Origin of the sequence: Lysinibacillus mangiferihumi, from assembly GCF_003049665.1 — a bacterium.
Taxonomy (GTDB): Bacteria; Bacillota; Bacilli; order Bacillales_A; family Planococcaceae; genus Lysinibacillus; species Lysinibacillus mangiferihumi.
Window position 1 is genome coordinate 1 of the sequence record NZ_PYWM01000016.1, and the last position, 113,103, is coordinate 113,103.

Annotated in this window: 97 protein-coding genes, 1 riboswitch and 1 other annotated feature; of the genes, 27 read left to right on the forward strand and 70 right to left on the reverse strand. The window is 38.1% G+C overall.

The window, feature by feature from the left end; all coding sequences use genetic code 11:
• The 3 genes from C9J37_RS29000 to gerQ all read left to right on the forward strand — a co-directional run.
• The coding region (locus C9J37_RS29000) for a hypothetical protein (protein WP_235617131.1) at nucleotides 1-346 on the forward strand (346 nt) is incomplete at its 5' end.
• 323 nt (nucleotides 347-669) lie between these two features.
• Entirely contained in the window at nucleotides 670-1,038 is a 369-nt protein-coding gene (locus C9J37_RS15065) for a cell wall hydrolase (RefSeq protein ID WP_370510652.1), read from the forward strand.
• Between the two features lie 20 nt (nucleotides 1,039-1,058).
• Complete coding sequence (gerQ, locus tag C9J37_RS15070) at nucleotides 1,059-1,394, forward strand: spore coat protein GerQ (RefSeq protein ID WP_024362836.1); 336 nt, start codon at nucleotides 1,059-1,061, stop codon at nucleotides 1,392-1,394.
• A gap of 101 nt (nucleotides 1,395-1,495) precedes the next feature.
• Here the strand turns inward: gerQ and C9J37_RS15075 are convergent, their stop codons facing one another.
• The 5 genes from C9J37_RS15075 to C9J37_RS15095 all read right to left on the reverse strand — a co-directional run bounded on the left by C9J37_RS15075 (nucleotide 1,496) and on the right by C9J37_RS15095 (nucleotide 4,562).
• Nucleotides 1,496-2,686: an amidohydrolase gene (locus C9J37_RS15075; protein ID WP_107895991.1), complete on the reverse strand. Its 1,191-nt coding sequence runs from the start codon at nucleotides 2,684-2,686 to the stop codon at nucleotides 1,496-1,498.
• A gap of 237 nt (nucleotides 2,687-2,923) precedes the next feature.
• Nucleotides 2,924-3,304: a DUF423 domain-containing protein gene (locus tag C9J37_RS15080; protein ID WP_107895992.1), complete on the reverse strand. Its 381-nt coding sequence runs from the start codon at nucleotides 3,302-3,304 to the stop codon at nucleotides 2,924-2,926.
• Nucleotides 3,305-3,365: 61 nt separating this feature from the next.
• The gene (locus tag C9J37_RS15085) at nucleotides 3,366-3,632 is read right to left on the reverse strand and encodes a YwdI family protein (RefSeq protein WP_107895993.1); all 267 of its coding nucleotides are present in this window, start codon (nucleotides 3,630-3,632) and stop codon (nucleotides 3,366-3,368) included.
• A complete protein-coding gene (locus C9J37_RS15090; RefSeq protein ID WP_107895994.1) occupies nucleotides 3,629-3,808 on the reverse strand; it encodes a uracil-DNA glycosylase in 180 nt (59 codons plus the stop codon). Before C9J37_RS15090 ends, C9J37_RS15085 begins: the two co-directional genes overlap by 4 nt.
• A gap of 76 nt (nucleotides 3,809-3,884) precedes the next feature.
• On the reverse strand, nucleotides 3,885-4,562 hold the full coding sequence (locus C9J37_RS15095) for a uracil-DNA glycosylase (protein ID WP_107895995.1): 678 nt from the start codon (nucleotides 4,560-4,562) through the stop codon (nucleotides 3,885-3,887).
• A 171-nt stretch (nucleotides 4,563-4,733) separates the two neighbouring features.
• On the opposite strand from C9J37_RS15095, the gene thiD reads away from it, so the two are divergent.
• Complete coding sequence (gene thiD / locus C9J37_RS15100; protein WP_107895996.1) at nucleotides 4,734-5,564, forward strand: bifunctional hydroxymethylpyrimidine kinase/phosphomethylpyrimidine kinase; 831 nt, start codon at nucleotides 4,734-4,736, stop codon at nucleotides 5,562-5,564.
• 463 nt (nucleotides 5,565-6,027) lie between these two features.
• On the opposite strand, the gene C9J37_RS15105 is transcribed toward thiD, so the two are convergent.
• A complete protein-coding gene (locus tag C9J37_RS15105) occupies nucleotides 6,028-6,576 on the reverse strand; it encodes an acyl-CoA thioesterase (protein ID WP_024362829.1) in 549 nt (182 codons plus the stop codon).
• A 164-nt stretch (nucleotides 6,577-6,740) separates the two neighbouring features.
• Between C9J37_RS15105 and C9J37_RS15110 the strand changes: the two genes are divergently transcribed.
• From C9J37_RS15110 to bshB2, 3 genes are all read left to right on the forward strand, one after another.
• Nucleotides 6,741-7,022: a hypothetical protein gene (locus C9J37_RS15110; protein WP_024362828.1), complete on the forward strand. Its 282-nt coding sequence runs from the start codon at nucleotides 6,741-6,743 to the stop codon at nucleotides 7,020-7,022.
• Nucleotides 7,023-7,600: 578 nt separating this feature from the next.
• Entirely contained in the window at nucleotides 7,601-7,951 is a 351-nt protein-coding gene (locus tag C9J37_RS15115) for a YojF family protein (protein WP_107895997.1), read from the forward strand.
• A 13-nt stretch (nucleotides 7,952-7,964) separates the two neighbouring features.
• Nucleotides 7,965-8,654: a bacillithiol biosynthesis deacetylase BshB2 gene (gene bshB2 / locus C9J37_RS15120; protein WP_069512873.1), complete on the forward strand. Its 690-nt coding sequence runs from the start codon at nucleotides 7,965-7,967 to the stop codon at nucleotides 8,652-8,654.
• A gap of 41 nt (nucleotides 8,655-8,695) precedes the next feature.
• On the opposite strand, the gene C9J37_RS15125 is transcribed toward bshB2, so the two are convergent.
• A complete protein-coding gene (locus C9J37_RS15125; protein ID WP_069512874.1) occupies nucleotides 8,696-9,442 on the reverse strand; it encodes a MeeY/MeeF family manganese export membrane protein in 747 nt (248 codons plus the stop codon).
• Between the two features lie 281 nt (nucleotides 9,443-9,723).
• Here C9J37_RS15125 and ilvA point away from each other — a divergent pair, with 281 nt between their 5' ends.
• Complete coding sequence (ilvA, locus tag C9J37_RS15130; RefSeq protein WP_107895998.1) at nucleotides 9,724-10,986, forward strand: threonine ammonia-lyase IlvA; 1,263 nt, start codon at nucleotides 9,724-9,726, stop codon at nucleotides 10,984-10,986.
• A 193-nt stretch (nucleotides 10,987-11,179) separates the two neighbouring features.
• On the opposite strand, the gene C9J37_RS15135 is transcribed toward ilvA, so the two are convergent.
• From C9J37_RS15135 to C9J37_RS15170, 8 genes are all read right to left on the reverse strand, one after another.
• Nucleotides 11,180-12,577: a right-handed parallel beta-helix repeat-containing protein gene (locus C9J37_RS15135; protein ID WP_107895999.1), complete on the reverse strand. Its 1,398-nt coding sequence runs from the start codon at nucleotides 12,575-12,577 to the stop codon at nucleotides 11,180-11,182.
• Nucleotides 12,578-12,677: 100 nt separating this feature from the next.
• Nucleotides 12,678-13,472, reverse strand: a complete 795-nt coding sequence (locus tag C9J37_RS15140; protein WP_024362822.1) for an ABC transporter ATP-binding protein — start codon at nucleotides 13,470-13,472, stop codon at nucleotides 12,678-12,680.
• Nucleotides 13,465-14,493 carry an ABC transporter permease gene (locus C9J37_RS15145; protein WP_107896000.1) on the reverse strand — a complete coding sequence of 343 codons (1,029 nt, stop codon included), beginning with the start codon at nucleotides 14,491-14,493 and terminating at the stop codon, nucleotides 13,465-13,467. Before C9J37_RS15145 ends, C9J37_RS15140 begins: the two co-directional genes overlap by 8 nt.
• 226 nt (nucleotides 14,494-14,719) lie before the next feature.
• Nucleotides 14,720-15,742 (reverse strand): ABC transporter substrate-binding protein, encoded by a 1,023-nt coding sequence (locus C9J37_RS15150; protein ID WP_107896001.1) that lies wholly within the window; start codon nucleotides 15,740-15,742, stop codon nucleotides 14,720-14,722.
• A 452-nt stretch (nucleotides 15,743-16,194) separates the two neighbouring features.
• Nucleotides 16,195-16,710: a hypothetical protein gene (locus C9J37_RS15155; protein ID WP_107896002.1), complete on the reverse strand. Its 516-nt coding sequence runs from the start codon at nucleotides 16,708-16,710 to the stop codon at nucleotides 16,195-16,197.
• Nucleotides 16,711-16,756: 46 nt separating this feature from the next.
• The gene (locus C9J37_RS15160; RefSeq protein ID WP_107896003.1) at nucleotides 16,757-17,314 is read right to left on the reverse strand and encodes a hypothetical protein; all 558 of its coding nucleotides are present in this window, start codon (nucleotides 17,312-17,314) and stop codon (nucleotides 16,757-16,759) included.
• A gap of 682 nt (nucleotides 17,315-17,996) precedes the next feature.
• Nucleotides 17,997-18,218 carry an AAA family ATPase gene (locus tag C9J37_RS29690; protein ID WP_107896004.1) on the reverse strand — a complete coding sequence of 74 codons (222 nt, stop codon included), beginning with the start codon at nucleotides 18,216-18,218 and terminating at the stop codon, nucleotides 17,997-17,999.
• Nucleotides 18,219-18,444: 226 nt separating this feature from the next.
• The gene (locus C9J37_RS15170; RefSeq protein WP_107896005.1) at nucleotides 18,445-18,669 is read right to left on the reverse strand and encodes a hypothetical protein; all 225 of its coding nucleotides are present in this window, start codon (nucleotides 18,667-18,669) and stop codon (nucleotides 18,445-18,447) included.
• Nucleotides 18,670-18,749: 80 nt separating this feature from the next.
• On the opposite strand from C9J37_RS15170, the gene C9J37_RS15175 reads away from it, so the two are divergent.
• From C9J37_RS15175 to trpB, 3 genes are all read left to right on the forward strand, one after another.
• On the forward strand, nucleotides 18,750-19,523 hold the full coding sequence (locus C9J37_RS15175) for a hypothetical protein (RefSeq protein WP_107896006.1): 774 nt from the start codon (nucleotides 18,750-18,752) through the stop codon (nucleotides 19,521-19,523).
• 215 nt (nucleotides 19,524-19,738) lie between these two features.
• Nucleotides 19,739-19,783: riboswitch (PreQ1 riboswitch) on the forward strand.
• A gap of 6 nt (nucleotides 19,784-19,789) precedes the next feature.
• On the forward strand, nucleotides 19,790-20,272 hold the full coding sequence (locus C9J37_RS15180; RefSeq protein WP_107896007.1) for a QueT transporter family protein: 483 nt from the start codon (nucleotides 19,790-19,792) through the stop codon (nucleotides 20,270-20,272).
• A gap of 138 nt (nucleotides 20,273-20,410) precedes the next feature.
• Nucleotides 20,411-20,604 (forward strand) — a binding site (T-box leader).
• A gap of 59 nt (nucleotides 20,605-20,663) precedes the next feature.
• Nucleotides 20,664-21,839, forward strand: coding sequence for a tryptophan synthase subunit beta (trpB, locus tag C9J37_RS15190; protein WP_107896008.1), 1,176 nt, complete (start codon nucleotides 20,664-20,666; stop codon nucleotides 21,837-21,839).
• A gap of 403 nt (nucleotides 21,840-22,242) precedes the next feature.
• On the opposite strand, the gene C9J37_RS15195 is transcribed toward trpB, so the two are convergent.
• The 3 genes from C9J37_RS15195 to C9J37_RS15205 all read right to left on the reverse strand — a co-directional run bounded on the left by C9J37_RS15195 (nucleotide 22,243) and on the right by C9J37_RS15205 (nucleotide 27,080).
• Entirely contained in the window at nucleotides 22,243-23,868 is a 1,626-nt protein-coding gene (locus C9J37_RS15195; protein ID WP_107896009.1) for a long-chain fatty acid--CoA ligase, read from the reverse strand.
• A 270-nt stretch (nucleotides 23,869-24,138) separates the two neighbouring features.
• Nucleotides 24,139-25,092 (reverse strand): L-threonine 3-dehydrogenase, encoded by a 954-nt coding sequence (locus C9J37_RS15200; RefSeq protein ID WP_107896010.1) that lies wholly within the window; start codon nucleotides 25,090-25,092, stop codon nucleotides 24,139-24,141.
• A gap of 317 nt (nucleotides 25,093-25,409) precedes the next feature.
• The gene (locus tag C9J37_RS15205; RefSeq protein ID WP_107896011.1) at nucleotides 25,410-27,080 is read right to left on the reverse strand and encodes a HAMP domain-containing methyl-accepting chemotaxis protein; all 1,671 of its coding nucleotides are present in this window, start codon (nucleotides 27,078-27,080) and stop codon (nucleotides 25,410-25,412) included.
• A gap of 214 nt (nucleotides 27,081-27,294) precedes the next feature.
• On the opposite strand from C9J37_RS15205, the gene C9J37_RS15210 reads away from it, so the two are divergent.
• Nucleotides 27,295-28,461: an FtsW/RodA/SpoVE family cell cycle protein gene (locus C9J37_RS15210; protein ID WP_235617132.1), complete on the forward strand. Its 1,167-nt coding sequence runs from the start codon at nucleotides 27,295-27,297 to the stop codon at nucleotides 28,459-28,461.
• A 172-nt stretch (nucleotides 28,462-28,633) separates the two neighbouring features.
• Here C9J37_RS15210 and C9J37_RS15215 read toward each other — a convergent pair whose 3' ends face one another.
• Nucleotides 28,634-29,986, reverse strand: a complete 1,353-nt coding sequence (locus tag C9J37_RS15215) for an aspartate aminotransferase family protein (RefSeq protein ID WP_107896013.1) — start codon at nucleotides 29,984-29,986, stop codon at nucleotides 28,634-28,636.
• A 312-nt stretch (nucleotides 29,987-30,298) separates the two neighbouring features.
• On the opposite strand from C9J37_RS15215, the gene C9J37_RS15220 reads away from it, so the two are divergent.
• Nucleotides 30,299-31,867, forward strand: a complete 1,569-nt coding sequence (locus C9J37_RS15220; RefSeq protein ID WP_107896014.1) for a PucR family transcriptional regulator — start codon at nucleotides 30,299-30,301, stop codon at nucleotides 31,865-31,867.
• A gap of 91 nt (nucleotides 31,868-31,958) precedes the next feature.
• Here C9J37_RS15220 and C9J37_RS15225 read toward each other — a convergent pair whose 3' ends face one another.
• On the reverse strand, nucleotides 31,959-32,759 hold the full coding sequence (locus C9J37_RS15225) for a carbon-nitrogen family hydrolase (RefSeq protein WP_107896015.1): 801 nt from the start codon (nucleotides 32,757-32,759) through the stop codon (nucleotides 31,959-31,961).
• A 912-nt stretch (nucleotides 32,760-33,671) separates the two neighbouring features.
• Here C9J37_RS15225 and C9J37_RS15230 point away from each other — a divergent pair.
• Complete coding sequence (locus C9J37_RS15230) at nucleotides 33,672-34,841, forward strand: pyridoxal phosphate-dependent aminotransferase (RefSeq protein ID WP_107896016.1); 1,170 nt, start codon at nucleotides 33,672-33,674, stop codon at nucleotides 34,839-34,841.
• Between the two features lie 318 nt (nucleotides 34,842-35,159).
• Here the strand turns inward: C9J37_RS15230 and C9J37_RS15235 are convergent, their stop codons facing one another.
• From C9J37_RS15235 to C9J37_RS15320, 18 genes are all read right to left on the reverse strand, one after another.
• Entirely contained in the window at nucleotides 35,160-36,011 is an 852-nt protein-coding gene (locus tag C9J37_RS15235; RefSeq protein WP_107896017.1) for a MetQ/NlpA family ABC transporter substrate-binding protein, read from the reverse strand.
• 20 nt (nucleotides 36,012-36,031) lie between these two features.
• Nucleotides 36,032-36,700: a methionine ABC transporter permease gene (locus tag C9J37_RS15240; protein ID WP_025218541.1), complete on the reverse strand. Its 669-nt coding sequence runs from the start codon at nucleotides 36,698-36,700 to the stop codon at nucleotides 36,032-36,034.
• Nucleotides 36,693-37,703, reverse strand: coding sequence for a methionine ABC transporter ATP-binding protein (locus C9J37_RS15245; protein WP_107896018.1), 1,011 nt, complete (start codon nucleotides 37,701-37,703; stop codon nucleotides 36,693-36,695). The genes C9J37_RS15240 and C9J37_RS15245 overlap by 8 nt, the downstream gene beginning before the upstream one ends.
• A 239-nt stretch (nucleotides 37,704-37,942) precedes the next feature.
• Nucleotides 37,943-39,142 (reverse strand): glycine C-acetyltransferase, encoded by a 1,200-nt coding sequence (locus C9J37_RS15250; RefSeq protein ID WP_029747246.1) that lies wholly within the window; start codon nucleotides 39,140-39,142, stop codon nucleotides 37,943-37,945.
• Nucleotides 39,143-39,369: 227 nt separating this feature from the next.
• Nucleotides 39,370-40,446: a nucleotide kinase gene (locus tag C9J37_RS15255; RefSeq protein ID WP_107896019.1), complete on the reverse strand. Its 1,077-nt coding sequence runs from the start codon at nucleotides 40,444-40,446 to the stop codon at nucleotides 39,370-39,372.
• A 130-nt stretch (nucleotides 40,447-40,576) separates the two neighbouring features.
• Nucleotides 40,577-41,071: a Cys-tRNA(Pro) deacylase gene (gene ybaK / locus C9J37_RS15260; protein ID WP_103977489.1), complete on the reverse strand. Its 495-nt coding sequence runs from the start codon at nucleotides 41,069-41,071 to the stop codon at nucleotides 40,577-40,579.
• Nucleotides 41,072-41,094: 23 nt separating this feature from the next.
• Nucleotides 41,095-41,880: a putative metalloprotease CJM1_0395 family protein gene (locus tag C9J37_RS15265; protein ID WP_107896020.1), complete on the reverse strand. Its 786-nt coding sequence runs from the start codon at nucleotides 41,878-41,880 to the stop codon at nucleotides 41,095-41,097.
• A gap of 348 nt (nucleotides 41,881-42,228) precedes the next feature.
• Nucleotides 42,229-42,801 carry a VanZ family protein gene (locus C9J37_RS15270; RefSeq protein ID WP_107896021.1) on the reverse strand — a complete coding sequence of 191 codons (573 nt, stop codon included), beginning with the start codon at nucleotides 42,799-42,801 and terminating at the stop codon, nucleotides 42,229-42,231.
• Nucleotides 42,802-42,925: 124 nt separating this feature from the next.
• Nucleotides 42,926-44,464, reverse strand: coding sequence for an acyl-CoA carboxylase subunit beta (locus C9J37_RS15275; RefSeq protein ID WP_107896022.1), 1,539 nt, complete (start codon nucleotides 44,462-44,464; stop codon nucleotides 42,926-42,928).
• A gap of 24 nt (nucleotides 44,465-44,488) precedes the next feature.
• A complete protein-coding gene (locus C9J37_RS15280; protein WP_107896023.1) occupies nucleotides 44,489-45,274 on the reverse strand; it encodes an enoyl-CoA hydratase in 786 nt (261 codons plus the stop codon).
• On the reverse strand, nucleotides 45,271-46,188 hold the full coding sequence (locus C9J37_RS15285) for a hydroxymethylglutaryl-CoA lyase (RefSeq protein WP_107896024.1): 918 nt from the start codon (nucleotides 46,186-46,188) through the stop codon (nucleotides 45,271-45,273). Before C9J37_RS15285 ends, C9J37_RS15280 begins: the two co-directional genes overlap by 4 nt.
• Nucleotides 46,189-46,200: 12 nt before the next feature.
• The gene (locus tag C9J37_RS15290; protein ID WP_107896025.1) at nucleotides 46,201-46,413 is read right to left on the reverse strand and encodes an acetyl-CoA carboxylase biotin carboxyl carrier protein subunit; all 213 of its coding nucleotides are present in this window, start codon (nucleotides 46,411-46,413) and stop codon (nucleotides 46,201-46,203) included.
• A gap of 180 nt (nucleotides 46,414-46,593) precedes the next feature.
• Nucleotides 46,594-47,952, reverse strand: coding sequence for an acetyl-CoA carboxylase biotin carboxylase subunit (locus tag C9J37_RS15295; RefSeq protein ID WP_107896026.1), 1,359 nt, complete (start codon nucleotides 47,950-47,952; stop codon nucleotides 46,594-46,596).
• Between the two features lie 15 nt (nucleotides 47,953-47,967).
• Nucleotides 47,968-49,608, reverse strand: coding sequence for an AMP-binding protein (locus C9J37_RS15300; protein WP_107896027.1), 1,641 nt, complete (start codon nucleotides 49,606-49,608; stop codon nucleotides 47,968-47,970).
• Nucleotides 49,609-49,639: 31 nt separating this feature from the next.
• Entirely contained in the window at nucleotides 49,640-50,782 is a 1,143-nt protein-coding gene (locus C9J37_RS15305) for an acyl-CoA dehydrogenase (protein ID WP_024362792.1), read from the reverse strand.
• An 88-nt stretch (nucleotides 50,783-50,870) separates the two neighbouring features.
• Entirely contained in the window at nucleotides 50,871-51,521 is a 651-nt protein-coding gene (locus C9J37_RS15310) for a TetR/AcrR family transcriptional regulator (protein WP_024362791.1), read from the reverse strand.
• A 408-nt stretch (nucleotides 51,522-51,929) separates the two neighbouring features.
• Entirely contained in the window at nucleotides 51,930-54,005 is a 2,076-nt protein-coding gene (locus C9J37_RS15315; protein WP_137067758.1) for a serine hydrolase domain-containing protein, read from the reverse strand.
• 889 nt (nucleotides 54,006-54,894) lie between these two features.
• Complete coding sequence (locus C9J37_RS15320) at nucleotides 54,895-57,090, reverse strand: DNA topoisomerase III (RefSeq protein WP_107896028.1); 2,196 nt, start codon at nucleotides 57,088-57,090, stop codon at nucleotides 54,895-54,897.
• Nucleotides 57,091-57,662: 572 nt separating this feature from the next.
• Between C9J37_RS15320 and C9J37_RS29415 the strand changes: the two genes are divergently transcribed.
• The gene (locus C9J37_RS29415) at nucleotides 57,663-57,797 is read left to right on the forward strand and encodes a hypothetical protein (RefSeq protein ID WP_268808014.1); all 135 of its coding nucleotides are present in this window, start codon (nucleotides 57,663-57,665) and stop codon (nucleotides 57,795-57,797) included.
• 100 nt (nucleotides 57,798-57,897) lie between these two features.
• Here C9J37_RS29415 and C9J37_RS15330 read toward each other — a convergent pair whose 3' ends face one another.
• The 6 genes from C9J37_RS15330 to C9J37_RS15355 form a co-directional block, all read right to left on the reverse strand.
• The gene (locus tag C9J37_RS15330) at nucleotides 57,898-58,587 is read right to left on the reverse strand and encodes a putative RNA-binding protein (protein ID WP_153063493.1); all 690 of its coding nucleotides are present in this window, start codon (nucleotides 58,585-58,587) and stop codon (nucleotides 57,898-57,900) included.
• On the reverse strand, nucleotides 58,547-59,614 hold the full coding sequence (locus tag C9J37_RS15335; RefSeq protein WP_107896030.1) for a glycosyltransferase family 2 protein: 1,068 nt from the start codon (nucleotides 59,612-59,614) through the stop codon (nucleotides 58,547-58,549). Before C9J37_RS15335 ends, C9J37_RS15330 begins: the two co-directional genes overlap by 41 nt.
• A gap of 105 nt (nucleotides 59,615-59,719) precedes the next feature.
• The gene (locus C9J37_RS15340; protein ID WP_107896031.1) at nucleotides 59,720-60,469 is read right to left on the reverse strand and encodes a hypothetical protein; all 750 of its coding nucleotides are present in this window, start codon (nucleotides 60,467-60,469) and stop codon (nucleotides 59,720-59,722) included.
• Nucleotide 60,470: 1 nt separating this feature from the next.
• Nucleotides 60,471-64,253, reverse strand: coding sequence for a DEAD/DEAH box helicase (locus tag C9J37_RS15345; RefSeq protein ID WP_107896032.1), 3,783 nt, complete (start codon nucleotides 64,251-64,253; stop codon nucleotides 60,471-60,473).
• Nucleotides 64,254-64,439: 186 nt separating this feature from the next.
• A complete protein-coding gene (locus tag C9J37_RS15350) occupies nucleotides 64,440-64,994 on the reverse strand; it encodes an NADPH-dependent FMN reductase (RefSeq protein WP_024362785.1) in 555 nt (184 codons plus the stop codon).
• A gap of 123 nt (nucleotides 64,995-65,117) precedes the next feature.
• Nucleotides 65,118-65,954, reverse strand: coding sequence for an NAD(P)H-binding protein (locus C9J37_RS15355; RefSeq protein WP_107896062.1), 837 nt, complete (start codon nucleotides 65,952-65,954; stop codon nucleotides 65,118-65,120).
• Between the two features lie 219 nt (nucleotides 65,955-66,173).
• Here C9J37_RS15355 and C9J37_RS15360 point away from each other — a divergent pair, with 219 nt between their 5' ends.
• The 5 genes from C9J37_RS15360 to C9J37_RS15380 all read left to right on the forward strand — a co-directional run bounded on the left by C9J37_RS15360 (nucleotide 66,174) and on the right by C9J37_RS15380 (nucleotide 70,412).
• Nucleotides 66,174-67,220, forward strand: coding sequence for a PseG/SpsG family protein (locus tag C9J37_RS15360; RefSeq protein WP_107896033.1), 1,047 nt, complete (start codon nucleotides 66,174-66,176; stop codon nucleotides 67,218-67,220).
• A 210-nt stretch (nucleotides 67,221-67,430) separates the two neighbouring features.
• A complete protein-coding gene (locus C9J37_RS15365; protein ID WP_024362782.1) occupies nucleotides 67,431-67,616 on the forward strand; it encodes an SE1832 family protein in 186 nt (61 codons plus the stop codon).
• A 90-nt stretch (nucleotides 67,617-67,706) separates the two neighbouring features.
• On the forward strand, nucleotides 67,707-69,269 hold the full coding sequence (gene abc-f / locus C9J37_RS15370) for a ribosomal protection-like ABC-F family protein (RefSeq protein ID WP_107896034.1): 1,563 nt from the start codon (nucleotides 67,707-67,709) through the stop codon (nucleotides 69,267-69,269).
• Between the two features lie 268 nt (nucleotides 69,270-69,537).
• Complete coding sequence (spx, locus tag C9J37_RS15375) at nucleotides 69,538-69,942, forward strand: transcriptional regulator Spx (RefSeq protein ID WP_024362780.1); 405 nt, start codon at nucleotides 69,538-69,540, stop codon at nucleotides 69,940-69,942.
• Between the two features lie 23 nt (nucleotides 69,943-69,965).
• Nucleotides 69,966-70,412 (forward strand): MarR family winged helix-turn-helix transcriptional regulator, encoded by a 447-nt coding sequence (locus tag C9J37_RS15380; protein WP_024362779.1) that lies wholly within the window; start codon nucleotides 69,966-69,968, stop codon nucleotides 70,410-70,412.
• Nucleotides 70,413-70,542: 130 nt separating this feature from the next.
• Here the strand turns inward: C9J37_RS15380 and C9J37_RS15385 are convergent, their stop codons facing one another.
• The 4 genes from C9J37_RS15385 to C9J37_RS15400 form a co-directional block, all read right to left on the reverse strand.
• Nucleotides 70,543-71,091: an RNA polymerase sigma factor gene (locus tag C9J37_RS15385; RefSeq protein ID WP_024362778.1), complete on the reverse strand. Its 549-nt coding sequence runs from the start codon at nucleotides 71,089-71,091 to the stop codon at nucleotides 70,543-70,545.
• Between the two features lie 363 nt (nucleotides 71,092-71,454).
• Entirely contained in the window at nucleotides 71,455-72,498 is a 1,044-nt protein-coding gene (locus C9J37_RS15390; protein ID WP_107896035.1) for a zinc-dependent alcohol dehydrogenase family protein, read from the reverse strand.
• Nucleotides 72,499-72,671: 173 nt separating this feature from the next.
• Nucleotides 72,672-73,316: a hypothetical protein gene (locus C9J37_RS15395; RefSeq protein WP_107896036.1), complete on the reverse strand. Its 645-nt coding sequence runs from the start codon at nucleotides 73,314-73,316 to the stop codon at nucleotides 72,672-72,674.
• A 77-nt stretch (nucleotides 73,317-73,393) separates the two neighbouring features.
• Nucleotides 73,394-73,654 carry a transposase gene (locus C9J37_RS15400; RefSeq protein WP_024362775.1) on the reverse strand — a complete coding sequence of 87 codons (261 nt, stop codon included), beginning with the start codon at nucleotides 73,652-73,654 and terminating at the stop codon, nucleotides 73,394-73,396.
• Between the two features lie 197 nt (nucleotides 73,655-73,851).
• Here C9J37_RS15400 and C9J37_RS15405 point away from each other — a divergent pair, with 197 nt between their 5' ends.
• Nucleotides 73,852-75,237, forward strand: a complete 1,386-nt coding sequence (locus tag C9J37_RS15405; RefSeq protein WP_107896037.1) for a dipeptidase — start codon at nucleotides 73,852-73,854, stop codon at nucleotides 75,235-75,237.
• 170 nt (nucleotides 75,238-75,407) lie between these two features.
• On the opposite strand, the gene C9J37_RS15410 is transcribed toward C9J37_RS15405, so the two are convergent.
• Together C9J37_RS15410 and C9J37_RS15415 are read right to left on the reverse strand one after the other, a co-directional pair.
• Nucleotides 75,408-75,980 carry a nitroreductase family protein gene (locus C9J37_RS15410; RefSeq protein WP_025218519.1) on the reverse strand — a complete coding sequence of 191 codons (573 nt, stop codon included), beginning with the start codon at nucleotides 75,978-75,980 and terminating at the stop codon, nucleotides 75,408-75,410.
• A gap of 100 nt (nucleotides 75,981-76,080) precedes the next feature.
• Nucleotides 76,081-76,575: an amidase domain-containing protein gene (locus C9J37_RS15415; RefSeq protein WP_024362771.1), complete on the reverse strand. Its 495-nt coding sequence runs from the start codon at nucleotides 76,573-76,575 to the stop codon at nucleotides 76,081-76,083.
• A 185-nt stretch (nucleotides 76,576-76,760) separates the two neighbouring features.
• Between C9J37_RS15415 and C9J37_RS15420 the strand changes: the two genes are divergently transcribed.
• Entirely contained in the window at nucleotides 76,761-77,783 is a 1,023-nt protein-coding gene (locus C9J37_RS15420; RefSeq protein ID WP_107896038.1) for a DUF2804 domain-containing protein, read from the forward strand.
• A 129-nt stretch (nucleotides 77,784-77,912) separates the two neighbouring features.
• Here the strand turns inward: C9J37_RS15420 and C9J37_RS15425 are convergent, their stop codons facing one another.
• The gene (locus C9J37_RS15425) at nucleotides 77,913-78,635 is read right to left on the reverse strand and encodes a glycerophosphodiester phosphodiesterase (RefSeq protein WP_107896039.1); all 723 of its coding nucleotides are present in this window, start codon (nucleotides 78,633-78,635) and stop codon (nucleotides 77,913-77,915) included.
• Nucleotides 78,636-78,770: 135 nt separating this feature from the next.
• Between C9J37_RS15425 and helD the strand changes: the two genes are divergently transcribed.
• Nucleotides 78,771-80,999, forward strand: coding sequence for an RNA polymerase recycling motor HelD (gene helD / locus C9J37_RS15430; RefSeq protein ID WP_107896040.1), 2,229 nt, complete (start codon nucleotides 78,771-78,773; stop codon nucleotides 80,997-80,999).
• A gap of 124 nt (nucleotides 81,000-81,123) precedes the next feature.
• Here the strand turns inward: helD and C9J37_RS29420 are convergent, their stop codons facing one another.
• From C9J37_RS29420 to C9J37_RS15450, 5 genes are all read right to left on the reverse strand, one after another.
• Nucleotides 81,124-81,249 (reverse strand): hypothetical protein, encoded by a 126-nt coding sequence (locus tag C9J37_RS29420; RefSeq protein ID WP_255313807.1) that lies wholly within the window; start codon nucleotides 81,247-81,249, stop codon nucleotides 81,124-81,126.
• A gap of 429 nt (nucleotides 81,250-81,678) precedes the next feature.
• On the reverse strand, nucleotides 81,679-82,545 hold the full coding sequence (locus C9J37_RS15435) for a GNAT family N-acetyltransferase (protein ID WP_107896041.1): 867 nt from the start codon (nucleotides 82,543-82,545) through the stop codon (nucleotides 81,679-81,681).
• A gap of 441 nt (nucleotides 82,546-82,986) precedes the next feature.
• Nucleotides 82,987-84,819, reverse strand: coding sequence for an ABC transporter ATP-binding protein (locus C9J37_RS15440; protein WP_107896042.1), 1,833 nt, complete (start codon nucleotides 84,817-84,819; stop codon nucleotides 82,987-82,989).
• The gene (locus C9J37_RS15445) at nucleotides 84,819-86,540 is read right to left on the reverse strand and encodes an ABC transporter ATP-binding protein (protein ID WP_107896043.1); all 1,722 of its coding nucleotides are present in this window, start codon (nucleotides 86,538-86,540) and stop codon (nucleotides 84,819-84,821) included. Before C9J37_RS15445 ends, C9J37_RS15440 begins: the two co-directional genes overlap by 1 nt.
• Before the next feature lie 73 nt (nucleotides 86,541-86,613).
• Nucleotides 86,614-87,507, reverse strand: a complete 894-nt coding sequence (locus C9J37_RS15450; RefSeq protein WP_107896044.1) for a DMT family transporter — start codon at nucleotides 87,505-87,507, stop codon at nucleotides 86,614-86,616.
• A gap of 186 nt (nucleotides 87,508-87,693) precedes the next feature.
• Here C9J37_RS15450 and C9J37_RS15455 point away from each other — a divergent pair, with 186 nt between their 5' ends.
• Nucleotides 87,694-89,715: a bifunctional diguanylate cyclase/phosphodiesterase gene (locus tag C9J37_RS15455; protein ID WP_107896045.1), complete on the forward strand. Its 2,022-nt coding sequence runs from the start codon at nucleotides 87,694-87,696 to the stop codon at nucleotides 89,713-89,715.
• A 90-nt stretch (nucleotides 89,716-89,805) separates the two neighbouring features.
• On the opposite strand, the gene C9J37_RS15460 is transcribed toward C9J37_RS15455, so the two are convergent.
• Both C9J37_RS15460 and C9J37_RS15465 read right to left on the reverse strand, forming a co-directional pair.
• Nucleotides 89,806-90,273, reverse strand: coding sequence for a threonine/serine exporter family protein (locus C9J37_RS15460; RefSeq protein WP_107896046.1), 468 nt, complete (start codon nucleotides 90,271-90,273; stop codon nucleotides 89,806-89,808).
• A 12-nt stretch (nucleotides 90,274-90,285) separates the two neighbouring features.
• Nucleotides 90,286-91,038 carry a threonine/serine exporter family protein gene (locus C9J37_RS15465; protein ID WP_107896047.1) on the reverse strand — a complete coding sequence of 251 codons (753 nt, stop codon included), beginning with the start codon at nucleotides 91,036-91,038 and terminating at the stop codon, nucleotides 90,286-90,288.
• Between the two features lie 371 nt (nucleotides 91,039-91,409).
• Here C9J37_RS15465 and C9J37_RS15470 point away from each other — a divergent pair, with 371 nt between their 5' ends.
• Nucleotides 91,410-92,810 carry a polysaccharide deacetylase family protein gene (locus C9J37_RS15470; protein WP_235617133.1) on the forward strand — a complete coding sequence of 467 codons (1,401 nt, stop codon included), beginning with the start codon at nucleotides 91,410-91,412 and terminating at the stop codon, nucleotides 92,808-92,810.
• A gap of 143 nt (nucleotides 92,811-92,953) precedes the next feature.
• Here C9J37_RS15470 and C9J37_RS15475 read toward each other — a convergent pair whose 3' ends face one another.
• The 4 genes from C9J37_RS15475 to C9J37_RS15490 all read right to left on the reverse strand — a co-directional run bounded on the left by C9J37_RS15475 (nucleotide 92,954) and on the right by C9J37_RS15490 (nucleotide 99,131).
• Nucleotides 92,954-95,047, reverse strand: a complete 2,094-nt coding sequence (locus tag C9J37_RS15475; RefSeq protein WP_107896048.1) for a beta-propeller domain-containing protein — start codon at nucleotides 95,045-95,047, stop codon at nucleotides 92,954-92,956.
• 203 nt (nucleotides 95,048-95,250) lie between these two features.
• A complete protein-coding gene (locus C9J37_RS15480; protein ID WP_024362758.1) occupies nucleotides 95,251-96,444 on the reverse strand; it encodes an acyl-CoA dehydrogenase family protein in 1,194 nt (397 codons plus the stop codon).
• 9 nt (nucleotides 96,445-96,453) lie between these two features.
• Nucleotides 96,454-97,626, reverse strand: a complete 1,173-nt coding sequence (locus C9J37_RS15485; protein ID WP_107896049.1) for a saccharopine dehydrogenase family protein — start codon at nucleotides 97,624-97,626, stop codon at nucleotides 96,454-96,456.
• A 26-nt stretch (nucleotides 97,627-97,652) separates the two neighbouring features.
• On the reverse strand, nucleotides 97,653-99,131 hold the full coding sequence (locus tag C9J37_RS15490) for an aldehyde dehydrogenase family protein (RefSeq protein ID WP_107896050.1): 1,479 nt from the start codon (nucleotides 99,129-99,131) through the stop codon (nucleotides 97,653-97,655).
• A gap of 433 nt (nucleotides 99,132-99,564) precedes the next feature.
• On the opposite strand from C9J37_RS15490, the gene C9J37_RS15495 reads away from it, so the two are divergent.
• A complete protein-coding gene (locus tag C9J37_RS15495; protein ID WP_107896051.1) occupies nucleotides 99,565-100,365 on the forward strand; it encodes a TIGR00266 family protein in 801 nt (266 codons plus the stop codon).
• Between the two features lie 230 nt (nucleotides 100,366-100,595).
• Here C9J37_RS15495 and C9J37_RS15500 read toward each other — a convergent pair whose 3' ends face one another.
• The 7 genes from C9J37_RS15500 to C9J37_RS15530 all read right to left on the reverse strand — a co-directional run bounded on the left by C9J37_RS15500 (nucleotide 100,596) and on the right by C9J37_RS15530 (nucleotide 109,457).
• On the reverse strand, nucleotides 100,596-102,371 hold the full coding sequence (locus C9J37_RS15500) for an aminopeptidase P family protein (RefSeq protein WP_107896052.1): 1,776 nt from the start codon (nucleotides 102,369-102,371) through the stop codon (nucleotides 100,596-100,598).
• The gene (eutH, locus tag C9J37_RS15505; protein WP_107896053.1) at nucleotides 102,364-103,476 is read right to left on the reverse strand and encodes an ethanolamine utilization protein EutH; all 1,113 of its coding nucleotides are present in this window, start codon (nucleotides 103,474-103,476) and stop codon (nucleotides 102,364-102,366) included. The genes C9J37_RS15500 and eutH overlap by 8 nt, the downstream gene beginning before the upstream one ends.
• 58 nt (nucleotides 103,477-103,534) lie before the next feature.
• Nucleotides 103,535-104,089: a helix-turn-helix domain-containing protein gene (locus tag C9J37_RS15510; RefSeq protein ID WP_107896054.1), complete on the reverse strand. Its 555-nt coding sequence runs from the start codon at nucleotides 104,087-104,089 to the stop codon at nucleotides 103,535-103,537.
• Between the two features lie 225 nt (nucleotides 104,090-104,314).
• Nucleotides 104,315-105,277 carry a 2-hydroxyacid dehydrogenase gene (locus tag C9J37_RS15515; protein WP_107896055.1) on the reverse strand — a complete coding sequence of 321 codons (963 nt, stop codon included), beginning with the start codon at nucleotides 105,275-105,277 and terminating at the stop codon, nucleotides 104,315-104,317.
• Nucleotides 105,278-105,700: 423 nt separating this feature from the next.
• Complete coding sequence (locus C9J37_RS15520; RefSeq protein WP_107896056.1) at nucleotides 105,701-106,993, reverse strand: globin-coupled sensor protein; 1,293 nt, start codon at nucleotides 106,991-106,993, stop codon at nucleotides 105,701-105,703.
• Nucleotides 106,994-107,314: 321 nt separating this feature from the next.
• Nucleotides 107,315-108,148: an undecaprenyl-diphosphate phosphatase gene (locus C9J37_RS15525; RefSeq protein WP_107896057.1), complete on the reverse strand. Its 834-nt coding sequence runs from the start codon at nucleotides 108,146-108,148 to the stop codon at nucleotides 107,315-107,317.
• Between the two features lie 229 nt (nucleotides 108,149-108,377).
• Nucleotides 108,378-109,457, reverse strand: coding sequence for a metallophosphoesterase (locus C9J37_RS15530; protein WP_107896058.1), 1,080 nt, complete (start codon nucleotides 109,455-109,457; stop codon nucleotides 108,378-108,380).
• A gap of 158 nt (nucleotides 109,458-109,615) precedes the next feature.
• On the opposite strand from C9J37_RS15530, the gene C9J37_RS15535 reads away from it, so the two are divergent.
• Entirely contained in the window at nucleotides 109,616-110,764 is a 1,149-nt protein-coding gene (locus tag C9J37_RS15535) for an acyl-CoA dehydrogenase family protein (RefSeq protein ID WP_107896059.1), read from the forward strand.
• A 221-nt stretch (nucleotides 110,765-110,985) separates the two neighbouring features.
• On the opposite strand, the gene C9J37_RS15540 is transcribed toward C9J37_RS15535, so the two are convergent.
• Nucleotides 110,986-113,103, reverse strand: a 2,118-nt coding sequence (locus tag C9J37_RS15540; protein ID WP_107896060.1) for a histidine kinase dimerization/phospho-acceptor domain-containing protein, incomplete at its 5' end; no start/stop codon positions are given.

The window sequence follows — 113,103 nt, forward strand, 5'->3', positions numbered from 1 at the left end:
CCTTCAGATTCCGCATCGCCACGGACACCCTTGCTCTTGGCTAACCTCTACTTCTGTCTTCGGGGTTCGGGACTTGCACCCTATAGTTCATACGCATGCCGGGCGCACGCAAAAAAGTGTTAGATTGATTGGGTTCAATCGAACACTTTTTCTCTTTTGTCCCAGCCTACTATTAATAATGGGAAGTTCTAAACGTAAAATTTCAAGAGCTTTCATCCTTAACTTTCAAAATAATAATAATCGTATTAATGAAAAAACCTACCAAGATTATTACTATAAAAAGATACCAATGGAGGGGTTGACCATAGATATTCCCAAGCAAAAATGCGAGCACTGCACTTACTAAAATTCCAACCCAAACACCTTTCTCCATCTCTCGTCACCTCACATGTATTCATACACATGCAATTTTTTCTCTCATAATCCCCTAATGTAATGTTTATTTTATCTTTACCCCATTTAATATAGTAACTATCGTAAAACGACCTTATTTTGAACGGACTCCCCCGTTATTACTAATATATGCTTCATCATTTTGATTTGTGAATTTCTTTCTTATCAAAATTGAACATGTCTACAATACCTTCATGCATATACTGTTTGCGAGGAGGTTTGAAAATCGCTGTAATAAAGACGAATGATGCACAAACAGCTTTGCTTGCAAGGCTTATGCGTGCGGAAGCTGAAGGCGAAGGTGAATTAGGCATGCTGATGGTCGGCAATGTTGGCGTCAATCGTGTACGAGCAGATTGTCTAGATTTTGGTGATATTCGAACACTGGAACAAATGGTTTATCAACGACCAGGGGGGTTTGAAGCAACAACAAAAAGTTATTTTTATCAACGGGCACGTGAACAAGATCTTCGATTAGCAAAAAGGGTTATTGAAGGTGAAAGATTTCATCCGGCTACCCGCTCTCTGTGGTTTTTCCGACCTGCGGGTGACTGCCCTGCACAATGGTATGGACAGTGGAATACAGGACGTTTCAAATCGCATTGCTTCTTCTCTCCAACGGAAGAAGATTGCCCTCAAATTTAAATGAAAGAAGGTTGATACTTATGATGCCTTACTATTGGACACCGACAACACAGCAACAAATGACGCCTCCTCCAGTGACGCTTCCAAGCGGACGGCCACCTGGACGTGAGGAATCGTATATTGAAAACATCTTACGTTTGAATCGAGGAAAACCTGGTACTTTCCACTTTTCCTTCGAACATGCTGTTGAGCAAGGGAAAAACACCAAAACTGTACGAGGTGTTGTAGAAGCTGCAGGTCGGGATCACGTTATTTTACGAGAAATCAAATCGAATCATCGTTTTTTATTCCCAATGATTTACTTTGATTTTGCTGAATACGATGAGGAAATGTCTTATTTCAATCAAAATCCATAACTGAAATGAGGTTAGGAAAAAAGAAAAAGTGTTAGATTGACGCAATCAATCTAACACTTTTTTGCCGCGCAGTTGTTATCCGATTCTACAGCTACCAGCAGCTATTCATTTTCTTCTGATATTTTTTGTAAATATTGCAAAGTCGCTTTTCCTAATGTTTTTGCTGCAATGAGCATTGCACGTTCATCAAAATCAAAGCGGGCATGATGATGTGGATAGGCTGTTTGCCATTCGGGCTTTTTGGCACCTGTAAAGAAAAACGCACCAGGTACTTGTTCAAGATAATATGCAAAATCCTCGCCAATCATAAACGGCGAACACGTAATGACATTTTCCACCCCTGGAATTTCTGCCGCAAGCTGGGCAACAAATTGGGTTTCATTTGCATGATTATAAACAGGAGGATACCCTCTTGTATAACGATATTCATAACTTGCTCCGAAGGCAAGACAAGTAGCTTTTAAGACCGCTTCAAGCTCTTGTTCCATTTGTGTACGTACCTGCTCCTCAAATGTCCTTACTGTACCAGTTAATGCTACTCGTTCTGCAATAACATTAAATGGATTAATGGCTTCAAAATGCCCAATTGTCAAAACTGCTGATTTTAATGGATCTATTCGTCGAGCGACTAATTGCTGGGCATTGATAACAAATTGAGAGGCTAGTACAACCGCATCAATGGAATGGTGTGGTTCTGCTCCATGGCCGCCTTTTCCTTGAATAAGAATTTCCGCTTTATCGGCGGCTGCCATTATAGCTCCCTCTCTTACTAAAATATCCCCAAGTGGTGTTGGTGCCCATAAATGTGTCCCAAAGATCACATCGACCCCATCTAGGCAACCATCTTCAATCATCGGCTTTGCCCCGCCTGGTGCAACTTCCTCCGCATGTTGATGAATAAACACAACATTCCCTACTAGGTCATCCTTCATAGCATTAAGCGCTTTAGCCAATCCAAGTAAAGTAGCGGTATGTCCGTCATGTCCACATGCATGCATTTTACCGTCGATTAATGATTTATAAGGCACATCATTTTCTTCTTGAATAGCTAATGCATCGAAATCAGCACGTAACGCTACTGTTTGTCCTGTCTTTGCACCGCGTAACGTTGCCACAACGCCTCGTCCGCCTACTTGTTCCCGTACTTCATGCCCTAACGCTCTATGAAAAGCTGCTATGTATGCAGGTGTTTCCACTTCTTCAAAAGATATTTCCGGATACTGATGTAGATGACGACGAATCGCTACCATCTCCTCATAGCCATCATCCAATAACGCAAATAATTTTTCCATATACCATTAACCTCGCTTTCTACTTTCGTTCCTTTTTTTGGTAATACTAGTGTACCCTACAAATCCTTACAAAAACAATAGGAATCAATATAATCAAAATGCTGTTTCTATTGTGGAAAGACATTCTATTGATAAAAAAATAGTATGCCAGTTTACCTAGCATACTATTTTAAAGTTTAGAGACATACCCTCGTTACATATTTTTTGTACAAATACCTGTGAGGAAAAATTCATTTCTCATTTTGCATGTTTTAACGCACTAACGATAATTAGCACCCAACCAGCTAAAAATAACACGCCACCAATTGGTGTAATTGCCCCTAATACTTTAATGCCACTTACCGCTAACACATATAAACTTCCTGCAAAAAAAACAATTCCTAAATTTAAAAAAATACCTGCTAACTTTAATTGTTTTACCTCACCTAGTAATTTAGAGCTCATTAAAAGACCGATGACTAGCAGACCTGTAGCATGGAACATTTGGTATTGCACAGCTGTTTCCCAAATGCTAAGACCATATTCATCTACAACATCTTTTAATGCATGTGCACCAAATGCACCTAGTGCCACTGCTAAAAAGCCATGAAGTGCACCTGTGACAATAAATTTTTTCATCGTATTTACCCTACCTTTTTCTCTAATACTCAATTTTTTAGTCTAATGTTGCCATCATAAATTAAAAATCAAAGATTGAATCACCATTTGCGCCATCATCATGTTGGATTTTTGCGCTGTATAAATTGGATGGCTTTTGTTCAGTAGCTAACATTTGCGGTATATGTTTTGACTGAACATTGGAAGTTTCTATAGGTAAATCTAGCACTACATCACATAATGCACGAATAGCTGTCAGTGCTTCACGCATTTGCTGTTCATTCGTTGCATTTTTTACACTAGCTAATTGTTTTTCAAGCTGCTGTATGACAGCTTCATATGATATCATTGCGCTCTCTCACCTTCTGCTTTTGGCACGAATTTTAGACATTCCGTACCAGACGATTGTTTAACAACAACTGATGGCATTTGCTTCGTTTTAAAACCATATGCCACACAAGCACGCGGTGTTTGCGGGTCCCATGTTACTTTAAAATATTGACATTTAAAACAATTTACCTGCATCGCTGTGCCCCTCTTTCTTCTATTATAAACTGTACCATGATTTTTCTAGTGTATAAAGCAAACGATTTGTGCCACTTTATACTAAACACCAATCAATCGGTTGCTCTCCCCACTCCAGTAGTTGTGCATTGACTTGTGAATACGGTTTGCTACCAAAAAAGCCTCTATATGCACTTAATGGACTCGGATGTGGCGCTTCTAAGATGACATGTGGGGTTGCGTACTGATGAATTATTTGCTTTTTGCGCTGCGCGGGCTTGCCCCATAGTACAAAGATTATTGGTTTTTGTCTTGCAGCAAGTTTATCAATAACCATATCCGTAAACTGTTCCCAGCCTTGCTCCTTATGGGAGTGAGCTTGTCCTGCTCTTACTGTGAGCACTGTATTTAAAAGCATTACACCCTGCTCTGCCCATTTCGTCAATGTGCCATGCTGTGGTATTGGACAACCAATATCATCTTGTAATTCCTGTAGCATATTGCGTAAGCTTGGTGGATGAGGGACATTGGGCTTTACAGAAAAGCTTAGACCATGCGCTTGATTCGGTCCATGGTACGGATCTTGTCCTAAGATTACCACTTTTACATCATGATAAGCTGTGCAATAAAATGCATTCATAACATCATGCATTGGTGGATAAATAGTCTGTGTCGAATATTCATGGGCCACAAATTGACGTAAACGTTGATAATATGGTTTTTCTAATTCTTTTGCTAGTATTGTTTGCCAATCATTTGGGAATACTTCTTTCATTGAAATGCCCCTTTCTTTTATTTACAACGGTACAAAAAAATAACGTGTTATTCAAGTTTCAATTGATACTGACCTTATAAAAATATTGATTTCTGACTATTTTTACAGAATCAGATTAAGACTATACTAAACGGTAGATTAAACTATTCTTTCATGAAGGAGATCTTTCACATGGCTCTTAAAAAAACTTTAACAATCGCAGGTTCAGATACATCTGGCGGCGCAGGCATGCAAGCCGACCTTAAAACTTTCCAAGAACATGGCACATACGGTATGGTGGCATTAACAGTAGTTGTAACAATGGATCCAAATGGATGGACACATAATGTAACGCCATTGCCAACAGAGCTTCTTCAAAAACAAATTGATACAGCATTATCAACAGGCATTGATGCAGTAAAAACAGGAATGCTTTCAACAGAAGAGATTATTCGTATGGCTGGTGAGGCGATCGCCAAGTCTGGTACTTCAAATGTTGTGATTGATCCTGTTATGGTATGTAAAGGGGATGACGAGGTTTTAAACCCTGGCAACACTGACGCTATGATTCAGCACTTGCTACCACTTGCTGCCGTGACAACACCAAACCTTTTTGAAGCTGGACAATTAGCTGGTACAGGTACACCAAAGTCAATTGATGAAATGAAAACAGCGGCCAAAAAAATTCATGAACTAGGTGCAAAAGCAGTTGTCATTAAAGGCGGAAAAGCATTAGCAACTGAAAAAGCAACAGACTTATTTTTTGATGGTGCCACATTCTACTTATTAGAATCAGAAAAAGTCGCTTCCACGTTTAACCACGGTGCAGGCTGTACATTCGCTGCTTCTGTGACAGCTAATCTTGCCAATGGACTATCTGTCAAAGAAGCTGTAATTGAAGCAAAAGAATTTGTATCGGCTGCCATCGCACATGGTTGGGCGTTAAATGATTATGTAGGACCAGTTATGCACGGTGCTAAGTCTCGATTTGGTGCTCCAGCAGTTACTGTAACTGAAATTTAATAAATAAGAAGCTGGGACAAAAGAGAAAAAGTGTTAGATTGAACCCAATCAATCTAACACTTTTTTGCTATGCCGTTGTTGTCCGCTACAGCGGTGCTTTCCGCTCAGCACAGTAAGCCGCAACCCTCGCTATCGCGCAGGCTGCCCGCGTCTTACATTATGTGCTGTTCTGAGCTGGAGTCACCGGCTTCGCTACCAACAACTAGTGAACACTTCTAATTTTTTAATTGCAAAAACAAGAATAGCTAAGGTCTCCATATAGCAAAAATTTATGAACAGCTTTCCTCTATTCCTTAAATTTTTTTAGTTATGTCCCAGCCACTTTCTTACGTAAATCGGTAGACGCTTTCCGAAAGGTTTACCAGCGTTTTTTTCTAGCTTATCAGCGCTTTATAAGCTTTTACTAGCGCTTTACCCTCATTTACCCGCGATGTACAGGCTTTTACCAGCGCTTTACCCTTAGTTACATGTAATTTTCCATCAGTTCGAGCCGATAATCCCATGGATCATTCATGGATATAAAACTAGCTAATGCCTTACTTTCTTTTTTGCGCTCCGCCCGTACTTTTGCTCTTTCAGAAGCAGTCTCGTGCAATTTTGTTTCCTCAACTGTTTCAGGTATAACACGCGGTACTGCAGCAGGCCGATTTTGTTCATCTAGTGCTACAAAGGTTAATAAAGCAGTGGCTGCAACTTTACGCTCACCTGTTTTTAAATTTTCGGAGATGACTTTCACAAACACCTCCATCGAGGAAGTTCCAGTCCATGTTACATATGACTCAAAATAGACAGAATCTGTTGGACGAATCGGATGTAAGAAATCGACCGAATCGGTGGAAGCAGTGACACAATCTCTGCGACTATGCTTAGCAGCGGAAATTGATGCGACCTGATCAATATCGCTCATTAAACGACCACCAAAAAGAGTATTATGATTGTTTACATCATTCGGAAAAACACGACTTGTCCGCATCACTCTTGATTCCTTACAAAACTTATAATCTTTTATCACATCAATTCCCCCTATTACTTTTTTCTACTATAATGCAATATATTTCTAAAAAAAGCAATTAAATTATCTGAATATTACAATACTTTACATTTACATAATAAAAGTGGACAAGATACCGTAGCACAACACATGCCATATATTAGCTGTATATGGGAGGGAGACGTATGAAAAAACATAAATCTGAGGAGACAACTGAAGAATCACGCTTGTTAGCTGGAGAAATAACATCTTCTAAAATGGAAGTAATCGCTTCAATTGTATTAACCCTCGGGTATTCACTATCCACCCTCGCAACGATATTAGCGTTACAAGAGGAAGAGGAAGATGCGCAATTACTCGCTTCCAATTCACAAGATCAAAATCAACAATTTAAACAAATGTGTAAACAACTACAAAATGTTAATAATCGTTTAGAATCCATTGAAAAGAAACTTAATCGTTTTTAAAAGAGACATATCTTACTCCCACACGCTCCGCGATTAACCTTAGGAAGCTTTAAGAGCAATCTGATTTTGATGCCCATTATTGAAAAAAACCACAATTCTCCGTCATAAAAGAGAATTGTGGCTTTTTTACTATACTATGATAATGAGCTTTCATGTCTTCTTTGCACGCTACAGCCCTATACCAGATGTAGAAGGACGTCATCTATTGTACCAAGATAGAAATCGTTTTTGTCTAGCTTATATTCCCCTTCTGCATGGTGAACTGTCACTCTACGTGTGAGAAGTCAAATATGCAACATCTTTTCGTATTGTGAAACCGCATACAAAATAAAACGACACTTTTTGTACAAATTTGCTTTCACACTTTATATATTGATACATGGCAATAACTTTTTCAAGAATTTTGCTTAAAGAAATTGCAAGGGAATGATATCCATTTTCAATTCCTATATCTATCCTATTTCCAAACACTCCACAAAAGAACCCAACATAAATTTGTCATAAAAAGGGCATTCAATTTCCCTTTATGACCTTTTTTGACTATACTTAATAAAGAAATAATCGAGAGGAGTGTTAAGATGCAAGAAGTACAAGTAGAGACGTTGCAGGAATTATTGAATTCTTTCGCCAACAAAGACGTTTATATTCATCTTGAGACGACAAACGGTTCTTACGCAGCACACTACGATGAAAAATTTTTTAATGCTGGAGCTTTTATTCGTAATGCAAAAATCAATTACGAACTGGCTAAAGTAGTGGATAACTCTCCACATCGTGTCGGTTTAAAAATGACACATGGTTGGGTTTATGCTCAAGGTATTACACATTATGAATTAGATGATTTAGGCCGTTTGTTAATGGCTGGACTAGACTATTCAGGTAAATTGGCGATAGCACTGGAAATTAGCGAAACGCCATTTACTTATTAAGGGGGACGACTATTTGAATTTACAACCACAACGTCATATTTTAATTGTTTACCCTCACCCAGATGATGAGGCTTTTTCAGTTGCTGGAACGATTGCCTATTATACGAAAAAGATGAATACACCTGTTACATATGCCTGTTTAACATTAGGTGAAATGGGTCGTAATTTAGGAAATCCACCATTTGCTACGCGTGAATCATTGCCAGAAATTCGCCGCAAGGAGCTTGTCGCTGCTGCTGACGCTATGGGCATTCAAGATTTACGTATGCTCGGCTTACGCGATAAAACAATTGAATTTGAAGACGACGAAAAAATGGTCAAGCTTGTAGAAGGTTTAATTGAAGAGTTAATGCCTTCGCTTATTTTTACTTTCCTTCCTGGCTTCGCGGTGCATCCTGACCATGAAGCAACAGCACGTGCTGTTGTAGAAGCTGTGCGTCGCATGCCTAAAGCGGCGCGACCTCAAATTTTTGGTTGCGCCTTTGCGAACGATACAATTGCTAAAAATGGTGAACCACATGTCCAAATCGACATCCGCGAAATGAAGATGGATAAAGTAAAGGCTTTACAAGCGCATGCTTCTCAAACTGGATGGATGATGCAAGAAACAGAAAAGCGCATTGATGACGGAGAGCCCATGAGCGAGAGCTGGCTGAATGTTGAAAAGTTCTACATTGTTAACCCTGATAATTATGTAAAATAATACAAAAAAAGCGGTTGTAACCTTTTAAGGCACAACCGCTTTTATTTAGCTATTTTTAATTTATTAAACACATGGATAACCATCGTCAAACCAAAGGCAACGACTAAAATAATAAAAAATAAATAATGCGGTACATATATACCAAATACAGTCACTAACATTTTAAGCGCAATAATCCCAATTATGATAAATGCCGTCGCCTCAAGCTCTGGAATTTTTTCGATAATAATTAAAAATAATCCTGCAATTGTTCGCATCATTAATATACCGAGCATGCCACCTATTAATAACACCCAAACTTGATCGGATATTGCAAAGGCAGCAAAAATGGAATCAACCGAAAACGCAATATCCATTAGCTCTACAGAAATAACAGTAGCCCAAAATACGCCAAATATCCGCACCATTATTCCAGACTTTTTTACTTCTTTGACACTGTCCTCTTGTCCTAGTTGTAAAAAATGCGCAATACTAATCCACCCTAAATACAATGCGCCCAACACTTTAATAAACCAAAACTCTACTAAATACACGCCAATTCCGATAAATAAAAAACGGAAAAAATAAGCCCCTAGCATACCATACATTAACGCCCGTTTACGTTGCTTATCGGGTAAATGTTTGACAAGTACCGCTAGTACGAGCGCATTATCTGCCGACAGTAATCCCTCAATGACAATGAGCGATGAAATTAATCCCCACGATACCGGATCTGCTAATACTTTTTTCCACATATCCCAATCGAAAAATTGCATATATGTAGATAGTATCCCATGAATAATGTCCAAATGCTTACCCCCTACTTGTCCTAAACTAATATATGCTCGGCGTTCTTCGTTATGAAAGTTTCTCCTTCTGTCATTTTTTAAAAATTTTTGATAATTCAATTTCTAGAAAACTCGAACAATAGACGTTTTTTCTCGAACATCATAAATTATGCTACTTCCATGAATTAAGATAAGAAAATGGACACCGAAAATTTAGAATTTACTAAAAATTTATAACAAAAATCGAAAAAAATATGCTATCATAGATGAATGTTTTATACGTAAAACGGAGGATGAATACTATGGAAGTTGCTGACACTAAAACAGTGCAAGTAGAGAATATTTTAATTGCACATCACTTTTTAAAAGATGTAGTCGTGCATACGCCACTACAGAAAAACGATTATTTATCAGAGAAATACGGTGCTAATATTTATTTCAAACGTGAGGATTTACAGCATGTTCGCTCATTTAAACTTCGCGGTGCTTACTATAAAATTAAAAAAATTGAGGAAGAAGCGCGCATTAACGGTGTTGTCTGTGCCAGTGCAGGGAATCATGCACAAGGTGTTGCTTACGCCTGTGCACAGTTAAAAATTCAAGCGAGCATTTTCATGCCTCAAACAACCCCAAAACAAAAAATCGACCAAGTGCGTATGTTTGGCCGTGATTACGCTGAAATTATTTTGGCAGGAGATACTTTTGATGATGCTGCTGAAAGTGCAATGGCCTACTGCGAAGAACAAGGTAAAATTTTTATCCACCCATTCGACGATTTTGACGTCATCGCTGGACAAGGCACAGTTGCTGTTGAAATTATGAATGACATGGAAGAACCAATCGACTATGTTTTCGGAAGTATTGGCGGCGGTGGATTAATGTCAGGTGTTTCAGCTTATGTGAAAAACCTTTCCCCAAACAGTAAAATTATCGGTGTAGAGCCAGCCGGTGCAGGCAGTATGAAAGTTGCATTTGCAGAAGGTGGCGCAGTGGCACTCGATTGGATTGACAAATTCGTTGACGGTGCTGCCGTAAAATGCGTCGGTCACCACACTTATGATGTTTGTCGCCGTTATTTAGACGATATCGTGCTTGTTCCCGAAGGAAAAGTATGTACAACCATATTAGATTTGTACAATAAACACGCGATTATAGCTGAACCCGCTGGCGCACTATCAGTTGCTGCTCTTGACAGTTATAAAGAAGAGATTAAAGGCAAATCTGTTGTAGTTATTATTAGTGGCGGTAATAACGATATCGGGCGTATGCAAGAGATTAAAGAGAAATCTTTAATTCACGAAGGATTACTATACTACTTTATCGTAAGTTTCCCTCAACGTGCAGGTGCACTTCGTCAATTCCTAACAAGCGTTCTTGGACCAAACGATGATATTACAACTTTTGAATATACGAAGAAAAACAATAAAGAGAGTGGTCCTGCCTTAGTGGGCATCGAGCTAGGCAATCGCGATGATTATGAAGGATTGTTAAAACGCATGAAAGAGTTTGGTTTCAACTACAAAGAAGTAAATAACGACATCCAATTATTCGGCCTACTCGTGTAAGGTCTTTTAGGGCTACTAAAAGGAAAATAGCGCACTAGAAATAGTTCTAGTACGCTATTTTCTATAAGTGTCAGGCACTCAAACAATTCTGAATTCTGACATAACGAAGCTCCCTAGATCATAGCATGGAATTATTGACAATAGCATAGACCCACAAAACAAATAAGAACAATACGAGTCCTAGAATACAAAATCAAAATACAATTTTTCTTGCAAGAGAATCCTCTTTTAACCTAAAATCATATTTGTTTGCATTTTGATATTTCGGGTCTATATAGCTAGACTTCTCATCACTTTTTGAGGCTTTTTGAAATTTAGGAAAAGATGTATATTCTTTCTCTTTCCATATCCAAATACCCGTTTCTCCTTTTTCTTTATGGAATACATTCTTTTGTAGTTTATTTTTTTGATTGGTTGTAAAATAGTTGGAGATAAAAATCCGCGATGGTCCAGCGGTTAAAACATTTCTTTCTATCACATTGTTTTTTGTATCATATTGTAATAATAGCTGTCCCCCATCTAGCCCCTTCGTGTCATTTCGATAAAGAATATTTTGAGAGATAGTAGAATTAATCGTACCTCCCCGATCTTCATCATACCCACCAATCGATATCCCAGTGTAAAAGTTTTCATAAATAATATTGTTTATTATTTTAATGTTATCAGCGTATTTTTTAGCATGCTCAGAGGTTGCTTCTATTCCAATATCACTTTTATAAACGGTATTCTTTTCAATGGTTATATTTTTTCCACCATCTACATAAATTCCGCCAGCAGCATAATCCTCCCCATAAGCTGGATTGCCATAAGAGGATATTTCATAAACTATATTATTCTTTACGATGCCATTCCGTACAAAGTCCACTTTTTTATCATTTGAAATGCCTTCATAACCAATTAGGTCAATCCCGATATTATCACTACGGCGAACTATATTATTTTCTACTTTAAAAACGTCAATATTTCCATTTAGAACAAGAGATTCACTTGCCCCTAGTTTCAAGTCTTCCAACGTATTATTTGAAATATTTATATCTTTCATTGTGCCAGTTCCGTATATAGCAATCCCATGGCCATTGCCATCATCTGCATGGGTTTCAATGCGCTGCACATGATTATTTTCTAGTGTAATATGGCTACTAGAACCTGTTACATAAATCCCCATTACTGTTTTCCCTGCTAAATCAGTAGATAAATCCTGGATAGTTAGTCCACTGATGGTCACGTAACTTTTATTATTTAACACCACTAAGGCTGCATCGTCTTCAACATCCTTCAAGTCCTTTCCACTCAGAACAACCTTTTCCTTGTTGTAGGCTTTAAATGTAATTGGTTTAGACTTGGTGCCACTATGTTTCACGACAAGTTTTTCATGATAATTTCCTTTTCGTATAAGGACGGTAGTACCGGCGCTTGCTTCTGAAGCCGCTTTTTTTAATGTGCGAAATGGCTTTGATTTTGTACCAACATTATCATCATTTCCATTTGTCGCAACGTAAATAACTTGATTCTGCTTATCTTCATTATTGTTTAAAACAAAGACAATCACCATAGCAACTGCTACCAAGAGGATAAAATAAATTTTTTTCATTAAATCATTCCTTATTAATAAATGTGCCAGGCACCCAAACAATTCAGAATTTTCACCAGCACAATAAAAACGCCCATACCTATGTGTGGGCGTTTAATCATTAGCCTAGCAATGCACGGTCAGAATTCATTTTTTCACCGCGAATGCGTTCGAATTCAGCCATTAAATCAGGAATTGTCAGTTCATGTTTGCGATCCTCGCCGACCTCCAAGATAATCTGACCTTTATCCATCATAATAAGACGGTTTCCTAAATCCAATGCTTGTTGCATATTGTGCGTGACCATTAGCGTCGTAAGATTATCCTTTTCAACTAAATGCTTCGTAATACGCGTAATAAGCTCCGCACGCGAAGGGTCAAGCGCTGCGGTATGCTCATCTAGCAATAGAATGGATGGCTTCGTAAACGTAGCCATTAAAAGTGATAATGCCTGACGCTCACCACCCGAAAGCAAGCCAACCTTTGCGGATAAGCGACTTTCTAAGTTTAAGCCTAGCATTTCTAATGATTCCTTAAAAAATTGTCGACGTTTTTTATCAACGCCAATACGTAGACCACGACTTTTGTTTCTTGAATACGCAAGTGCTAAGTTTTCTTCAATCGTCATAGTCGGTGCTGTTCCCGCCATTGGGTCCTGAAACACGCGACCAATGAAATGAGACCGTTTATATTCTGGCAAACTCGTGACATTATTACCGTCGATTAATACGGAACCAAAGTCCGGTGTTAACGCACCAGAAATCATATTCATCATCGTAGATTTACCCGCACCATTACTGCCGATAATTGTAACAAAATCGCCTGGTTTTAAATGTAAGTTTATTTCAGCAAGTGCAATTTTCTCATCGGGTGTACCTTCATTAAAAATTTTATTAATACCATCTAATTTAAGCAAGGCCTTTTCCCCCCTGCTCTACCGTTTTCATGTGTGAACGTTCTGCTGCCCGTTTTGCTTTGCGCTTTCGTTCTTTGTTTTTATCGACAAACTGAGGTAAGACAAGCGCTAAAATAACAATAATCGCCGTAATGAGTTTCATATCTCCTGAATCAAGGAAATCGACGCGTAGTGCTAACGCTAAAATAATGCGGTAAATAATAGCACCTGCGATTACAGCCAATGTAGTACGCATAATTGTTTTCGTACCAAAGATGGCTTCACCTATAATGACAGAAGCAAGGCCGATAACAATCATACCAATCCCCATACTAACATCCGAAAACTTCGAATATTGTGCGATTAAAGCTCCAGAAAATGCGACAAGTGCATTCGAAAGACCAAGACCAAGAATAATAAGCGTATCTGTATTCGCAGAGAAACTACGAATCATACGTTTATTATCACCTGTTGCTCGAATAGCTAGCCCGACTTCTGTTTTTAAGAACCAGTCCGCAATAAATTTAATTAAAATCGTGATGAGTAAAACTACAATCAACGTACCCCAAGTTGACGGTACTTGCTGAATGCCGATGCTTTTTAATACGTTATTTAATGCAGCATCGATACCTAAATTACTCCAAAATGTTTGAAACTTTGAAAACAAGGTTTCAGAGTTTAATAATGGAATATTCGGACGCCCTATCGTATTTTCTGCAGTTAACCCCATGATGCGCAAGTTAAGCGAATACAAGGCAATCATCATTAAAATCCCTGATAATAGCGGATTAATCTTACCTTTTGTGTGAAGAATTCCTGTCATACATCCTGCAATAAATCCAGCAACAATTGCCACTAAAGTCGCTAAGATTGGGTGGTAGCCAAGCAGAATCATTGTTGCTGCCGTAGCCGCCCCTGTTACAAAGCTTCCATCAACCGTTAAGTCCGGAAAATCTAACACACGGAATGTTAAGTAAACACCGAGTGCCATAATTGCATAGATGATTCCTTGCTCCACTGAGCCAAATATTGCTGTAAACATTGTTGAATCATCTCCTAAAAATTATCGTATCAATTATACTGAGGCGTCATTGCGCCAAGATGTTATCTAGCTTGTTCAATAGCTTCTCTTAAAATCTGTAAATTTTACTTGGAACTCAAATCTCTTCTTAATAAATGTAAAGATTGTCTGCTTGAACAAGTTAAAATGAAGAGAAAGCGGGGATAGTTCTCCCCCGCTTCAGCTTAAATGTAACATGACATATGCATTATTTTTCTAAAAGCTCTGCGCCCCAAGAATCTTTAATTTCAATTCCTAATTCGTCAGCAACTTTTTTGTTCACTACTAATTTCAAGTTTTGTGGATATTGAGCTGGTGTATCAGCAGGTGTTGCTTCACCTTTTAAGATTTTGACAGCCATTTGACCAGCTTCATAGCCGATATCATAGTACTCAAAGCCGTATGCAGCTAAGCCACCACGTTCTACAGAATCAAGCTCACCAACAATAAGTGGTAATTTATTTGCTTTTGCTACATCAATAACAGATTCTAATGCAGAAACAACTGTATTATCCGTAATAATATAAAAAGCCTCTACTTTACCAATTAACGATTCAGCCGCTTGTTTAACATCCGCAGAAGTTGCAGCTGAAGCCTCTTTTACTTTTAGACCTTGTTCAGCCATCACTTTTTTCACTTCTGTTACTTGCGCTACTGAATTTTGCTCACCAGCATTGTAAACCATACCGACGTTTTTAGCGCCAAGTTCTTTTAATAATGCTACCGTTTTAGAAATCGTATCAGGATGTAAATCAATTGTTCCCGTTACATTTTTCCCTGGTTTATCCATCGAATCAATTAACTGTGCACCCACTGCATCTGTCACGGAAGTAAAGATAATGGGAATATCGCCAGTTGCTGTAGCTGCTGCTTGTGCAGAAGGTGTAGAGTTAGCAAAAATTAAATCTACGTTTGCACTTACTAGGTTATTGGCAATTGTTGTATTTAAACTGTTATCACCTTGTGCGATTTGTGGATCATAATCCACTTTTAAGCCTGAATCCTCAATCGCTTTTTTGAACCCTTCTGTTGCAGCATTTAAAGATGGATGCTCAACAATTTGAGTAATCCCGATTTTATATGTTTTTTGATCTACACTACCGCTCTCACTTGCACTATTTTTTTCGTCACCTTTTGCATCTGATGAACTAGAACTACCGCTACCACAAGCAGCAAGCAATAATAATAATCCAAATAATAGGAACGAAAGCTGTTTCATATTGCGCTTCACAAATAATCCCCCCGACTAATACTCTATTATCTATCACACTTCACTCGAGCAAAGTGTGAATGTATCGCTATATTATCGTTATTATCGATATTCGTCAACAACATTATGAATGTTCTGACTTTTAAATTTGACAAAATATTTTACTTCTTCACTTAATTTGTCGCTTTAAACCGCTAAACTACTACATTTCTTAATTTATAATTCTTTTGTAATATAATAATAATTGTATGGCAATTTTTCGAAAGTTAAAGGTTGCCTTCATAATCCAAAAATTGATAAGGGCATAAAAAACGAAAAAGTGTTAAATTGACTACAGTCAATTTAACACTTTTTTGCTGCACCGTTGTTGTTCACTTCGGCGGTGCTTTCCGCGGGCACACCGTAAGCAGCAAGCATGCGAGGTATCCCCATCTTGCATTGAATGCACGTCTTGCCTTCAATGCGCCATTTAATTAACTACTTACAGATTCAATAGTAGCAAAAATTTGCGAGTAAACATCTTGAATATTCTGTTTCTTTTCCAACTTATATCTCCATGTATGTTCTTTAATTTTCTCATCAGTTCCTAAATCGAGAAACCCTGTTGCGAAATTAGCAGGCTCAACATCGATAATATCATCATACTGAACACCTTCATTGACAAATGGTACATGTACTTTAGTCGATTGCATAAAAAATGTAGGAATTTTTAACGACCTATAAGCAGCTACATATTGGTCATCATCTGCTTCATGTAAAAATTCTTTCATAATCATAATGGCATCTAACTCTTTAGATAGGGATTCCGTATTATTTTTTAACTTCTCAAAAGTGATATCTTGAAAATCTATATTTTCTTCCCTTACTTCTGGAATCGCCCCAATTACCCCAATTTTTAAATCCCGCCCTTGATAAATTCCAAATTCTGTATTATTGCACCCGACGAGACAGATTAAAACCCCGATAAGCAAAGATGCAATTTTCTTCAAACGACATCCCTCCAGTTACGGATAATATCATTTTACTTTATCCTATCTAATAACCTAACACATCCCGTTTTGTCCTTAAGATTGTTAACGATGCATAATAATTACTAGTTGAGGCAATTGAATAAGTAGCACTGAAAACCGTAGTGACCCCAACAGTTCCTGTATGAGTTGACATTGTTAAATTGTAAAAATCTCCATTTATGATATAGAAAAAATGACCGTTGTATAATTCAACTACTATTGTACCATCGAAAGAAATTGGATTTGCTCGAAACTCTTGAAGAAGTGGCTTCGTATTTGTATCTATATATTGCGCACCACCACCACGGCACACATTCAGATACACAAGAAGAGTTGGTTTATAGGATCTATTTGGAATTGTTATCGGTGTACTAGTAGCTAACCAGCTACATGAAGATTTTGGCGCAAGAGACCTTTTTTCTCTAGAATTAGATTGAACTAAATTATCTGACATTGCCTGGTACGCTTCGTCTAAAGAAACACCTTTTATTTCTGCATAATGTTCAGCGACTTGTTCATCAGTTAGTTCTATCGTAATTTCTTCACCTGAGCTTAAGATTGCATCCAACTCTGCCTCACTCATATTTTTCCCATCTAATATTATGTTTGAATTAGTTTCATCATTAGCCTTTACATCTGAATCAATTAATGGAAAAAAATCAAAAGAAATAGTGTGAGTTTAAGTATCCTCATCTTGCTTTGCACCACTTTTCCCTTTTTCAAATTCAACTTTAATTTATTAAGTCATCTGAAATGGTTGCTATAGCAAATTTAAATATACTCGAGTTAATTTAATTTTATCGAAAACAGTACCGACATTTCAACCGACATTTTTTCTGTCGGTACACCAGTACTTTATACTTGAAAAACCGGAAATTTTTAAACCCCGCACAAAAGATGAAATACTACGAATATTTCTGCTATATCTATTTTTCACATTGCTATTTACAAACCTTTATAAATACTGCTATGATTTCACTTGCTTTCCGTGGTTCGTAACCATCCCACGAAAAAATTAAGTTACACTTACTTGCATTGAGTAATCTTAATAACAAAAAAACTCAGTAATATCAACCGTTTATAACTTTTTTGCTTAAATTAGAGTTTGATTTAGTTCAGATTAGTTTCTTTACCGTTTTACACATTTTTTACACATACAAAATTTCAATATCATTTGTATATTCGGCTGTGTGACTTATACCACCATTTGCTACAGCTACTTTTAAATCCGACTTCTTTGTCTCAATATACTTAGTTCTTATTTATCAACTTTCTCTAGACATTATGTTTTTAAAACATGTAGCTATACTCTGTGCCGAGGACGCACTTGCAAGGTTTATCGCTTTAAAATCATATTCTTCTTCGTTTAGAACTCTCCTCGTAAGCCAAGTTTTTCCTGTACCACTTTGACCATGAACTAAAATATATAAATCATTCCTAAGCGCATTTTTGAATTGGCGTTCATGGTCAGGACGAGATACATACATCTTAGCATCATATTAGAATTTCATTTATGTACACGTAAAAAGAAAAAGATAGCGATATAGAAAACTGGACATTTTAGGGAAGAGTTTAGATGTCTATAAAATGATGGTTTAACAAAAAATATAGTTTACATGTGAACGATGGAATAAATAGGTTATATATAGATAGTAGTGTATATAAAAAAATCTCCACTAAATTGCGTAGAGATTTTAATTTTACATAAAAATACTATTTTTTAAAAGCAAACTTATATCTGTTAAATATCATTAATAGTAAGAAAACTATAACCTCACCTATTAATAATTGCCAAAATACAGGATTTATCTGCTCCGTTATTGTTCCACCAACCCCCCCATTAACGAATTTATATAGCCATACATGTTCTGCCCAAAAGAATATAAACATTGTTTGAGTGACCAAGACAATTAGGAAAATAAACCAATATTTAAACATTTATACCAATTTCCTCCTTTATTTACACATATTTTTATATTATAATTTATTTGTACTTCAAAAAAAAGGGAGATGATTTCATGAGTATTATGAAAGAGAAAACTTTAAAGTTTGGGGTAATGGCAGTTTTAATGTTAGGGGTATTCTTTATTGCTTTTTCACAATTTACGAAAAAAGCCGAAGCTAGTGAAAGTGTTGGATTAGCAAATATGCTTCCGACAGTGAACGAAAACATTTTATACGATAAGAATGAAGAAAAATATTTTGATTTAAGAGAAAATGGTTATATTGATGAAATTTATGAAGTACGAGGCGGAGAAGTAGTAAGATCAATACCTATTCAAGAGTATATAAATCATCCAGAAGCAGAAGTACAAAGTTTAGAAGAGCCACATTTAGATTTGGAAGTACCGCTATTCACACCATATGCAGAATTAGTTTATAAATATACAGAAACTAGTAACGATGCAGTAAGAATTTTTGGCGAAAGAGCTAGTATTATTCAAGATAATCCAGGTCCTGGTGCAGATACTTTTTCACTTGCCTATTCATCTTCATACTCACATCAATTCTCAATTTCTGTGAATGCTGACATGCTTAAAGCAATTAAAGTAGGGGTAGGATATTCTTATACTGAAACTTCCTCTATAACTAGTACACATTCTATGACTATTAATGCTGGTTATTCGGGTTATTGGCGATTTGACCCTAATGTTAGAAGAACGATGGGTTCGGTAAAAAATAATAAAACGGGTGATACACAAACGTTGAGAGCTTATTATCCTATGCAGGTAGCTGGTAAACTAGACGGGACACTTGTAGCTGTAAAAACTCCTTTAAAACAAGGTAACTAATATTTAAAAAAGGACGAAATGGCTTTTTAGCTATTTTAGTCCTTTTTTCATTGCTTGTTTATCCTCAAATGCTCTATAAGTGAAATAAAGCACAAAGACATTGTCCTTATTAAAGAGCTTCGCGTAGAAGATGCAATACTACGAATATTCGGGCTACACAAATTTTATACATTGCTATTTACAAACCTTTATAAATACTGCTATGATTGCACTTGCTTTACGTGGTTCGTAACCATCCCACGAAAAAAAACTAAGGAGAAATGAATATGAAAGTGAAATTTTTAGCAGCCAGTGGCATTATTGCCGCGCTCTATATTGCTGTTACCATGCTCGTCGCACCATTTGGTTTTACAGAGGTGCAATTCCGCGTATCGGAAATTTTTAATCATTTAGTTGCCTTTAACCCTCGCTTTGCCGTTGGGATTATTATGGGTGTGTTTATTTCAAATCTATTTTCACCACTCGGTCCCTATGATTTAGTGTTTGGCGTTGGGCAGACAATGATTACGCTTGGCCTTTTAATTGTGATTTGTAAATTTGTCCAAAATATATGGGCGCGTTTAATCATAAACACATTTTTATTTACATGCACAATGTTTATCATCGCCTTCGAACTGAACTTAGCATTAGAATTACCATTCCTGTGGACATGGTTAACTGTCGCAGCCGGTGAATTTGTTGTATTAGCAGTCGGTGCACCGATTATGTATATGCTCAACAAGCGCCTAAATTTTAAAAATATGATTTAACAGACGAGTCTTTTCGATTCGTCTTTTTTTTTTACTTTCGGGCTCCTCCCCACTGCTTCTTCTCTTACAAATAAGGCTACAAAAGTATTTTTTCTTTTTCTTGACACTATTCTGAAAATATATTAAAATTTTTCAATAATAAATGTGTAGAAGAAGAGGAGTAGCAAGCAATCGTACTTTTAGAGAGCTGATGGTTGGTGCAAATCAGCAGTATGGACTTGTGAATGGACTTCGGAGCAGCCTTCCTAAAAGGTCGAACTAACTCCCCGTTACAGGAGTACAAGCGCGCATTTTTGCGAATAAAGGTGGCACCACGGTTACTCGTCCTTTTTATAGAGGAGTGGAGTGACCTTTTTTTATGGAAAATTTAGAATAGAGGAGTCGAGTGAAGATGGGTACAGCAGTAGAGCAAAAGGGATATTTCGGTGAATTTGGAGGTAGCTTCGTTCCTGAAGAGCTTCAAAATGTATTAAATATTTTAGATGAGAACTTCCAAAAATATAAAGATGATGAAGAGTTTAAAAATGAACTAGACTATTATTTCCGTGAATATATCGGTCGAAAATCGCCACTGTATTTTGCAGAAAATTTAACGAAGCAACTTGGTGGCGCTAAAATTTACTTAAAGCGTGAAGATTTAAATCATACTGGTTCACATAAAATCAATAATGTACTAGGTCAAATTTTACTTGCAAAACGTATGGGCGCAAATCGTGTTATCGCCGAGACAGGCGCAGGTCAACACGGCGTTGCAACAGCTACTGCTTGCGCAATGTTTGGCATGGATTGCACAGTTTACATGGGACTAGAAGATACAAAGCGACAAGCATTAAATGTCTTCCGTATGGAGTTATTAGGTGCTAAAGTTGTTGCGGTTGATAAAGGCCAAGGTCGTCTGAAAGATGCGGTAGACGAGGCATTTGCTGATTTAGTAGAAAACTATGAAACAACTTTCTATTTATTAGGCTCTGCGGTAGGGCCACATCCATTCCCTTCAATGGTGAAACATTTCCAATCAGTGATTAGCCGTGAAAGTCGTGAGCAAATTTTAGAAAAAGAAGGCAAACTCCCTGCTGCAGTTCTTGCATGTGTCGGTGGTGGTAGTAATGCAATCGGTGCATTTGCAGAATATATCGCCGATGAAGGCGTTCGTTTAATCGGTATCGAACCAGAAAAAGCAGCAACATTAAATGAAGGTACTCCAGGTGAATTACATGGTTTTAAATGCTTAGTATTGCAAGATGCACAAGGTAATCCCTTACCAACATATTCAATTGCTGCTGGTCTTGACTACCCTGGCGCAGGTCCGGAACATAGTTATTTAAAAACAATTGGCCGCGGAGAATATGTAACCGTATCAAATGACGAAGTGCTAGAAGCATTCCAAGTACTTTCAAAAGTGGAGGGAATTATCCCCGCACTAGAGAGCTCGCATGCTGTAGCACATGCTATAAAATTAGCACCATCGCTATCGCCTGACGAAAGTATTATTATTAATATCTCAGGTCGTGGAGATAAAGACGTTGAACAAGTATTCAATATGTTAAAAAATAAAGCTACACTATAGATTACTGTTTGCGTTCGGGAGCGTTCCGCGGGCACATCGTAAGCCGCAACCATCGTATCATATCGATAAAAAAGACAAAGCAGGCTGGGACAAAAGAGAAAAAGTGTTAGATTGACTGCCATCAATCTAACACTTTTTTTCTATGCCGTTGTTGTCCGCTACGGCGGTGCTTTCCGCTCAGCACAGTAAGCCGCAACCCTCGCTAACGCGCGGTCTGTTGCGTCTAACATTATGTGCTGTTCTGAGCTGGAGTCACCGCCTTCGCTACCAACAACTAGTGAACACTTCTAATTTTTTTAATTGCAAAAGCAAGAATGGCTAAGGTCTCCATATAGCAAAAAATTATGAACACCTTTCGTCTGTTTCTTAAATTTTTTTAGTTATATCCCAGCCTCTTTCCCTATTACACAAGCGTATTTAGCTTCGGATAAATTTCCGCTACATTGTCACGTAACTTAGCCTTCAAAAACTTTCCTACAGATGTTTTTGGGATTTCATCTAAAAAGACAATATCGTCTGGCACCCACCATTTCGCAAATTGGCTTTCTAAAAATGCTAGTAATTCTTCTTCCGTTGCTGACATCCCTTCCTTTAAAACGACACAGGCTAGTGGACGCTCTTGCCATTTGGCATGTGGAATTGCAATAACTGCTGCTTCAAATATAGCATCATGCGTCATTAGTGCATTTTCCAAATCTACAGAAGAAATCCACTCACCACCAGATTTAATTAAGTCTTTTGTTCGGTCGGTAATTTTAATAAAGCCGTCAGCCGTACGAACTGCAATATCTCCTGTAAATAACCAGCCATCTCGATAGGCATCTTTTGTACGCTCATCTCGATAATATTCATGTGAAATCCACGGACCACGTAAACGTAATTCACCCATGGTCTCACCATCCCACGGCACTTCTCCATGATCGTTGATAATACTTGACTCAATCCCAGCCATTGTCATTCCTTGCGTAGCACGAGCTTCAATACGTTTTTCAATCGGCCATTCTTCCATCCATGACATATAATTTGATAACGCAACAATTGGCGTTGTCTCCGTCATACCATAGACAACGATGTATGGGATACCGTATTTTTCTTCAAAAATACGGATTAAACGTGTTGGTGAAGCTGAGCCACCACAACAAATCGCGCGAAGCGAACTGATATCTCGCTCACGCTTCTCCTGCTCTTGTAGTGCTCCAATCCAAATGGTCGGCACACCCGCAGTCAATGTCACCTTTTCTTGCTCCACTAAATCTAAAATCAAATCAGAAGTAAATTGAGGCCCTGGCAGTACTTGTGTTGCACCGACATTGACACTTGCAAATGGCAACCCCCAAGCATTTGCATGAAACATCGGCACAATTGGCATCACAACATCGCGCTCTGATATACCCATGGAGTCGGACATACTTAGAATCATACTGTGTAACACTAAGCCACGATGTGAATAAACCACCCCTTTTGGATTTCCTGTTGTGGCACTTGTATAACACATACCAGCAGGTGCTTCTTCCTCTAAATCATCTGGAAATTCGAAGTTTTCATCTGCAGCAGCTAATAATTCTTCATAGGATAAAGCATTCGGTAACGTTGTCTCTGGTAACGTCTCTTCATCAGTCATAATAATATAGTGTTTTACTGTTTTTAACTCACTTGCAATATTTTCTATGATAGGGAGCAAATCAACATCAATCATTAAAATCTCATCCTCGGCATGGTTAATGATATAAATTAAATGCTCTTCGGATAAGCGAATATTAACCATATGCAAAATGGCACCAGAACATGGCACTGCAAAATACGCCTCTAAGTGGCGATGCTGATTCCACGCGAAGGAACCAATCTTCTTCCCCTTTTCCATCCCCAGCTTTGTCAGCGCATCTGCTAAACGACGCGTCCTTTTCGCCCATTCTCCATATGTTAAACGGTGAATTTTATGTGCACTTGTACGCGACACGATTGTCTTTCTAGCGAAGTAACTCTCAGCTCGCTTAAAAAAGTTTGTTAATACTAATGGTGTTTGCATCATATAATATCCATCCCTTCTTCTAAGTGAATTCCCCCAAACACTTGTAGAACATCTATGTATTCTTTAACGGAATACTATTAATATTCTGAATATGATTATATTAGAAAATTAATCATTATGCTATATATTCCAAAAATTTTCTTTTTTATACTCTGTTTTTCTATCCCGTTTTTTATTGAATAGTGTAATGTCAACAAAAAAACAGGTAAAGAAAAACAATGTCGTTTTTCTTTACCTGCGTTAATTTTCATTTGAAAAAGCTTTTATTTTTTATGAAATAGCCTTCTTTTGCAGTTTAATTTTTAATTTCTCCAACATATCAATAGTCATTTTTGCTAAATCATACTCTGCTTTAAAGCCCCATTCATTTTTGGCTGCATCAATATTGATAGAATTTGGCCAACTATCCGCAATCGCCTGACGAACCGGATCGACGTTATACTGCATTCGGAATTGTGGCAAATGTTTTTTAATTTCGGCTGCAATTTGTGATGGTTCAAAGCTCATCGCCGTAATATTAAATGCATTGCGATGAATTAGTTTACTACTATCAGCCTCCATTAAATCCACAATAGCTTGTAACGCATCTGGCATATACATCATATCCATGTAAGTTCCTTCTTGAATATACGAAGTATACTTCCCTTGTTCAATCGCTTCGTAGAAGATTTCTACGGCATAATCCGTTGTACCACCGCCAGGAGGCGTTACGTACGAAATCAATCCTGGGAAGCGTACGCCACGTGTATCTACCCCAAAACGATTGAAATAATAGTCACATAATAATTCTCCCGCGACTTTATTCACACCATACATCGTTGTTGGACGCTGTAATGTATCTTGTGGCGTATTATCCTTAGGTGTTGAAGGACCAAATGCACCGATCGAGCTTGGCGTGAAAAATTGTAAATTTAACTCACGGGAAACTTCTAACGCATTCATCAGACCACCCATGTTTAAATTCCAAGCAAGCAATGGATTTCTTTCTGCAGTTGCAGATAGTAGTGCAGCTAAATGCATCATCGTATCTGCACCAAAATCCTTGGCTAAATCATGCATCCTTTGTCCATCCGTCACGTCCAGCACTTCGAATGGCCCCTTTGTATGTTCAAGCTTTCGTATATCTGTAGCTAACACATTGTCCTCTCCATAAATACTTCGAAGTTTTTCTACCAGCTCAGATCCTATTTGACCAAGAGCACCTGTAACCATAATCTTTTTCATTTCTCAAAACCTCCACATATGAACAATTGTACTTCTCAGAAGTACAATATTTTATACTGAAACATTGATTTAATAACACTTCTGATGCATTTCATTATAATGTGTTCATATAAAAAACACAACAACAATCTATACGAGTTTCAAAAAAGGACGTGAAACCCCTTGTTATCAGTATATGGTTTTTGATAAATATTGTGCTGTCTCACAACACAAAAAAACACATTTGTTCTTTCCAAAAATACAATCATTTATTTTTATCATAAAAAAAGAACCTCTTTACACATTCATAAAGAGGTTCAACTTTTTTTCTTGTTCCATTAAATTGAAAAACGTTTAACAGCAATTTGCAACACCTTTGAAACTTTTCGTAATTCTTTAATTGTATGATGAAATTGTTGCTGAGCATTTAATTGATCTGTCGTTAACTTCGCTACATGTTTAGTCGAGGCTGCATTCGTATCTGAAAGAGCTGTTAACATACCTGCATCTTCGTTAACCTTCTTTGTATGTTCAGCTATATCTTGCACTGTCGTCGATACTTCTACAATATATGGCTGAATGATATTGACCTTTTCTAATATTTGATCGAAGCTTATTGCAGTTTCTGACGTTACATTTACACCTTTTTCTGTAGCACTTAGTACACCTTCCATCATCTTGACAGCGTAGTGAGAATCGGTTTGGATATTTTGTACAATGGACGTAATGGTTTGAGTTGAATGTACTGTTTGCTCAGCTAGTTTACGTACTTCGTTGGCGACGATGGCAAACCCTTGCCCGTGTTCGCCAGCTCTCGCCGCTTCGATGGACGCATTTAGCGCAAGCAGATTGGTTTGAGCTGTTATTTTTTCAATTACTTCAACCATATGGTCGATTGTAGAGGCTCTTTCCACTAGTTTAAAAATAGCTATATTTGATTTTTCAACAGCGCGCTTTATGGCTTGAATTTGGGTTAAATTCGCCTGTACAATATCTGTACCACTTTCTGCTTCACGGGCAGTCTCATGTGCAAAGCTCTCTACAAGCTGCACTTTTTCTAAGACAATCTGTACACCGTTTAATACTTCTTCTAATGAGGCAGAATTGGACGCTAATTTACTAGTAGATGCAGTAGTCAAATCTGCAATACTTTGCACATCCTTTGCTATTTTTACTGTAGCTGTAGAAGATCGCTCCGAGGATTCTTGTAAATTTTCTGTCATTCCAGCAACCTCTTGCGCACTATTTGTAACCGTATGTAACAATCGCTTTACTTCTGTTGCCATCTGATTATATGACAATACAACTTCTCCGAGCTCATCATGCGCCACATAGCTCGCATTGGCTGTAAAATCACCTTGTTCTGCACGTTTTAACAGTGATTTCAATTGACGTGTCGGTACATTAACAGCCTTTGTTGCGATGAAACCAATGAAAACGACTAATAGTACGACAAATGTACAAACACTCCCCAATAACCAATAACCAAATTGCACATCCTTTTGGTACGCTTGTTGCTGTTCATCAGCTCTTTGAACTAAATAACTCTGCGTCTCTTCTAAAATGGCATGGCTTTGTTGGCTAACCGGTAAATAGGACTGCTCATAAAACTGCTGACGTTTTTGCGTATTTAACTGCTGATAACTTTCAACTAATTCTATCTGCTGTGAGAATACCGAATTATACTTCTTTACTTGATGATTCATTTTTTTATCGATTACTATTTTTTCCAAATTACTTAAAGGCTGTTCAATATTTTTTAGTATAGCTGCCATCTCTTGATATTCTCCACCTGAATCCATTAAATAATCCAAGTGTCGTTGTGCTTCCTCAAGCTCATTAAGCCATCCAATCGGTACAAGTGCCTCGGTATAACTTTCGCTTGCATGCCATGACATTTTCCGTAAATAATCCACACTAAATATACCTAGTAGGACATTCGATAATACACAAACAATCATGAGTACAAGCAGCTTATCTTTTACCTTAATATAACGAAAAAAATGCATTATTTTCGGCTCCTTCTCCAACTATTACCATTAATCATAGTATGGAGATATAAAGCTAGTGTTATGTTTTTGTAAAATTTTCTAATGCAATTACAGAACATACCATTCTTTAATAAATTAGACACAATATAAAAACGTACGCAACCTTCTTTACATTCTATCGTTTACTATTAATAGATAATTTTTACAAATATGAAGGGGAGGTGTTTGACTGTTGCAGTTAAAAAAATTAGATAGCAGTTTAGCAATAAGTCTATTGCTGCTAGGTATTACTAGCTGCCTCTTCGTACATTCTAGCAGTACAGCGTTTGAACAGTATTCAAGTCTGTTTATCATTAAGCAAATTATCTATTATAGTATGGGCTTTTTAATTATGTATGGCATAGCAACACTTGATATTGAGCAACTAAAAAAAATCGGCTGGCCCTTTTATTGGGTTATAGTAGCGCTAACATTTGGATTATTTATCGCACCGGAAAGCATCGCACGCACAATAAATGAAGCAAAATCTTGGTATCAGGTTCCACTTTTAGGGTCGTTCCAACCATCAGAATTTTTGAAGTTCGCATTTTTAATTGTTGTCAGTAAAGTGATTGTCGCCCATCAAGCAAAATATGTGCGTCCTTCCTTTTTATCAGATATGCGATTGCTATTGATGATTGGCATCATTACACTTCCACCAACACTCGCTGTATATGAGCAACCGGATACAGGCATGGTTATGTTATATGTGGCGATGATATTACCGATGATTTACTTTTCAGGTATCCAAACAAAATTACTCGTCATTTTCACAGCTATTCCTGTGACCATCGTTGGTGCAATCGTTATTCTCTATGTAAAATTTAATGATTTTTTTACAGAAAAAATACTAAGTAAGTTATCTGGGCATCAAGTTTCCCGTATTTACGGGTGGTTACAACCTTATGAATATACGGATTCCTCCTTTCAAACTAGACAAGGCTTTATGGCCATCGGTACAGGAGAATTTACTGGTAAAGGCTATTTACAAAATAATGTCTATGTTCCAGAAAAGCATACAGATTTTATTTTTTCTGCCATCGCTGAAGAATTAGGATTTGTTGGAGGAGCCTTTGTCATTACATTATTATTTTTTGTCATTTATCGTATTGTTCTTATTACAGTAGAAGCAAAGGATCCATTTATGACCCTTATGGGTGCGGGTATCTCCAGTTTATTAGCATTCCAAATTACACAAAATATTGGCATGACGATTGGACTTTTACCTGTAACCGGTGTAACGTTACCGTTTTTAAGTTACGGAGGTAGTTCACTACTATCAAATTTCATGTTAATGGGTATTGTTATGGTTATCCATAATTCTTATAGCGGCTATATGTTTAAAACCTCACAAGTTTAGGAGGACGCATTTATCGATGAATACTCATGTAAAGAAGCGAATTGTCTTATTACTTTTCCTGACAGGAGGCGTGTTGTGCATACTCATTCTTCGCCTAGCCTTTCTGATGCTTTAAAAGCTGTCCTGAAAGCCCTTGATAGCGACTTTAAGTGACAGCTTTCTTTGTACATAATTATATTTTTTTAATATTTTCAATAACAACTTCAATTATTTTATCTAAATCATGTTGGACAATATTAAGTGGTGGTGATAGCGTTAGAACATTGTTAAACCCTGCTACTGTTGCACCATTTTTCCCGATTATCACACCCTGCCCTTTGCATGCAGCAATGACAGCGTTCACTTTATCCACTGGTAAGGGCTCTTTTGACTCTTTATCTACGACTAATTCAATTCCTATTAATAAGCCTTTGCCGCGTACATCTCCAACATTTGGATGTGTATTTAAAGCTTGCTGAAGTGTTTGGAGTGTACTAGCTCCCACTACCTTGGAGCGCTCGAATAATGCTTCTCGCTCTAGAATTTCGATATTCTTCAATGCGACAGCACAGGCTACAGGAGAGCCACCAAATGTATTGACATGGCGGAAATAACCATATGCATCCGAACCTGTAAACGCCTCATAAATTTCGCGTTTCACTGCCGTTGCTGATAATGGTAAATACCCACTTGTAATACCTTTAGCCATTGTGATAATGTCAGGCTTCACCCCATAGTTCATAAAACCAAACGGCTTTCCTGTGCGACCAAATCCACAAATGACTTCATCGACAATCATTAATGCCCCATGTTTTTGACAAACCGCCTCGATGCCCTTCATGTAATTTTCCGGTGGCATGATTACACCACCACCCGTAATAATTGGTTCTAAGATCATCGCAGCAATCGTATCGCCAAGTTCCCATGTCATTAACTTATCGACAGCCTTGACACTTGCTAGCTCAACTGGAGCTGTTGCATCATTTTCTGGATCTCGATATAGGTCTGGTGGCGCGACATGAATAAATCCTGGTGTTAGCGGCTCATATTTATATTTTCGTTCTGCTTGCCCCGTTGCAGCTAAAGCTCCAAACGAACTTCCGTGGTAAGCCCGATAACGTGAAACAATTTTATAGCGCGCACTTTGCCCTTTCTGCTGATGGTATTGGCGGGCAATTTTAAATGCTGTTTCATTTGCTTCAGAACCACTATTCGAAAAGAAAATAACATAATCGCCACCAAGCATTTGATTAATCTTTTCAGCTAATTCAACTGCAGGTAAATGCCCTTGCGATAGAGGTGCATAGGCGTTTTTCATCATCTGCTCGTGTGCAACATCTGCTAATTCCTTCCGTCCATAGCCTGCATTGACACACCATAAACCTGCCATCGCATCAATGTATTCAACACCTTCCGTATCAACGATTCTTGCCCCATCCGATTTCTCTACTATATAAGTGGCTTGCGGATTATAAGGCTTCATTGAATGCCAGACATACTGTTCATCTTTTTTTAATACGTCACTCTTCAGATTTGTTTGAACCATTTACATGCACCCCTTTAATTTATAATGTTGTTCCATTATTAAAGCAGTTTGTATTGTTCTAGCGAATGTAAAAAACGACCTGCTGTCACCCCTTTTTCAAAATTGCACTAATTCTTACAAAGAATTTTACAACTTTTAGCAAAACGAAGGAATAGACAACTTGTATAATTCTATGACTTTGTTTTAAACATAATGTAAAATTAGAATAAACTTTCTTTAAAGAAGATATTTCGTAAAATACTAGCTAAATATTCACAGTTGTCGTAAGTTACTATTTTTTATATCATGCAAAACTTTGAGTGGAGGGCTACGATGAGTCAATTTAAACTTCAAGTGAAGGATGTATTAAAAAATGAACACTTTCAAAGTGCAGAGGTCATTGCAGGAAAAGACGGATTATTACGCATTGTTAAGTGGGCACATGTTATTGAAATTGTGCAAGTGGATAATTTCTTAGCAGGGGACGAATTAATTTTGACGACGGGGATTAGTTTACAGCATCATCTTGAGGACTTTATCTTTTTCGTCGAGATGTTAATTAAAAAAAACTGTGCAGCACTGTGCATAGAATACGGCACTTACTTACAGACAATACCTGAAGCGATACAATCACTGGCCAATCGCCATGATTTTCCAATCATTGTATTTCATGAGACAGTGCCCTTTGTTCGGATTACACAGGATTTACATAGCCAAATTATGAATCAACAATATTTCATGATTTCTTCATTAGAAAATTACGCACAAACGTTAAACAAAAATGCCCTTCATGGACAAAATACTGACGACATTTTGCAAACAATTTATCATACATTACGTACACAAATCATTTTTTCCATTAAAGACCGAGACGTTATCTTTTTCCCAAACATGCCTCTAGCGAAACGACAGCAATTATTAACGTTGCCACAATCAGCGCCACAATTTAAACATGCACCTATTTTTATTGTTGATCAACATTATGCCGATTTGACCCTTTATCGAACGGATGGATTATTTTCTGAATTTGAATTACTCATTTTAGACCGGACAGCAACGGCGCTTGCCCAGCTTTTAATGCGTGAGTTCTATATAGAAGAAAAAAGAGATATTGAGGATGCCACTATTTTAGCGGATTGGATTGATGACAAGCTGACGAAAGAAGAAATCTATAAATTTATCGTATCCCATCATGCTAACTTTACACACTATAGTAATGCTGTCTTTATTTTATCGTCGCCTTATACAATGATGAAAGGTCAAGAGGATATTGTGTATAGCAAACTTTACTATAGAAATTTATTTGAACAAAATGGTTTTATCCCCTTTTTGTTCGAGCGAAAGAGCTACGTTGTATTTATCTTACTCCACACTAAGGATTGTAAAGCGAGTCGTGATTTATTAAATTCGCTCTTTTCTACGCTCCAGACAACGGATTTTTATAAAAAGCAGCAAGCACAGGGCTATCAACTAGCTATCGGTAAGATCGTAGCGGATGTCGAGGAAATTCCGAAGAGTTATCAAACAGCTTTGGAAACATTATATATTTGTCGCAAAGTTCAAACGACATCATTTTTTTATGATGACTTACATTTATATTACCTAATTTATAAATTACAAATGCAAGTTGACTTGCAAGAAGTCATTCAGGATTATTTACAGCCTGTGATTGAATATGATAAAAAATACAACAGCAAGCTGTTAGAAACACTGCAAGTCTACTTACAAACGAATGGCTCGAAACAACAAACAGCAAATCAATTGTTTATCGTGCGACAAACACTCTATCATCGCCTAAAGAAGCTTGAAAATTTGCTAGGAGAAAATTTCATGAAAGGGCACAATCGGATTACACTTGAGTTTATGCTTCTAGCCCATTCGTTAATTGAAGATAAGAAATGAAATTAGTCAGAATTGTTCGGGTGACTGGCACCACACGCAGGCATGTTGCAGCTTACGTTACACGCGTTCCCATAGGGGTCTTTGTAAATTTTCAGAATTGTTTCGGTGACTGGCACATGCTATACAATCCTGGTCTGCGGTCATCGTACACTGGAATTCTGCCGCGCACTTCATCGACAATTGAAAAATCAACATCAATAACTGCTACTTCTTCATCGTCTGCTCCAATCCATAACACTTCTCCCCAAGGTTGAATCACCATGGATTGCCCATTAAAGTTTTCTACTTTGTTGGCAATACGGTTAACCGCAATGACGAAGCATTGATTTTCAATCGCGCGTGCCTGCAATAATGTTTTCCAATGGTCAATACGTGGTGTTGGCCATTGGGCTGGCACGAATAACACCTTTGCGCCTGTTAATGCATGCGCTCTCAACCATTCTGGAAAGCGAATATCATAGCAAATAACGCCTGCCGCCTCAATATCTCCTAGTGCAAAGCGATTCATTTCATCGCCTGCTTCTAAAAATAGATGTTCATCCATCAAACGGAATAAATGTGCCTTACTGTATTCGCCAACTTGTTTTCCATCTTTATCAAACGTATACATCGTATTGAAAAATTTATCGCCCTTCTTCGTTGCCACAGAGCCCCCGACAATATGTACGCCAAGTTCCATTGCTAAACCTTGTAAAAATGCTTTCGCTCGTTCTCCATCCACATCTGCAAGCTCAGGTAATTTTTCAAGCGCGTAACCTGTATTCCACATTTCTGGAAGCACAATAATTTCTGCACCTAATGTTGCAGCCTCACGAATCTTTTCTTCAGCCCTTGCAAAATTCTCTTCCACTTTGCCAAATCCTACATTTAATTGAATACAACCTATTTTCATTTTTCATTCCCCCTGTGTAAAAAATAGTTTTTAAATTCGAGGTATAAATAGCTTTAAACATTGCCAAAAGCGCTGATCCTACTACCGCTTTTCTACTGTTCATTATACTACAGTTAAAAGTGCACTAATTTAGATTTTTTGCACAATTGGTCGATTCCGTTAGCTAACAGGCTCCAATTTTACTTAGACCCACTTACACTAAGAATGTCATATTTTAACCTATGTACGGTTGAAGAAAATCAAATTCGGATATCTTTTACTTCCCTTCCATTTTTAGCGTTTAATGACAATAACCATGTTTATTGCTATATTTAATACATACATAAACGACAGATTTTTCGATATTATACGAAGGAGGGTAACATCATTTATGGGAAGTACATTATTCGCTTTTTTGCCTCTTTTAAGTTTATTCATCTACATAGCGCCAGTGATTTTTATCATTTGGTTTCTCCTTAAATTTCTTAAAATACAACAGGAACAAGTCCAAATTCTTAAACGTATATCTGATAAGTTAGATCAACGCTAAAAGGATGGGATTTCCCATCTTTTTTAGTTACTCTACTATTTTTCTAAATACATATTAGTAAAACCTCTCTCTTTTCGTAATGAAATACTTTTCTTCTATTATTTTGATTCATCCAATGTATGATGACACAGACAAAGTATGTCAAACAATCGAAGGCATTTTACAAGAACTGTCAAGTAAAGGCTATACATTTATTACCGTAAATGATGCAAGATATATAACATAAAAACAGCATTAGTTTTGAACGAATCTTCTTTTCTAGCCTGCAATATAGTGAAGCGCAACTTATTTAGCCATATAGGGTCTAGACAATCAGTTGAAAAAGTAATAGTATTTGCAACATATCTACAATAATTATTATATTCTGAAAAAGGTGAACATTCATGAAATTATCTAAAAAACTCCAACAACTCCCTACTCAATTTTTTGCAGCACTTGTGCAAAAGGTCAATGCTGCATTAGCAGAAGGGCGCGACATTATTAATCTTGGACAGGGCAACCCTGACCAGCCGACCCCTCCTCATATTATTAAAGCGCTACAAGAAGCGGCCGAAAACCCCCAGCATCATAAATACTCTCCATTTCGCGGGATAGTCGAATTACGTCAAGCTGCTGCTGATTTTTATAAACGCGAATACAATGTAACAATCAATCCCGATACAGAAGTTGCGATTTTAGGTGGTACGAAAATTGGACTTGTTGAGCTACCAATGGCCGTGTTAAACCCTGGTGATTCAATGTTATTACCTGACCCTGGGTATCCCGATTATTTATCTGGTGTGGTCTTAGGAGAAGTTCAATACGATGTCATGCCACTTTTTGCGGAAAATAATTTCTTGCCTGACTATGATGCATTGTCCGACGAAATAAAGGACAGAGCTAAGCTTCTTTACTTGAATTACCCAAACAACCCTACTGGCAGAACAGCAACGCTTGAATTTTTTGAAGAAACTGTACGTTTTGCTAAAGAACATCAGATTATTGTAGCACACGATTTTGCATATGGTGCTATTGGCTTTGATGGCAATAAACCCGTAAGCTTCTTACAGGCAGACGGTGCCAAAGAGGTCGGCATCGAGCTATATACATTATCAAAAACCTATAATATGGCTGGCTGGCGCATCGGTTTTGCAGTCGGTAATGCCCAAATTATCGAAGCGATTAATCTTATTCAAGATCATTTATTTTGTAGCCAATTTCCAGCAGTTCAACAGGCAGCCGCTGTCGCTTTAACATCTTCACAAACTTGTGCACAAGAGCTTAGTGCGACATATGAGCGACGTCGTAACGTATTAATCGAAGAAGCACAGCGCATCGGTTGGCAAGTAACAGCGCCAAAAGGCTCGTTTTTTGCATGGCTCCCTGTTCCCTTAGGCTATACGAGTGAACAATTTGCCGATTTATTGCTCGATAAAGCTGATATTGCAGTAGCGGCTGGCAATGGCTTCGGGCAGTTCGGCGAAGGCTATGTACGTGTCGGTTTACTTGTAAGTGAGGAACGCTTACGGGAAGCGATTAGCCGTATAGAAAAACTTAATCTGTTTAAACAATAATTCAACAATGAGGCTGGGACATAACTAAAAAAATTTTAGGAACAGAGGAAAGGTGTTCATAAATTTTTGCTATATGGAGAACTTAGCTTTAGCTATTCTTGCTTTTGCAATAAATAAAAAATTAGAAGTGTTCACTAGTTGTTGGTAGCGAAGGCGGTGACTCCAGCTCAGAACAGCACAGAACGTAAGACGCTGGCATTCCGCGGGTTAGCGAGGGTTGCGGCTTACTGTGCTGAGCGGACAACAGCGGCGCAGCAAAAAAGGTGTTAGATTGACTGCCATCAATCTAACACTTTTTCTCTTTTGTCCCAGCCTGTTTTATTTACGATTTTTCATCCATTCTGGTTTCCCAAAGCCTTTGAAGTCTGCATCAATCATTTCTTCAAATTTTGCTGATTCTACAATTTCAACTAGGTCCTTTGATAATTGCGAATCTTTATTTTCTGCCTTTACCGCGATAACGTTGCGGAATTGGTCAGGCATATTTTCTAAAAATACAGCATCTAGTAAATCTAATCCAGCCGCTAAAGCAAAGTTACCAGGAACTCCTGCTAAATCAACACTTTCTACTGTACGTGGAAGTGCTGCCGCCTCAATCGGTTGGAATACTAAATTTTTGTCATTTTTCACAACATCTTTTTCTGATGCTTTTAATTCTTCGATTTTAGGATCAATCTCGATTAAGCCTTGTTCTTGCAATGATAACAATGTACGTGCTGCATTAGAAGGGTCATTGGCAATTGCCACTGTCGCCCCATTTGGAATTTCATCAATCGATTTATATTTGTTTGAGAAGAAGCCCATTGGCGCTGTCGGCACAATAATTAATGGTTCTAAATCCATGTTGTTCTGTTCTTCAAAGTTTTCTAAGTAAATTGTATGCTGGAATAAGTTTGCATCAATATCACCATTATCTAAAGCTTTGTTCGGTTGTACATAATCACTGAATTCTACTAATTCTACTTCATAACCCTTTTCTTCAAGTTGTGGAATAATCGCTTTTTTCAGCATATCACTATAAGGACCTGCTGTTGCACCTAATTTAATCGATTTGCTTTCCCCTGCTGCATCTGAACCTTTTTTTGAATCTGCTCCTTTGTCGCTTGCGCCACATGCTGCTAAAACAACAGCAAAGATGATTGTCAAAAATGCTAATAACGATTTTTTCATCTTATCAATCTCTCCTCTTTTTATCTTTTATCAATTGATTTTGCAAACCAGTCACCTGCAATTTGTATCGCTTGCACGAGCAAAATGAGTATCGCAACGGTAGCAATCATAATTGTATTATCATAACGGTAGTAGCCGAATCGAATGGCTAAATCACCAATACCGCCACCACCAACTACACCTGCCATTGCAGAGAAAGCTACTAAACTAATCACCGTGACTGTCACTGCTTGAATGATGCTTGATTTTGCTTCAGGAATTAAGACATCCTTAATTATCATCCACGGCGTTGCTCCTACTGCAATAGACGCTTCTATTACCCCTTTATCAATTTCTCGTAACGACGTTTCCACTAAACGTGCAAAAAACGGAATGGCTGCAACCGATAAGGAAACACTCGCTGCAATAGGTCCAATTGTTTGTCCAACAAGCAACTTCGTTAACGGAAATAAAGCAACCAATAAAATGATGTATGGAATCGAACGAATCAAGTTCACCGCAAAGCCAAATACGCTTTTAATCAATCGATTTTCCCAAAACAATCCCTTATCCGTAACGAATAATAAAATACCCAGTGGTAGACCTAATACAATCGACACAGATAAGGAAATACCAATCATAATAATGGTTTCTTGAAAGGCCTTTAATAGATCTGGAACCATATCTATAAAATGTGTAACATCAAACATGCAAAACCACCTCCACAATCGCACCACGTTCGGTCATATAGGCCCTAGCTTTCGCTAACTCGCTGTCCTCACCTTGTAGCTCCATTAAAAAAATCCCCAGTGGTCGCTCTTGAATGTACTCGATTGTGCCATGAAGGAAATTCCCTTTTACCTCAAAACGTTGCATCGTATCTGAAATAACACCTTCACCTGCAACATTTCCTTTGAATAAAATTTTAACGATTTGACCCCGTACGTCTTTTAGAATTGTTTTTGGAATATCAAAAGATACAACACTACTAATAAACTCCTGTGTTAAAATCTTTTGGGGACTGGCAAAAATATCATACACGTCCCCTTCTTCTATAACTTTTCCGTCCTGCATCACAGCCATACGATTACAAATTTCCTTCACAACATCCATTTCATGTGTAATAAGGACAATTGTTATGCCTAACTTTTTGTTTATTTCCTTTAATAATCGTAAAATTGACACTGTCGTTTTTGGATCGAGAGCTGATGTTGCTTCATCGCATAGCAACATCGCCGGATTGTTTGCTAAAGCTCTGGCAATACCTACTCTTTGTTTTTGACCACCACTAAGCTGTGCAGGATAAACATCTCGTTTTTCTGCTAAACCAACCATCTCTAGTAGCTCATCCACTCGAGCAGGAATCGCATTGGCTGGCATACTCGCTGCTTTTAAAGCAAAGGCAATATTTTCGCCAACTGTTTTTTGACTGATTAAATAAAAATGCTGGAATATCATGCCAATTTTTAAACGGGCTAAACGCAGTTCATTTCGGGATAGCTTCGTTAAATCCTTACCATTTATTAATATTTCACCACTAGTAGGTCGTTCTAGTAGATTTATACAACGCAGGAGGGAACTTTTCCCCGCCCCCGAATAGCCTACAATACCGAAAATATCACCACTATTAATTATTAAGGATACATTATCTACACCAACAACCTCTTTTTTCTTTGCGCTATAAACTTTTGATACATTACGAAATTCGAGCATATTGTTCTCCTTACTCAATTATTCAACATCTAAAAACCTACTATTCTAATATGTTTTATAGAATAGTTTGAATTATGTTATTTGTCAATCTCTTTTGACAATAAGCTTATCCCCCATTATCTAATTTCCGTTTAAAACGATGAATATTGAGCAATATCTCGAAATTTCACAGTAAAACTAACAATGCAAGAAAAAAAAGAGCACTATTGTTCAAATTGAACAATAGTGCTCTGTCTTTATTATTTAATTACACCTAGTTCACGACCTACTTTTTCGTAAATCGCCAACGCATTATCTAGCATTTCTTTTGTATGAGCCGCTGTCGGCATATTACGGACACGCCCAGTACCTTTTGGAACAGTTGGGAAAACGATAGATTTTGCATAAACGCCTTCCTCAAATAAGCGACGTGAGAACGCTTGTGTTAGCTTTTCATCCCCAATGATACATGGTGTAATCGGTGTTTCAGAGTCACCAATATTGAAACCTAACTTCGCTAATCCTGCTTTTAAGTAGTCGCCATTTTCCCATAGCTTATCATGTAGCTCTGTTGAGTCAATAAGCATTTGCACTGCTGCTGTAATGGCCGCAACATCACCTGGTGGTAATGCCGTTGAGAATAAAAATGGACGAGAACGTACTTTCAGCCAGTCAATTAAATTTTTCTTACCAGCTACATAACCACCGACTACGCCTATTGCCTTTGACAACGTGCCGATTTGGAAGTCGATTTCTTTTTCAAGCCCGAAATGTTTTACAGTACCTTTGCCTTTGCCTGTCACACCTGAACCATGTGCATCATCGACATAGGTAATTAAATCAAATTCCTTGGCAATTTCGACGATTTCAGGCAGTTTGGCAATATCCCCATCCATCGAGAAGACGCCATCTGTAATGACCATCACTTTATTATACAAACCTGATTCTGTTGCTTCTTTTGCCTTTGCGCGTAAATCCTCCATATCCGAGTGATTGTACGCAATAATTTTCGCGCGCGATAAGCGACATCCATCAATAATCGACGCATGGTTTAATTGATCTGATAAAATCGCATCGTTTTTATCCATAACAGCTGAAATCGCCGCCATATTACAGTTAAAGCCCGATTGATAGGAAATCGCCGCTTCCGTTCCTTTAAATTCAGCGAGCTTTTCTTCTAATTTAACGTGTAGATCGAGCGTGCCGTTAATTGTACGAACAGCCCCTGCGCCTACACCATATTGTTCTGTTGCTTCTTTAGCAATTCGCTTTAATTGCTCATTTGTTGCTAAGCCGAGATAGTTATTAGAGGAAAGATTGATGAGATGCTGACCTCGAACCTGAATAATTGGTCCATTTGCGCCTTCTACTGCGTCAATTTCATTGTATAAGCCTTGATCTCGTAAGGCTTGTAAGTTTTCATCTAAAAATGCGTTTAGTACTTTAGACAAGAGTATCATCCTTTCTACAATTCATTTCTTCTCGGCGTCATAATATTCGGATTTTAGTACATGCATGCATTGTAAAATCCAAGGCTTCAGCCAGAGGCATTCTCTTCATTTAGCTGGCTTTTAAACATCTTTGCAACTAAGGGGTCACTTGCATCGATATTTCTTGAGCAATTAGCTATTAATTGAAGATTGACTAGTCTACCCATAGTGTAGCATAAGCGTGCAATTAGAATAAATTACTTTGCTAATCTTTCAAATAAAGGTGCTGTTTTTTCACGCCATATCGCAGTCGATACACAATGATCCATTAGCTGGCGAATCGTTTTCTCCGCTTCAGCATAACGCGTCGTATAGCCAATTGCATCTTGCATGGCGCTTTTATATTTCACACGGATATCTTCAATTTGAGCTTCGGCTTGCTCTGATAGCTTACAATGCTGACCCATATCAAAAATTTCATCTCCTAATCTTCCATCCTGTGGATTAAATACATGCGGTTCTGTGCTATCAAATATACAAAAATTTAATTCTGGTATGATGACCATATCCACTGATCCAGCATCTAAGCCACACCAAACAATTTGTGCATCTAATCCCCTTGCATTTGCTTCATCAGCTAATCCTTTCATTAATGAAGATTTGCCTGTACCGGGCTTCCCTTTAATCATCAATCGTCTTGTTAAATTTTTTGTCATGCTGTCTACTGTATTTTCTGCTCCACGAGGTGTAAGTGTTCCTAATAATCGATGTGTACGTCGGCCTGTTTTATTTAACACGATGGATTGAAAAATAGTTGACTTTAAACGGGCAATTTGTTCATCTAACGCTTGCCAGTCCATGCAACTTTGCGTGACTACTTCCCAGTCATCATGTATTTTTTTTGCAATTTCCAGCATTGTAATACACTTCTCACGCCACAAATCTCGCTCTTTTATCGCAACAGCCAGCTTTTCACCTATTTTTTCAAGCTGTTGTTCTTCTAGGCAATCATAAAAGGACAGCACGCGATGCTTCGTACCAAGTAAAGTTGGTTCAATGCCCCATGTTGAAGTCCAAATAAAAAGTCGATTACAACCTCTAACAAATACTCCTTCAATGACGTTCTCTAACAACGCGTGTTGAAACCACTCTACTGCAAAGCCCTGTTTTACATAAAAATAACCAAGCTCCTTCAGAAGCTCTGACCCTTTAAACGTTGATGCGCCTTGCAGAACGTAAACGAGTTCTGCTTCGTCCATCATTTCTTTATATAAATGTTTGATTCCTTGCCCTGTAAGTGCGTGTCCAAAATAGTAGGTCACATTTCCGTTCAATGTCGCTCCTCCTTTTTTTATGCCATGACAGTATATGAACTATCACAGAAAAAAATGAAAGGAGGTTCGAATTGTATGTGAATTGTGTGAGAATTGTGTGAGTGACTGGCACTAAAAAAACTATCCAAGATTATTCTTGGATAGTTGTAATTGGTGCCAGTTGCGCCTTTGTTACGGCGAGTAAATCCTCTAGTTGTATATGCATTTGCATGCCGATTTTTCCTGCACTAACAATAATACTTCCTTGTTCCCTTGCAGATGCATCCACAACCGTCGGATACAGTTTTTTCATGCCGACAGGTGAGCAGCCACCACGAATATAGCCTGTATAACCTAGAAGCTCCTTTACTGCTAGCATCTCAATCTTCTTCTCTCCAACAACTTTAGCCGCAGCTTTTAAATCCAATTCTTCCGCAACTGGAATGACAAAAACAAATAGCTTTTGTGCGCTCGCCTTTGCGACTAATGTTTTAAAGACACAGGACACAGGATGACCAATTTTTTCAGCCACTGAAACCCCATCTACTTGACCATCACCTGTTTCGTATTCCAATACATCAAATTGTATTTTTTGCTGCTCTAATAGTCTAATCGCATTTGTTTTCGTATGCTTTGCCTTTGCCACAATAAAATCCCCTATCTACACCATTAAGCTGTCATTGAAAACAACGCGTTATCCCCAAAAAGATAACCGTTTTTAGCCATTTTAATGTGTGCTGCATATGTTGCAGACGCCAGTTTAAATGTTCGCGCCTTCAACGCCTCTTCATAACTCTTACCGAAAATTGTATCTGCAAATGGATCCAATTTCAATGCCTTCGCAAATCGCTCTGGTACCTTTACATCTATCGTTTCCGTAACATAAGCTGGTTCTAGGGCCGCTTCTTCCAGCTCTAGTCCATTCAACATTGCCTGAATTTGTTGTATTTGAGTATCTGCACTAGCCGCTACACGTAAATCCTGTGAAGATGGGGCAGTTGGCGCAAGTGCAGCACTTCGAACTTGCTGTAAAATTTGCAACGTATCAACATCACCACTATCTTTATCAAGTGCAACAATCGATGAATCGTCTAATGCTATAGATCCCTCAGCATTCACTTCTGAAGGCAATAACGAGTCATCAGCCTCACCGCCAACTGCTTTATAAGCTTGCTCATGTGCTCTTACACTTTTCTCTGCTTGTTGTAAGTCTTGAATCATAGCTTGTTGTTGTGGCGTTACATCTTTCGCTTCTTCTTTATGTTGCTCATATAAATCTTGATCTGTGCGTCCTAATAAAAGATTTTCGAGCTCTTGCAAAATGGGATTTTTTTTCGGTTGGAAATACTGTGCATTTTTACGATAAGCATCACCAGCCTCTTTACGCTGAAGAATCTTTTTTCGATTATAAAAGGCAGATTGTCTTTCTTGTTCTATTACATTTGATAGTTTCATAACATCACCTCGACTTTCTTTTTTAATATGCAAGTTACATCGTAAATATGAACAATTCACTCATAACTATTTTTATTCGAACAAAAGCATTCTGTACTCTCATTATCGGAATTTTCCATTATAAATTCAAGTGCAAATTGATACTAACCTCCTAAAGAAACAATAATTCGATAATCGAATAGGTAAAAAGACACCGCATAAATCCATTTTTTCAGTGAACATTCCATTTCTTTATTACTTTATAATTTAGTTTCAATAAATTTTATCACTTTAAACACGCGGTAAATAGTGTAAACGTAACAATAAAAAACAGCCCATACATAAACGGACTGTTTTTTCTCTTCTTTTTTAAACGTTTCTTTTTGGAAAAATGAGAATACATTTGTAAGCTAAGTATCCAAACCAAGCGCCTAGCGTATTTAAAATCAAGTCATCGACATCCGCAGAACCTACCCTGAATATAAACTGGACTGTTTCCACAGCAAGGCTTGAGAAAAAGCCTACACAAACTACAATCCACACCTTCCGAAAGCGCTTTGATAGTAATGGTAACAAAAAGCCCATCGGTGTAAATATTAACAAATTGCCTAATAAGTTTAGGATAATTAAATCTAAATTAAAATAGTGGGAGTAGTTGATATAACGTAAAATCGTTTCAAACGGTATAAAATTTGTCGTTACGCGCCAGCTACTATAATCAAATAAACCAATTTCACTTAAAGAATTTTCACCTCGGAACAAACTAACACTGACATTCACTAAGCGATTAATAACTAATTTGTAAAAGGCGATAAATGTGTAAAAGCTGAAAAATACCCAGCCTATTACTTTAAGCTGTATGTAATACGTATCAATCCACGCACGATATGGTAATGGTAGCTTGGCATCATCTTGAATACTAGGTATATTATTTTTTACCATGCTAATTCACCCACTTCCTCTTATCCATCCCATATTTTAATATGTCTGACCATACCCATGCAAGGGGTGAAATATATCAAAAAATGCACACCAGCATAAACTGGGTGCATTTAAGTAAATCCTCTTAGACAGGATTTACACCATGTTTTCGTTGCGAAAATAACAAGTATTTTGACATATACAACTCCAAACGTGTTTCAAGTGCTCTACGTAAGTCATTCGGCTCAATGACATCATCAATAATTAGCTCAGATGCTAAGCGATAAATGTCAATTTCCTCTTGATACTCTTTGCGTTTTTCCGCAATAAAGCTAGCTTGTTCCTCTTTTGGCAATTCAGCAATTTTATTGGCATATACTGCATTTATCGCTGCCTCTGGACCCATTACCGCAATTTGGGCGCTCGATAAGGCAATACAACAATCCGGTTCAAAGGCTGGGCCTGCCATAGCATAGAGTCCCGCGCCATACGCCTTACGAACAATTACAGTTAGCTTTGGTACAGTTGCCTCACTCATGGCAAAAATCATTTTGGCACCATGACGGATAATACCCGCCTTTTCAACTTGTGTGCCAATCATAAAGCCAGGCACATCTACGAGGAAAATAAGCGGTATATTAAAAGCATCACATAACGAAATAAATTTTGCCGCTTTATCTGCCGAATCGTGGAACAATACGCCACCCTTCACACGTGGTTGGTTAGCTATAATCCCTACTGATTGTCCATTAATGCGCCCAAGCCCTGTTATTAATTCTGAAGCAAATAATTTCTTTATTTCACAAAATGAATCTTCATCAATCAATCGATCAATTAACTGATACATATCAAACGGCGAGTTCTGATTTTTAGGTATTAAGTCTTCAATTGATTTTTCAAAAGATGCTGGTGGCTTTGGTGCTTCAACTTTGCTACGCTCAGCATAGTTATTCGGAAAATAGCTCAAGTATTTACGAGCATAAGCAATCGCTTCCTGCTCTGTTTTTACAAGCACGTCCCCACAGCCAGATACGGAACAGTGCATTTTCGCGCCACCCATTGTCTCTAAATCTACCTTTTCACCAATCACCATTTCCGCCATACGCGGTGACCCTAAATACATGGAAGCATTACCTTCCACCATCACCACAATATCAGAAAATGCAGGAATATAAGCGCCACCTGCTGCTGAAGGCCCAAACAACAAGCAAATTTGTGGCACTTTACCAGAAAGCTTCACCTGATTGTAGAAAATGCGTCCTGCACCACGACGCCCTGGGAACATCTCTAGTTGGTCTGTAATACGCGCACCTGCCGAATCAACTAAATAAAATAATGGACAATTTAGCTTCTCCGCCGTTTCTTGAATACGAATCATTTTTTCGACAGTTCGTTTTCCCCAAGATCCAGCTTTAATGGTTGAATCATTGGCTAACACACATACTGTACGACCATGGATTTTACCAATACCCGTAATTACACCATCTGCTGGTAAATCACCTGCTAAACAGTTTGCATACAAACCATCTTCTGATTGAAGGCCATCATCTAATAATAATTCCAAGCGCTCTCGGACAAATAGCTTGCCTTGTTGTGCATTTTTATCGTGATATTTTGGCAGACCCCCTGCTAAAATTTGTTCTTTCATCGCATTGGATGTGTTTTCTGTAGATATATTACTCATGTTCCATTCCCCCTTTGCAGTCCATTACTTCCCTAAGTATTGCGGTGCTCTTTTTTCTTGGAAAGCTTGTAAGCCCTCCAAACGATCCTCAGTTGGAATCAGTGCACTATAGGCCAGTGATTCAATTTTCAAGCCTGTAGCCAAATCTACTTCCATCCCATTATTGATAGCATTTTTCGCCTGAATCAATGATAGCGGCGCATTTTTCGCCATTTCCAGTGCAAGTTGAAGCGCTCTTTCCTGCACTTCATGCCCCTCATAGACATACTCCACAATACCAAAACGCTGTGCTTCCACGGCATCGATTCGACGTGCTGTATAAATTAGTTCCTTTGCTTTTCCAATGCCGATAAGTCGCGGTAAGCGCTGTGTTCCTCCTGCCCCAGGAATAATGCCAAGCGAGGTTTCAGTAAGTCCCACTTTTGTATGTGTAGCTGCTACCCGTAAATCGCAAGCTAAAGCAAGTTCTAGCCCGCCCCCAAATGCAACGCCATTTAACACGGCAATCACAGGTTGCGCCAATGCTTCAACTTTAGCAATTGTTGTGCCGATTAGTTGCACAATTTGTTTTACTTGTAGATCGGACATACCATTGCGTTCTTTTAAATCAGCACCTGCACAAAACGCCTTTTCTCCTGCACCTGTTAGTAAAACAACCCGCACTACCGGATCAGCATTTATTTTATCTAGTGTCGCACTAAGGTCGTTTAGTAATTGCACAGACATGGCATTTGCAGCTTCAGGTCTAGAAAGTGTAATAAGCCCGATATTACCTGGTAATAAATCAAATTGAACGAGTTGTTGTGTCACGTGACATTCGCACTCCCTTCATTACGAACAATTGCCATTTGCTTAGATGCAACGTCCTTCCCTAGCTTCTGTTCGATAAATCGTACTGCATCTAGCAACTTTTCCATGTTAACGCCGGTTGCTATGCCCATGCCGTCTAATAGATACAGCAAATCTTCTGTGGCAACATTGCCGGTTGCCCCTTTTGCATAAGGACAACCTCCTAAACCACCAAGGGAACTATCAAATTTTGTAATCCCCATTTCTAAGGATTTCGTAATATTGGCAAGTGCTGTACCACGCGTATCATGAAAATGCATGGCAAATTTTTCAACCGGATATCTCTTTAACAGCTCTTCTAAAAGATACTCAACTTGTGTCGGTACGCCGACGCCGATTGTATCCCCTAGCGATATTTCATCAACGCCCATTTCTAATAACTTATCTGTAACTTGTAAAACCTTTTCTGGGTGTATGTAACCCTCGTAAGGGCAACCAATTACTGTTGAGATATAACCGCGTACGTGCTTGTTTGCAGCCTTTGCCCCTATAACTACTTCCTTCAAGATTGGCAATGTTTCAAGTATCGTTTTGTTAATATTTTTTTGGTTATGGCTTTCACTTGCCGACATAAAAATGCTTGCTTCATCAATGCCCGCTTGCAATGCACGTTCTAGTCCTCGCATATTCGGCACAAGGGCTGCGTACGTTATATCTTTTTCTCGTTTAATCGCTTGCAACACTTCTACCGCATCTGCCAATTGTGGAATCCACTTCGGATGAACGAAAGACGTTACTTCTATATAATTTAATCCCGACTGACTAAGTAAATTGACTAGCTGTATTTTATCTTCAGTTGCGATGTGTACCTTTTCATTTTGCAGGCCATCACGAGGACCAACTTCCTTCAACGTAACATGCTTCGGTAATTGCATAGAAATGCCTCCCTATTCAATTTCTAAAATATCATCATCTACGTTAATAAAATCGCCCTCATTCGCGATGATTTTTGTGACAATACCATCCTCTTCAGCGGCAATAGGAATCTCCATTTTCATCGACTCTAAAATCGCAACATCTTGCCCCGCTGTCACCTTTTCTCCTTCTGCCACTACGATTTTCCATACTGTTCCTGCCATGCTTGCTTTTACTGTTGCCATATTAACCCCTCCAAATTGTTAATGACTGTATTTAAGTGCTTAAATCACACTTAAATCCATACATTGATTATCATTTTGTAACGCATGCTTACTCACTCCACGCTTTGCATAAGCTACTCAGTATGAAAACATCTTTTCGTCATCTCGTACTTTAAAGCATGCATGACGAATGCTCATGTCTTATTTTGTTTCTGTTAATTGTGGTAAATAGAATTCCTCGACAAATTTTGTTGTTGTATGCCCTTGTAAAAATTGCTCGTGACTGACTGTTTTCAAAAGCATCGGTATATTTGTTTGAATTCCTTCAATTTTATATTCTTTTAGTGCCTGTATAAGGCGTTGACATGCAATTGTTCGCGTATCCCCCCAAACGATTAATTTACTAATCATTGGATCATAGAAAGGAGTCACCGTTGTGCCTGCTTCTACACCGCATTCATGTCGAATGCCTTCACCTATTGGCAATACCAGTTCTGTAATTTTGCCTGGGGACGGGAAAAACGTTGTAGGGTTTTCTGCATAAATTCGTACTTCAATGGCATGCCCCTGTTTATCAATGCTGTCACGTGTAAAGCTCAATGACTGTCCCGCAGCTACTTTCAATTGCTCTTCCACAAGATCCAGTTTTGTTATTTCTTCTGTGACAGGATGCTCGACTTGCAAGCGTGTATTCATCTCTAAGAAATAAAAATTTTGCTCTGCATCGACTAAATATTCAATTGTTCCTGCATTGACATAACCGATGTGCTTCGCCGCCTGTACAGAAGCTTCTAACATCCTTGCTCTCGTCTCTTCAGAGATGAATGGAGAGGGAGCTTCCTCCACCACTTTTTGATTGCGTCGTTGAATGGAGCATTCTCGTTCAAACAACGGAACGACATTACCTTTGCTATCTGCAATAATTTGCACTTCCACATGATGTGGATTCGCAATAAAACGTTCCATGTACATCGTGCCATCACCGAAAAATGATTGTGCACGTTTCTGATTACCCTCGAATGCTTTTGCGAGCTCTTCTGCATCTGTCACCAGTTGCATGCCAATGCCACCACCACCAGCAGAGGCTTTAAGCATAATGGGATAACCTAAGCGTGAAGCGATTTCAACTGCTTCTGTTACATCTTTAACAGGCGCTTCTACCCCTTCTACAATCGGTACACCCGCAGCTTTCATCGTTTTACGAGCTTCTAATTTACTGCCCATTGACGCAATCACAGTTGCACTTGGTCCTATAAATACGAGTCCTGCCTCCGTACAACGTTTGGCAAAATCAGCGTTCTCTGATAGTAAGCCATACCCTGGATGTACGGCATCAGCACCGCTTTCCTTAGCGATTTCAAGAATGCGTTCAATATTTAAATAGCTTTGTACAACAGGTGGTTTACCTACGCAGTATGCTTCGTCCGCATCTTTGACATGTAAACTTTCTGCATCCGCCTCGGAATAGACCGCAACCGTTAGAATATTTAATCGCTTACATGTGCGTATAACCCGTCTAGCAATTTCCCCACGATTGGCAATTAATACTTTTTTAAACATTATGTTGCCCCCTTCCTATTTCACCTTCACTGCTGCCAGAAATTCTTCGCGTAGCTTAAATTTCTGTACTTTTCCTGAAGCAGTCATTGGGTAGCTATCGATAAAGAAAATATGTCTTGGAATTTTATGTTTAGAAATTTTATCGCGACAAAATGCTCGAATTTCTTCTTCTGTCGCCTGTTCCCCTTCTCGTAAAATAATCCATGCTGCCGCTTCTTCTCCATACTTAGGATCGGGAACACCAGCGACCTGCACATCTGCAATTTTTGGGAACGTGTATAGAAATTCTTCAATTTCACGTGGATATAAATTTTCTCCACCACGAATAATCATGTCCTTCAAACGACCTGTTACTCTGACATAACCATCCTCATCCATCGTCGCTAAATCACCCGTATGCAGCCAACCGTCTTGATCGATTGCAAGTTGGGTTTCTTCTTGGTTGTTATAATAGCCTTTCATCACATGGTAGCCTCTTGTACAAAGCTCACCTTGCTCGTTTATCGGCGCTTCCACATCTGTACCAGGAACAACAATTTTAACTTCTAGATTTGGTAATGCTCGACCTACCGTCTCTACTTTTAAATGGAATGGATCATCTGCTCGCGTTTGTGTAATAACAGGTGAAGATTCCGTTTGACCATAACAAATGGTTATGTCAGTCATCCCCATTTTTTCGATGACCGCTTTCATGACTTCGATTGGGCAGTTAGAGCCTGCCATTACGCCCGTACGCAATGTCGATAAGTCGTATGACGAAAAATTCTGTAAATTCAATTCACTTATAAACATTGTTGGTACACCGTGTAATGCTGTACATTTCTCTTTTTCAACTGTTCGTAACACTTCCGCAGGTGCGTATTCTTGTACTGGGACCATTGTTCCACCACTTGTCGTAATAGCTAGTGTACCGATGACACAGCCGAAACAATGGAAAAATGGCACAGGAATACATAAACGATCTTCTGAAGTTAGACGCATACATTCGGCGATGTTAACGGCATTATTAACTAGGTTATTATGTGTTAACATAACACCTTTTGGAAAACCCGTTGTACCTGAAGTATATTGAATATTAATGACATCATCATAATGTAATGAAGCCTGTATTTGATCTAATTGTTGCTCTGTTACTTGCTTTGCAGATGCCAATACATCTGACCAATTCAGTACACCTGGGTACTTTGTTTCGCCAATTAAAATAACATTTTTTAATAGAGGTAGTCGCTTCGATTGCAAATTACCCGGTTCACAATGTTCAAGCTCAGGACATATTTCTTGGAGTGTATGAATAAAAGAATGGTCGCGATAATTTTCGATTAAAATAATCGTCTTTGCATCGGATTGTCTTAGTAAATATTCCAGCTCATGGGCACGATAATTGGTGTTGACAGTGACAATTGGCGCACCCATTTTTCCTGTACCAAACTGTAACTGTACCCACTCTGGAACATTTGTTGTCCACACGGCAATATGGTCTCCTTTTTCAATTCCAAGGGACAGTAACCCCCTTGCCACTAAACGACTTTGCTGGTTTAACTCCTCATAAGTCAAGCGCAAGTCTCTATCTGCATACACGAGCGCTTCATGTTTAGGATATTTTTTAGCCTGTTCATCGAGCAATTGACCAATTGTTTGATACACAAGTTCTGCCATGAAAATCCCCCTTCAATATGCTATTTAATTTTTAACAGCCAATTAGACGAGAAATAACGAGACGTTGAATTTCAGATGTTCCTTCACCGATTTCCATTAACTTAATATCACGCAAATGACGTTCTACATCATATTCCTTCATATAACCTGAACCACCATGAATTTGAATGGCTTGATTACAAGTACGGAAGCCCATCTCAGAAGCAAATAATTTCGCCATCGCTGCCTCTTTAGCAAATGGTTTTTTCTGATCTTTAAGCCACGCTGCTTTATGTACTAGCGTACGAGCTAGCTCAATTTCCATTGCCATATCTGCTAACTTAAACTGTATTGCTTGAAACTTGGCAATTGGTGCCCCAAATTGCTCTCTTTCGTTCGCATACTTTAATGCTTTTTCATATGCAGACTGTGCAATGCCGACTGATAACGCTGCTATGGAAATACGACCACCATCTAATGTATTTAAAAATTGGCTGAATCCACGTTTTTCGTCCCCTAATAAATTCGTTCTTGGTACTCGAACATTTTGCAAAATAATTTCACAAGTATTGGAACCACGCACACCCATCTTGTCATAATTACAATTGATTGTGACACCAGGCGTATTCGTTGGCACAATAATGGATGAAATGATTTTTTTGCCATCTTCACGTTTACCTGTTACTGCCGTGACAATAATTTGGCGCGCATGACCTGCATTAGTAATCCAGCATTTTTCTCCGTTAATAACGTAATCATCACCATCTATAACTGCTGTTGTACGGGTACCGCCAGCATCAGACCCCGCATTAGGTTCCGTTAAGCCGAAAGCACCTAATGTTTCCCCTTTCGCTAAAGGAACAAGCCATTCACGCTTTTGCTCTTCCGTACCAAAATTATAAATAGGAGCGGCGCCTAAGCTCACTGCTGCTGCATAGCTTAAACCCGTACCACCACATGCACGCCCAATTTCTTCAACAGCAATTGCATAGGAAACCGTGTCTCCTCCAGAACCACCATATTCCTCTGGAAACGGGATACCTAATAAGCCTAGCTCAGCCATTTTTTCAAAGCTTTCTATTCTCATTGTTGATGTCTCGTCAACTTCACGAGCATAAGGTTTAATCTCTTTCTCTGCAAAATCACGTACCATGTCTCGAATCATCGCTTGCTCTTTCGTTAGTTCAAAGTTCATTCCCATTTCCCCCTAATATCCAATTTGCCATAGCGGAATTCATTCAGACGACAGTTACACAATATTTAGACCGACTAGTCGGTCTGTACTAAACATTAATAAAACCAGCTTGTTCTTCTGGCTTCATCTTTACCATAAATTGAGTTGCTTCTTCCATAGCTTGGTCTGTCACAATTGCTCGTAATATCATATCTGTAAATACTTCTGTAATTTCCTCCATTGTTAATGGACCCGTTTGTTTAAACCACATATATGTCCAGTTAATCATCCCTACAATGGCCATTGTTACAATTGTACAAGGTAATTCAGCACGAAAATCCTTTGTCTGCTGCCCTTCTTCAATTACCTTTTGTAAAATATCCCGATATTGATCCCGCTTCTTATGAATGATTGCACTATATTCTTCTGATAAAGAACGGCTTTCCTCATAAAATACGGTAATATGAGATTGGTACACATCAAACACTTGTGTCAGCGTTTGAAGCATTGCACATAAGCGTTTAATCGGTGTATCGTATTTGTCATACGCTTCCTGTGACTGTTTAATCACATAGGAAATAAACACGTCATGAACCTCATACAACAATTCATCTTTCGATTTAAAATTATGATAAAACCCACCTTTTGATGCGCCAATATACTCCACAATGCGTTCAACCGTTACATTATGATAGCCATCTTGCTGAAACAGTACTACAGAAGCATCTACAATTCTTTGTTTTAACGTTTTTTTTACCATAGGCATCTATCATCCTTCTTTTATAACACTTACCCCTTTGTTCCCTATAACTAGGACTAACATTTTCTTAATTTTCCTAATTATAAAAACTATGACACTCTAAATATAGCATCACAAAAAATTACTGTCTAGTTTAAAAAAGAATTTTAATGACATTAAAAAGAAAATAAACTACATTAAACAGAATAAAGTAATGTACCACTTTCACAAAACACATACAATAACTGTATGCACGCCATTTAAAATTCATTACTTGCGTGCCAGTCACTCAAACAATTTATAAAAAATACCGCGAGCGTTGGTGTCAATTCCGAAAGTAGCATGCTGATATAACCTTATACAAACAAAACCAGCAAAACATCTTTCCGATGTCCTACTGGTTTTGTTGAAGTCCCTCTTGAATTGTAGCTAGTTCAACGTGATTGCAAATTCCGAATTCGATGCACCAGCAAATACCACCGTTCCGTTCTTCGGCAGTTTTACTTTGTTATTGCCGCTGACAACAGTAAAATTAATACATAATCCCTTGTCATCATACACCGCAAATGAACTATTTGATGGCAACTCCACCGTCATCGTTTTCCCTTCTAACGCTTCCGGGATTGTAAACCATCTCGCATGTCCATTTGCTTGTAGTGTAACTTTGGATGATTGGCTTGCATCAAGCGGTTTTAAGTTGGATTCACTTACATATAAAAATCCGGACATCTCTAAATATTCATCGTCACCTTCTGTATAGAAACGGGATTCCGTCGTATCACGACCACCCATCACAGGTATTTGAAGCTGATGCATCGCCGTGTTAGGGCCTGTAATTTTACTGCCTCCCCAATAGCCTTCCATCCCTTCCTTGCTCATTTGGATGGGCACTATTGGTGCAAAATATAGCAAAGAACTAAATTTCTCACTCACAAGATAAAACTTGACGCCTTCTCGCTTTGTCCATGCGGCAGCTGTTTCCTTCGATAGCACATTGTCTTCAAGTTTCTCGGCTACATATTGCGTAACCGCTACTTGCCCTAAATCTGGCAGCGATGAATATGTGCTCTCCTTCAAATAAGTACGTCCATTCTTCTCCGTGACGAAATTGAGCTTGGCGGTACCATTCTCATTCATAAAGCTTCCATCGGCAGTATATATATATTTTTCTTCTGGATTAGATTGCAAGATTAGTTCGCCATTCTTCGTAATGTCTATTTTGAAATGACCGAAATTATTGCCGTAAAAACCCGCTTTCTTCGCTAGGTCTTCAGGCATTTTGTCCTTGACTGGCTTGCCAAAGGATTTGCTCGGCTTGATATCCTTAATTGTACCTTTCTCTTTAAGCGCAGCGAGCAGTATTTCAGTCGCCATCAGTTGATTTGTAGTGCTGATACCGCCAGATGATAACACAGCCACTGCCATCTTCTGTTCAGGAAGTACGACCAGTGAAGCATGTTGCAGTCCCGTGTCGCCACCTTTAGCCAAACCCTTTATCCCATATTCACTAAATGGATATAGTTTCACACTATCCCAGCCAAGACCATAGTTGATAATATTATCTCCATCCTCTGGCCACATTCCTTTTTTATATTCCTCTTGCTCCATCTCCTGAACTGCCTTGTCAGAGAGGATTCCTTTTCCCTGCCCCATAAATATTTGTGCGAATCGCACCATATCTTCTGCTGTGGAAGAAATCCCTCCCGTACCAATCACATTCACCGATTCAGGTGGAAGCTGTCCTTGATACGTTGGATAATAAAGTCCTGCCCGCTTATCGTTTTCCCATTCGTCCTGTGGCGTTTTCGTATGATTTAGCTTTAAAGGTTCTGTAAACTGTTGATGGATAAATTCCGTAAAGCTCATACCGCTGACTCTTTCTACCATTATCTCGGCTAGCGTAAAACCGTCGTTGCAGTATACTGAGAACGCGCCAGGATCAGCCTTCAATTGTTGGTTGGACAATTGGCGTAACAAGTTATCATGGGCATAAGTATCATTATCGTTAAATAAAAAAGTATTACTAAACGTACTACCTTGCAAGCCAGAGGAGTGGTTTAATAGCATACGTGGCGTAATGCTTTTGTAACGCTCATCTTTCATCTTGAAATCAGGAATATAGTGGACAACAGGTTCATCCAAATCGACTTTTCCTTCATCGACCAATTTCATAACAGCTGCAGTTGCATACATTTTACTGACTGAACCAATCCCGTATAAAGTATCTTTAGTCAGCGGCTGTTTCCCTTCCATATCATTCTTGCCTGTCTGACCTGACAAAACAAGTTTACCATTATCAATTAGCGCATACTGCACGCTAGTCGTCTCATAGGAATTCGTAAGTAGCGCAGCCTTCTCTTCCGCAATCTTTTTTAGTTCTTGACTAGCTAATTCTTGGCTAGCCACAACCGCAGTCTGACTGTTAGAAAACGCCAACGCCCCAGTTGGTAGACTTATTGTTAATGCTAGTGTAGCGGCTAACACCGCAGATAATTTATTTTTCATAATTGCCCCCTTAGATATGTAATCGATTTCATTGCTTCTACCTTGTTTAGCAGTATAGCTCAACTAATCTAGATTAGAACCTCTCCTTCCAACTAATTTGGTAAATATCCACAGCAAATCTGTTATACACAATATAACACAGTTTTGTTATTACAGTCAAATATTACTATTAATATAAATATCAAACAAAAAATCTCCACTATAGCTTGGAGATGATGTTAATTTTCTTATGTCCTCCGTTCACACAGTCTTTAAGTGCGGTGATTAAAATAACTGTTAGCGGAGAGAGTTGGTGTTTGAGAGAAATTGGAAAGTAAGAAGAATTAGCAGAAAAATGTGGACTACAAACTTCTTATTGAATAGAAATGGAGCGTGGAGCTAGGAATATTACTTTACTAACGTTAGGCAAAATTCCAAAATACGGATTGGGGGGACGGAGATTTTCTACAAAATGCCCTCGAACATTGGTTAGGGAATTTTATTACTAATAATTTGTTGTTTCTACCTTTATGTAATATAAAATATATAGCTTAATCCTAAAAAATATCTCCCTGTTGGATAAACAGATTATTTTTTATCTGTCTATCCAACAGGGAGCAAATCAAATGCATGTATTTCATTAAGAGCGCTACGTTAAATAGCGATTCTATGCCTCGTTTAGCTACTTTGTTAGCTAGTAATATTCTATCTACCCGAAAATAATAGACCTACGATATTCTGCAAAGATTTATTTTTTACATCGAGAAGCTTCTGGTTTAGGTCAATTTATTAGTGGTACCGATATTGAAATATATCTGCCAGAATGAAAACTAAATTTCTACTAGTTAACAAACTATGGGCAAACTCAAATTCCATTGAATTTGCCTATAGTCCTAAATCTTCCGATGATTTAATTATCAGAGTTAAAGCCTTTTAATAGATCTGCAAACGGATTATTCAAAGGTTCTTCTTCTTTTGCTTGTTGTTTCAAATACTTTTGCACACTTCGCTTATCCACTTTTCCGCCACCTTCTTTTTTGCGACGAGCTTCAAAGGCAGATAATTTTTCACGATGTCCACATTTGCATACGAAGATTTGACCATCGCCTTCACCACGTAACTCTAGTTTTTTCTTACATTGAGGACAACGAGCGTTCGTTATGCGAGCTACGTTTTTCTTGTATCCACATTCACGATCTTGGCATACAAGCATCTTACCTTTCTTACCGTTCACTTCAAGCATTGGTTTGTTGCAATCAGGGCATGATTTCGTTGAAATATTATCATGCTTATACTTCTTATCGCTTGATTTGATTTCTGCAACTATTTTTTTCGTGTGTTGCTTCATTTCATTGATAAATACTTCTTTCTTCAATTTCCCTTTTGCAATCAACTCCAACTTTTGTTCCCATTCAGCAGTCGTTGCAGGTGAGCGTAATTCTTCAGGCACTAAATCTAATAGCTGGCGACCTTTTGAGGTAATATAAATTTCTTTACCGCCTCGTTGCTCAATCATAAAGGAATTAAAAAGCTTTTCAATAATATCGGCACGCGTTGCTACAGTACCTAATCCCCCCGTTGATTTTAAAGTATCGGCTAACTGTTTATCATTACTCTCTAAATACTTTGTCGGATTTTCCATCGCAGATAGTAATGTTGCTTCATTAAAACGTGCTGGAGGCTTTGTTTGACCCGATGTTTGTGCAATTAAATGAACTTCTAATGTTGTGCCATTTTCGATTCGAGGGAAAACTTGCTCTTTTAAGTCGTCATTCGATTCCTCATCATCAAAGCGGTTTTCATATACTTCCTTCCAACCAGCTACAGTGATTGTTTTTCCTTTTGCAACAAAATTTTCATCAGTAATTTTCGCGCGTAACGTTAATTGTTCAAATTCATGTGCTGGGAAAAATACCGCTAAGAAACGTTTTACAACTAAATCATAAATCTTACGTTCTTTATCATTAAAGTTTGCGAAATTTACGTATTCTTCAGTTGGAATGATCGCATGGTGATCAGAAACTTTAGCATCGTCTACAAACGCTTTAGTTGCTTTTATAGGTTTAGATAAAACTTTGTTAGCAAACGGGCGGTATTCACCAATTCCGCATGCTTTTAGACGTTCTGGTAACGTTGCTACGATATCGCTTGAAATATATCGTGAATCAGTACGAGGATACGTTAATACTTTATGTTGCTCATATAGCTTCTGCATAATATTTAAAGTTTCTTTCGCAGAGTAACCAAAAATTTTATTCGCATCGCGTTGTAATTCTGTTAAGTCATACAGCCCAGGTGCAAACGATTTTTTAGGCTTACGCTCAACTTCAATTACCTTTGCGTTGTTGTTACCTAGTTTTTTAATGATGGTATCGATTTTACCTTTTTCAAAGCTACGGCTATTGCCTTTTGCATCTTGCCAAGTAAGTTTTAAATTATCTTTTGTTTTTGCTTCAATACCGTAATATGTTTGAGGTTTAAAATTTTTAATTTCTTCTTCGCGAGCTGCAACCATGGCCACAACAGGTGTTTGTACACGCCCGCAGTTTAATTGTGCATTAAAACGTGTTGTTAAAGCACGTGTTGCATTCAATCCGATATACCAGTCAGCTTCACTACGAGCTACAGCAGCATGATATAGATTTTCATAATTTTTTCCTGGTTTAAGATTTTCAAAGCCCTCTTTAATTGCTTTGTCGGTTACAGAAGAAATCCATAGACGTTTGATTGGCTTTTTAGTGTTTGCTTTTTCAATAATCCAGCGTGCTACTAATTCGCCCTCTCTCCCAGCGTCCGTAGCTACAATTATTTCTTTTACATCATTTCGAGTTAGTTGCGATTTCACCGCATTATATTGTTTACCTGTTTGCTTCATTACAACCAATTTCATGCGTTCCGGAAGCATTGGTAAATCTTCTAAATTCCATGTTTTATACTTCACGTCATATGCTTCTGGGTCCGCTAATGTTACAAGATGTCCCAGTGCCCACGTCACAATATATTTGTCGCCTTCTAAAAAACCATTCCCTTTTTTTGTGCATTTTAGTACATTTGCGATGTCACGCGCAACGGATGGTTTTTCGGCAATTACTAAACTTTTTGCCATATTTTCATACTCCTTTACTTACATCTGTCATGTTAAATATACCACAAGTAATGCGTTATATTTTTTTAGCTACTCTTACTTAGAAGTCCTACTAAGGTGATGAGTGGAATTTTCAAAAGTATTAAAGAATGATATTAAGTATGCATAGGAAGGCTGCTAGTTTATCAGGAGCAGCTAGCTTGGCAGAGTGATTTGGATAGAACTTATATTGGGATGTTAGAGAGCGCGCTAGGCATCCTAGTTTAACGACAATTTTCATATGAAAATGTAGTATCACATTGCAATCAACTGGTTCAATATTCAATGTGCTGTAGAAGAAATTTTGTATGAAATTGATTAGTTGCGTCTTGAATTTTCTTTTTTTCATCTAGTAAAATGTATATAAGCTAGTAAAATTTTTAACTGTTGTATCATTCATCGTTCCATCCCTCATATTTGCCTATATTGTATTCCATTAAGGTTTTATAATTAAACATTTACATAAAAAGTATTTTTAAAACTGCATACTCCTATTCCCTTAACATATATTGAATTGCCATAATATTCTCAAAATTATAAAGGAGGAGAAGAAAATGCAAGCTCAAGACTTTAGACCACGAAATGTGATTATTATTACGATTATTGTTGTTTTATCACTTATTATTGGTCACGCGATTTATGTAGATTTTATTGATGTTTCTTCATATGTAAATGAAATCGTTGAATAAGTTCTAAAGTATTCCATTGGTTTTAGGTAACTTGTGCAAAACTGAATCAAGTGAAGCTTTGTGGCAGTCATTAATATGTAAGTGGAATCATGCCATAAATTTATATAGTAATAAAAAGAAGAATCTGCATAGCACTCTTTACTGTTACGAGGAGGCGTATAGGCAGATTCTTTTTTCTACACTTATGGGAGTTTATAGTGCTTTCGCGGGTAAAGTGCTTTACTCCGCGGGTATTCTTCTCCTTTTCGCGGGTAAACACCTTTACTCCGCGGGTATTCTTCTCCTTTTCGCGGATAAACACCTTTACTCCGCGGGTATTTCTCTCCTTTTCGCGGGTAAACACCTTTACTCCGCGGGTATTTCTCTCCCTTTCGCGGGTAAACACCTTTACTCCGCGGGTATTTCTCTCCTTTTCGCGGATAAACACCTTTACTCCGCGGGTATTTCTCTCCTTTTCGCGGATAAACACCTTTACTCCGCGGGTATTTCTCTCCTTTTCGCGGGTAAACACCTTTACTCCGCGGGTATTTCTCTCCTTTTCGCGGGTAAACACCTTTACTCCGCGGGTATTTCTCTCCCTTTCGCGGGTAAACACCTTTACTCCGCGGGTATTTCTCTCCCTTTCGCGGGTAAACACCTTTACTCCGCGGGTATTCTTCTCCCTTTCGCGGGTAAACACCTTTACTCCGCGGGTATTTCTCTCCTTTTCGCGGGTAAACCTCCTTACTCCGCGGGTATTTCGCAACCAGTCATTTGTGTAGCTGTTTGCGAAGATATTGTTGATGGTCAAGTATGCGTTGATCGTTTGGTTTATGGTGGCGTGCTGCTTCATTGTGTTCATAGGCATTTTCATAAAGCCGTAATCGATCATATAATAGACTTAATTGATAATGCGGTATCCATGTTGAGTATGCTCGTTTGTAAACGCCAATAGTGCAAGGCGTTACTTGTAAAGCTTGGGAATACCAATAAATTGCTTCCTTATTTTTCGATTGCGCCATAAAGTGTTGGCCAATTCGACAGCATGTTTCCGGTTTTGGTTGATCATACAATAATGATTGAAAAACAGCCTGTGTCGCATTCTTGGTATCTTGTAATTGCTCATAGCAATCTGCTAAATTTAAACAAGCTTGAACTTGGGCCTCAGATGTTTCGAGTGCTGTATCTAAAAATGTATGATAGTGATTAATTGCTTCTAAAAAACGGCTGTGTTGTTTTAATTCATTTGCATAATGGAAAAAATCTCTTGGCGCAAATGTATATCCGTCTGCTATTAACCGCTCATATATGCGTAGATTACAAGCTGTTTGTTGCTTTACTGGTAAATGTACAACTGCTACATCACTTTTATAAATGTTACCTGTTACATCCAAAAACTCATGCACCGCTCCCCTCCATTGATAATGTCGTGCACGCTTTACTAGACGGTATCTTTTTTCACTCGTTGCTACAGTGCCATCCGCCTCTAGCGTTATAACATAATCCATTGAAACTGCATCTATGCTTGGATAAAGAAATTGCTTTAATTGTACTAACTTTTGCTGATCTTCAGATGTGAGCACATCATCTGCATCAAGCCACAAAATATAATCTTTCGTTGCTTGCTGGAAGGAAAAGTTCCGCGCCTTTGCAAAATCATCGCACCACGGAAAATCAAAAATTCTAGAGGTATAGTGCTGTGCAATATCCTTGGTACGATCAGTTGAGCCCGTATCAATAATATTGATTTCATCCACTACATGTTGGACGGAATCCAAACATCTTTCGAGCAAGCTTTCTTCATTTTTGACAATCATACATAAACTAATCGTTATCATTAGGACCCCCCTTTATGTAAGTAATATATGCAGGCTATAAAATTTGCACGCTTTTATCTAAATGCACAAAAAAACGAACGGCAACTGCGCCGCTCGTTCTCGCATTTATAAATATTGTGCACGCCATTGTGGCTGCTCTTGGTCTGTAAGTTGCCGTTCAAGCTCTTCGTCCCATTTATTTAACAAGGTATTCCATACACGAACGTAGATAATATCTTGTTCCTTATCGTAAAGAAGAAATTCTAGACATGGAATATCATTGATTTGTTTCGCTTCTGATGTCACAATGGTTTCGATTATTTTCTGCGAGCTTGATGCTTCTTGCTCTTCCTGCTGTAAAGCTATAAGCAACATTGCCTCATCAAATTGTTCTTGCTGCTCCGCCTCTTTATCAACATAACGATAAGGAGGCGGCAACTCATCAAATTCCTCTATCTCGTCTTCTCCAACAGGGAGAATCGCTTGGTGGCATGGACTAAATAACAAAGTCGCTGTTTCGACTTCTAACTCCTCTTCGAAAATGCCACGTGCCAACTGTTGTTGTCCTTTAGGGGTTAATGTATAGAAGCCCTCCGATTGTTCGATAAGACGCACGCGAGACATTAATGATACTAAATCCTCAATAAACAGTGGGTCTACTAGTAAAAGCTCACTTAACTCCTGCACATTTTGAAAATTCGCTTCCTGCATGCTTATTAACAGCATTTGCATCAAGACATCCATCGTAGAGCGACGAATCGGCTCATATGTTACCTCAATGGTACGAATTGGAATACACCAATCCGTTGCCTTTACTATTTTGACATGACGATTTTGTTGTAACTCTCTCATTAAACGTTGCTGTATTTTCAACACCCTACATCACCTGTCCTTTATGATTACGTAAGCCATTGTAGGATTTCACCGTTGTTAAAAGATTGCTGTACATATCACGTGTATCCTGATGTTTCGCACGCTTCGCAAACATATCAGCACTGCCGACAAGCATTAACAGTTCTCGCGCACGAGATAGCGCGACATTTAACCTGCGATAATCTCTCGCAAAGCCAATGTCCCCTCCCTTTGGCGTATTCCGCACCATACTCACTAAGATGACATCCATCTCCATCCCTTGGAACTTATCGACTGTGCCCGTTCTAAATTGGAGATGTGGTAACTGTAATTCCTGTTGGAGAAGGCGATTAATTTTCTTCACCTGCTCGCCATAGAAGCTAATAACACCTACACTTTTCTGCGCGTCCTGTGGTATGCGTCCAGCCTTTTTCGCTTCCATCACGGCAGTATTCAAATCCGTTAAAATATGACGAATTGTTTGTAATTCTCCTTCATTATAACGACTTGTGCCACCTTTAACTTGTTCCTCTAAAAACGGTCTTTCCGCTGGCATATCAATCCATAGCAAATGATCATCACGACCGACAAATTGCCCTTCTAAGCCATGGTCACGGGCCGCATCCGAATCTGGTAATCCACATTGCAAGCCGTTTTCTTCCTTGTCGTAAAATGGTGTAATGCTGTGCATAATTTTTTCATGCATACGATACTGCAATGCAAGCATTTGCTTATGTGTTGAAGGTAGGTTATTAAATAATCGCTCAAATAGCGACTCACGTAGCAAGCTTTTCAACTCTTGCGCCCCATCAAAATTAGGATTTTCTTCTAGCATGCCTTTCAACGTTTCCTCCAACGTATCATCACCAAGCAACGGCGGTAATTGATGATGGTCACCCACTAAAATAATTTTTTTGCCTTTTAACATCGGTAATAATAGCTCTGGCGGTGTAGCCTTCGATACTTCGTCGATTATGACAACATCAAACGTTGGATAGTTCTCCATAAACTCCTTGCTTGCCGAAGCAACGCATGTTGTGCCGATTACGTTGGCATGACGCACATACAATTTACGAATTTCATCTAAATCATATTCCGTAGCGTTTTGCAGCTTATCGCGCCATTGCTCTTGTAATTTCTTACGTAGAGGTAGCTGCTGTTGTTTTCGATGGAGCTCTTCTAAACTTTCATTTGCTGTTTGAATAGCTTCCTTCACTTCTTCTAATGTGCGCTCTGGCGTGGATTGTAGCAATGTTGTTAAAGCCGTTAGTTGTTTTTCCTTTTTAAGTCCTTCTATATTAATAGCTTTAATTTTTTCTTCTAACTGCGCTAGCTCTTCGTCAATCTCTTGTAAGCTTGCCTTAGCTGTTTGATGTGCCGCTCTTTTCGGTAAGAGCTGTGTATTTGCTTGTTCAACAGCCTGAAGCTGCTGACGGGCTGTTTGCACAGAGGTTTGCGTTGTAGTTACGAGCATTTTCAACTGCTCCACAGATTCTTCTGGCATAGTCTCAGCTTGGAACGTATTTGCAAGTTGTTGTAAACGCTCGGTATGGGCTAAATACGGCTGCAATTGACGCTGCAAGCTTTGTACATCGAAGCTTGTAATTGCACATTCTTGGTGTATTAAACTCGCGATATTTTTGCGGAGCGACTCAAATTCACGATCTTTATGCTCCTGTTGTTGGCGAAGTGCCATCCCCTTTTGCCACACAAAATCGCGACGCATATACAGTCCCAGTAAATAGCTTTCTAACTGTTCCACTGACGGTGTTTGCCCTTCTTGAAATGAGGCATTTAGCTGTGCAAAAACGCCGTTTAAATTTTGTAGGGAGAACGATTGAACAGGCTGTTGACGACTTTTTGCAAGCGCCCGCTCTTTCCCTTCAGGTGAAACCGACGCTTCAAGTTTTGCAATCGCTTTTTGTAGACGCGTATTAATGGTTGCCCATGCTTCTAAATCTTTGGCATCCTCTAAATGCTCTAGTCGTCGAATTTGCTGCGCTAACACAGGTGAAGGTTGAACTTGATAATGCTGTAAAAACCGCTGGATACGGTCATAGGTTGTTAATGAAGCGATATAATTTTGACTTTCCTTCATGAAAAGCAATCGCTTATTTTCTTGTTCATATTTCACTTGAATATCTTGAAACTGGGTTGTGAGTTCTTGTTTTTCTACAAGTAATTCTTTATATTGAATAGCCGCTTGCCATTGCTCTATTTTGATGGTGTTGTCTTGAATCGTTTGTTGTAACTGTTCAGCAGATGCGTATTCAGCTACTATGTGCTCCTGTGATTGAATAGCGGACGCTAACTGTGCAAGCTGTTTTTCATAATGCTCTTTTTGTGCTTCACTCGCTTCTTTTTCCGCTTTTGCCGTTTTTAACTCTTTTTTTAGCGATTGAATTTCTTTTTGTAAAATGGGTTCGTCTATTGCTGCTTGCTCCTTAGCAGCAATTTCCTTTGTTAGTTCTTCGAGCCACGCTTGCAATTTCGCTAGCTCATCAGTTGTTTTACTTATACTCGCTTGTAATTCTTGTTCACGTTCAGTAAAAGCAGTAATTTCTTCTTCAACAGCTGCTAATGTTTGCTCACGCCAATGTAGGGCAACATTTTCCTCAATGAATTTTTTCCCCTCTTCTTCAATACTTTCTGTTCGGCCATATCGTAAAATACGAATTTCTTGATTGGAGAGAAGTCTTCCTAAGGCATTATCAACAGCTAAGTTTGACTGTGAGGCAACGAGTGTTTTTAAGCCTGCTTTTACGTTTTGCTGGCAAATCTCTGAAATAACCGTTGTTTTCCCTGTTCCAGGGGGCCCTTGAATAACATACAAATCTTCTACAGATAACGCGCCGATTACAGCTTTACGTTGATATTCATTTAAATTATTATGAAACTCAATATCTTCACGAAGCTTTGCTGTACGGACAGTCGGACGCTTTTCGAATAAAATCGTCTCTAAGCTTGCATTTACTGCTTCACCTTTTTCAAGCTTTGTAAAGCCGTTACGTAAGCGTCGAATTTGACTTAGTGTCGCAAAATTACTAAAGCTTGCTTGTTTTGAGCGCAAATTTAGCTGGTCTTTGCGTGCTTGCTCCTGTGCAAAAGGCTTTAAGTCAACTTCCACTGTTTGCTTACCCGCATTCGCTTTTAACACTTGTCCAATTTCACCACGGACCCCTTGGATGCTCACACTTAAACCTTCAAGTTGCTTCCATTCCTTCGCTTTCACATATGGACATACTAGTGTTAAACGTGAAAAATCTTCATTATAGTAGCTTTGTTTAAAGTCTGTATGAATATCATCGATTGTCGCATCACGTTCTTGAATTTTTAAATAGCCTTCCCAACTTGCAATACGCTTTTTCACATATTCTGTCCGTTCCTCTGCAATCGGTAGCTCTCTAATTTTCGTGTGAAGATCAAGCGGGATACCAGCCCCATTATTGGGCTTTGTGACAAATTGCAAAGCCGCTGGTAAACGACGATTCGTATTGATTGGACCACGCATATGTACAAAACGAATATTTGTTGCTAATAACCCTTCCACTTTTAACACACAATCCATAATCGCTGTTTTTCCGGCCAATATACTGTCTAACTTTTCATTATGCTCTGCATTAAAATAAATCGATAAAAACGTTTCGCCAATTGTTTTTGCTTTTCTTTTTTCAATATAGACGGTCAATGTTTTTTGTAACGCAAAAAAGGCATGCTCATTTGCTGAGCATTCCTCTACCGCCTCCTTCGCCTTATTCGTCAAAATTAAATTACAGCGTTGTTTCTCTAGTAAAGCGATGTTCTGCATGAGCTGCCCTCCCTTCCGAATTCACTAAAGTATTATTTTATCATATCGTAAAAGGTTTTCAGAAAAGAAAAATCCCCTGCACAGTGATTTCCTTCCACTGTACAAGGGACTTTATAATATTGCAAAATTACGCATCAGTGTAACTCTTGCTCGTCATAACTGTTTAGGAACAGTACTTACCTTTATTTAATGTTGGTCTATTGTTTCTTTCGGTAATGATTTACTCATTTCACAGTACTGAACAAAAACGCGAGCCATTTCACGTAAACGATTATGAACATCCTCGTCTACAATTTTATTGTCTGCATCAAAATGTGATGTATGTGTATAGACATAGTTTGGTGTTACAAGCGCACGGAAGTAGTCTAAAATTGGTTTTAGTTGATTTTCAACTACTAAATGGTGCTGATATGTGCCACCATTCGCTACGATAGAAACAGGCTTATAACGCATCGTTTTCGGATGTAAGAAATCGAATGCATTTTTTAACACACCTGGAATTGAAGCTTGGAAAATTGGTGTAGCAATAATATACGCATCCGCTTCTTCAAATTTTTGAATCATTTTTTTCATATCATCATTTAATGGTGAACCATCGACAATTTGATGCTTATATTCACTAAAATGCATAATTTCTAAGTCGAAACTAGCATCGAATTCTTTAATATAATGCTCTACTTGCTCTAAAATAGCACCAGTTTTACGCCCAAACATTGTGCCATCAACGAGTAAAATTTTCATATTCATTTTGCCTCCACATTCATCTTCTACAATAATATTGTAACAAATGAATAGAGTCACGGGAAGAATTGTAGCAGTCAAAACATGAAATTCAGTCTTTAGGCGGAATGATATGAAAGGAACCTATTTTTCATTTTTGCGATGAAATGTCACCTCTTTGTCTACTACGCTTTCTTCCACTTTAAATTTATCTCGATTAATGATAACCTCTCGATTTACCTTGTCCGCTTCAGATACATCTGCACCTTTTCGCTTTTGCCAATTAAATAGCTCCTCACGTGCAAACTCTTCGCGAACCACTTTTGGAAAATCCATTGTAGCTAGCTGTTGGGAAGGATAGATGGTCACTGGTTGCTTCTTGCCATGTAGCGCAATAACAATCATCGCTTTTGCCACCTGCGAAGCATCGATAGCACGCATACGTTTTAATGGTCCTATTAGCAAAGGTTTAGCAAGCTTTAACACCTTTTCGCCCGCTTTTTCGCCAAAACGAAATTCATCTCGTTGCCCTACTAACAGAGATGGACGAATAATGGATAAGCGTTGCATACCCAGCTCTATTAAAGCCTGCTCCAACTTCCCCTTCACCCGATTATAGTAAACTTTTGACCGTTCATTTGCACCCATTGCCGTTATAACAAGCAAATGCGGAATCCCTTGTTTTTTCGCTAATGAAGCAATAGCTAGTGGATATTCAAAATCCACTTTTTCAAATTCTTCACGTGAGCCTGCCTTTTTGATTGTAGTACCTAAACAACAATATAACTCATAAGCAAATTCAATATCTTTTTCTTCTAGTGTATCGAAGTTACGAATCTTGACCTCTAACTTCGGGTGTTCATAGTGAAGCTTTCTTCGTGCAATAACGATTACCGAAACGTATTCATCATTTTCACATAACTGTTCTATGAGCGAGCTTCCAGTTAACCCAGTGGCTCCCACAACAATTGCCGAACGCATACCCAATCTCTACTCCTCCTATCTGCCTTAACATAGACGGTTACTAGATATGTATAGTATGAATAAGAACATTAGCTTATCCTCTCTATTATTCATCGGTATGACAAACGCCATTTTTGAAGTTTAACTGCATACTTTATTTATCTAATGTTAATTTTTACACATACTTGCCCATTTTTCACCATAATTTAAATAGACAGATGAAAGGATGGGATACATTTGCAAAACGAAACACAAACAATAAAACCGAAAAAATCGATTGTTTTCATAATTGAAAGCTGTATTGATAAAGGGCTGTATCCTTTTGAACGGGTTGCAACATTGGCTAAGTTGCTTGTGCAAGAGGACGTTTTCATATTCGTCAAAACCCCTTCTAATGATGGGATTCAAATTTTAATGAATCACAATCTTTCACCAATACTATTCGATCTTTTTGACGAATTACCTAAGCAAATCAAAGCCATACAGCCTGATTTAATTGTCAGGGACGGTCGTAACTCCGAAAGTTGGCAAGTGGAAAGTTTACGACCATTCTGTAAAACGATGATTCATTTTGATGATTTTGGTGATGGTGGCCAAGCCTGTGATTGTGTGTTACTCGCACTCTATCAAGAAGTGAAAGATTATTTTCCATCTCATTATATTGGTGGCAGTTTCGCCTTTGCATTACCAGAAGCCTATCAACATTCAGATCCATTACCTGATGTTAAAGTACCTGAAAACCCTCCTCATATTGTTGTTGCTTTTGAGGATGGGGACGAGCATAACTTAACGTATCGAACTCTTCGCCACCTAACCCAGCTACAAATCCCACTACAAATTACAGTCATGATAGATGATAGCTATCGCCATGCGACGGATGACTTGCAAATGATGGTACTTAGTCGTCGTAATACTGCAATATTGCGTGATAAAGACGCACTTCTCAAATTATTACCCAAAGCCGATGTCATTATCTGCAATGCGAACTACACACCTTATAAAATTGCTTCTTACGGTGTACCTTGTATTACACTTGCACAAACGGAGAACGAGCTATTACATGCTTTTCCTCGTGAGCATAATGGCTTTATACACCTCGGTCTCGGCCGTAAGATGAAACAATCACAAATACAAAATGCAGTGATGGAGTTTTTATTGCATGAGGCTCGTAGTGAGCGGGCTGTAAAAAAACAGCGACAGCTGAATCTCGCAAGTAATAACCAAACATTGGAATCATTATTACTTGATTTCGCTTATGATCGACATAATATCGCTTCAACTTAGTGATTCTTTTAAGGTGAATATGATACAATATATTAGAATTTTTCACTTCTTTTCCCCCTGCTTCTAGTGAATGTAGGCTAGAATTTTCAAGGGCGTTTAAAGCATCAGTACCCGATTGATTTTAACAATTGAGCGGTGGGGGATGATAAAACCTCCATCGCTTTTACACGCATTGGTAATACAAATGAAACGATAAAGGAGCGACATACCATGCCAACAAAAAGCGATATTGAATATCAAATTAAAGAATTAAAAATGGATTATATGAATTTACAAGGCGACATTGAAAAACTTGAATCTACAGGCCATAATGACCAAGTCGCTAAAGCAGAGCAACGCCTAGCTAACATGGAAACAAAGCTAGCCGAATTAAACAAACTACTAGCAGAGCTTTAATATTTTGCATATTGCAACTGTATGTAATAACAGTCGTACAGCGAATCTATCTACACAAGACGTAATCGAAATTATGGAGGAACAACCTATATGGCAATATTAACAGTTGAAAATTTAGGTCATTCGTTTGGTGACCGCACACTTTTTAAAGATGTTTCTTTCCGTTTAGTTGAAGGCGATCATATTGGTCTTGTCGGCGCTAACGGAGTTGGAAAGTCTACTCTAATGGGAATTATTACAGGGCAAACAATTCACGATGCCGGAAAGGTTGAATGGCTACCTGGTACACATTATGGCTATTTAGACCAACATACTGTGCTGACTGCTGGACGTACTATGCGCGATGTATTGCGTGATGCCTTCCTCCCTCTATATAAAAAAGAAGAAGAGTTAAACGAAATTACAGGTAAGATGGCTGAAGCGACACCTGAAGAATTAGAAGATTTACTAGAACAAATGGCAGATGTTCAAGATGCACTTGATGCTGGTGATTTTTATTCACTCGATATGAAAATCGAAGAGGTTGCACGTGGTTTAGGTTTGGATGCGATTGGACTTGAACGTGATGTAGCTGCCCTGTCTGGTGGTCAACGTACGAAAGTATTACTGGCAAAGCTTTTATTAGAGAAGCCAAAGGTATTATTACTCGATGAGCCAACGAACTATTTAGACGAAGAGCATATTACATGGTTAAAAAACTATTTAAAAAACTATCCACATGCCTTCTTATTAATTTCCCATGATACGGAATTTATGAATGAGACAGTAGATGTGATTTTCCAATTAGAGTTTTCAAAACTGACTCGCTATACAGCTACGTACGAGAAGTTTTTAGAGCTAGCTGAAATCAATAAACGTCAACATATTGATGCATATGAAAAGCAACAGGAATTCATCAAAAAACAAGAAGACTTTATCGCAAAAAATAAAGCGCGTTACTCTACAACGGGTCGAGCTAAATCTCGCGCGAAGCAGCTTGATCGTCTAGAACGAATTGACCGTCCTGAAACAGCAGTAAAACCTGAATTTGGTTTCAAAGAAGCTCGTACACCAAGCCGTTATGTAGTGGAAGCTGAAAATTTAGTCATCGGTTACGATAAAGACAAGCCCTTACTACCACCACTTTCATTTATGATTGAACGCGGCGAGAAAATTGCCTTAGTCGGTATGAATGGTGTTGGTAAATCTACATTATTGAAAACGATGCTCGGTAAAATCAATCCGCTAAGTGGTACAGTTATTCGTGGGGATTATTTAGCACCTTCTTACTTTGAACAAGAAGTAAAGGCAGATAAAATTACACCAATTGACGATGTCTGGAACGCCTTCCCATCCATGGAACAGGCACAAGTACGCGCCGCATTAGCACGTGCTGGATTAAAAACAGATCACATCACTCGCCCACTTAATTCTTTATCTGGTGGTGAGCAAGCGAAAGTTCGTTTATGTAAGCTCATGATGGAAGAAGCCAACTGGTTACTATTTGACGAACCGACAAACCACTTAGATGTCGATGCAAAAGAAGAATTAAAACGTGCTATGAAAGAATTTAAAGGCACAATCGTACTCGTTAGCCATGAACCTGATTTTTATGAAGGTTTAGTAACGAAAGTATGGAATGTACAAGACTGGTTCACATCTGGTCAACAATAAATAGTGCCAGTCACCCACACAATTCAAAATTGTGTGGGTGACTGGCACTTCCTCTAAACTTACATCATTGTAAGCTTATTTAATGAAACTTTTCCCTCTTTCCAGCGTATATTTAGTATAGATTAAAAAATATCATATTCTCTTAAAAGTTTTTTAAATAACTATTGATTTATATATAGCTTACTAGTAAGATATATGTATAACCTATTTAACTTACATATAAGCTATTCATAAAATATAATCTAACAAAGAAAGCGGGGAATGAAGAATGACAGTTACAATTTACTCACAAGCGAGCTGCTCTTCATCCAGAAAAGCATTAAAATGGTTAAAAGAACACAACATTGAATATAAAGAAAAACGTATTACATCACATCCTCTTACACTTGCTGAATTTAAAGAAATTTTAAGCATGACAGAAGATGGCACTGATGAAATTATTGCTACAAACTCAAATGATTTTAAAAATCTTAATATTGATATTGATCAGCTTTCTATTCAAGAGCTATACGCGATTATTCAGGCGCACCCAAGAATGTTACGTAGCCCTATCCTTATAGATGAAAAACGTATCCAAGTTGGGTACAATGAGATGGACATTCGTCGTTTTATTCCACGTAAAGTACGTGCTTACGAGTTAAACGCGATGACAAGATTGGCTCAAGAAAGTTAAAACTGTTTTGGAGATGACCTTATATGGATCAAGAAAAACAACAAGCCATTACCTCATTATTTGAAGTTGTCTCTTCTATCGAGCGTAAATGGGCAAACGAGTGGAATAATCATAATGTACTCGGCTTTTCAAAATCCCATATTTTAATTTTAGACTACTTATCGCAGGAGGGACCAAAGCGCCCTTCTGCTATAGCTGAGCGCTTAAAAGTTACAACAGGTGGCGTCACAGTATTAACGACCAAACTGATTAATGCTGGCTTTATCGAAAAAACACAGCACGCTACCGATCGCAGAGCCTCGCAATTAGTTATTACGACCGAGGGTGAAGATATCCTTGAAGAATCACGTCAACAAGTTAGCGAAATTATTAACAATATGTTTGGCATGCTGTCAGCAGAAGAGGTGCAAACATTACGTGATATTTTTGCCAAGTGTTTACTAACTGTCGATACTAATCGTCAAGATTAAATTTTCAGCTTTGTGTAGAAACACGAATAAGGATGCATCGCAAATTATTGTTTGCAATGCATCCTTATTTTGATTGGCCGAACGAATACTTCCGTCTAAGTAGTTAAGATAGTGCGACCAATTGTTTTTATTACGCTGGTAGCACAGCCTCGACAATTGACACATCAGCCATAAGCATTTCTTTTAGGCGCGCTTTCGCACGGAATAAACGAGATTTCACCGTCCCAATAGAAACCTTCATAATAGTAGAAATTTCAGCAAGTGAATATTGGTCTATGTAGAAATACCATAAAGTTTTTCTATAGATTGCATCTAACTGTCCCATTTTATCCTGTACTAGCTTTGTCACAATTTCTTTTTCAATTTTTTCTTCTGTTGAAATTTCATTATTGGGAACCAAATCTAAAATCGGTACGTCTAATGTTTCAGGTTGGTTCATCATGTACTTACTGCGTCGTACTTTTTTTCGATAGCGATCTCTAAATGTGTTCATTGTAATTGTTGTTAGCCAAGCTTTAATATGTTCTACTTCGGCAACGCTATCTTCGTAGCGTACGACTTTGACCCAAACTTCTTGCATCAGATCTTCTGCTTCTACATTATTACGAGTAAGTTTCAAACATAAATGGTATATATAACGATTATATTCCTCATATACGCCTTCTAATTTTTCATTCATTGTGTATTCCTCCGCTTCTTGTTCTTGCTTCTATACACATTCTCGCAAAATAATGTATTACACTCTATCGTATTGGCTTTCAATTTCATTACAATCGTGTAAGCTTAAATGCTTTTACTTGTAATATTCGTAAAAAATGTTTTACTACTATATCTCTTTTATATGAAAAAACCTATGAAAACCCTTCCAAATTCAAATTCACATAGTCGCATTTAATTATTGTAGGCTTAATATTACTTTTGCTTATATAAAGATTTGTTTATAACTAATAGCGAAGCTTTACACAGTACCTTTATCACTATCATCAACATATACAAAAAGCTCTTAAAAGGTATTACCCGCTTTAAGAGCTTTTTAAGCTATTTATTGAAAATCTATAATGATTTTTAATGCATGCTCATCCGCCGCATTAGCAAATGTTTCGTAAGCTTCCATCATGTCGTCAAATTTATAGCGATGTGTAGCTAACCTTTCTGGCTTAATCTTCCCTGTTTCTAAAGTTTTTATTAGCATCGGTGTTGTGCTTGTCGATACTAAACCTGTGGAAATTGTCACGTTGCGAATCCATAAATCTTGTAATTGCAAATCGACAGGTTTACCATGGACACCAACATTAGCTAAACGACCTCCTGGTGATAAAATTCGCTGGCAAATATCGAATGTTGCAGGGTAACCTACAGCTTCAATTGCTACGTCAACTCCACGACCATCTGTCATTTCAAATATTTTATCGATTGCAGCTTGGGCATCACGTGAATTGATTGTCTCTGTAGCACCAAATTTCTTGGATTCTTGTAAACGATTATCATCGAGATCAATCATTATAATTTTTGAAGGAGAGTAAAATTGCGAAGTTAATAGTGCAGACATTCCAATTGGACCTGCACCTACGATAGCTACTACATCACCTGGTGACACTTGACCATTTAATACGCCAATTTCCAAACCCGTTGGTAAAATATCAGAAATCATAACAGCAGCATCATCAGATATCCCTTGTGGAATGTGGTATAGAGAGTTATCAGCATGTGGAATATGAACATACTCTGCTTGTGTCCCATTGATTAAATGACCTAAAATCCACCCGCCATCTTCACAATGAGCATATAAAGATTTTTTACAATAGTGACATTTACCACATGACGTCACGCATGAAATAATTACTTTATCGCCTACTTTAAAGTTTGATACACCTGCCCCTACCTCTTCAACAATTCCAATACCTTCGTGACCTAAAATTGTCCCCTCTTTAACAGCAGGTACATCGCCACCTAAGATATGCAAATCCGTACCACAAATAGTTGTTTTCACAAGACGCACCACTGCATCGCTATCTTTCACTACACGAGGTTTGTCTACTTCACGTAATTCCTTTTTACCTGGTCCTGCAAATACTAGCGCTTTCATTTAGAATTCTCCTCTCTCAATAGATTTGTAGACTTAATATACTTTAAATATAATTAATTATTCAGAAAACGTCAATATTGTGGACGATTTTAAGTTAATTTTTATAATTTTTAGAGACAAAAAAGCCTTCTTAAATATCGCCATTTAAGAAAGCTCTCGTATTCACATTATTCTCATTTATCTATGGAAGCATGTCCTCGACGCAATCGATATTGTGCACCCGTTAAAAATGGCACCATCGCTTGTAAACATGCATCATCATATAAATACTCTTTAAAAACAATTGGTGGTAGTAACAGCTCTTTTTCTTTACAAGCTTCTTTACAATGTTCAATAAACGCTGGTTGTAGGCTAGTATACAAAGCTGATGGCATTGGAAACTGGTCATATGCTTTCTGTATAGCCATTACCAATAAGTCTTCACTTAGTACTTGATCGAAGCTGAAACCCGTTATTTTCTTTGTATGGACATCTATAATAGACGCCATATAAGCCCATCCTTGATGCCAAGTTGGTACGTAACTTATATTGATTACCCACTTTTCGTTAGCTTTTGTCGTTTCGAAGCCTATATTTACTATTGGTTCCGGAACTTCTTCTACTTGTGCTTCCCTTGCCATTTTTAATACACGCTGGACCTTCCGCAAACTCCCTTGAAAGCCTCGCATTTTCAATATTTCATATAGCTGTGCACCATTATAAAGTTGCCCATTTTCGATAAATATTTGTTCAATTTCCTCTAATAACGCTTCCGATGCCGACTTTCTTGATGACTGTTGCTTTTTTTGCAATCCACTGTAGTAAGTACTTTTGGGCAAGTCTAATAGCTCACAGAGTACTTTAACAGCATGTTTTTTACTTTCCCGTTCTATATAATCAATTACATCTGTATCATCTAATTGGCTGCGAATATGGTAATAGCCTTTTTTAAAATATCGACCTCTTGTTTTAATCGTTCGTTTTCTTTTTGAACGGTTAATACTTCTGCCTTCGTCATGTCGGTGACACCATCAACTGGTGTATATAACTTTATCCATTTATAAATGGTTACTTCAGATATACCATATTCGCTTGATAATTTACTGACAGCGGTGCCGAGGCGATATTGTTTTACAAGCTCTAATTTAAAGTCAGATGAATATCGTTTATTCCCCATACAACTCCCCCTTTTTTCTCCTATTTATAATAGTTGCTTGTCATAACAATGTCTAGGTTGCTGAAGGATAGTTCCGTATGAATCATCGCTATTGCAGCAATAAATAATGTTTTGGAAAGCATTGCTACGACAGGATTCCCCAACCACATTATGCTATACTATTTCTATTATCGAAATATTGAAAGAGGGATGAATGTATGACGCAATTACAGACATTAAATGCTTATTTTGCTGAACATCGTGAGGCGCACTTAAATGAATTAAATGAATTTTTACGTATTCCAAGTATTAGTTCATTATCTGAGCATAAAGGCGATATTCAGCATGCCGCAGAATGGCTAGCTGATGCCTTCAAGAAACTCAACTTAGAAAACATTTCTATCACTCAAACTGCTGGTCACCCTGTTGTTTATGCTGACTGGTTACATGCAGAAGGCAAACCAACTATTCTATTTTACGGTCACTACGATGTACAGCCAGTTGATCCATTACATCTATGGGATAGCGAACCGTTCAACCCTACGATCCGTGATAACAAATTATATGCACGTGGCGCAAGTGATGATAAAGGTCAAGTGTTTATGCACTTAAAAATGATTGAAGCACTATTTGCAACGACTGGTACTTTGCCAGTGAACGTAAAATTCATCTATGAAGGAGAAGAAGAAATCGGTAGCCCTCATCTGCCTGCCTTTGTTGAAGAACATAAAGAAAAATTAGCAGCTGATTTAATTTTGATTTCTGATACAGGTCTTTATGGCCCTGGTAAACCAGCAGTATGCTATGGCTTACGCGGTCTTACAGGCGTACAAATTGATGTGCGTGGCGCAAAAGGCGATTTACATTCAGGCCTATACGGTGGCGGTGTACAAAATGCCATTCATGCACTAGCAGAAATTTTAGCATCCTTCCGCGACGAACACGGTACAATCCAAGTAGAAGGTTTCTACGATAAAGCATTACCATTAACGGAAGAAGAACGTGAAGCTTATCGAGCACTAGGCTTTGACGAAGACTCCGTAAAAGAGGAAGTCGGCGTATCTGAATTGTTCGGTGAAGCAGGCTATTCTTATTTAGAGCGTACTTGGGCCCGTCCAACTTTAGAAGTAAATGGTGTATTCGGCGGATTCTCTGGCGAAGGCATTAAAACTGTACTTCCTGCTGAAGCTGGTGCAAAAATTACTTGCCGACTAGTACCAAATCAGGAGCCAGAAGAAATCGTTGCTTTATTAAAAGCACATATCGACAAACATAAGCCTGCTGGTGTAGAAGTAACGATTTCAGAATTCGATAAAGGCCGTCCATTCTTAACACCATTTGATCATCCATTTATTCAAGCAGCCGGTCGTTCCTACGAAAAAGTTTATAATGTACCTACCGCTTACACACGTGGTGGTGGTTCGATTCCAATCGTTGCTGCCTTTGATGAAATTTTAGCTTTACCAGTTGTTTTAATGGGCTTTGGTCTATCGAGCGAAAACTTCCATGCACCAAACGAGCATTTCCATTTAGAAAACTTCGATAAAGGTTTACGTGTATTAGGAGACTATTTATATGAGGTTGCAGCACTAAGTCAATCGTAAACAACACAACTTATCCGCGATGTACTTTGCTTTACCCGCGAAATACTTTGGGTTATCCGCGCTTTATTACCATTTACCCGCGGAATACCCGATTTTACCCGCGCTTTACTGCGGTTTACCCGCGATAATAAAAATCCCCTCGCCATTTTGGCAGGGGATTTTTCATTTGTTTATTCACCAAAATTCGTTACAAACTGTGCTGATGTTTTTCGTTCTTTGCCTTTTGGTACTTCATCAAAATAACCTACCTGTAACATCGCTATTACACGTTCACCTGGCTGCACTTTTAATGCTTCACGGAATTTAGGATTATCTAAGAAGCCTGGTGTTTTCCAGCAAGAGCCAATACCTTTATCCCAAGCTAACAGCTGGATATTTTGAATAAAAATACTCGCTGCTGCGTAATCTTCTAAACGCTCTTTTTGACGTGCATCCTCTGGCACAATGACAAATGCATAGCCACCAGGCAATGTAAATTTTGCCATTTGCTTCGCTAAATCTTCACTCGAAAGCTCCTGCCATTTTGGAACAGCTAGCTCTCGTAATAGCTGATGTAGTGCAACTAAATCATCATCGCAAGCAATAACTAAACGCCACGGTTCGCGATTACCATGATTCGGTGCCCAGACAGCATCGTCAACAATGCCCAGTAAATCTTCACGTTTCACTAATTGCCCATTAAACTTCTTAATTGAACGGCGATTTATAATTGCATCTCTTACCGATAAAAATTGTTCGCTCATTTTTTTCTATCTCCTTCTAATAATAGTAGTATATATCATTATTCTTCATTTCTATCTCCAACATTATCATAAAATGATGAGCTTTAAAACTGCTAACACTCTAAGCAAAACTATCATCTATATGATAAAAATAATAGGTCATATTTGGGGTATACGCCGTAGAATCCTGATAAAAATAAGCCCTATTAATACTATCTGATGTATGTGCATTGACATAGGGAATTCCATTTTGGATACTCGTCACAATGACCGAATGATCAATTCTGCCATCTCCTTGAAAATCGTAAAATATAACGTCCCCAATGTCCAATTGTTCTGCCGTTTGCACGCGTGTAGCCTTTAAACCCGTTTTTGAGCCCTCTAAATACCATCTTAGAGAATGTGCCACGGACCAGCTAAAGCTCCAGTTGCCTTGTTGAATCCACCAGCCCCTTTCCCTATTTGGTGCTCCTCGCATCGGTGCTCCTCCAGCAAGTAAGCACTGTGAAATATAATTCGTACAATCGACATCAAAGTTCGGAAATGCCGGATTACGACTATTCCACCATAAATTCGCATATTGCACAGCTGCCTGTCTGTTATACATTTTGGCCACGCTCCCCCTCCTTATGTCCATCATATGACTCCATCGTTCGTTCTATTAATTAGGTCCTTCATCGCAAAATTGCTGAAAGCTGTCACATTAGGCGCTATCTTTTCCAATTTTAAGATAGTTTTTGCTACAATAAGATTAAACAAATTGGCAATTTTTTTATTTTACGAACAGAAGGGATGTTGAATGTGAAGCAGCATGCTGAGAAAGAAATTTTACAGCCTACTCTTTTATGCGATAAAAAAGGGAATTTAAATCCAGCTGCTATTGGATTTGCACGAAAACCTCTCATAAATAGCAATTTAAGCGGACATATCATGCGTAAAAAGAAATGGAACTATTGGTGCATCTATGGCGATGAGATTTTATTCTCCGCAACGATTAGTCATTTCGATTACGCAGCTGTGTGCTTCGTGTATTTCCTTGAATATGAAACTCAGCGCTATTTTGAAAAAACAATAACAGTTCCACTCGGTGGCAAGCTCAAAATGCCAACGCATGTACTGGAATCGGTATCTTTCACAAATAGTGAAATGACAATTGATATGACCTATATTCAAAACGAAACACATTTATCTGTTTCAATCCCTACTTTTGATGGCGATGCCTTGCGTGCCAATTTAATTATTCAGCATCCACCTTCAGACGAATCGTTAAATGTCGTCATTCCTTGGAATCGTAGGACATTTCAATTTACAGGAAAGCATCATATTCTTCCTACTTCAGGAGAAGTAATCATCGGCAATCGCCGCTTTACGTTTACCCCTGAAGAAAGCTTTGCTGTACTTGATTATGGACGTGGTGTTTGGCCACGGGAAGCCACTTGGAATTGGGGCATGGCATCTCAACGTGTTCGAGGTAGGCGCATCGGACTCAACTTAGGCGGTAAATGGACAGATGGTACTGGCATGACTGAAAATGCTGTTTTTGTGGATGGGAAGATGACAAAAATACACGAAGATTTGCTGTTCACTTATGATCGAGAGGATTATATGCAACGCTGGACAGTAAAAACAAAATTTTCAAATCAAGTATCTCTAACATTCTCTCCATTTTTCGAACGGGTTGCCGCAACTAACGCAAAACTCGTTAAATCGGAAGTACATCAAATGTTTGGTTATTATGATGGAACGATTTTATTAGATAATGGTGAAACATTAGTTATTAAGCAAATGCTAGGATGTATCGAAGAACATCAAGCAAAATGGTAATAACTATTTCCTATTTCAACCTTAAAACACAAAAAAATTCGCCCTCTTTTCGCCATCGATAAAAGAGTGTCGCGAATTTTTTTGTTTCCTTTGGAGTCATTAGTTGTCGTTCAGCAAAGGGTAGCTTTGTTAATCTTTATTGATTCCATCTAGTATAGCTTCTGGGTCATCTGTAAATAGGGCTTGTATGCCGAGCTGTTGCAATTGCTTTGCATACTTAACGTCATTAACGGTGTAAACACGCACGGTTGCCTCTCTCTCTAGTGCTGTTGCTATAGGTTTCCTAAATGCAGTAGGTAAACTAACATGAATCGCATTAGCAGGAATGGTTGCTGTATAGGTTGTAAAATCGACTAAAACCTCCGCAAATAAAGCAGCCGTTTCAATGTATGGTGCCATCTGATATACAGTTTGAAGCGATTCATGGTTAAAGGAAGAAATAATGACCCTCTCTGTCATTTGGTGCGTCGCTATTTCCTTTAATACAAGTGCCTCAATTCCTTCGTAAGGAAAGACATCCGTTTTTAACTCAATATTGATACGATGGTGTGTAGCGACAAAAAGCTCTAAAACTTCACCTAATGTAGGAATACTTTCACCTTGAAATTGTGCTGCAAACCACGAACCATAATCATATGCACGCAGTTGCTGAAGTGTAAAATCTTTTACATAACCAGAACCATTAGATGTTCGGTCAATCGTTTCATCGTGAATAACTACAAGCTCACCATCTGCGGTGACATGAACATCCAATTCAATACCTGCAATTGGTAGCTTAGATGCTGCATAAAAAGCAGCTTTTGTATTTTCGGGAAAATGAGCTGAAACGCCACGATGGGCAAATAAATCCAAATGCAAAACCTCCTTTTACTCGTTACTTCATAGTATAACAATAAGCTAAATAGAACGTTTACACTTGATAGGTAAAATTTTGTATAGTAGTATGAGAATCTACTTAAAATTGTAAGTACTTAGGAGGTGCTAAAAATGACTGCACAACACCCAGATTTTCAGGCTGAGTTAGAGCGCCTTGCATACACGCAAAATTATATGCAACAGATTTTAAATGAATCGCAACGAGACCTGCAATCTGCACAAGAAAATATACGAAAGTCTATGGCGGATTTAGATTATCTAGATTCAAGTTTAAGTTATTTAAACATTTTAACAAATGCTCGTTTTTTTGAAATGGCTCGCAATCAAAAAGAAGGTTTAGAGGCTGTACAAAAAAAGCCTTACTTCGCCCGCATTCACTTTCAAAAAACGGGCGATCCTGAAGAGTTTTTGTATATCGGAAAAACGTCCTTATTTCATCGTGAAACACATGAACCTATTATTGTCGATTGGCGTTCGCCTGTAGCAAATGTCTATTACGACGGCCGTCTTGGTGATATGGAATATGATGTTCGCGGAGAAGTTCATAAAGGACATTTATTTGCCAAACGACAATATAAAATTGAAGATGGCGTATTGCTCGATATTCGGGATATTGACTTAACAACAAATGATGAATTACTACAAGAAGCATTGGCAGGAAAAGCAGATGTACGCTTAACAGAAATCGTCTCTACTATCCAAAAAGAACAAAACGATATAATACGCGCTCATCTGCGTCAGCCAATTATTGTCCAAGGTGCTGCCGGTAGTGGGAAAACTACGATTGCTTTACACCGCATCTCGTACTTCCTCTATACGATGGGCGAACATTTTAATCCTGAGCAGCTCATGATTTTAGCACCGAATAAGCTTTTTATTGATTATATTGGAGATGTCCTCCCAGAGCTTGGTGTTGATAAAATATGCCAAACAACATTTGCAGACTATGTCCTTGCCGCAACAAAACTAAAGTTAAAACTACGCAATCCGAATGAACAATTGGAATCACTCGTAATAGGCGGTGCTGATCAGCCAACTGCTTGGATTTCTGAAGTGAAGGGCTCCCTTTATTATCGAGATATGATCGAACGATATTTACAAAAAATTGAATTGCAAATAGCTGAACAATTCGAGGATGTCTATATTGAAAAATATCGTATAATGCGGGCTTCACATTTAAAAAAATTATTCTTATATGAATTTTCTTATATGCCGATTGAAAAACGGTTAGCCCATATTAAAAAGGTACTTGCAAGTCATGTTCGGCAAAAGAAACAAGCCGTCTTAAATACGTTGCATGCAAAATACGATGAAGCCCTTGGAAAAGCGCTCAATGGTATTCGTGATGCTGAGAAACGAAAACACATTGTTACAAAATTTATCGATGAACGCGATGAACGTTTGCCCGCCATTGAAAAGGAAGCAAAATCTACCGTTGCTGTCTACATGCGCCGCTTTACAAAATATAATGTAAAAACAGTCTATCGTACACTTTTAACGAACGCTGAACTATTAGCAGAAATTGCACCAGAATGGCATTATATGGAACAACAACAATTTTTACAAGCACATGCTAAAGAGCAATGGATGTTAGAAGATTTAGCTGCCCTCTATTATTTACAAGCAAAGCTAAAAGGGATTGCAGATGAATGGAAAATGCGCGTTGTCTTTATCGATGAAGTACAGGACTACAGCCTATTCCAACTCGCCGCTCTAAAAGCAGGGCTAGAAACGGATATGTTTACAATGGTAGGTGATTTAGCACAAGGGATTCATAGCTATCGTTCCCTAACCGCTTGGGAGCCTGTGCAAAATTTATTTCCCCGCGCTAGCTTCAGAACACTTCAAAAAAGTTACCGAACAACTATTGAAATTATGGAGGTCGCTAACAAAATTTTAATGCAAATGGATGAGCAACTGCCATTAGTTGAGCCTGTAGTCCGTCATGGAGATGCGCCAACATTTGTACAGGCAGCTTCCTTTAATACGCAGCAAATTAGAGAAATTTTCGCTTCCATTAGAGCAAACGGGCACCAATCAATTGCCTTAATTTGCAAAACTACGGCTGAAGCCAAATCAATGCAACAGGCGTTAACGAATGACGCCATACCTTGTCAACTTCTCACAGAAGATGAATCGATTAATCAGCAAGTATTACTTGTTGTACCAAGCCATTTAGCAAAAGGTCTTGAGTTTGATGCTGTCATTGTTGCTGCCTTTGATACGCCCTTCTTTGATTCGAAAATTGATAGAAAATTACTTTATGTGGCATTAACTCGTGCCATGCATGAGCTATATTTAATTGGTCCTACGAAAAAGGCATTTCTATTAGAAAATTAAATAACACTTTCTTACGCCTTACTAAAAAATAAAAAATAGCACAGTAGGATACAGTCCCTAACATGCTATTTTAGCAGTTGGATAGCCTTGCTCATTCATAAAGATTAAATAAATACTGTAAAAATTATTTATGGCGCGGTGGTAATCTGTAAAACTTTCCTTTCGATAAATAAGCTTTCACAACCTTCCACCATGAGCGAGGTGCTTCCCTCGGAGGAGACTTTTTTTTCGGCAATGCTGGCATACGCATGACAACGCCCCCTTTCTTCATCCTTATTAATACTATATGGGCATAGTACACATTTATGATAAAAAAGAGGAATATAACAGGAACTTAAACTTCTTAGCAATAAAGAGGTTGGGACATAAGAGAAAAAGTGTTAGATTGATTTGGTTCAATCTAACACTTTTTTGCTATGCCGTTGTTGTCCGCTACGACGGTGCTTTCCGCTCAGCACCGTAAGCCGCAACCCTCTGCTTGCGCGCGGAATGCCCGCGTCTTACATTATGTGCTGTTCTGAGCTGGAGTCACCGCCTTCGCTACCAACAACTAGTAAACATTTCTAATTTTTTTAATTGCAAAAGCAAGAATAAATAAGGTCTCCATATAGCAAAAATTTATGAACAGCTTTCGTCTGTTCCTTAAATTTTTTTAGTTTTGTCCTAGCCACTCTTTCCATTAATTTTTCACATAATAGTCTAGTTGCTGTGCTTTCATAAAGCCTGCCTTCTCATAAACAGAAAGAGCTTTTCTATTCTCGATTTCTACATCAAGCATAACAAATTTAGCGCTTTGTTTACTAGCATAGTCTTTTGAAAAGGATAATAAAGCTGTACCGATTCCTTGCCCTTGATACTGAGGATGAACTGCAAGTGCTGTCACCCATTGAATTTCATTTTCTTCCGCTGTGGTCACCGTACCTACAACGTGACCATCTTTATGTGCCACCCATAGTTTTCGCCCATTCATTGACGTATTAAAGGCGATTAGCTCCTCCGATTCTGATGGCAAATCCCCAAACGCATCACTATATATAGCGATTAGTTCAGTCTGCTCCCCAGCGTATGGGGCAATTTGAATATCATCACGAAGTTCAACTGGCTCTGCTTTCGTTTCCAATGTTGCTTCTGAAAAACTGTATGAATAGCCAAACTTTTCGATAAATGTATGCCCGTAAGGAGAGCCATCAATAACGACTGCCAACTGACCTTCTGCTCCTCGCTCTTCTAGTCCAGCTTGTAACACATTGACTAAAGCTGTTCCAATTCCTTTTTGGCGATAAGCTGGTGTCACTACTAACGACCATTCATACGTATGCAACCCTATCAAATCAATGGCACTTGCAGCACCTACTAATACATCATTGTCATCTTCATAAGCAAGCACCATAAAACCTTTCGATTCAAAAGAACCTGCCGATGGTATATTCATAATCGTTTCATATACACGATAATCGTTTAAAGTTGCTTCTTCACATAATATTTTTAATTCATTCAATGTTTCCCCATCCAAAGGGAATGACACTGTAATCACTGAAATGTTCATTGTTTACTCCGTTCTTATATCAGACTATTGCCCTATTGTAGCAAGAAAGAAAATGAACTGGCAACAAATTATAATACCCGTTTCTAATAATCAGCAATTTTACTTCCAATACAGAATAAATAGAAAGATTTGTACTACTATAGGTCTTTAAAATAAATGAAATTTACTAGAAGCGATTAGTTATAAATCATTATATGGCTTCTTATCCTAAGAAATCGAATAATTACATTTATTGTAATTATTATAACATTAATACAAATAAATTACATTAATAAAAGTACTAAATTTCTACAATAAATTATTATACAACCGTTACTATTGGCAGGTGCTTCCAATTAAAAAAGAACGATTTCTAGAAAAATCGCTCTACAATCAAACTTATCCTACTTACGTTTACCAGTAATTTGCGGTTCTTTTCCACCTCAATAGTTCTTCCAAACATTACTCTTCTAAATGATATGTGGAGGCGCTTAGCATCTGGGCGTAAATGCCCCCTGATTCGATTAATTCTTGCTGTAAACCTGCTTCTACTAGCTCACCCTTCTGCATAACAAGTATGACATCTGCATTGTGCACAGTATTTAATCGATGTGCAATGACAAAGCTTGTGCGTCCTTGCATCAGTCGGTCGAGTGCCTCTTGGATTGCTAATTCTGTTACGGTGTCAATGCTGCTCGTTGCCTCATCAAGCAATAAAATTTTCGGATTAGCAATCAGTGCCCGTGCAATGGATAATAATTGCTTTTGCCCTTGGGAAATTTCACGACCATCTGCTTTAAGAACAGTATCATAACCATCCTTTAGTTTCATAATAAATTCATGCGCATTAGCGAGCTGCGCCGCTTCTATAACTTCCTCATCACTAGCATCTAAACGGCCATAACGTATATTTTCCCTTACTGTAGTTTCAAACAAAAAAGGGTCCTGTAATACAAAGGCCATTTGGCAACGGAGTGCTTGCCGTTCAATTTGCTGTACATTTATACCATCAAATAGCACTTCGCCCTTCGTCACCTCATAAAATCTAGCAATTAACTGTAAAATCGTTGTTTTCCCTGCACCAGTTGCCCCTACCAAAGCAACCGTCTGCCCTGGCTCAACCGTAAAATTAATATCTTTTAGTGTGTAAGATTCCTGTGCCACATCATATTTAAAAAACACATGTTTGAATGTTACCTGTCCTACTAATGTATGATTCTTTGCAGTAGACATTTCCATTTCAGACTGTTCATCGAGTAATGAAAATACACGCTCAGCTCCTGCAATAGCTGACAGTACTGTATTAAACTGATTCGCCAAATCATTTAATGGTCGTGTAAATTGGCGAGCATATTCTGTAAAAATAACAATTACACCTATTGATACATGACCGTAAAGTGCAAGCACCCCACCAATACCAGCAACAATAGTAAAGCTCATATTATTTAAAAAGTTCATGACTTTTGGTATATATCCAGAGTACGTCTGTGCCCAAAAGCCTGTTCTTTTCAAACGTAAACTTTTGTCGCGAAATTCTGCTTTTACACGCTCTTCCTGTGAAAAGGCCTTTACAATTCGCTGTCCAGAAATAGTTTCTTCAACCATGCCATTGAGCGCTCCCATTGCTGATTGTTGCTCTTTAAATAACGGAGCAGTTCGACGTGTAATCCAGCGCATTGCCCAAAACATAATTGGAATAATTGTCATTGTTAAGATCGTTAACAATGGGCTCAAGCTTAGCATGATAATAAGCGTGCCCCCAAGCGTTAAAACGCTGGAAAACACCTGTATAAAAGAACTATTCAAAGTAGAGCTAACCGCTTCAATATCATTTGTCATGCGACTCATTAACTCGCCATGTTGCCGTCTATCAAAAAACGAAATAGGTAACTTTTGAAAATGAGTAAAGACACTTGTTCGCAGCCTATATATCGTCTGTTGGGCAATCCCAATCATCCAATAATTTTGTAAAAATAACGAGATAGCTAAAAGCACATAAATTCCGATTAACAGCGTAATTTTACTGCCTAATCCACTTAGCTCGCCATGCATCACATATAGATCTATTATCTTGCCGATTACATACGGTCCTAATAGCGCCATAATTGAGCTGACCATGACGAGTAACAGTACGATGACTAATAACATCCGTTGTTCATCGACAATTTTCCATAGACGCCATAATGTACTTTTCCAATCTGCTGCTCGTGGCCCTTTCTTTTTCTTTACAACCTGTTTTACATCCTCTTTCGATAAAATCGGCTCATAGCCAAAAGGTTTTTGGAAAAATCCCATTATTTCACCTCCTGCTGGGAGATAGCGATTTTTTGATAGAGCTCAGAAGTTTGCACAAGGTCTTCGTGTGAACCATAGGCGACCACTTTACCCTCGTCTATTAACAAAATATGATCTGCACCTTTAGCCGTACGAATTTTTTGTGTGACAACGAGCATCGTTGCACTTTCTTCACTAAGCGCATCCCATAGTGCCTGCTCTGTTTTCACATCAAGTGCACTTGTACTATCATCAAGCATTAATATATGTCCTTTTCTTAATAGTGCCCTCGCAATCGATAATCTTTGTTTTTGACCACCTGATAAATTAACTCCCTTTTGCCCAACTCGCGTATCATAACCACTCGGGAAGTCTTCCACAGATGCATGGATTTGTGCCTGCATCGTTGCATTTAACACTTCGTCCATTTCCGCTTTCGTATCCCCCCAACGTACATTATCAGCAATACTACCTGTAAATAATAAAGATTGCTGCGGAACATAGCCTATGATGTCGCGTAGTTCTTGCAAGTCCCATTGTTGAACATCTTTTCCTTCGACATATATCTGTCCTTCTGTCACATCATAAAAACGAGGAATAAGCTGTAGTAAAGTCGATTTACCAGCACCAGTAGCCCCCATAATGGCTAATTTTTCACCTGACTTCACTTGAAAACTTACGTTGGACAAGACGGTAGCATCTGTACCTGGGTATTGAAAGCTGACATTATGAAATACCAGCTCCCCTAATTTCATGTCACTAGATGCCCCCACTATCGATGACGAAGCACTTTCTACTTCATTGTCAACAGCCAACACCTCTGTCATGCGTTCTGCTGAAGCTTTCGCACGGGCATAAAAAATAATAATAAAAGCAAACATTGAAAACGAACCTGTAATACGCATTGCATAGTTGACAATCGCTACAATATCTCCAAGTGGTGCTGTCCCTGTAGCAACTTGCTTTGTACCGAACCAAAGAACTGCCAATAAACTCATGTTCATTACGAACAATAAGACCGGCATAATATATTCCATCGTGCGCAGTGCTTTAACAGTATCCACCTTCAAATGTGATGCCACTTGCTCAAAACGTGAAGCCTCATATTTCCCACGTAAATAAGCTTTCACGAGGCGCATTGCTTGTAAATTTTCTTGAAGCACTCGATTTAATCGGTCTACACGCTTTTGCACTTTCCCAAAATAAGACACACCTTTTGCAACCATAAAAATTAGGAAAACAAAAATGATTGGTGCCCCAATAACTAAAAACAATGCTAGTTTTGCATTGACAACAAATGCCATAACAACGCTCCCCACAACAGCAAGTGGTGCTCGGAGCATAATACGAAGGCTCATAAACAACACTGTTTGAACTTGTGTGACATCATTTGTTAGCCGAGTAATGAGCGAAGCTGTAGAAAATTTTTGATAATTAGCCAATGTAAAAGATTGTATTTTTTCAAACAAAGCATTACGCAAATCAAAAGCAAAGCTTTGCGCAGTATGTGATGAAAAATATGAATTAATGACACCGGCTAAAAAGGCGATAAAAGATAAAATAAGTAATACGGCTCCCCATTGTATAATCATCTGTTGATTTTGAGCACGTACACCATCATCAATAATTTTGGCCATAATAAGCGGTTGAATCAGCTCTACGAATAATTCCATAAGCATCAAACATAATGCAATAACGGCTGTCCACTTATAAGGTTTTACATACGAAAAAATTACTTTCACATTCTCTCCCCCTTGTTTGAGAAGAACTAGTATTCTATAAACCTAGTCAAAAACACCTATACAAATAATATTTTTATGCCTTTTCTCCTGCGATTGATAGCCATGTTACACAAACAAGCATAACGAAAACTCCCACTAATTGCCACAATCCAAGTGATGTACCAAATACAATAACTGAGATCACCATCGCCGTTAACGGTTCGATACTTGATAAGATACTTGTCTCTACAGCAGTAATATACTTCATGCTACTTAAAAATAGAATGAAGGCAACAGTGCCCGTTACGATTAGCGCCAGCATTAAACCTGTAATTTTGAAATCTGTAAAGACCGTCCACTGATTGGATTGCCATACACGACTTACTATACCTAACGTCACACCACCGATTAGCATCCCCCAGCCTACGACAAGGAGCACATTCCATTCTTTCATCAGACGTGCTGGATACAATGTGTAAAAGGCAAACGTTAATCCAACTGCTACTCCCCATAATAAGGCTTTATTACTAACTAATAAAGATTCAAAAGAAGCGTTCGTTAGTAGTAGAAATAAACCTACTAATGTGCCTATAATACCTAATACTTGATATTTAGGTGGCCATTTCTTTAAACTAAGAGATACATAAGCAACAACAAATATTGGCGCTAAAAATTGTAGTAACGTAGCTAATACAGCATTACTTTCATTTATCGCTCCAACGAAAGCATATTGCACACCGAGCATTCCTACAATACCAAAGGTTAATAGCTGTCTACTCCAAAATTTTTGTTGCCATATGCTAAAAATATCTTTACCTGTTAACAATAAGTATGTAAGTAGAAAAATACCTGCAACCGATAGACGAATTGTCAACATAAAAGAAACTGTCAATGCTGTATGATTGAGTAACCATTCCATTAAAGGTCCTGTTGCTCCCCACAACATCGCTCCAGTAATAATAAAAAGTATACCTTTTAATCGTTCCATTCAATTCCCGCTTCCTATATACGTACTAAAAATTGTTATTTTTCTTCAAAACTTTTCTTTAATTTCGTTAGAAAAGTCCTATTTTTTCTCATTATCAAATATTTACAATTATATTCATAATGACTAATTCCCGATAATTATCTATAATATTAGTATATATTGATTACCCAAGGAGATCGAATACTCATGAGTCTTATGCATAAATCATTTACGATAGATGAACATTATATAAATTCACTTCCTTTTCCTGCAATTGTCATAAAGCAAAATGGACAAGCAACAATTTCGGGAAAACACGCTGAAGAACTATTTGGTTTCTCAGTTACTGACATTACAGGACATACTACTCCATCCATACATGAAAATCTACTAAGAAATCTTTCATCTGAGACGTTTCAAGCGATTTTACACAATACAGAAAGTACATATATAGATAAAGTTCAAGTGTACACACATTCTGAAGAAGAAATCTCTTCAGCATTACTGGCAAAACCATTTATTGAACAAGGTGAACACCTTATTTTAATTATGTTTATGTTACCAGAGTTAATGATTAATTCTGTTTCAAACAGCAGTACATATGTAGACTTAAAGCAAGGTTTAGACTCTACATTTATGACAGTGACTTTGGATCGTGATGGCTTTATATTAGAGTGTAATGCAGAATTTTTAAAAATTAGTCAATGGACACCAAAGCGAGTAATCGGCAAAACTTTTTGGCAACTATTCCCTGAAAACGAAGCGAGTGAAAAAATTACAAATACGATATGGCGCAATTTAAATAATGGCCATACGTGGCAAGGGGAAATCGAGAAGGTTACGAAAACAGGGCAGTCCTATTGGGTACTTCTCACAGCTATCCCAACTTTTAATTTAGAGGCAAATGAACATCAGTTTATTTTAATTGAGAAGGATATTACAAAATCTAAGACAATTCAACACCAACTTGAAAAAATTGCTTATATCGATACAGAAACAGGCTTGATGAATGCCCACCGTTTAGAAAAAGTGATTACAAAAATGATTGAGGAAGAAAAACACTTCTCCTTCGTCTATTTAAGTATAGATAAATTTTATACATTAAAGGAATTACACGATCAACAAATCAATCAAAGCCTAATTATCGAATTTACAAACCGCATCAAAATGTACTTCCAAGACAGTACGATGGCTCGTATTAACGAAAATGATTTTGTTGTCATTACGCCATTAAGTGAATGGTTTATACAAGGCTTCTTGTCCTATTTACAACAGCATCCAATCTATAGCAGCAATATCGCAGTACCTATTTCAATTAGTGGTGGTATTACACGCTACCCTGAGGATCAAACAACCTTCTCTCAACTAATGAAGGCCTCAATCGCAACGATTACGAATGTGCGTGAAGCCGGTGGTGACAAAATTGTCTCCCTTTCAAAAGCAACACATAAAGCATTAAATCGAAAAGCTTTAATTGAAAAACGTCTGCTACAAGCACTAGACCAGAAAAACCTAAAAGTACTTTATCAACCACAAGTTGACATCTATTCAGGTAAAATAACAGCGGTGGAAGCGCTAGTTCGTTGGGAAGATGAAGTGATTGGTGTCGTTTCACCAGATGAACTAATTCCAATCGCTGAGGAAACGGGTCTTATTAACAATATTGGATCGTTTATGATAGAAAAAGCCTGCGAGCAAGCACTTATTTGGAAGAAGGCTGGTCATAATTTAAAAGTGGCTATTAACTCATCTGTGCGTGAATTCCGCGATAAAAACATGGCCAAATCCATTCTTGATATGTTAGCAAAAACAAATTGCCCTGCCAATCTCATTCAAATTGAAATTACTGAAAAATTCGCATTAGAAGCAGAAGCTGCTACCTCTATTACACAGCAAATGCGAAAACTTGAAAACGAAGGGATTGCTTTTGTTTTAGATGATTTCGGTACTGGTTATGGTTCATTCCGATACATGCAAATTTTACCAATCGAAACATTAAAGATTGATAAAACATTTACTAGTTCGTTATTAAAGTCCGAAAAAACACAAAAGCTTATGCATGGCATGGTACAGTTAGGCAAATCTATGGAGTTAAAAGTGGTAGCTGAAGGCGTTGAAACAGCCGAGCAAGCTGATCTATTAATCACTTACGGCTGCGATGCTATTCAAGGTTTTTATATTAGCAAACCTGTTACACCAGACGAAATCGAATCATTACTTATAAAATAAAAAATGTGATAAAAAGCTGTTCCGATGTATCCACCACTTTCGGAGCAGCTCTTTTTATTCACCATATTTTGTATAATGTAAAGTGATACTTTATTTTCGATAAGTTCTTTGCAACTTCGACTTGCTTGAGCGGATAGCACGAAATACAAATTGCATTAAGACCTCTGCAAACACTAAGCCCATCACGATTGCACCTGTAATTAAAAACGCCTTCAGCCCATATTGTAAGCCCTGTAAATAATCATCTTCGACAACATTACGCATTGCATTGTAGGCCATCCCCCCTGGCACAAGCGGAATGATTCCCGCCACAATAAAGATAATCATCGGCATTTTAAAGCGGCGCGCATATAAATGTGCAACAATTGCAATGATAAATGAGCTGAAAAACGAAGCGTCTACAACATCCAATCCCTGCTCAGTCAAAAGATAATAAATCATCCAGCCAATCACACCAACAAAACCGCAATGAAATAAGGTTTTTCTTGGTACATTAAAAATAATCGCAATACCTGCTGTTGAAAAAAAGCTCACAATTAATTGTATAATTATATCCATCTCTTCCGCCTCCTAAAACGATAGGATGACGGCAATCGCTGAACCAATCGCAAAGGCTGTTAAAAAAGCCTCTGCTCCCTTTGCCATCCCTGACATAAAATGACCTGCCATTAAATCCCTTACCGCATTAGTGATTAAAATACCTGGCACTAGTGGCATAACAGAGCTAATAATAATTTTATCGATTTCTGTACCATAGTGAAACTTCACTGCTAAAAAAGCAATAACGCCAATAATTAACGAAGCCGTAAACTCCGAGAAAAATTTCACTTTTGTTAAATGATTCATTAGAATAAGAGTAAGAAATCCTAGACCACCTGCAATAAATGCTGTAGGGAAATCAGACCATCCACCCTTAAACATAATCAGAAAACAGCCACTGGCAAGTGCTGCTGCAAATGTTTGTATATAAATTGGTAAAAAATAATTTGTTTTTTGTATCGACTTTAGCTCGTCATAAGCGTCTTCTAATGATATTATGTGAGATGTGAGTCTACGAGATACTGAATTTACCAAGGATATTTTTTGCAAATCTGTAACCCTACTGGAAATAGAAGTGATTCTCGTCGGCTGTGTCTTGCCTAACGAAAAAATAATACCTGTAGGTGTAGCATAACATTGCGCATCTAGCATATTTTGAGATTGTGCCATACGCAGCATCGTATCTTCAACACGATATGTTTCTGCACCACTTTCAATCATAATTCGCCCTGCAAGAAGCAAGCAGTCAATAGTAAGTTCATTATCCACTTCACGTGATAGCATTCCAGTTATCTACCTCCTTCAAAAGGTTCCTTGCATATAGTAACGAACTGTAAATAAAAACTCAACAAAAAATCTTCGATATTATCAATATATTTTGGAATAATTGTATCTGTCGCTAAATGATACAATGCCTTCAGTACAAAATCCATTTATCCGTCGAATTTCATTGAGCTAAAATGTGAAAAATACAGTTTGCTTTGAGCGAGTCTTTTATAAGTTCTTGTCGTGATAGTTTTTAAACACTGTTACATACTATTTTTTATTGTATTTCTATTAAATTCAACAAAAACTTTGTAGATTTCTACAACTTTTCCGTTGACTCGCACGTCTGATTTTATAGAAGAATAATTATAGAGAGGAGCGTACCAACATTGATTCAGGAACGCAGAAAAAAACGCGGCCCTATGATTGACTTTCTGTTAATTGGGCTTATTGTTACATTAATATCCATCATCTTTGTCATTGTATTGTCTAAGGACCCTTTTAAATTTCAAAAAATTAGTGCCTCAAAAGACACAAATAGTGAAGCTACGTCCACTGAAAACTCTGCGTTTCCAGGTATACGTATTACATCTGACGTTTCTAAAGATAAACGCACACCTTTTGCCGTTCACTATCCACAAACAGAAAGTGAAGTTTTTAACGATGTCGTACTGCAGTATATAACAGAGGCAAAAGAAGACTATCTGTTATCTATGAAAAAAAATAAAAATAAAAAGGCAACAGGTGAGCTTACTATAAATTTAGAAACATTTCCATATCAGGATCACTACTATTCTTTTGTCTTGACGAAAATGCTGTATTTAGGCGGAGCAAATCATGCAGTTTCCACTAAAACATTTTTCTTTAATAATGAAACAGGTGAGGAAATCAATATCCAAACATTATTACAGAACGACAACAATAACCTGACAACTTTAGCAGCCTATGTTCGTAAAGACTTACAGCAAAATCTTGAGCTAAAAGATCAGCTTAATAATGATGAGCTACTGAAAGTAACCGAGCCAAAGTGGGAAAACTTTAATCGATTTGCTATTATCGATGATTCGATCCATTTTTACTTTGATGAGTACGAAATTGCCAGTGGCGCAGCAGGTGCACCTATAGTGAAGCTTGCTCTTTCACTTATTAATCCATTATTAGCATCCGATTTTCAAATTGCTATGGAAACAATGGAACCTACAAAACCTGTTTCTCCAGGAGATCCAAACGCCAAACGTATTGCATTAACGTTTGACGACGGTCCACACCCGAAAGTAACCGAACAAATTTTAAATACGCTCGATAAATACAATGCGAAAGCGACGTTCTTTATGCTCGGAAGCCGTGTGAAACACTATCCTAATATCGCGAGAGATGTTCTCGCACGTGGTCATGAAATCGGCAACCATTCTTGGAATCATCCAGTATTGACTAAAATGCCAATGGAGCAAGTTTTAAAAGAATATACGTCTACTGCAAATGAAATTGAATTAGCGATTAATCAAGGTGCAACTGTTTTTAGACCTCCATACGGCGCTACTAATGACGACATCAATGCGAAAATACCTGTTCCTGTAGTATTGTGGAGCATTGACACTTTGGACTGGAAACATCGTAATTCACAATTATTACTGACATATATTAAAAAAAATATGCACAACAATGCCATCGTTTTAATGCATGATATTCACCAATCAACAGCAGATGGACTTGACGCTGTATTAGCCTACTTACAGAGTGAGGGCTATGAATTTGTGACTGTCTCTGAAATTCTCCCTTATCGTGAATAGCAAGAATAGAAAAAGTGTTAGATTGACCGCAATCAATCTAACACTTTTTTGCTATGTCGGTGTTATCCGCCTCACCACGCACACGCTAGTTGCCTCTTACGTTGTGTGCGTTCTAAGCAGAAGTCACCACTCCATTTAATCTATTATTTAATAACCAGTGTATCAAGCGCTTTGAAATCTTTTAATTGGTAGCTCTTTACTTCATTGCGAGCAACGGTGTATAAAGTATCGCCAACATAGACAACACGTTGTACAACTTGCTCCCAATTCTCATATTGCTCATTCGTCCTTCCATTTATAATATTTCCTTTTAGCACAATGCCCTTCTCTGCTGTAATTTCGTAAATTTGTGCGCCCTGACCTTGGTAGACTATCTCATCGCCTTTTCCTTCTTCATAAAGCACCACTGGGAAGCCGAAGTAATGATAGTCTTTATTGCGGAATAAAGCTTTTGGATTGTATTGTACATCTGAATAAGAGCCTTTACCGCCTATTTTAACGGTAGATTGCTCTTTAGGATTTTTAAAATCTGTTACATCAAACAAGGACATTTTCATATTCGTTGACACTGTGAAATTGCGTTTCGTATAAGCATCATAACGTTCTTCCGTATCATAACCAATACCTATTAAGTGTGTATCATCAAGCGGATGTAAATAATTGCTATACCCTGGAATTTTCAATTCACCTAGTACTTTTGGTTTTCGTGGATTAGCTACATCAATAACAAATAGCGGATCCACTTGCTTAAACGTTACGACATAGGCTTTCTCCCCCATAAAGCGGGCAGAATACACCTTTTCCCCTGGTGCCATATCCTTTACTGCACCAATTTCTTTTAAGTTCTCATCTAATATGAACAGGTGGTTACGAGAAATATTTTTTTCATCCCACGTATTTCCTTCAGTCGTCACAATGCGGAATTTCCCGTCATACTCATCCATTGAATATTGGTTTAACACTGTTCCTTTCACTTCACTCGTACCTACAAACTTCAAAACCCTTCCATCTAAGTCCCACTTAAACACTTGTGTATCATTTGATTGAGGCATCCAGATTCTATCCTTTATACCTCCCATTGGCGTTATTTGTTTATCGTCATATTTTGGTGTAGTTAAGTAGAGGGCATCTTCTGACATATAAAGTCCACTACTACCACCTAAATAACCTTTCGTACTCGCTGATGTTTTGGCACCATTTTTTAAATCAATTGCTGTAATTAAACTATATGAGCCATCCATCGTGTTTGGTAAAATAGAAATTTTGTCAATAGCTAAGCTTTTGTATTCTTTACTTACTACACTATCATACGTTTTAGGTTTTAAATCTGGTTTACTTCCCTCTTGAAGTATCCAATAATTCGGATGCATGTTACCAATTAAATACAACGTATCATTCGTAATACGTATATTCTGTAAAGAGCCCTCCTGTGCAACTTCCCGTATCACTTTGGGATTTTTCGGATTTGAAATATCATAAAAAGTTGCCGTTGACATACTTGTGCCTGCTTGTTCAATATATTCTTCTCCGATAGCAATTAATAGCTGATCGTATAATGCTAGTTTCGTAATATATTGAGATTCCTTTTGTTTAATTGTCGTTGCAAGTTTCAAATCTTGAGGATGATTAGCGTCAACAACCGTTATACTTTGATCTTTGATAGCGTAAATAAAGCCATCTTTAACAACGACGATATCCCCCTCCTCGACACCTTCTACTTGGTTGTTTGTTGTAGAAGAATTATCTGCAACAGGGGCACTATCTTTACTACTAGAAGCACTATCTTCAAGGACGTTTATTTCTGGCCCTCTATTTCCATTTGCCACAACGGCTTCAAAATATTGTTGTAACTCTTTTTCAGATTTAACAGTCTCTATTTTGTCAATAACAGTAAAGGCAATATCATGCGATGTTGCTTTCAATGTACTATAAGCAAAAGCTTCCTTTTGCACATGTAAGCGGTAACTCCCAGCAGGAAGGTTACTGACAAAAAGAGATTTTTTATCTTCTCCTAATGTAATCGTTGCCGCCACCTTTTTGCCCGATTCATCCGTAACATAGACATATTCATCTGTTACATTTTTTAATGTTTGTGAAAAGGATGCCCGCCAACTTTGCGTTGTCATTATTGTACTTGCTGCTTTAGCTTGTGCCTCTGGGGAAATCATCAATGTAAAAATCCCTGGTAAAGCAGCTAAAACGATAATCATAAATATAGCTAGCCATTTACTTCTCATTATTTTCCACCCCTTCATATTACTTGTTTTATAATTAGACTACTAAAAGGTTATAAAGTTACATTACATGAAAAATTTACATAAAAATAAAAGTGACTACCACCAAATTCAGAATTGTTTCGGTGCCTGGCACCATAACAAAAGGCATCTGGAATAGGTCTTCCTGATGCCTTCTGTACAATAAAAATTAACATGTCTGTCGTTTACTCATCAAAGGGCCATTTCGGTAACATTTTGGCTAATGGCTTATCGTTTCTTCGACCAAGCACATAATCTGCTTGCATAATTGTATGGATTTCTCGTGTACCTTCATAAATAACGGGCGCTTTCGAGTTACGTAAATAACGCGCTACAGGATAATCATCCGAATAGCCGTACGCACCATGAATTTGCAGCGCGTCATCAGCCGCCTTATTGGCAAAATCACATGCCTGCCACTTCGCCAAGGACGTTTCTCTTGTATTACGAATGCCTTTATTTTTCAACTCGCCAACCCGATAAACGAGCAGTCGGCTCATTTGATAGCCCGCTTCCATTTTGGCAATCATCTGTCCGACAAGTTGATGCTCGCCAATAGGCTTCCCAAATGTCTCTCGTTCATGACAATATTTCACACTTGCCTCAAGACACGCTTGAATAAGCCCAACTGCACCTGCAGCCACTGTAAAGCGACCATTATCCAGTGCGGACATCGCAATTTTAAAACCCTCTCCCTCTTCTCCTAAACGATTTTCAACTGGAATGCGTAAGTCTTCGAAAAAGAGCTCCCCTGTATTGCCAGCCCGAATACCGTACTTGCCTTTAATCGCCTTAGAAGTAAAGCCAACCATAGAGCGTTCTACAATAAAGGCACTGATACCATGGTGCTTTTTCGCTTTATCTGTGTAAGCAAAGACAATAAAATGATCTGCTATATCACATAAGGAAATCCATGTTTTTTGCCCATTCAGCACATAACAATCACCATCTCGTATGGCTGTTGTCGTCATGGCCGCTACATCCGAACCTGCACCTGGCTCAGTCAGCCCAAAAGCCCCAATCCGTACCCCCTTCGCCTGTGGTACAAGGTATTGCTGTTTCTGCGCCTCGGTGCCCCATTGCATTAACGTCATACTATTTAAACCTATATGGACGGATACAGCTGTTCGAAAGGCCGTATCCCCCCGTTCAAGTTCCTCACAAACAATGGCTAGTGCGTTATAATCCATGCCGCTACCACCGTACTTTTCTGGCACGCAAACACCCATTAGTCCGAGCTCAGCTAGTCTTGACCAAATGCTTGTATCAAAGCTTCCTGCGGCGTCCCATTTTGCAATATGTGGCATTATTTCATCATCCACAAACTGGCGTACGGTTTTTCGTAAGATTTCCTGCTCCGTTGTAAAATCGAAATTCAAGGACCTCACCTACCATTTCACAATCATTGCAGACTTATGTGATGTTTCTTTAATGACAACACCACGCTTCGCCATTTCTTTAATATACGTCTCCCCTGGAACAATCGTTTCTGGAGCAAACACGCCACGTTCTGTAATAGCGCCATCACCAATCATTTGGGCAACGACAGAAATTGTATTCGCTGTTGCACGAGCCATCGCTGTTTCATTATTCGTCATATCTTTACGTACGACCATTTCGTATTCATATGTGACCTGCTGTTGCGCCTTTTCTCCTGAAACAATTACTCGTAATAACACCGCATCAGGCTTTGTTCCAAGTTCAAGCTTCTTCTTAAGCGCCTCCCTGACAACAGCTCTTACAGGCACTTCTTGGTTATCCACTTCTACATTATTACTTGCATCTAAAAAGCCTAAATCAGCTAGCAATTTAAACTTTTCTGCATGCCCTTTATATCGTATTGTCTTATATTCTAATGTGTGGACATTTGGGAATGTCTTATAAAGAGTGGATATGCCACCCGATGTATAAAATGCCTCAAGCACACCAAAATCATCGAAATAGATAGGCTCAATGCCTGATAATGATGGAACTTCTTCAAGTTTCCCCTTTTGAATCATTTTAGAAGGCTCTGTATAGTGGTCAAATACACCATCTAGTGAAAAGACACGCGTATAGTGCAACGGTGGCTTCGGCTCTGTTGGAATACCACCTACATAGAGTTTAATAGATTCCACTTCATCTAATTTTGTTGCGCCATAGCCCGCTAATATATTGACCATACCTGGAGCTACACCTAAGTCAGGAATAAGTGTCACACCTTTTGCCTTTGCTTCTTCATGTAACGCTAAAATCTTATCCGTTACACCGCCAATATGCCCACCTAGATCGACAGAATGGACACCGGCTTCTATCGCAGCTCGTGCTACACGTTCATTGAACGAATAGAACAGTGCATTGACAACAACATTACCTTTCGCAATAACCGATGTTAAAGAGTCATCATTTTCCGCATGAAGCTCTACGACTTCAACTTTATCTGTCTTTAACGTCTCAACAAATTTTTGGGCTGTCTTTACATCAATATCCCCTAAAATGACCTGTTCCACTTTACTATTTTTTATTAAATCACGAGCAACCTCTTTCCCCATCAATCCTGCACCTAATACAACAACTTTCATCAAGAACATCCCCTTTCATTGATCTGTTACTTTGTATCGATTTGTGCTCTTTGTAATTTACCGCTGTAGTCAACGTATATGCTCTTCCATTCTGTGTAAACGTCCAATGCTGCCACACCGGAATCTCGATGTCCATTTCCTGTTCCTTTCGTTCCGCCGAATGGCAAATGGATTTCTGCACCTGTTGTACCTGCATTGATATAGACAATACCTGTATCTAAGTCGCGTTGAGCGCGGAAAATCGTATTCACATTTTGTGAGAAAATAGAGCTTGATAAGCCAAATTTCACACCATTATTGACTTGGATTGCTTCATCTAAATTTGCCACTTCAATAAGAGAGACGACCGGACCAAAAATTTCTTCCTGTGCAATAATCATATGAGGCTTTACATTTGTAAACAATGTTGGCTCATAGTAAAACCCTTTATCATAAGGTGCTTCATTTAAAATTTTGCCGCCTGTTAATAAGGTTGCACCTTCTTGTTTACCAATCTGTACATAATGATTAATTTTTTCTAATGCCGCTCTATTAATCACCGGACCGATTTTCACAGTTTCATCCAAACCGTCTCCAATTGTTAAAAACTGCATTGCTTCTAATAGACGATTTTCTAATTCTTCTTTTACATCTTTATGCACAATGACACGACTACATGCTGTACATCGTTGACCAGCGGTGCCAAATGCGCTCCATAATATTGCTTCTGTAGCGAGCTGTAAGTCTGCATCATCCATAACAATGACAGCATTTTTGCCGCCCATCTCTAGCGAAATTTTCTTTAAATGTTTGCCGCCAAGTTCCGCCACCTTACTTCCTGTTGAGGTAGAGCCGGTAAACGATATGACTTTTACATCAGGATGCTCTATTAGCGCTGTTCCGACAGTTGGCCCTGTACCAAAAACAATATTTGCTACCCCTTCCGGTAAGCCAACCTCTTCAAAAATTTTCCCCATTTCATAAGCCATCATCGGCGTTTCATTTGATGGTTTCCAAATAAATGTATTGCCAGCGACAATTGCAGGGAAAGATTTCCATGTAGCAATTGCCACTGGGAAATTCCAAGGAGTTATTAACCCTACTACGCCTATTGGTGCGCGTACACTCATAGCAAATTTATTGGCAAGCTCTGACGGTGTCGTCTCTCCAAATAACCGTCGACCTTCACCTGCCATATAATAAGCCATATCAATTCCTTCCTGTACCTCACCTCTAGCTTCTTCAATCACCTTACCCATTTCTTTTGTTAAAACGGTCGCCAAATATTCTTTCTTGTCTTTCATCTTTTGACCTATGGCATATAAATAATCTGCACGCTTTGGTGCTGGCACAAGTGCCCAACTTTTTTGTGCTGCCTTCGCTACAGCTACCGCTTCCGTCACTTCATTTGCAGTTGAAAGTGGTATTGTTGCTAAGTGCTCTCCGTTTGCAGGATTCGTCACTGCTATACTTTGTAAATGCGAATGTGTAACCCATTTACCACCGATATAGTTTTTAATCTCCATTACACACACCCCCTGATATATCTATGATGCCTTGGCTTCTTTGAACACGTTGCTAATGCTACAGAAAATACCCGTCGCTCTCGCCCTCTATGTGTACTGCATTATATATATGCAGATACAAAATGCCAAAATTCCGAATTTTCATAACAAAGATATGACTCGAATAATAATTCCGAAGCAATGTTAGGTTAAAATATCGGTGGCACTTGCCAAAGGCTTTATCTTCATTTCCAGTAATTTCAACTAGATGATGCTACTTTCACCACTAGTAGAAAAATAACTGACAAAAGATAAATAATACACATTCTAGTTTTTTATATTCGACATTTTCTATCTTAATCCCTTTTTTTCTAAAATTATTAATTATGTAATGAAACTATCCTGCATAATAATCGTATACAATAACAACAAATGATATTGGAGGAATTACACGATGAATAACCATGAGATCGACTACAAAGTATTTGGGGATGACATGCAATATGTGCAAGTCGAACTTGATCCGCAAGAAACGGTGGTAGCAGAAGCTGGCGCCTTAATGATGATGGATGATGCGATTCAAATGGAGACAATTTTCGGAGATGGTTCGAAAGGCAATAGCCAAAGCGGTCTTATGGGGAAATTACTCGGCGCAGGGAAACGTCTAGTAACTGGAGAAAGCTTATTCATGACAACATTTACAAATATCGGTACAGGGAAACGCCATGTCTATTTTGCGTCTCCGTACCCAGGTAAGATTATTCCGATGGATTTAAGTCAACATAAAGGGAAAATTATTTGTCAAAAGGATGCTTTTTTAGCTGCTGCTAAGGGCGTTTCTGTTGGTATCGAATTCCAGAAAAAAATTGGCGTAGGCTTCTTCGGTGGTGAAGGCTTTATTATGCAAAAGCTTGAAGGCGATGGTATGGCTTTTGTACACGCTGGTGGGGCAATTCATCGAAAAACGCTACAGCCAGGTGAAGTATTACGTGTGGATACAGGCTGTTTAGTGGCGATGACTTCTGACGTTGATTATAATATCGAAATGGTTGGCGGCGTAAAAACGGCACTATTCGGTGGAGAAGGTATCTTCTTTGCAACTTTACGTGGCCCTGGTACTGTATGGGTTCAATCATTACCATTTAGCCGATTAGCAAGCCGCGTCTTCGCTGCAGCACCGATTTCACAAGGCGGTGGCGGACATTCATCAGGTGAAGGTGGTATCGGTGGTCTATTTGATATGTTCAATAAGTAACTAGCCAAATAGACCGTGTACTTTCTTTAAAGAGTTCGATTGACCGTAGTCAAACGAACTCTTTTTGTTACGCAGTTGAGGTCCGCTACGTCAAGAAGCTTGGCCTTGACCATCAACGAGTACAATCTGCTAAATAAAAAGCCCAATTGCTCAACGTTACGCTGAGAAATTAGGCTTTTTACTGTTATCATCAGATGGCGATAGGATAGCGTTTTTGTCCGCTAAACTTTTTATATTGCTTTTGTTTCTTCCCTTAGCCATACTTGTTCTTCTTCGTTTAAATAAGGAGCTAGCGTAGTGTATACCTCTTGATGGTAATGATTTAGCCATTGCTTTTCACTTTCTGTTAACATGTCTTGATTAATACCTGCTAAATCAATAGGACAATACGTTACTGCTTCAAACTTCATAAATCGACCAAATTCTGTTGTCTCATCTTCTACTACTGACATCATATTTTCAATTCGAATGCCATACTTGCCTTCAAGGTAAATTCCCGGTTCATTCGTAATAATCATGCCTTTTTCTAATGGCACATGATTGGTATTGCGGATGCTTTGTGGCCCTTCATGAACATTCAAGAAAAAACCTACACCATGGCCTGTGCCACATTTATAATCCAAGCCATACTGCCAAATTGGTTGTCTTGCTAAAACATCTAGGTTAGCTCCTGTTGCACCGTACAAAAATTTCACTGAGCTTAATGCAATAAACCCTTTTAACACTAAAGTAAAATCTCTTTTTTGTTCATCCGTAAGACTTCCTAAAACAATTGTCCGTGTAATATCTGTTGTTCCATCATAATACTGTCCGCCTGAATCAATTAAAAATAGACCTTCATTTTTCAGCGTATATTGTGTTTCTTTATTAGCTTTATAATGCATCATCGCAGCATGGTCTTGATAACCTGCAATCGTATCGAAGCTAGGCCCTACAAATCCTTCTTGCTCTCTTCTGAAATTTTCTAATCTTTCTTCTGCAGCAATCTCTGTAATTTCTTCTTTATCTACAAAGTGTTTTAACCATTTTATAAATTTCACCATAGCTAAACCATCTTTTATTTCACACCATTTTAGATTTTTTATTTCCACTTCGTTCTTAATAGCTTTTAAGTTAGTCGTCATGTTAGGACTTTCAATTTTTGTTACATGACTGTTAATGGCATTATACAATCTAATATTTGTTTTATTTGTATCTAAACTAACAGCATCTCCGCCCGAAAGGTTTGCTAAAAAAGCTTCAATTTCATGATACTCCCTTAACGCAATACCTTCCCCCTCCAGTTCCGATTTAAGCGCAGTAGGGACCTTGCAAGAATCAATAAATAAATAACATGTATGTTCTGCTACGATGACATTCGCTATAGCCACTGGATTGTTAGGTACATCTGCTCCTCTAATATTCAATAGCCATGCAATATCATCAAGAGAAGTTAAAATATAATAATTCGCTCCTTTATTTTTCATTTCCGCTCTTACTTCATCTAATTTCTCCACACGTGATTTCCCAGCATAGTTGACGTCATGACTAAAAATCGTTCCTTTAGGAATCTCTGGTCGATCTCCCCATAACTCATCAATTAAATCTTGATCCATTTTGAATAAGATTGCCTTGGCTTTTAAATCTTTTTCCATACTTCTAACCATATCAATTGAAAAAACATTTCCATCAAAACCCACATTGCTTCCTTCTTCAAGAACATCTGCTAGCCATTCTGTATAAGAAGGCACCCCTGGATCCATCATTCTAAATAATCTAATACCTGAATTTTCAAGTTGCTTGTCAGCTTGAATATAATATCTGCCATCTGTCCATAAGCCAGCATCTTTTAAAGTAATGACTACCGTCCCTGCAGACCCTGTAAAGCCTGATAGCCATTCTCTACCTTTCCAATAATCTGCTACATATTCTCCCTGATGTGCATCAAAACTTGGAACGATATAAGCATCCAGTTGATGTTTTACCATAAGCTCTCTTAACTTTTCGACTCTATCTCTACTATTCATTACGAATACCTCCATTTTCCTTTAAGTGAATTTTTTTATTTTCTCGATCATACAGCCATAAGGCCAATGCTATACTAATAAACCCTGCAGTAAGCTTTGCTACTATAAACGCACCTAGCATTTCCGGAGCTACTTCTGATATAAAACCAAATTGACCCCCAAATACAAATGCTCCACTTACGCCAAAAGCCGTACATACCACTTTTCCTTTAGGGTTCATCTCCTTATATGTTCCAAATATTAATAGATTACTAGCTAAATTTCCGAGAAGGCCCGCTACTGACACAGCATTAATGCCAACTCTCTCTCCTAATGCTTTAAAACTTTTTTTAAAAATTCCACTTAGCATGGCTAGCATCGGATATGCTCCCGCTAAAATAAATGCAATTTTTCCTACTATAATAATCGATTCAGATAGCGGTGCTAATCCTGAAACAAGCTTTACACCAAATATCACGTCAATGCCTTGTAATAGCAATCCAACAGTACTTAACGTCACTATAAACTTTCCAAATAGATTAAAAGCTTTTATAAAAACATGTGGAGTCTTGAGTAATCCGACCCCTAACATAATAGTAAAAACAAATATAGGGACCAGATTCCATACAAGTAGAATGATATTTATTTTTTGCCATAAGCCTGCTACAAGACATCCAATTGGTATAGTAATAATGCCAATTAGCACACCTTTAGCAAAATATTTTTCATCCTCTTTAGCAAGCATCCCTAACGCAACAGGTATTGAAAAACTAACGGTGGCTCCTAAAGTAGATGCAATGATAATTCCTGAAAATGCTCCCATCTCATTTGACAAAGCAAGCTTTTCAGCCATTTGAAAGCCTCCCATATCGACAGCTAGAAATGCTGCTGGAATAATGGAAGGGTCCAGATGAAATACTTTACTTATTGGACTAATGTGAGCGGATAAAAAATTTGTTAATACAGGTGCTAAAGACAGTATTCCTATCATACCAAGCCCTAAAGCCCCCATCGTTTTTATGCCTTCCTCAAATTTTTCGCCCAATTTTAAATGATTCCCAGTGATGTAATCAATCCCACCGATTACAAAAAAAGAACCAATTAGGTATAATACAAATTTATCCATTACTATTATCACTTTCTATAAGCTTTATTACTGCTCGCTAGCTGTAGTATACATCCTACTATTTGAAAAGATAATTAGGTGTATTAACAGCGATAAGCTTAACCTTTTTATTAGTGTAATTCGCCCAATTGTGAGAGATAGTTGAGTCCATATGAACACAATCACCAGGATACACTTCATGTCGATACCCATTTATGTAAACGGTTAATATACCTTCTAAAACGTAAATAAACTCTTCGCCATCATGCGTATAAGATAAAATTTCTTCATCTTGCTTTTGCGGTAGAATTTCGATAAGCCTTGGAACAAGTTGTTTATTTTCCAAGTTGGTGCTTAAACTATACTTAATAAATCCACCTTCTACAGCTTCCATTATTTCTTGCTCATAACTTCTTAAAACGATATCTTTCCGCTTATGTGGATAATCAAAAAAATATGTTAAATGGACTCCCAATATAGTAGCTAGCTTTTCAAGTGAATCGACTGCTATCGTAGTAAGCCCCCTCTCTAATTGAGACAAAAACCCAACAGATAGTTCGCTTCTTTCACTTAACTCTTTCAAAGTAATACCTTTGTCAGTCCTCAATTTTTTTATTTCCATCCCTATATTCATCATCTCACCTCTTTTTTCATAATTGTGAACAATATAATATATATCAATCTAATTCGCAATGTATTATGAAATAAATTCATAATAATGAAATTTACCTTATGGACATTTTCCTGCATATACAAGTAGTGTCTGTAATACCCCTCTGTTTTGGCACAAAAAAGACGCTTGATCCATTTTAGATCTGCGCCTAGATTTATTTACTTTCTATGAGCCAAGCTCCATTGGTTAATCGATTCTATTTGAAAGTGGCTTACCCTGCACATATGCCATTAGAGCATTGACATTGAGCATTAGCATAGCTGTTCTTGTCTTTAAAGATGCACTACCAATATGCGGTAATACAACAACATTTGGTAAGGTTAATAGTGGATGATCCAATGCAACTGGTTCCTGTTCAAAAACATCTAGACCAGCAGCCCATAGCTTGCCATTTTTCAAGGTATCATAAAGGGCATTCTCGTCAATAATACCACCACGAGACGCGTTAATTAATACCGCATCTTCCTGCATTAAGGCAAGCTCCTTTGCACCAATTAAACCGACCGTATCTTTATTATAGGGTGTCATAATCACAACAAAATCAGATTTTGTTAAAAGCTCTTCAAGTGATGCATAGCAAAACCCATACATTTCTTCTGCTTCATGGCGACGTCTACGGTTATGATATAAAACTTTCATATCAAAACCTTTTGCTCGTCTTGCAACAGCCTGCCCAATACGCCCCATTCCGATTATCCCAATTGTTGCGCCTGATACATCTTTACCAACTAATTGCATAGGGTACCAGCTTTGCCATTTACCTTCACGTAAATAACGCTCGCTTTCTGGTATTCTACGTGCTGTTGCTAGCAATAAACCGAATACTAAATCAGCCGTCGTATTAGTTAACACACCAGGCGTGTTTGTTGCCATAATGCCTCTTTTACGTAATGCTGGCACATCAATATTGTTAAAGCCCACTGCTAAATTTGTCACAAGTTTTAAATTGGGGGCGTGTGAAAGCAATTCCTCATCGACTTGATCCGCTATCGTTACCCACAAAACTTCACAGTTTGCAACGGCTGCTAAAAGTTTTGCGCGAGGTATAACGGTCTCCTCTTCCTCCCATTGTTCAATATCATAATGCTCCTCTAAAGGCTCGACAAACTGAGCCGGGAATTTACGTGTAATAAACAATTTCTTTTTCATCATCCAACACCCCTTATTCGTTTCCCCATTTTGCCTATAGCGTAACACTAATATGGGAAGGTCACAAGTAAGCTTTTTCAATCATTTTTCCCACTTAACCCCTTTTTAAAAAGCGGTTTTTAACTTTTTTATTCTATCCTCCATTTTAGTAAATCTATCCTTCTGTTCAGGCATTCTATCCGTTTATTTCAAAAATATCCCATCTGAAATTTCGACAGTTCTAGTCAAAAAAATATACCTTTTGTTGTACATAGCTCGGAATAACATTAAAAGGCATCAAGTAGTTGAACTTAATACCTTTAGTCATATTTATGCTTTTTTAGTTATAAAACGGAATTTATATCCAATTGTTAATTGGTGTAAAGTACGGTGATTATCCTACTTTGAATGTACAGAGCAAGACGCTAAATGCTGCGTTTTCAGTTAGAAATCTTTAATGGTCATATCTAGACGACTTGCAACTCGTTCTAATTGCTCGGAAGATTCTCCAATGGATTCAATGACATTCGCCAATTCCGTTATTTGACTTCCGACATTTTGAAAGTTGACAATAGAGCCTTCCACCGAGCCGGATATTGCGTCGAAAGCTTTTAATGAATTCAAGTTTTGCTCGATACTGCTATTGACAAGCTCTTGAATTTCTTGAATGGCTTGTACGACATGTTTTGTAATCCCATTGGACATACCGATTAACTCCGCAATTTGTTCTACAGATTCTTTCGTTTGGTCTGCCAGCTTACGCACCTCATCTGCTACAACTGCAAAACCTTTTCCATGTTCTCCAGCTCTTGCAGCTTCAATTGCTGAATTCAATGCTAGTAAATTGGTTTGTCCAGAAATGTTTTTGACAATTTCAATGACATTATTTATTTTTGAAGAGGAATGATTGAGTTCCTCCACCATCATTGCCATTTTAATCGTTTTATCATTGATTTTGCCTGTTTGCTCATTTAACAATACAATTTTCGAATAACCTTCCGATGAAACCTTTTGCATCATTTTAGCCTCATCGATACTGTCTTTTAAGTATGCATTCACTTGCTTTGTGCTAGAAATAAGCTCCATTACTGACTCATTTGTATCATGTGACTGTGCCTCTAATTGCGTCGAAATACCACCCACTATATCCTTTACATGTGTCCGTACACTCATTCGTTGCTCTTCTATTAAAGAATTGGAGTAGTTATTATATTCTTCTAGCACAATCTGTTGTTCGAAATTACACATTTTACTTACTGCATCACAATACTTCTCTTCTTCTTCTTTAGACAAATATAAATTATAAACAGTCTTGCGCAAAGATTTTTCTAAGTTTTGAAACGCAGCTAAATACCATTTTGGATATAAGTTAATCTTTACATGCACCTTGCCTACATTTCGCCTTTTTTCTATAAAGGCATTATCTATTCTTCCTTCAAACATTTCAATTATATGGTGGCGAAGTGTTTGGCGAAGACGTTCACTCGAACTGTACTTTTGAATAACATCCCGTAAAGTCGGTATACTCTCAACGGCCTTATAAAATGTTTCAACAATATCCACAACATTTTGTTCGATATAAGGCTTTAAACTTTTTATTAACTGCAAGTCCTGTTTTGTGAGATTGACAAGTTGTAACTGTAGCAAACGTTCCTGATCTTGAATAATTACACCTGTATTTGACACATCATTCATCACAATTGTATTTTGCTTAGGTCTATTTCTAAATTGAAACATCTCTCCACCCCATAAATTAAAATATTATGTCTATTCTTTTTGAATGTTAAAATCTATTAGCTAAAATAAGTAGTATGACCTTTTCTATTATTGATTATAAAGTGTATGTAATAATAGTTACAATAGTTCGGTAAAATTTATCTACTATACCACCATTTTACACTAATTTCATCCTTTTTATATAACCTTATACCTAATTACCTTTATATACATTATTATCAATTGGATATTATTAATATGTAAGTAGTACTTATTCTAAACAAAAAGTTCTAAATTCAAAAAAAAGCCACTCATTGTTGTGACAAATGAGTGACTTTTTAATTACATAAATATAATAACACTAAGAATTGCAGCTAACACTAAGCGATAGATTGCAAATGGCATTAGTTTTACTTTTGAGATAAGTGCTAAGAAAAACTTAATGGATAATAATGCAAATACAAATGAACTAATAAAACCAACTACATAAAACCCTAAATAATCCATTGAAAGCGTATCCCAGTTTTTTAATACTGATACAAGGCTGGCACCTGCCATTATAGGAACCGCCATAATAAATGTAAAATCAGCAGCTACACGGTGACTAATCCCGAAAAGAACCCCACCTGAAATTGTTGCCCCTGAACGAGAGAATCCTGGCCATAACGATAAGCACTGTACTAAACCAACTTTAAACGCCATGCCGTAAGAAATTTCATCTAATGAATTAACTTTTGGTCTTCTTGGAGCCAATTTATCGGCAGCAATCATTAAAATTGCCCCTGCAACTAATGCATAAATAACATGCTCTACTTTAAATAAATGGTCGTCAATAAAATCTTTAAAAGCAAAACCTAGCACTACTGCTGGTAACATACCAACAATCACATGCATTAAGTTAAAACGACCCGTCATCGATTTTGACTGTCCATCAATATTATAGAGGCCAACTAGACTTAGCATACGCTTCCACATGACCACGATAACCGCTAAAATGGACCCCAGCTGAACAACAATTTTAAACGTATTAGCCGGATACTTTCCTAAAAACTCTTCTGTCTTCAACCACATATCATCGACAATAATCATATGACCTGTAGATGATACTGGTGCAAACTCTGTCATTCCTTCGACAAAGCCTAAAATAAGTGCCTTTAATAATTCTATTATCTCCACATTGTCACCTTACCTTTTAACGTTATTCTACTTTTGTTCTACGGGGGGAATCAGAGCTTCCGCAACATAAAGAAATGCCACAAATGATAAAAAGTCTCTGTGTACGTTCCATTTAAAATCACCTAGACTACATTCTTTTGTGCCCACGATATTTGAAAGACTTAGCTTTAAGAGATTTTTGCGCACACCAACTTATTATAAGCTACTCTTTTTTCTTATACTACCTCTTTTACTGAAAAGTAATATCAACTACCCATAGCTCAGAACGACTGCCGATGCGCATTGGTGGTCCCCAAAATCCAAAGCCCGATGAAACAAGTGTATGCATTTGTCCCTTCAGCTTATAACCATAATCTAGTTCAAACACACGTGCCGTAATATAGTGATTTGGCCATAGCTGCCCTTTATGCGTATGTCCAGACATATGAAGGTCTACCCCTGTACGCGCAGGTGTTGTCAAATCATCTGGTGTATGATTCATAACAAACCAAGGCAACTGGTCGCTCAATTTCAAAGCTTCAAGATGCTTCCTTTCTTTATTCGTTTTATCTTCTTGGCCTGTTATTATAAACGCATTGTTCACTCGAATTGTTTCATCTCGCAGAATTTTAACACCAGCTTTTTTCATTTCTTCTACAAATTCGGCAATTTTCTTTCCGTAATATTCGTGATTACCAAGTACTCCGTACACACCATAAGTAGCTGTTAGCTGTTTCATTACTTCAGCCATTCCCTCTTGAACAAACCATTTTGGATCATCATCCACAATATCTCCTGCTAAAAAAACCACATCTGGCTCCGCTTCATTTGATAACTTAACAAAACGTTGTAAATGCTTTTTGTTTGATAGCACGCCTAAATGAAAATCCGAAGCAACGACAACACGCATCGAGGATAGCTCACTATCCTTTTGATCCATTACAATATTTAAATGCCGGACAACTGGAGAGTATGCAAAATAAGAACCGAAAATCCATAAAATAAAGAAAATAGCAACTGCTAAACTACCAATTATGCGAATATTGTGAAATGGTGTTAGCCACATCACAAGCTGTACAGTTAAACATAATAACAAGCCATATTCAAATATAAACATCCAATAATTACCTATAACTGAAAATACGCGTAAAGACTCGTGTAGCCTTCCGATAATAATGCCAAAAGAAACAATATAAAGTATGAGCCAATAAAAAATGGGATAGTGAAACCAATTCATCGCGACAAGCCATTGCTTGATGCCCCAGCCCAAATAGAAAGTTAAAGCGCTATATATACTTAAAACAACAAATCCTGCAACAATTTTTGCCATATAGTAGTCCTCTTCTTTCCTATATTCATTGTGATTATAGCATTCCATATAAGAATCGTATTTTTAAAAGCACTTTTATTTTGCGCTGTATTTCAGTAACATTATAGATGTACTAGAAATTTTTTGCATAAACGAGCGAATAAAGGGGTGTTGTCTCAATGGGGAAGTACAAATTTGAATCAACAGAACATGAGTTATTCCGTAAAACGTTACGTAAGTTTTTAGCTGAAGAGGCAGAGGTACATTATGATCAATGGGAAAAAGATCACCTTATTCCACTAGAGTTTTGGCACAAGCTCGGACAATTAGGTTACTTATGTCCTCAAGTCGAAGAAGCGTACGGAGGCCTAGGGTTAGATTTCAGCTTTAGTGTTATTATTCAAGAGGAGTTAGAACGCGTAGGTTCAAGCCTAATCGGTGTCGGTTTGCATAATGATATCGTTGTTCCGTATATCGAGGCATATGGAAGCGCTGCGCAAAAATCGCGTTGGCTTCCAAAATGTGTAACAGGCGAGACGATTACTGCCATTGCTATGACTGAACCAGGAACAGGCTCCGATTTAGCCAATATCCAAACAACGGCTATTCGCGATGGCGATCATTTTATTGTCAATGGTCAAAAGACTTTTATCACAAATGGTATTCATGCAAATTTAGTGGTGGTTGCCGTAAAAACAAATCCTCATGCAGAGAAAAAGCATCGAGGTATTAGCCTTATCGTCATTGAGGAAGGAACACCAGGCTTTACAAAAGGACGCAAACTTGAAAAAGTAGGGATGCATGCACAGGATACAGCTGAACTATTTTTTGAAGATTGCCGTGTCCCAGTAGAAAATTTACTCGGGGAGGAAGGAAAAGGCTTTACCTATATGATGGAAAAGCTCCAACAAGAGCGTCTAGCTGTTGCAATTGCTGCCCAATCAGCTGCCGAAGATATGCTTGCTTTGACGGTTGATTATGTGAAATCGCGTCAAGCTTTTGGCAAATCCATTAGTGACTTCCAAAATACGCAATTTAAAATTGCTGAAATGGCCACTAAAATAGAACTTGGCAAAACTTTTTTAGAATCCTTAATTGAAGAGCATATTGCCGCTCAAGATGTTGTGACAAAGGTCTCTATGGCAAAATACTGGATTACCGAAAATGCACGCGATATAGCAGCCCAATGTATGCAGTTACACGGTGGCTATGGCTATATGGAAGAATATAAAATTGCAAGACGTTATCGTGATATACCCGTAATGTCAATCTACGCAGGCACAAATGAAGTAATGAAAATGATTATTGCCAAAAATGTAGGCTTATAAAAGCATTGTTAGTGAACACTAGTTGTTGGTAGCGGAGGCGGCGACTCCTGCTCAGAACGCACACATCGTAAGACGCAGGCATCTCGCGCGTCAGCGAGGGTTGCGGCTTACGATGTGCCCGCGGAAAGCGCCCGCTGTAGCGGACAACAACGGCATAGAAAAAGTGTTAGATTGATTGCAATCAATCCAACACTTATCTCTTTGTACCGTCCTCTTGTCTGTTACACTGCCGGTATACGTACAATTACTTTAAATAAATCTCCATCTACTTCTATACTCATACGCGCTCCGTGCAAATCAACAATAGATTGCGCAATGGCTAAACCTAAGCCTGAGCCCTCCGTATGACGCGAAGCATCGGCTCGCTTAAAGCGTTCAAACAATTCATCAGCATTTTCGCTTATTTCATATTTCGCAACATTTTTCACCGTGAATTCAGCATCACCATTTGCCGTTCTTTTTAACGTAACATAGACACGTGTACCTTCTAATGCATATTTCAATACATTGACGATTAAATTATCAATCAATCTCCACCATTTTTGACCGTCCACATAAGCGTAAATCGGCTCATTCGGCATTGTCATACGCAAGTCTAAGCGTGCCTGCGATAAATCCTCCTCATGCTCTCCAACTGCTTGCTGTACAAGCTGTGTGACATCCACACGACTTCGATGGAGCTCAATATTGCCACTCGCCATTTTGGATACTTCAAATAGATCCTCAATTAGCACTTTTAAACGGTCTGATTTTTTATCGAGAATATGAATATACTGCTTACGCTCCTCTTCCGTAATATCTGGATTTTTCAATAAATCTGTATACGTAATGATTGATGTTAAAGGCGTACGTAAATCATGGCTGACGTTTGTAATAAGCTCTGTTTTTAAACGTTCACTCTTTGCCTGCTCATGCATTGATGTACGAACACCTTCACGTAAGTGATTAAGATTTTCGGCATGGGCTGCTAATGGGGATTTCCCCTTCACTTTTACATCTCGATTAAGTCGCCCTTCTGCCATATCCTTTGTATCTTTCATAATGCGATTTAAATAGCCCATTTTGGATAAGAAGACAACCATTGCTGGGATACCAACAATCCCACAGATGCCGAATACTATAACCGGAAATCCTCCACCCGTAATAACACTCGCAACAAAACTACCACCACCAAAAAAGGCAGCTGCGACCATGACAATCGAGTTTAGTGCGATAGATCGATTTAAAAATAAATCGGTCATGGATTCTCCAATTCCCCATAAATAACTGTCTCTTGCATGTTCACTTAGCTTTTCAACAGTATTTACGCGACCATATAACCAAATAACTTGCACGAAAAACGCAACACCAATAATAATCAAAATCAATGCTTTAAATGCAAAGTCAATTAAAAAACGCACATAATTGTATTGATACATATATTCAATTGCTTCAAATGCAGCATATGAAGAAAACCAATAGATACAGCCTGTAATAAACACTATGACAATTTGGATATCAATGCGAAACTTCGCTAGAGATTCTTTTTCTTTTAGTGCCCCAATCGTTGGCAGCAATTCTTTCCGCCCTTTCCAAGCAAAAAATGCTGCAATTAGACTTGATATCCAAATCATAAAGAACATATATTGATTGCGTTTAAATTGGTCATAGCCTCCCATAATTGCTGCGGATTGGGCTGCTTTTTTAGAAATCGTAATCGTCCCAGTGTAATCAGTCATTTCATTCAATAGGTCGGATTCGATGTATACATCTGAACCGTATAATAAATTACTTGAATTGTTACTAATACTTCCTGTTCTTAATGGATGTTGTATATACGTTTTTTTGTATACATTACTGTCAGTAATATTTCCTGAGCGATAGATTTCACCGTTTTCATTTGTTAATTCATAAGAAAAATAATTATAATTTTTCGCGAAATCTTTTGCTTCATCTTTTACAGATTTTATATATTTATCAATAAGCGCGCCCTTTTGCGCCACAATTTTCTTGCGAACATATTCATCATCTTCAAAGTTTTTCGTAATATCTTTTATTTTGGCATCTCGCTCATTTTCAAGCTTTGTCTTTAAATCATTGGCATTATTATCAGCTGCTTCTTGAATACGAGACTCATATTGACTTTTTATATTCTCAATTTGTGTGCCAAGTGAGCCATAATAATTTCGATGTTCCTCAATTTCATTTTGCGAAACTGTAATCTTGCTCTTCAATTCCTCTGCGGTTGGTATATTTAACGCTAGCGGTCCTATTTCTGCTAGGAAATTGTCCAGTTCATGTTGAAAGTTTTCAGATTGAAAATAAGATTTTCCTACATCCTGATAACCAATTTTTGAAAA

Coding starts and splice junctions, on each gene's coding strand:
- C9J37_RS15310 (WP_024362791.1), bottom strand. CDS start 51,521: ATGGTAAAAAAAACGTTAAAACAAAGAATTGTAGATGCTTCTGTAGTA.
- C9J37_RS15235 (WP_107896017.1), bottom strand. CDS start 36,011: ATGAAAAAATCGTTATTAGCATTTTTGACAATCATCTTTGCTGTTGTT.
- C9J37_RS15135 (WP_107895999.1), bottom strand. CDS start 12,577: ATGAAAAAAATTTATTTTATCCTCTTGGTAGCAGTTGCTATGGTGATT.
- C9J37_RS15270 (WP_107896021.1), bottom strand. CDS start 42,801: ATGGTAAAAAATAATATACCTAGTATTCAAGATGATGCCAAGCTACCA.
- C9J37_RS15200 (WP_107896010.1), bottom strand. CDS start 25,092: ATGAAAAAGATTATGGTTACAGGTGCTCTTGGTCAAATAGGATCTGAG.
- C9J37_RS15410 (WP_025218519.1), bottom strand. CDS start 75,980: ATGAGCGAACAATTTTTATCGGTAAGAGATGCAATTATAAATCGCCGT.
- C9J37_RS15495 (WP_107896051.1), top strand. CDS start 99,565: ATGAATAACCATGAGATCGACTACAAAGTATTTGGGGATGACATGCAA.
- C9J37_RS15440 (WP_107896042.1), bottom strand. CDS start 84,819: ATGGGATTTTTCCAAAAACCTTTTGGCTATGAGCCGATTTTATCGAAA.
- C9J37_RS15520 (WP_107896056.1), bottom strand. CDS start 106,993: ATGTTTCAATTTAGAAATAGACCTAAGCAAAATACAATTGTGATGAAT.
- C9J37_RS15205 (WP_107896011.1), bottom strand. CDS start 27,080: ATGCATTTTTTTCGTTATATTAAGGTAAAAGATAAGCTGCTTGTACTC.
- C9J37_RS15490 (WP_107896050.1), bottom strand. CDS start 99,131: ATGGAGATTAAAAACTATATCGGTGGTAAATGGGTTACACATTCGCAT.
- C9J37_RS15285 (WP_107896024.1), bottom strand. CDS start 46,188: ATGCAATTACCGAAGCATGTTACGTTGAAGGAAGTTGGTCCTCGTGAT.
- C9J37_RS15380 (WP_024362779.1), top strand. CDS start 69,966: ATGGATCAAGAAAAACAACAAGCCATTACCTCATTATTTGAAGTTGTC.
- eutH (WP_107896053.1), bottom strand. CDS start 103,476: ATGGATAAATTTGTATTATACCTAATTGGTTCTTTTTTTGTAATCGGT.
- C9J37_RS15090 (WP_107895994.1), bottom strand. CDS start 3,808: ATGCAGGTAAATTGTTTTAAATGTCAATATTTTAAAGTAACATGGGAC.
- C9J37_RS15390 (WP_107896035.1), bottom strand. CDS start 72,498: ATGAAAGCGCTAGTATTTGCAGGACCAGGTAAAAAGGAATTACGTGAA.
- ilvA (WP_107895998.1), top strand. CDS start 9,724: ATGGAAGTTGCTGACACTAAAACAGTGCAAGTAGAGAATATTTTAATT.
- C9J37_RS15240 (WP_025218541.1), bottom strand. CDS start 36,700: ATGTTTGATGTTACACATTTTATAGATATGGTTCCAGATCTATTAAAG.
- C9J37_RS15530 (WP_107896058.1), bottom strand. CDS start 109,457: ATGGCAAAAATTGTTGCAGGATTTGTTGTTTTAAGTATATATAGCGCT.
- C9J37_RS15275 (WP_107896022.1), bottom strand. CDS start 44,464: ATGAGTAATATATCTACAGAAAACACATCCAATGCGATGAAAGAACAA.
- C9J37_RS15465 (WP_107896047.1), bottom strand. CDS start 91,038: ATGCTATCACGTGAAGTGGATAATGAACTTACTATTGACTGCTTGCTT.
- C9J37_RS15295 (WP_107896026.1), bottom strand. CDS start 47,952: ATGTTTAAAAAAGTATTAATTGCCAATCGTGGGGAAATTGCTAGACGG.
- C9J37_RS15450 (WP_107896044.1), bottom strand. CDS start 87,507: ATGGAACGATTAAAAGGTATACTTTTTATTATTACTGGAGCGATGTTG.
- C9J37_RS15080 (WP_107895992.1), bottom strand. CDS start 3,304: ATGAAAAAATTTATTGTCACAGGTGCACTTCATGGCTTTTTAGCAGTG.
- C9J37_RS15460 (WP_107896046.1), bottom strand. CDS start 90,273: ATGGATATAATTATACAATTAATTGTGAGCTTTTTTTCAACAGCAGGT.
- C9J37_RS15345 (WP_107896032.1), bottom strand. CDS start 64,253: ATGCAGAACATCGCTTTACTAGAGAAACAACGCTGTAATTTAATTTTG.
- C9J37_RS15305 (WP_024362792.1), bottom strand. CDS start 50,782: ATGAACTTTGAACTAACGAAAGAGCAAGCGATGATTCGAGACATGGTA.
- C9J37_RS15075 (WP_107895991.1), bottom strand. CDS start 2,686: ATGGAAAAATTATTTGCGTTATTGGATGATGGCTATGAGGAGATGGTA.
- C9J37_RS15475 (WP_107896048.1), bottom strand. CDS start 95,047: ATGAGAAGTAAATGGCTAGCTATATTTATGATTATCGTTTTAGCTGCT.
- C9J37_RS15405 (WP_107896037.1), top strand. CDS start 73,852: ATGACGCAATTACAGACATTAAATGCTTATTTTGCTGAACATCGTGAG.
- C9J37_RS29690 (WP_107896004.1), bottom strand. CDS start 18,218: ATGTATGTATCTCGTCCTGACCATGAACGCCAATTCAAAAATGCGCTT.
- C9J37_RS29415 (WP_268808014.1), top strand. CDS start 57,663: ATGCAAGCTCAAGACTTTAGACCACGAAATGTGATTATTATTACGATT.
- C9J37_RS15170 (WP_107896005.1), bottom strand. CDS start 18,669: ATGTTTAAATATTGGTTTATTTTCCTAATTGTCTTGGTCACTCAAACA.
- C9J37_RS15290 (WP_107896025.1), bottom strand. CDS start 46,413: ATGGCAACAGTAAAAGCAAGCATGGCAGGAACAGTATGGAAAATCGTA.
- C9J37_RS15500 (WP_107896052.1), bottom strand. CDS start 102,371: ATGAATAGTAGAGATAGAGTCGAAAAGTTAAGAGAGCTTATGGTAAAA.
- C9J37_RS15315 (WP_137067758.1), bottom strand. CDS start 54,005: ATGAAAAATAAATTATCTGCGGTGTTAGCCGCTACACTAGCATTAACA.
- trpB (WP_107896008.1), top strand. CDS start 20,664: ATGGGTACAGCAGTAGAGCAAAAGGGATATTTCGGTGAATTTGGAGGT.
- C9J37_RS15300 (WP_107896027.1), bottom strand. CDS start 49,608: ATGGCAGAACTTGTGTATCAAACAATTGGTCAATTGCTCGATGAACAG.
- C9J37_RS15215 (WP_107896013.1), bottom strand. CDS start 29,986: ATGGTTCAAACAAATCTGAAGAGTGACGTATTAAAAAAAGATGAACAG.
- C9J37_RS15385 (WP_024362778.1), bottom strand. CDS start 71,091: ATGAATGAAAAATTAGAAGGCGTATATGAGGAATATAATCGTTATATA.
- C9J37_RS15115 (WP_107895997.1), top strand. CDS start 7,601: ATGCAAGAAGTACAAGTAGAGACGTTGCAGGAATTATTGAATTCTTTC.
- C9J37_RS15515 (WP_107896055.1), bottom strand. CDS start 105,277: ATGAAAAAGAAATTGTTTATTACACGTAAATTCCCGGCTCAGTTTGTC.
- C9J37_RS15065 (WP_370510652.1), top strand. CDS start 670: ATGCGTGCGGAAGCTGAAGGCGAAGGTGAATTAGGCATGCTGATGGTC.
- thiD (WP_107895996.1), top strand. CDS start 4,734: ATGGCTCTTAAAAAAACTTTAACAATCGCAGGTTCAGATACATCTGGC.
- C9J37_RS15245 (WP_107896018.1), bottom strand. CDS start 37,703: ATGCTCGAATTTCGTAATGTATCAAAAGTTTATAGCGCAAAGAAAAAA.
- C9J37_RS15085 (WP_107895993.1), bottom strand. CDS start 3,632: ATGATATCATATGAAGCTGTCATACAGCAGCTTGAAAAACAATTAGCT.
- spx (WP_024362780.1), top strand. CDS start 69,538: ATGACAGTTACAATTTACTCACAAGCGAGCTGCTCTTCATCCAGAAAA.
- C9J37_RS15355 (WP_107896062.1), bottom strand. CDS start 65,954: ATGCGTTCGGCAATTGTTGTGGGAGCCACTGGGTTAACTGGAAGCTCG.
- C9J37_RS15320 (WP_107896028.1), bottom strand. CDS start 57,090: ATGGCAAAAAGTTTAGTAATTGCCGAAAAACCATCCGTTGCGCGTGAC.
- C9J37_RS15400 (WP_024362775.1), bottom strand. CDS start 73,654: ATGGGGAATAAACGATATTCATCTGACTTTAAATTAGAGCTTGTAAAA.
- C9J37_RS15365 (WP_024362782.1), top strand. CDS start 67,431: ATGCCAACAAAAAGCGATATTGAATATCAAATTAAAGAATTAAAAATG.
- C9J37_RS15145 (WP_107896000.1), bottom strand. CDS start 14,493: ATGTTTACAGCAATATTTGGCTCAGTGGAGCAAGGAATCATCTATGCA.
- C9J37_RS15435 (WP_107896041.1), bottom strand. CDS start 82,545: ATGAACATTTCAGTGATTACAGTGTCATTCCCTTTGGATGGGGAAACA.
- C9J37_RS15535 (WP_107896059.1), top strand. CDS start 109,616: ATGGGGAAGTACAAATTTGAATCAACAGAACATGAGTTATTCCGTAAA.
- C9J37_RS15110 (WP_024362828.1), top strand. CDS start 6,741: ATGAAAAAACATAAATCTGAGGAGACAACTGAAGAATCACGCTTGTTA.
- C9J37_RS15250 (WP_029747246.1), bottom strand. CDS start 39,142: ATGATACTCTTGTCTAAAGTACTAAACGCATTTTTAGATGAAAACTTA.
- C9J37_RS15095 (WP_107895995.1), bottom strand. CDS start 4,562: ATGAAAGAAGTATTCCCAAATGATTGGCAAACAATACTAGCAAAAGAA.
- C9J37_RS15160 (WP_107896003.1), bottom strand. CDS start 17,314: ATGAGTGAGGCAGAGTTGGATGCAATCTTAAGCTCAGGTGAAGAAATT.
- C9J37_RS15175 (WP_107896006.1), top strand. CDS start 18,750: ATGAGTATTATGAAAGAGAAAACTTTAAAGTTTGGGGTAATGGCAGTT.
- C9J37_RS15230 (WP_107896016.1), top strand. CDS start 33,672: ATGAAATTATCTAAAAAACTCCAACAACTCCCTACTCAATTTTTTGCA.
- C9J37_RS15350 (WP_024362785.1), bottom strand. CDS start 64,994: ATGAAAATTTTACTCGTTGATGGCACAATGTTTGGGCGTAAAACTGGT.
- C9J37_RS15265 (WP_107896020.1), bottom strand. CDS start 41,880: ATGAAACTATCAAATGTAATAGAACAAGAAAGACAATCTGCCTTTTAT.
- C9J37_RS15510 (WP_107896054.1), bottom strand. CDS start 104,089: ATGAATATAGGGATGGAAATAAAAAAATTGAGGACTGACAAAGGTATT.
- C9J37_RS15455 (WP_107896045.1), top strand. CDS start 87,694: ATGAGTCTTATGCATAAATCATTTACGATAGATGAACATTATATAAAT.
- C9J37_RS15220 (WP_107896014.1), top strand. CDS start 30,299: ATGAGTCAATTTAAACTTCAAGTGAAGGATGTATTAAAAAATGAACAC.
- C9J37_RS15180 (WP_107896007.1), top strand. CDS start 19,790: ATGAAAGTGAAATTTTTAGCAGCCAGTGGCATTATTGCCGCGCTCTAT.
- C9J37_RS15225 (WP_107896015.1), bottom strand. CDS start 32,759: ATGAAAATAGGTTGTATTCAATTAAATGTAGGATTTGGCAAAGTGGAA.
- gerQ (WP_024362836.1), top strand. CDS start 1,059: ATGATGCCTTACTATTGGACACCGACAACACAGCAACAAATGACGCCT.
- C9J37_RS15195 (WP_107896009.1), bottom strand. CDS start 23,868: ATGATGCAAACACCATTAGTATTAACAAACTTTTTTAAGCGAGCTGAG.
- C9J37_RS29420 (WP_255313807.1), bottom strand. CDS start 81,249: ATGCGTATGCCAGCATTGCCGAAAAAAAAGTCTCCTCCGAGGGAAGCA.
- helD (WP_107896040.1), top strand. CDS start 78,771: ATGACTGCACAACACCCAGATTTTCAGGCTGAGTTAGAGCGCCTTGCA.
- abc-f (WP_107896034.1), top strand. CDS start 67,707: ATGGCAATATTAACAGTTGAAAATTTAGGTCATTCGTTTGGTGACCGC.
- C9J37_RS15335 (WP_107896030.1), bottom strand. CDS start 59,614: ATGATAACGATTAGTTTATGTATGATTGTCAAAAATGAAGAAAGCTTG.
- C9J37_RS15485 (WP_107896049.1), bottom strand. CDS start 97,626: ATGAAAGTTGTTGTATTAGGTGCAGGATTGATGGGGAAAGAGGTTGCT.